This is a genomic window from Undibacterium sp. 5I1 (assembly GCF_034314085.1).
Classification (GTDB): Bacteria; Pseudomonadota; Gammaproteobacteria; order Burkholderiales; family Burkholderiaceae_D; genus Undibacterium.
Window position 1 is genome coordinate 4,152,179 of the sequence record NZ_JAVIWI010000001.1, and the last position, 115,343, is coordinate 4,267,521.

Annotated in this window: 103 protein-coding genes, 2 tRNA genes and 1 riboswitch (2 of these 106 running past the window's edge); of the genes, 52 read left to right on the forward strand and 53 right to left on the reverse strand. The window is 47.5% G+C overall.

The features are described 5' to 3' along the window. From hisC to tatC, 11 genes are all read left to right on the forward strand, one after another. Nucleotides 1–304: the 3' end of a histidinol-phosphate transaminase gene (gene hisC, locus RGU72_RS18185; protein ID WP_322121090.1), read on the forward strand. It extends 776 nt beyond the left edge of the window; 304 of the gene's 1,080 nt are visible here — the last part of the coding sequence; the start codon falls outside the window, past its left edge; the stop codon is at nucleotides 302–304. Between the two features lie 82 nt (nucleotides 305–386). After that, nucleotides 387–983 (forward strand): imidazoleglycerol-phosphate dehydratase HisB, encoded by a 597-nt coding sequence (gene hisB, locus RGU72_RS18190; protein WP_322121091.1) that lies wholly within the window; start codon nucleotides 387–389, stop codon nucleotides 981–983. Nucleotides 984–1,123: 140 nt separating this feature from the next. After that, nucleotides 1,124–1,774 carry an imidazole glycerol phosphate synthase subunit HisH gene (gene hisH / locus RGU72_RS18195; protein ID WP_322121092.1) on the forward strand — a complete coding sequence of 217 codons (651 nt, stop codon included), beginning with the start codon at nucleotides 1,124–1,126 and terminating at the stop codon, nucleotides 1,772–1,774. A 66-nt stretch (nucleotides 1,775–1,840) separates the two neighbouring features. Further along, nucleotides 1,841–2,626 (forward strand): 1-(5-phosphoribosyl)-5-[(5-phosphoribosylamino)methylideneamino]imidazole-4-carboxamide isomerase, encoded by a 786-nt coding sequence (hisA, locus tag RGU72_RS18200; RefSeq protein WP_322121093.1) that lies wholly within the window; start codon nucleotides 1,841–1,843, stop codon nucleotides 2,624–2,626. A gap of 2 nt (nucleotides 2,627–2,628) precedes the next feature. Further along, nucleotides 2,629–3,393 carry an imidazole glycerol phosphate synthase subunit HisF gene (gene hisF / locus RGU72_RS18205; RefSeq protein WP_322121094.1) on the forward strand — a complete coding sequence of 255 codons (765 nt, stop codon included), beginning with the start codon at nucleotides 2,629–2,631 and terminating at the stop codon, nucleotides 3,391–3,393. Beyond that, complete coding sequence (gene hisI / locus RGU72_RS18210; protein ID WP_322121095.1) at nucleotides 3,390–3,791, forward strand: phosphoribosyl-AMP cyclohydrolase; 402 nt, start codon at nucleotides 3,390–3,392, stop codon at nucleotides 3,789–3,791. The genes hisF and hisI overlap by 4 nt, the downstream gene beginning before the upstream one ends. A 24-nt stretch (nucleotides 3,792–3,815) precedes the next feature. Further along, on the forward strand, nucleotides 3,816–4,154 hold the full coding sequence (locus RGU72_RS18215; protein ID WP_322121096.1) for a phosphoribosyl-ATP diphosphatase: 339 nt from the start codon (nucleotides 3,816–3,818) through the stop codon (nucleotides 4,152–4,154). Between the two features lie 168 nt (nucleotides 4,155–4,322). Next, a complete protein-coding gene (locus RGU72_RS18220; protein WP_322121097.1) occupies nucleotides 4,323–4,694 on the forward strand; it encodes a histidine triad nucleotide-binding protein in 372 nt (123 codons plus the stop codon). Nucleotides 4,695–4,762: 68 nt separating this feature from the next. Further along, nucleotides 4,763–4,990: a Sec-independent protein translocase subunit TatA gene (gene tatA, locus RGU72_RS18225; RefSeq protein WP_322121098.1), complete on the forward strand. Its 228-nt coding sequence runs from the start codon at nucleotides 4,763–4,765 to the stop codon at nucleotides 4,988–4,990. 47 nt (nucleotides 4,991–5,037) lie between these two features. Then, complete coding sequence (gene tatB / locus RGU72_RS18230; RefSeq protein ID WP_322121099.1) at nucleotides 5,038–5,529, forward strand: Sec-independent protein translocase protein TatB; 492 nt, start codon at nucleotides 5,038–5,040, stop codon at nucleotides 5,527–5,529. A 59-nt stretch (nucleotides 5,530–5,588) separates the two neighbouring features. Beyond that, nucleotides 5,589–6,353, forward strand: coding sequence for a twin-arginine translocase subunit TatC (gene tatC / locus RGU72_RS18235; protein ID WP_322121100.1), 765 nt, complete (start codon nucleotides 5,589–5,591; stop codon nucleotides 6,351–6,353). Here the strand turns inward: tatC and RGU72_RS18240 are convergent. Continuing rightward, the gene (locus RGU72_RS18240; RefSeq protein ID WP_322121101.1) at nucleotides 6,350–7,039 is read right to left on the reverse strand and encodes a DUF2461 domain-containing protein; all 690 of its coding nucleotides are present in this window, start codon (nucleotides 7,037–7,039) and stop codon (nucleotides 6,350–6,352) included. The two genes, tatC and RGU72_RS18240, sit on opposite strands and share 4 nt — an antisense overlap. A 322-nt stretch (nucleotides 7,040–7,361) precedes the next feature. After that, complete coding sequence (locus tag RGU72_RS18245) at nucleotides 7,362–8,528, reverse strand: Do family serine endopeptidase (RefSeq protein ID WP_322121102.1); 1,167 nt, start codon at nucleotides 8,526–8,528, stop codon at nucleotides 7,362–7,364. Nucleotides 8,529–8,578: 50 nt separating this feature from the next. On the opposite strand from RGU72_RS18245, the gene RGU72_RS18250 reads away from it, so the two are divergent. Further along, nucleotides 8,579–9,331, forward strand: a complete 753-nt coding sequence (locus tag RGU72_RS18250; protein WP_322121678.1) for a Nif3-like dinuclear metal center hexameric protein — start codon at nucleotides 8,579–8,581, stop codon at nucleotides 9,329–9,331. 79 nt (nucleotides 9,332–9,410) lie between these two features. Here RGU72_RS18250 and mscL read toward each other — a convergent pair whose 3' ends face one another. Beyond that, the gene (gene mscL, locus RGU72_RS18255; protein ID WP_322121103.1) at nucleotides 9,411–9,830 is read right to left on the reverse strand and encodes a large conductance mechanosensitive channel protein MscL; all 420 of its coding nucleotides are present in this window, start codon (nucleotides 9,828–9,830) and stop codon (nucleotides 9,411–9,413) included. A gap of 292 nt (nucleotides 9,831–10,122) precedes the next feature. Between mscL and petA the strand changes: the two genes are divergently transcribed. The 6 genes from petA (at nucleotide 10,123) to RGU72_RS18285 (ending at nucleotide 14,556) form a co-directional block, all read left to right on the forward strand. Further along, nucleotides 10,123–10,737 carry a ubiquinol-cytochrome c reductase iron-sulfur subunit gene (gene petA / locus RGU72_RS18260; RefSeq protein WP_322121104.1) on the forward strand — a complete coding sequence of 205 codons (615 nt, stop codon included), beginning with the start codon at nucleotides 10,123–10,125 and terminating at the stop codon, nucleotides 10,735–10,737. Next, nucleotides 10,737–12,149 carry a cytochrome bc complex cytochrome b subunit gene (locus RGU72_RS18265; RefSeq protein WP_322121679.1) on the forward strand — a complete coding sequence of 471 codons (1,413 nt, stop codon included), beginning with the start codon at nucleotides 10,737–10,739 and terminating at the stop codon, nucleotides 12,147–12,149. The genes petA and RGU72_RS18265 overlap by 1 nt, the downstream gene beginning before the upstream one ends. Nucleotides 12,150–12,210: 61 nt before the next feature. Then, the gene (locus RGU72_RS18270; protein ID WP_322121105.1) at nucleotides 12,211–12,975 is read left to right on the forward strand and encodes a cytochrome c1; all 765 of its coding nucleotides are present in this window, start codon (nucleotides 12,211–12,213) and stop codon (nucleotides 12,973–12,975) included. 176 nt (nucleotides 12,976–13,151) lie between these two features. Next, nucleotides 13,152–13,763 (forward strand): glutathione S-transferase N-terminal domain-containing protein, encoded by a 612-nt coding sequence (locus RGU72_RS18275; protein WP_262838127.1) that lies wholly within the window; start codon nucleotides 13,152–13,154, stop codon nucleotides 13,761–13,763. A 135-nt stretch (nucleotides 13,764–13,898) separates the two neighbouring features. Then, nucleotides 13,899–14,426 carry a ClpXP protease specificity-enhancing factor gene (locus RGU72_RS18280; RefSeq protein WP_322121106.1) on the forward strand — a complete coding sequence of 176 codons (528 nt, stop codon included), beginning with the start codon at nucleotides 13,899–13,901 and terminating at the stop codon, nucleotides 14,424–14,426. A gap of 54 nt (nucleotides 14,427–14,480) precedes the next feature. Further along, a tRNA-Thr gene (locus tag RGU72_RS18285) sits at nucleotides 14,481–14,556 on the forward strand. Between the two features lie 271 nt (nucleotides 14,557–14,827). Here RGU72_RS18285 and RGU72_RS18290 read toward each other — a convergent pair. Next, complete coding sequence (locus tag RGU72_RS18290) at nucleotides 14,828–17,125, reverse strand: HYR domain-containing protein (RefSeq protein WP_322121107.1); 2,298 nt, start codon at nucleotides 17,123–17,125, stop codon at nucleotides 14,828–14,830. Nucleotides 17,126–17,200: 75 nt separating this feature from the next. Here RGU72_RS18290 and RGU72_RS18295 point away from each other — a divergent pair, with 75 nt between their 5' ends. After that, complete coding sequence (locus tag RGU72_RS18295; RefSeq protein ID WP_322121108.1) at nucleotides 17,201–17,368, forward strand: hypothetical protein; 168 nt, start codon at nucleotides 17,201–17,203, stop codon at nucleotides 17,366–17,368. Between the two features lie 101 nt (nucleotides 17,369–17,469). On the opposite strand, the gene RGU72_RS18300 is transcribed toward RGU72_RS18295, so the two are convergent. From RGU72_RS18300 to RGU72_RS18310, 3 genes are all read right to left on the reverse strand, one after another. Continuing rightward, nucleotides 17,470–18,057, reverse strand: a complete 588-nt coding sequence (locus tag RGU72_RS18300; RefSeq protein ID WP_322121109.1) for a UbiX family flavin prenyltransferase — start codon at nucleotides 18,055–18,057, stop codon at nucleotides 17,470–17,472. A gap of 28 nt (nucleotides 18,058–18,085) precedes the next feature. After that, entirely contained in the window at nucleotides 18,086–18,397 is a 312-nt protein-coding gene (gene grxD / locus RGU72_RS18305; RefSeq protein WP_322121110.1) for a Grx4 family monothiol glutaredoxin, read from the reverse strand. Between the two features lie 287 nt (nucleotides 18,398–18,684). Next, nucleotides 18,685–21,042, reverse strand: a complete 2,358-nt coding sequence (locus tag RGU72_RS18310) for a Tex family protein (protein ID WP_322121111.1) — start codon at nucleotides 21,040–21,042, stop codon at nucleotides 18,685–18,687. A gap of 736 nt (nucleotides 21,043–21,778) precedes the next feature. On the opposite strand from RGU72_RS18310, the gene RGU72_RS18315 reads away from it, so the two are divergent. Both RGU72_RS18315 and RGU72_RS18320 read left to right on the forward strand, forming a co-directional pair. Continuing rightward, entirely contained in the window at nucleotides 21,779–22,468 is a 690-nt protein-coding gene (locus tag RGU72_RS18315) for a response regulator transcription factor (RefSeq protein WP_322121112.1), read from the forward strand. 3 nt (nucleotides 22,469–22,471) lie between these two features. Further along, nucleotides 22,472–23,779, forward strand: a complete 1,308-nt coding sequence (locus tag RGU72_RS18320; protein ID WP_322121113.1) for an ATP-binding protein — start codon at nucleotides 22,472–22,474, stop codon at nucleotides 23,777–23,779. Between the two features lie 42 nt (nucleotides 23,780–23,821). Here the strand turns inward: RGU72_RS18320 and prmC are convergent, their stop codons facing one another. The 11 genes from prmC to minC form a co-directional block, all read right to left on the reverse strand. Further along, entirely contained in the window at nucleotides 23,822–24,652 is an 831-nt protein-coding gene (gene prmC / locus RGU72_RS18325) for a peptide chain release factor N(5)-glutamine methyltransferase (protein ID WP_322121114.1), read from the reverse strand. A 162-nt stretch (nucleotides 24,653–24,814) separates the two neighbouring features. Then, entirely contained in the window at nucleotides 24,815–25,324 is a 510-nt protein-coding gene (locus tag RGU72_RS18330; RefSeq protein WP_322121115.1) for a disulfide bond formation protein B, read from the reverse strand. A 217-nt stretch (nucleotides 25,325–25,541) separates the two neighbouring features. Further along, nucleotides 25,542–26,192, reverse strand: a complete 651-nt coding sequence (locus tag RGU72_RS18335; protein ID WP_322121116.1) for a C40 family peptidase — start codon at nucleotides 26,190–26,192, stop codon at nucleotides 25,542–25,544. Nucleotides 26,193–26,387: 195 nt separating this feature from the next. Continuing rightward, nucleotides 26,388–27,473, reverse strand: coding sequence for a peptide chain release factor 1 (prfA, locus tag RGU72_RS18340; protein ID WP_322121117.1), 1,086 nt, complete (start codon nucleotides 27,471–27,473; stop codon nucleotides 26,388–26,390). Between the two features lie 146 nt (nucleotides 27,474–27,619). Next, the gene (gene hemA, locus RGU72_RS18345) at nucleotides 27,620–28,900 is read right to left on the reverse strand and encodes a glutamyl-tRNA reductase (RefSeq protein ID WP_322121118.1); all 1,281 of its coding nucleotides are present in this window, start codon (nucleotides 28,898–28,900) and stop codon (nucleotides 27,620–27,622) included. A 185-nt stretch (nucleotides 28,901–29,085) separates the two neighbouring features. After that, complete coding sequence (locus RGU72_RS18350; protein ID WP_322121119.1) at nucleotides 29,086–31,545, reverse strand: CHASE2 domain-containing protein; 2,460 nt, start codon at nucleotides 31,543–31,545, stop codon at nucleotides 29,086–29,088. A 62-nt stretch (nucleotides 31,546–31,607) separates the two neighbouring features. Beyond that, nucleotides 31,608–33,422: a FecR domain-containing protein gene (locus tag RGU72_RS18355; RefSeq protein WP_322121120.1), complete on the reverse strand. Its 1,815-nt coding sequence runs from the start codon at nucleotides 33,420–33,422 to the stop codon at nucleotides 31,608–31,610. A gap of 227 nt (nucleotides 33,423–33,649) precedes the next feature. Then, nucleotides 33,650–34,345, reverse strand: coding sequence for a response regulator transcription factor (locus tag RGU72_RS18360; protein WP_322121121.1), 696 nt, complete (start codon nucleotides 34,343–34,345; stop codon nucleotides 33,650–33,652). Between the two features lie 634 nt (nucleotides 34,346–34,979). Beyond that, nucleotides 34,980–35,243, reverse strand: a complete 264-nt coding sequence (gene minE / locus RGU72_RS18365; RefSeq protein WP_322121122.1) for a cell division topological specificity factor MinE — start codon at nucleotides 35,241–35,243, stop codon at nucleotides 34,980–34,982. Between the two features lies 1 nt (nucleotide 35,244). Then, entirely contained in the window at nucleotides 35,245–36,060 is an 816-nt protein-coding gene (gene minD, locus RGU72_RS18370) for a septum site-determining protein MinD (RefSeq protein WP_322121123.1), read from the reverse strand. Nucleotides 36,061–36,164: 104 nt separating this feature from the next. Beyond that, nucleotides 36,165–37,088 carry a septum site-determining protein MinC gene (gene minC, locus RGU72_RS18375; RefSeq protein ID WP_322121124.1) on the reverse strand — a complete coding sequence of 308 codons (924 nt, stop codon included), beginning with the start codon at nucleotides 37,086–37,088 and terminating at the stop codon, nucleotides 36,165–36,167. Between the two features lie 395 nt (nucleotides 37,089–37,483). Here minC and RGU72_RS18380 point away from each other — a divergent pair, with 395 nt between their 5' ends. Continuing rightward, nucleotides 37,484–38,212, forward strand: a complete 729-nt coding sequence (locus tag RGU72_RS18380) for a hypothetical protein (protein ID WP_322121125.1) — start codon at nucleotides 37,484–37,486, stop codon at nucleotides 38,210–38,212. A gap of 74 nt (nucleotides 38,213–38,286) precedes the next feature. Here RGU72_RS18380 and RGU72_RS18385 read toward each other — a convergent pair whose 3' ends face one another. After that, the gene (locus RGU72_RS18385) at nucleotides 38,287–39,066 is read right to left on the reverse strand and encodes a hypothetical protein (RefSeq protein ID WP_322121126.1); all 780 of its coding nucleotides are present in this window, start codon (nucleotides 39,064–39,066) and stop codon (nucleotides 38,287–38,289) included. A gap of 305 nt (nucleotides 39,067–39,371) precedes the next feature. On the opposite strand from RGU72_RS18385, the gene RGU72_RS18390 reads away from it, so the two are divergent. Then, a complete protein-coding gene (locus RGU72_RS18390; protein ID WP_322121127.1) occupies nucleotides 39,372–39,878 on the forward strand; it encodes a (2Fe-2S)-binding protein in 507 nt (168 codons plus the stop codon). After that, the gene (locus RGU72_RS18395) at nucleotides 39,875–42,178 is read left to right on the forward strand and encodes a xanthine dehydrogenase family protein molybdopterin-binding subunit (protein WP_322121128.1); all 2,304 of its coding nucleotides are present in this window, start codon (nucleotides 39,875–39,877) and stop codon (nucleotides 42,176–42,178) included. Before RGU72_RS18390 ends, RGU72_RS18395 begins: the two co-directional genes overlap by 4 nt. Nucleotides 42,179–42,385: 207 nt before the next feature. Here the strand turns inward: RGU72_RS18395 and RGU72_RS18400 are convergent, their stop codons facing one another. Beyond that, the gene (locus tag RGU72_RS18400; protein ID WP_322121129.1) at nucleotides 42,386–43,498 is read right to left on the reverse strand and encodes an NADH:flavin oxidoreductase/NADH oxidase; all 1,113 of its coding nucleotides are present in this window, start codon (nucleotides 43,496–43,498) and stop codon (nucleotides 42,386–42,388) included. Between the two features lie 320 nt (nucleotides 43,499–43,818). Here RGU72_RS18400 and RGU72_RS18405 point away from each other — a divergent pair, with 320 nt between their 5' ends. Next, nucleotides 43,819–44,871, forward strand: coding sequence for a catalase family peroxidase (locus tag RGU72_RS18405; RefSeq protein WP_322121130.1), 1,053 nt, complete (start codon nucleotides 43,819–43,821; stop codon nucleotides 44,869–44,871). Nucleotides 44,872–45,230: 359 nt separating this feature from the next. On the opposite strand, the gene RGU72_RS18410 is transcribed toward RGU72_RS18405, so the two are convergent. The 4 genes from RGU72_RS18410 to pobA all read right to left on the reverse strand — a co-directional run bounded on the left by RGU72_RS18410 (nucleotide 45,231) and on the right by pobA (nucleotide 48,596). Beyond that, nucleotides 45,231–45,698: a hypothetical protein gene (locus tag RGU72_RS18410; protein WP_322121131.1), complete on the reverse strand. Its 468-nt coding sequence runs from the start codon at nucleotides 45,696–45,698 to the stop codon at nucleotides 45,231–45,233. A 55-nt stretch (nucleotides 45,699–45,753) separates the two neighbouring features. After that, the gene (locus RGU72_RS18415) at nucleotides 45,754–46,626 is read right to left on the reverse strand and encodes a hypothetical protein (RefSeq protein ID WP_322121132.1); all 873 of its coding nucleotides are present in this window, start codon (nucleotides 46,624–46,626) and stop codon (nucleotides 45,754–45,756) included. Between the two features lie 374 nt (nucleotides 46,627–47,000). Beyond that, nucleotides 47,001–47,243 (reverse strand): hypothetical protein, encoded by a 243-nt coding sequence (locus tag RGU72_RS18420; protein ID WP_322121133.1) that lies wholly within the window; start codon nucleotides 47,241–47,243, stop codon nucleotides 47,001–47,003. A gap of 171 nt (nucleotides 47,244–47,414) precedes the next feature. Continuing rightward, a complete protein-coding gene (gene pobA, locus RGU72_RS18425) occupies nucleotides 47,415–48,596 on the reverse strand; it encodes a 4-hydroxybenzoate 3-monooxygenase (RefSeq protein ID WP_322121134.1) in 1,182 nt (393 codons plus the stop codon). A 177-nt stretch (nucleotides 48,597–48,773) separates the two neighbouring features. Between pobA and RGU72_RS18430 the strand changes: the two genes are divergently transcribed. From RGU72_RS18430 to pcaD, 5 genes are all read left to right on the forward strand, one after another. Continuing rightward, nucleotides 48,774–49,775, forward strand: a complete 1,002-nt coding sequence (locus RGU72_RS18430) for a helix-turn-helix domain-containing protein (protein WP_322121135.1) — start codon at nucleotides 48,774–48,776, stop codon at nucleotides 49,773–49,775. 282 nt (nucleotides 49,776–50,057) lie between these two features. Continuing rightward, nucleotides 50,058–50,750, forward strand: coding sequence for a protocatechuate 3,4-dioxygenase subunit beta (pcaH, locus tag RGU72_RS18435; protein WP_322121136.1), 693 nt, complete (start codon nucleotides 50,058–50,060; stop codon nucleotides 50,748–50,750). Nucleotides 50,751–50,827: 77 nt separating this feature from the next. Further along, entirely contained in the window at nucleotides 50,828–51,355 is a 528-nt protein-coding gene (locus tag RGU72_RS18440) for a protocatechuate 3,4-dioxygenase (RefSeq protein WP_322121680.1), read from the forward strand. Nucleotides 51,356–51,740: 385 nt separating this feature from the next. Then, a complete protein-coding gene (gene pcaB / locus RGU72_RS18445; RefSeq protein WP_322121137.1) occupies nucleotides 51,741–53,117 on the forward strand; it encodes a 3-carboxy-cis,cis-muconate cycloisomerase in 1,377 nt (458 codons plus the stop codon). Nucleotides 53,118–53,229: 112 nt separating this feature from the next. After that, entirely contained in the window at nucleotides 53,230–54,492 is a 1,263-nt protein-coding gene (gene pcaD, locus RGU72_RS18450) for a 3-oxoadipate enol-lactonase (RefSeq protein WP_322121138.1), read from the forward strand. A 122-nt stretch (nucleotides 54,493–54,614) separates the two neighbouring features. Here pcaD and RGU72_RS18455 read toward each other — a convergent pair whose 3' ends face one another. Together RGU72_RS18455 and RGU72_RS18460 are read right to left on the reverse strand one after the other, a co-directional pair. Beyond that, complete coding sequence (locus tag RGU72_RS18455) at nucleotides 54,615–55,241, reverse strand: glutathione S-transferase (protein WP_322121139.1); 627 nt, start codon at nucleotides 55,239–55,241, stop codon at nucleotides 54,615–54,617. Nucleotides 55,242–55,273: 32 nt separating this feature from the next. Then, nucleotides 55,274–56,536, reverse strand: coding sequence for a branched-chain amino acid ABC transporter substrate-binding protein (locus tag RGU72_RS18460; RefSeq protein ID WP_322121140.1), 1,263 nt, complete (start codon nucleotides 56,534–56,536; stop codon nucleotides 55,274–55,276). A 376-nt stretch (nucleotides 56,537–56,912) separates the two neighbouring features. Between RGU72_RS18460 and RGU72_RS18465 the strand changes: the two genes are divergently transcribed. Beyond that, complete coding sequence (locus tag RGU72_RS18465; RefSeq protein ID WP_322121141.1) at nucleotides 56,913–57,074, forward strand: hypothetical protein; 162 nt, start codon at nucleotides 56,913–56,915, stop codon at nucleotides 57,072–57,074. Between the two features lie 11 nt (nucleotides 57,075–57,085). After that, a complete protein-coding gene (locus RGU72_RS18470; RefSeq protein ID WP_322121142.1) occupies nucleotides 57,086–57,451 on the forward strand; it encodes a type II toxin-antitoxin system death-on-curing family toxin in 366 nt (121 codons plus the stop codon). A 105-nt stretch (nucleotides 57,452–57,556) separates the two neighbouring features. Here the strand turns inward: RGU72_RS18470 and RGU72_RS18475 are convergent, their stop codons facing one another. The 5 genes from RGU72_RS18475 to RGU72_RS18495 form a co-directional block, all read right to left on the reverse strand. Beyond that, on the reverse strand, nucleotides 57,557–58,519 hold the full coding sequence (locus tag RGU72_RS18475; RefSeq protein WP_322121143.1) for a 2-dehydropantoate 2-reductase: 963 nt from the start codon (nucleotides 58,517–58,519) through the stop codon (nucleotides 57,557–57,559). Nucleotides 58,520–58,691: 172 nt separating this feature from the next. Next, entirely contained in the window at nucleotides 58,692–60,254 is a 1,563-nt protein-coding gene (locus tag RGU72_RS18480; RefSeq protein ID WP_322121144.1) for an efflux transporter outer membrane subunit, read from the reverse strand. After that, on the reverse strand, nucleotides 60,251–63,484 hold the full coding sequence (locus tag RGU72_RS18485; RefSeq protein ID WP_322121145.1) for an efflux RND transporter permease subunit: 3,234 nt from the start codon (nucleotides 63,482–63,484) through the stop codon (nucleotides 60,251–60,253). The genes RGU72_RS18480 and RGU72_RS18485 overlap by 4 nt, the downstream gene beginning before the upstream one ends. Next, the gene (locus RGU72_RS18490; protein ID WP_322121146.1) at nucleotides 63,481–66,630 is read right to left on the reverse strand and encodes an MdtB/MuxB family multidrug efflux RND transporter permease subunit; all 3,150 of its coding nucleotides are present in this window, start codon (nucleotides 66,628–66,630) and stop codon (nucleotides 63,481–63,483) included. The genes RGU72_RS18485 and RGU72_RS18490 overlap by 4 nt, the downstream gene beginning before the upstream one ends. Beyond that, the gene (locus tag RGU72_RS18495; RefSeq protein WP_322121147.1) at nucleotides 66,627–68,075 is read right to left on the reverse strand and encodes an MdtA/MuxA family multidrug efflux RND transporter periplasmic adaptor subunit; all 1,449 of its coding nucleotides are present in this window, start codon (nucleotides 68,073–68,075) and stop codon (nucleotides 66,627–66,629) included. Before RGU72_RS18495 ends, RGU72_RS18490 begins: the two co-directional genes overlap by 4 nt. A gap of 897 nt (nucleotides 68,076–68,972) precedes the next feature. On the opposite strand from RGU72_RS18495, the gene RGU72_RS18500 reads away from it, so the two are divergent. Together RGU72_RS18500 and RGU72_RS18505 are read left to right on the forward strand one after the other, a co-directional pair. After that, a complete protein-coding gene (locus RGU72_RS18500; RefSeq protein WP_322121148.1) occupies nucleotides 68,973–70,055 on the forward strand; it encodes a hypothetical protein in 1,083 nt (360 codons plus the stop codon). Next, entirely contained in the window at nucleotides 70,004–71,281 is a 1,278-nt protein-coding gene (locus tag RGU72_RS18505; protein ID WP_322121149.1) for a S41 family peptidase, read from the forward strand. Before RGU72_RS18500 ends, RGU72_RS18505 begins: the two co-directional genes overlap by 52 nt. Before the next feature lie 75 nt (nucleotides 71,282–71,356). On the opposite strand, the gene RGU72_RS18510 is transcribed toward RGU72_RS18505, so the two are convergent. After that, nucleotides 71,357–72,934, reverse strand: coding sequence for a methyl-accepting chemotaxis protein (locus RGU72_RS18510; RefSeq protein WP_322121150.1), 1,578 nt, complete (start codon nucleotides 72,932–72,934; stop codon nucleotides 71,357–71,359). 201 nt (nucleotides 72,935–73,135) lie between these two features. Between RGU72_RS18510 and RGU72_RS18515 the strand changes: the two genes are divergently transcribed. The 5 genes from RGU72_RS18515 to RGU72_RS18535 all read left to right on the forward strand — a co-directional run bounded on the left by RGU72_RS18515 (nucleotide 73,136) and on the right by RGU72_RS18535 (nucleotide 81,193). Then, entirely contained in the window at nucleotides 73,136–74,254 is a 1,119-nt protein-coding gene (locus RGU72_RS18515; RefSeq protein WP_322117783.1) for a transposase, read from the forward strand. Between the two features lie 702 nt (nucleotides 74,255–74,956). Continuing rightward, nucleotides 74,957–76,201, forward strand: a complete 1,245-nt coding sequence (locus RGU72_RS18520) for a RimK family alpha-L-glutamate ligase (protein ID WP_322121151.1) — start codon at nucleotides 74,957–74,959, stop codon at nucleotides 76,199–76,201. Nucleotides 76,202–76,582: 381 nt separating this feature from the next. Continuing rightward, nucleotides 76,583–78,694 (forward strand): alkaline phosphatase family protein, encoded by a 2,112-nt coding sequence (locus RGU72_RS18525; protein WP_322121152.1) that lies wholly within the window; start codon nucleotides 76,583–76,585, stop codon nucleotides 78,692–78,694. A 30-nt stretch (nucleotides 78,695–78,724) separates the two neighbouring features. Further along, nucleotides 78,725–79,402: a hypothetical protein gene (locus RGU72_RS18530; RefSeq protein WP_322121153.1), complete on the forward strand. Its 678-nt coding sequence runs from the start codon at nucleotides 78,725–78,727 to the stop codon at nucleotides 79,400–79,402. A 357-nt stretch (nucleotides 79,403–79,759) separates the two neighbouring features. Further along, the gene (locus RGU72_RS18535; RefSeq protein WP_322121154.1) at nucleotides 79,760–81,193 is read left to right on the forward strand and encodes an L-cystine transporter; all 1,434 of its coding nucleotides are present in this window, start codon (nucleotides 79,760–79,762) and stop codon (nucleotides 81,191–81,193) included. A 166-nt stretch (nucleotides 81,194–81,359) separates the two neighbouring features. Here the strand turns inward: RGU72_RS18535 and RGU72_RS18540 are convergent, their stop codons facing one another. From RGU72_RS18540 to uraH, 6 genes are all read right to left on the reverse strand, one after another. Further along, nucleotides 81,360–82,214, reverse strand: a complete 855-nt coding sequence (locus RGU72_RS18540) for a hypothetical protein (RefSeq protein WP_322121681.1) — start codon at nucleotides 82,212–82,214, stop codon at nucleotides 81,360–81,362. 237 nt (nucleotides 82,215–82,451) lie between these two features. After that, a complete protein-coding gene (locus RGU72_RS18545) occupies nucleotides 82,452–83,372 on the reverse strand; it encodes a LysR family transcriptional regulator (protein WP_322121682.1) in 921 nt (306 codons plus the stop codon). Nucleotides 83,373–83,421: 49 nt separating this feature from the next. Continuing rightward, nucleotides 83,422–83,952, reverse strand: a complete 531-nt coding sequence (locus RGU72_RS18550) for an ureidoglycolate lyase (protein ID WP_322121155.1) — start codon at nucleotides 83,950–83,952, stop codon at nucleotides 83,422–83,424. A gap of 63 nt (nucleotides 83,953–84,015) precedes the next feature. Next, nucleotides 84,016–85,026: an allantoicase gene (gene alc / locus RGU72_RS18555; RefSeq protein WP_322121156.1), complete on the reverse strand. Its 1,011-nt coding sequence runs from the start codon at nucleotides 85,024–85,026 to the stop codon at nucleotides 84,016–84,018. A 172-nt stretch (nucleotides 85,027–85,198) separates the two neighbouring features. Next, complete coding sequence (locus RGU72_RS18560; protein ID WP_322121157.1) at nucleotides 85,199–86,425, reverse strand: urate hydroxylase PuuD; 1,227 nt, start codon at nucleotides 86,423–86,425, stop codon at nucleotides 85,199–85,201. Nucleotides 86,426–86,567: 142 nt separating this feature from the next. Further along, nucleotides 86,568–86,921, reverse strand: a complete 354-nt coding sequence (uraH, locus tag RGU72_RS18565; protein WP_322121158.1) for a hydroxyisourate hydrolase — start codon at nucleotides 86,919–86,921, stop codon at nucleotides 86,568–86,570. A 504-nt stretch (nucleotides 86,922–87,425) separates the two neighbouring features. Between uraH and RGU72_RS18570 the strand changes: the two genes are divergently transcribed. The 3 genes from RGU72_RS18570 (at nucleotide 87,426) to uraD (ending at nucleotide 89,762) form a co-directional block, all read left to right on the forward strand. After that, complete coding sequence (locus RGU72_RS18570) at nucleotides 87,426–88,172, forward strand: GntR family transcriptional regulator (RefSeq protein WP_322121159.1); 747 nt, start codon at nucleotides 87,426–87,428, stop codon at nucleotides 88,170–88,172. Between the two features lie 90 nt (nucleotides 88,173–88,262). After that, on the forward strand, nucleotides 88,263–89,201 hold the full coding sequence (gene puuE / locus RGU72_RS18575; RefSeq protein WP_322121160.1) for an allantoinase PuuE: 939 nt from the start codon (nucleotides 88,263–88,265) through the stop codon (nucleotides 89,199–89,201). A 39-nt stretch (nucleotides 89,202–89,240) separates the two neighbouring features. Then, entirely contained in the window at nucleotides 89,241–89,762 is a 522-nt protein-coding gene (gene uraD, locus RGU72_RS18580; protein ID WP_322121683.1) for a 2-oxo-4-hydroxy-4-carboxy-5-ureidoimidazoline decarboxylase, read from the forward strand. Nucleotides 89,763–89,862: 100 nt separating this feature from the next. Here the strand turns inward: uraD and RGU72_RS18585 are convergent, their stop codons facing one another. Together RGU72_RS18585 and RGU72_RS18590 are read right to left on the reverse strand one after the other, a co-directional pair. Next, the gene (locus tag RGU72_RS18585) at nucleotides 89,863–90,351 is read right to left on the reverse strand and encodes a hypothetical protein (RefSeq protein ID WP_322121161.1); all 489 of its coding nucleotides are present in this window, start codon (nucleotides 90,349–90,351) and stop codon (nucleotides 89,863–89,865) included. Between the two features lie 177 nt (nucleotides 90,352–90,528). Further along, on the reverse strand, nucleotides 90,529–91,068 hold the full coding sequence (locus RGU72_RS18590; RefSeq protein WP_322121162.1) for an acyloxyacyl hydrolase: 540 nt from the start codon (nucleotides 91,066–91,068) through the stop codon (nucleotides 90,529–90,531). Nucleotides 91,069–91,261: 193 nt separating this feature from the next. On the opposite strand from RGU72_RS18590, the gene RGU72_RS18595 reads away from it, so the two are divergent. Continuing rightward, nucleotides 91,262–92,173 carry an NAD(P)-dependent oxidoreductase gene (locus tag RGU72_RS18595; RefSeq protein WP_322121163.1) on the forward strand — a complete coding sequence of 304 codons (912 nt, stop codon included), beginning with the start codon at nucleotides 91,262–91,264 and terminating at the stop codon, nucleotides 92,171–92,173. A gap of 143 nt (nucleotides 92,174–92,316) precedes the next feature. Then, nucleotides 92,317–93,483, forward strand: a complete 1,167-nt coding sequence (gene argE / locus RGU72_RS18600) for an acetylornithine deacetylase (RefSeq protein ID WP_322121164.1) — start codon at nucleotides 92,317–92,319, stop codon at nucleotides 93,481–93,483. Nucleotides 93,484–93,529: 46 nt separating this feature from the next. Here argE and metF read toward each other — a convergent pair whose 3' ends face one another. The 3 genes from metF to ahcY form a co-directional block, all read right to left on the reverse strand. Then, nucleotides 93,530–94,357: a methylenetetrahydrofolate reductase [NAD(P)H] gene (metF, locus tag RGU72_RS18605; RefSeq protein WP_322121165.1), complete on the reverse strand. Its 828-nt coding sequence runs from the start codon at nucleotides 94,355–94,357 to the stop codon at nucleotides 93,530–93,532. Next, complete coding sequence (locus tag RGU72_RS18610; RefSeq protein WP_322121166.1) at nucleotides 94,357–94,698, reverse strand: phage holin family protein; 342 nt, start codon at nucleotides 94,696–94,698, stop codon at nucleotides 94,357–94,359. Before RGU72_RS18610 ends, metF begins: the two co-directional genes overlap by 1 nt. 104 nt (nucleotides 94,699–94,802) lie before the next feature. Then, nucleotides 94,803–96,257: an adenosylhomocysteinase gene (gene ahcY, locus RGU72_RS18615; RefSeq protein WP_416200138.1), complete on the reverse strand. Its 1,455-nt coding sequence runs from the start codon at nucleotides 96,255–96,257 to the stop codon at nucleotides 94,803–94,805. Nucleotides 96,258–96,283: 26 nt separating this feature from the next. Next, nucleotides 96,284–96,362, reverse strand: a riboswitch (S-adenosyl-L-homocysteine riboswitch). 321 nt (nucleotides 96,363–96,683) lie between these two features. On the opposite strand from ahcY, the gene RGU72_RS18620 reads away from it, so the two are divergent. Further along, nucleotides 96,684–97,787, forward strand: coding sequence for an alkane 1-monooxygenase (locus tag RGU72_RS18620; protein WP_322121167.1), 1,104 nt, complete (start codon nucleotides 96,684–96,686; stop codon nucleotides 97,785–97,787). A 282-nt stretch (nucleotides 97,788–98,069) separates the two neighbouring features. On the opposite strand, the gene RGU72_RS18625 is transcribed toward RGU72_RS18620, so the two are convergent. Together RGU72_RS18625 and RGU72_RS18630 are read right to left on the reverse strand one after the other, a co-directional pair. After that, the gene (locus tag RGU72_RS18625) at nucleotides 98,070–98,612 is read right to left on the reverse strand and encodes an adenine phosphoribosyltransferase (protein WP_322121168.1); all 543 of its coding nucleotides are present in this window, start codon (nucleotides 98,610–98,612) and stop codon (nucleotides 98,070–98,072) included. Between the two features lie 79 nt (nucleotides 98,613–98,691). After that, entirely contained in the window at nucleotides 98,692–100,686 is a 1,995-nt protein-coding gene (locus RGU72_RS18630) for a cation:proton antiporter (RefSeq protein ID WP_322121169.1), read from the reverse strand. A 464-nt stretch (nucleotides 100,687–101,150) separates the two neighbouring features. Here RGU72_RS18630 and RGU72_RS18635 point away from each other — a divergent pair, with 464 nt between their 5' ends. The 7 genes from RGU72_RS18635 (at nucleotide 101,151) to hpf (ending at nucleotide 106,762) form a co-directional block, all read left to right on the forward strand. Next, on the forward strand, nucleotides 101,151–102,188 hold the full coding sequence (locus RGU72_RS18635) for a KpsF/GutQ family sugar-phosphate isomerase (protein ID WP_322121170.1): 1,038 nt from the start codon (nucleotides 101,151–101,153) through the stop codon (nucleotides 102,186–102,188). After that, entirely contained in the window at nucleotides 102,188–102,751 is a 564-nt protein-coding gene (locus RGU72_RS18640; protein ID WP_322121171.1) for an HAD family hydrolase, read from the forward strand. Before RGU72_RS18635 ends, RGU72_RS18640 begins: the two co-directional genes overlap by 1 nt. Then, nucleotides 102,748–103,380 (forward strand): LPS export ABC transporter periplasmic protein LptC, encoded by a 633-nt coding sequence (gene lptC / locus RGU72_RS18645; RefSeq protein WP_322121172.1) that lies wholly within the window; start codon nucleotides 102,748–102,750, stop codon nucleotides 103,378–103,380. The genes RGU72_RS18640 and lptC overlap by 4 nt, the downstream gene beginning before the upstream one ends. 40 nt (nucleotides 103,381–103,420) lie before the next feature. Further along, nucleotides 103,421–104,005, forward strand: coding sequence for a lipopolysaccharide transport periplasmic protein LptA (gene lptA, locus RGU72_RS18650; protein ID WP_322121173.1), 585 nt, complete (start codon nucleotides 103,421–103,423; stop codon nucleotides 104,003–104,005). 4 nt (nucleotides 104,006–104,009) lie between these two features. Next, on the forward strand, nucleotides 104,010–104,750 hold the full coding sequence (gene lptB / locus RGU72_RS18655; RefSeq protein WP_322121174.1) for an LPS export ABC transporter ATP-binding protein: 741 nt from the start codon (nucleotides 104,010–104,012) through the stop codon (nucleotides 104,748–104,750). 17 nt (nucleotides 104,751–104,767) lie between these two features. Then, nucleotides 104,768–106,264 (forward strand): RNA polymerase factor sigma-54, encoded by a 1,497-nt coding sequence (locus tag RGU72_RS18660; protein WP_322121685.1) that lies wholly within the window; start codon nucleotides 104,768–104,770, stop codon nucleotides 106,262–106,264. A gap of 153 nt (nucleotides 106,265–106,417) precedes the next feature. Continuing rightward, nucleotides 106,418–106,762 (forward strand): ribosome hibernation-promoting factor, HPF/YfiA family, encoded by a 345-nt coding sequence (gene hpf, locus RGU72_RS18665; protein ID WP_322121175.1) that lies wholly within the window; start codon nucleotides 106,418–106,420, stop codon nucleotides 106,760–106,762. Between the two features lie 304 nt (nucleotides 106,763–107,066). Here the strand turns inward: hpf and ggt are convergent, their stop codons facing one another. From ggt to RGU72_RS18705, 8 genes are all read right to left on the reverse strand, one after another. Further along, nucleotides 107,067–108,875 carry a gamma-glutamyltransferase gene (gene ggt / locus RGU72_RS18670; RefSeq protein WP_322121176.1) on the reverse strand — a complete coding sequence of 603 codons (1,809 nt, stop codon included), beginning with the start codon at nucleotides 108,873–108,875 and terminating at the stop codon, nucleotides 107,067–107,069. Nucleotides 108,876–109,161: 286 nt separating this feature from the next. Further along, nucleotides 109,162–110,280 carry a transposase gene (locus RGU72_RS18675; protein ID WP_322117783.1) on the reverse strand — a complete coding sequence of 373 codons (1,119 nt, stop codon included), beginning with the start codon at nucleotides 110,278–110,280 and terminating at the stop codon, nucleotides 109,162–109,164. Nucleotides 110,281–110,474: 194 nt separating this feature from the next. Beyond that, nucleotides 110,475–111,068 (reverse strand): 50S ribosomal protein L25/general stress protein Ctc, encoded by a 594-nt coding sequence (locus tag RGU72_RS18680; protein ID WP_322121177.1) that lies wholly within the window; start codon nucleotides 111,066–111,068, stop codon nucleotides 110,475–110,477. A 107-nt stretch (nucleotides 111,069–111,175) separates the two neighbouring features. Further along, nucleotides 111,176–112,138, reverse strand: a complete 963-nt coding sequence (locus tag RGU72_RS18685; RefSeq protein ID WP_322121178.1) for a ribose-phosphate pyrophosphokinase — start codon at nucleotides 112,136–112,138, stop codon at nucleotides 111,176–111,178. Nucleotides 112,139–112,266: 128 nt separating this feature from the next. Next, nucleotides 112,267–112,343: transfer RNA gene (locus RGU72_RS18690), tRNA-Gln, on the reverse strand. Between the two features lie 72 nt (nucleotides 112,344–112,415). Next, the gene (gene ispE / locus RGU72_RS18695; RefSeq protein WP_322121179.1) at nucleotides 112,416–113,273 is read right to left on the reverse strand and encodes a 4-(cytidine 5'-diphospho)-2-C-methyl-D-erythritol kinase; all 858 of its coding nucleotides are present in this window, start codon (nucleotides 113,271–113,273) and stop codon (nucleotides 112,416–112,418) included. Nucleotides 113,274–113,323: 50 nt separating this feature from the next. After that, nucleotides 113,324–113,965, reverse strand: coding sequence for a lipoprotein insertase outer membrane protein LolB (gene lolB, locus RGU72_RS18700; RefSeq protein WP_322121180.1), 642 nt, complete (start codon nucleotides 113,963–113,965; stop codon nucleotides 113,324–113,326). A gap of 125 nt (nucleotides 113,966–114,090) precedes the next feature. Next, nucleotides 114,091–115,343, reverse strand: partial view of a tetratricopeptide repeat protein gene (locus RGU72_RS18705; RefSeq protein WP_322121181.1) — the 3' portion only. The gene runs 721 nt beyond the window's last position; the window shows 1,253 of its 1,974 coding nt (coding positions 722–1,974); the start codon falls outside the window, past its right edge; its stop codon occupies nucleotides 114,091–114,093.

A 115,343-nucleotide genomic window follows, 5' to 3' on the forward strand; every position in this document is an offset into this window, starting at 1 on the left:
GCTGGAGCATGCAGATATTTTGGATATGCAAGCAGCTGAATTACGTCACCAGCGCAGTGAGCTCAGCGCAGCCTTGGCGGCACTGCCGGGCGTGCAAGTGTTTCCATCAGCGGCAAATTTCCTACTGATACGCGTGACAAAAGCGGAACAAGTCTTTGCCAAATTGCTGGAACAAAAAATTTTAGTCAAAAATGTAGGTAAAATGCATGGACTGCTGGAAAACTGCTTGCGTATCACCGTCAGTAATCCGCAGGAAAACGCCTTATTTCTCGCGGCTTTTAAAGCATCCTTGGTTGCTTCATAGCCAGGCTTAGTCGTAAAGCCCGACTTTTATAAAGCCGCAAACTAAAGACCAGATTACCGGTTCAAATTCAAAGATCAAAATCATGCAAGCCCAACGCACTGCTGAAGTAAGCCGCAATACTAACGAAACTCAGATCCGCGTAGCCATCAATATTGACGGAACCGGAAAGCAAAAGCTCAATACAGGCGTCCCCTTTCTGGATCACATGCTGGATCAGATTGCCCGTCATGGTTTAATCGATCTGGAAATTGAAGCTGTGGGTGATTTGCACATCGATGCACACCATACGGTAGAAGATGTCGGTATTACGCTCGGTCAGGCATTTGCAAAAGCTATCGGTGACAAAAAAGGTATTCGTCGTTACGGTCATTCTTATGTGCCGCTAGATGAAGCTTTATCGCGTGTGGTGATTGATTTTTCCGGTCGCCCTGGACTAGAGTTCCACGTGCCGTTTAAGCGCGCCATGATAGGTTCGTTCGATGTCGATTTGACCCATGAATTTTTTCAGGGTTTTGTGAACCACGCGTTGGTATCTTTGCATATCGATAATCTACGTGGCGATAATGCTCACCATCAATGCGAAACCGTCTTCAAGGCCTTTGGCCGAGCCTTGCGTATGGCGGCTGAATTAGATGCGCGCGCTGCTGGTACCATTCCATCGACCAAAGGCAGCTTGTAATTCTGCTTGAATCAAATCTGAATCAAACCAGAATCAAACCAGAATCTCAGGCCTTACATTTGCTGCTTAATGTGTCTTTGAATTTGATTCTGAATTTATTCTTTAAATTGCTAAATCATTAGCCAAATAAACTCATCAGCATGAATAAAATTGTTGTAGTCGATTACGGCATGGGCAATTTGCGCTCAGTAGCGCAAGCCCTGCGTGCCGTCGCGCCGGACGCCGATGTCAAAATTTCTGGCGAGATCACCGATATCCAAAGTGCCGATCGTCTGGTGTTGCCAGGCCAGGGCGCGATGCCCGATTGCATGCGCAGTCTGCGCGAATCCGGTGTGCAAGAGGCAGTATTGCAAGCCGCGCGTAGCAAACCGCTGTTTGGCGTTTGCGTCGGTGAGCAAATGCTGTTTGATCTGAGCGATGAAGGCAACACGCCGGGATTGGGTTTATTGCCTGGCAAAGTAGTGCGTTTTGCGCTGGACGGTCAGCTACAAGATGACGGGTCGCGTTTTAAAGTGCCGCAAATGGGATGGAATAAAGTCAGGCAAGCACGGACGCAAGGCCAAGTGCATGCGCTCTGGCAAGATATTGCCGATGAGGCTTATTTCTATTTTGTTCATAGTTACTATGCTCAGCCAGCCAATGCTGCGCACACAGTCGGAACTACCGACTATGGCACGCCGTTCGCCTGTGCAGTTGCAAGAGATAATATTTTTGCCACGCAATTCCATCCTGAAAAGAGTGCACATGCTGGCTTGCAACTATACAAAAACTTTGTACACTGGAACCCTTAAGCTTGTGATACCGTCAAACTGATTTACCCATTTATTCTGTCTTTAATTACTTAACTTTATACAGCCATGCTGCTCATTCCTGCTATCGACCTGAAAGACGGTCACTGCGTACGCCTTAAACAAGGTGATATGAACCAAGCCACCGTGTTCTCCGAAGACCCCGCCGAGATGGCGCGTCATTGGCTAGAGCAAGGCGCAAGACGACTACATCTGGTCGATCTGAACGGAGCTTTCGCAGGTAAGCCAAAAAATGAAACAGCAGTCAAAGCGATTTTGAAGGCGGTGCGTGAGTTTGCGGAAGAAAATGATATTGATGAAATCCCGGTGCAACTCGGTGGCGGTATCCGTGATCTGGATACGATAGAGCGTTATCTGGATGACGGTATCAGCTACATCATTATCGGCACTGCCGCAGTTAAAAATCCTGGATTTCTGGCAGATGCCTGCGGTGCCTTCCCAGGACAAATTATTGTTGGTATTGATGCCAAAGATGGCAAGGTCGCGACGGATGGCTGGAGCAAACTGTCGGGTCATGAAGTCATCGATCTGGCGAAAAAATTTGAAGGTTATGGCGTCGAGTCGATTATTTATACCGACATCGGCCGCGATGGCATGATGGGCGGCGTCAATATCGAAGCCACAGTCAAGCTGGCGCAAGCTGTGAGTATTCCGGTGATTGCATCTGGCGGCGTCCATAATCTGCAAGATGTTGAAGCCTTGTGCGCGGTGCAAGGCGAGGGGATAGAAGGCGTGATTTGTGGCCGTTCTATTTACGAAGGCACATTAGATCTTGCTAGCGCACAGGAACGCGCTGATGAATTTGATGACATAGACGATAGCGAAGAAAACTAAGCATGGCTTTAGCAAAGCGCATTATCCCTTGTCTTGATGTGACCGCTGGTCGTGTCGTCAAGGGTATCAATTTTCAGGAACTGCGTGACGCCGGCGATCCGGTTGAGATCGCGCGTCGCTACGACGGGCAAGGCGCTGATGAAATTACTTTTCTTGATATCACCGCATCCAGTGACGGACGCGATTTAATTTTACCGATTATCGAGGCAGTCGCTTCGCAAGTATTTATCCCTTTAACGGTGGGCGGTGGTGTACGTACGGTGGCCGATGTGCGCCGCTTATTAAATGCCGGTGCAGATAAGATTGGTATCAACACATCTGCAGTGACCAATCCGCAATTGGTGTTTGAAGCATCGCAAAAATACGGATCACAATGCATCGTTGTGGCGATTGACGCAAAACAAACCGCACCTGGAAAATGGGAAGTCTTTACCCACGGTGGCCGTAATGCTACTGGTTTAGATGCGGTGGAGTGGGCACGAAATATGGCACGCTTGGGTGCGGGAGAAATTTTGCTGACCAGCATGGATAGGGATGGTACGAAAGTAGGATTTGATTTGGGTCTGACCCGCGCAGTGTCGGATGCGGTCTCAATACCGGTGATCGCCTCCGGTGGCGTTGGTGGTCTGCAAGACTTAGCCGACGGCATCAAAATTGGTGGTGCTGATGCGGTACTAGCCGCAAGTATTTTCCATTATGGACAACATACCGTGCAAGAAGCCAAGCAATTTATGGCAGCACAACAGATTTCAATGAGACTGTCATGAGCGCGTCAAAATGGTTGAATAAAGTGCGCTGGGACGATCAAGGGTTGGTGCCTGTGATTGCGCAAGAGGCGTCCAGCAATGACGTGCTGATGTTCGCTTGGATGAACCGGGATGCTCTGACCAAAACCGTAGAGTTAGGCGAAGCGGTTTATTGGAGTCGCTCGCGGAAAAAATTATGGCACAAAGGCGAAGAGTCCGGCCATGTTCAAAAGGTTTTGGAGATTCGCCTTGACTGCGATGAAGATGTGGTTCTTCTCAAAATAGAACAAGTCGATAGCATCGCTTGCCATACGGGTCGCCACTCGTGCTTCTTCCAAAAGTTTGAAGGCGGCGTCAATGACGGTGATTGGGAGGCTGTTGATCCCGTCTTAAAAGACCCAGAAACTATCTATAAATAATGACCAGTAATTAGAAAAGATTGTATGAGTGAAACCTTAAAGCGACTGTCTGAAGTCATCGAGAGCCGCAAAGCTGCTAACGGCGGCGACCCGGCAACTTCGTATGTCGCGCGTTTGTTTTCCAAGGGCGACGACGCGATACTCAAAAAAATTGGCGAAGAAGCGACCGAAACTGTGATGGCCGCCAAAGATGCCCGCGTCTCAGGTGATAAATCTAAAGTCTTGTATGAATGTGCCGATCTCTGGTTTCATTCCATGGTCTTGCTGGCACAGTTTGATTTGACGCCGCAAGATGTCTTGAATGAGTTGGCAAGACGCGAAGGCTTATCCGGTATTGAGGAAAAAGCTTCCCGCCCAGATTAAGACAGAACTTACGCAAAATCGCCCCAGCTGCGTTGCAGCGCCTAGTCGTACTAAAGTACTGCCTTCGTCGCTACGCCTTGCTGGGACAATTTGGCGTAAGTCCTATAAGAATTTAAGCAAATTTTTTAACTGTATTTCAACCGTCTTGCACAACAATATGAGGACACCGTGAGTAACTGTATTTTCTGTAAAATTGTGGCAAAACAAATTCCGTCTAGTGTGGTTTATGAAGACGAAGAGTTTCTGGCGTTTAAAGATATTAATCCTGCTGCTCCGGTGCATTTTTTAATTATTCCCAAGCAGCATGTAGAAACTCTGGCGCAAACAACTCCGGAGCATGCAGGGATGTTGGGGCGGATGTTAGCGCTGGCGCCTAAATTGGCGCAAGAGCAAGGTTGCGGTCTCACGCAAGATACCGATGGTAACGTCAGTGGTGGTTACAAGACGCTGATTAACACCGGACCGGATGGCGGGCAAGAGGTGTATCATCTTCATTTACACGTGATTGGCGGTCCGCAGCCATGGCGCGGTCAGCGATAGTTCCGCATTAACCGCTTCTTATAGATCAATAATTTGTCTGAGCGTTCACGCTCGTTTTAGGAGATATCATGGGTTCATTCAGTATTTGGCACTGGTTAATTGTGTTGGTCATTGTGATGCTGGTATTCGGCACCAAAAAAATTGGTAATATCGGATCCGATCTTGGCAAGGCTGTCAAAGGTTTTAAAGACGGCGTCAAGGGCGAAGAAGAGAAGGCTGCAGACGCACAAAAAGTCGCGGATAAAACATCGGGTACAACAATTGATGTTGATGCTAAAGAAAAATCCAAGCTCTGATGTTGCTACCTCAGATTGCTAGCCTCTGGTTTTAAAAGACACCACTCATGATAGATCTTGGCATCAGTAAGTTGGCGTTAATTGGCGTGGTTGCTTTAATCGTAATCGGTCCTGAAAAACTGCCAAAAGTAGCGCGTATGGCTGGCACATTATTTGGTCGTGCCCAACGTTACATCAACGAAGTCAAATCGGAAGTCAGTCGTGAGATTGAGCTTGATGAGCTGCGTCAGATGCATAAAGATGCGCAAGAGGCAGTACAGGACGTCGGGCAGTCGATTGCTAAAGGTTTGTCTGAAACGCAGAACGATATTCGCTCTGCCTGGCAAGATCCAGAAACGGATTCCTCCTTGCTCAATCCGCCCAGCGTGAGTCATCTGGCTTTTAAGGCAAAAGATTTCCGTCGTAAAAAGATCGCTAAGACATCAGCAATTCCTGCCTGGTATAAAAATCGTCATGGCGGTCGCAGTCATGTGATGTCCGGCGCGGCGCGGGTTGCCAAGTTCAGAGCAAAACGCAATTCTTCCGCCAGTTTCTTTTAAATGACATGCCTTATCGCTAGTCATATCATTTTCCACATTGTTATAGGTTCTGCACCAGCATGAGTGACCCACAAGCATCGGGAGTTGAAGACACGTTTATCTCGCATCTGGTCGAATTGCGTGATCGGCTGGTCAAAGCATCGATCGGTATTGCGATTGTCTGTGCGGCTTTGTTTGCCTGGCCCGGGCCTTCTGCCATCTATGATTTTCTGGCGAAGCCGATGATTGCATCCTTGCCTGTCGGTGCCAAAATGATTGCGACGGGTGTGATTTCTCCTTTTCTGGTGCCGATGAAAGTGACCTTGCTTTTGGCGTTTATGCTGGCGCTACCATGGGTGTTGTATCAAGTCTGGGCATTTGTTGCGCCTGGCTTATATTCCCATGAGAAAAGATTGGTGGCGCCTTTAGTGATTTCCTCCTCACTGTTGTTTTTTTCTGGCGTGGCGTTTTGTTATTTCTTTGTGTTTGGGCGCGTATTTAAATTCATCAGCGAGTTTGCTCCGACCTCGATTACCGTTTCGCCGGACATAGAAAATTACCTCGATTTTGTGATGTCGATGTGCCTTGCCTTTGGCATGACATTTGAAGTGCCGATTGTGGTGGTGGTGTTGGTACGTATGGGGCTGGTCTCGGTAGAGCAGTTGAAAGCGATGCGTCCTTACATCATCGTCGGCGCCTTTGTGGTTGCCGCGATTGTGACGCCACCTGACATCGTCAGCCAGTTCTCACTGGCATTGCCGATGTGGTTTTTATTTGAATTGGGTTTGCTAGTGGCTCCGATCTTTGTCAAAGCCACGCAAGCACCGGATGAAGTCTCGGATTAGTCGGGACCCACGCTACTAGCGGCGGTGCGCAACCACCCGACCAGGGGATAGGCTGCCTTAAAACCTTCGGTGACGATTTCCCCCATTTGTTCTGGCGTGGTTTCATCCAGCGTAAACTCGGTCCAGACCATAAAATTCTTCAGCTTAATTTGCTCGATGTGCGGCGATTCTGGATCAAAGCCTTTGGGTGGACGCGTTAATTTCCCTTCCTCTTGCAAGCTACCAAAAATTTGTTTAAGCCCCTTATTTTTTAAGACTTTAGAAAAACCCTCTGGATCAGCCAGGATCTGATTGCGGATGGCGCGCAAGCGATCCGATGGCGGCATGTATTCGCCCACAGCGAAGAACAATCGTCCCGTTGCATCAATCTGGAAGTAATAAGCAGGGCCGCCACCTTCGCTAGGTTTCTTACGACCGCTAGGCAAAATCGAGGCCGAAAAAGTAGTCTTATAAGGTGATTTATCCGCAGAAAAGCGCATGTCGCGGTTGATACGGAACAAAGCTTTTTTCGGCTCGCAACCAATGATCGCAGGATCAAATTTGCTGATTTTAGCGATCAGATCAGTCACGAGTTCTAAAAATTCAGCGCGTAAAATATCGTAGCGAGGCTTGTTCATGACGAACCAGGCGCGGTTATTGTTTTCGGATAATTCGAACAGAAAGCGTTTTAAATCACGGATATGCATTGCGTGCCTTTGCGTCTTTTAAGTGCTGGTGAACCATGTATTAAATGGATATTTTTTATTGTGTAGTGCAGGGATGTAAAGCAAACCCCATGCATTGTTTAAACAATTGAATTGATCAAAATTAGCGCCAATTTCAATATACTCCCCCTCATTTTTATAAAAAATGCCGTATTGTCCAGTAATTGATTGGACAATTAAATATACATGATGGGAGTATATTAAATGCTCACTAGCAGGCTGATTATGCATTCCAGATAAAATATCGGCTAAATCATACTAGCGCAGCAGCATATTAACTTTTTTCATGAGTGCGATGAGTCGCTTATTCTTCTCGTTTCAGAACCGGGCGCTTGCCTATAAATACTTCAAACGTTGATTCAGCTGTATTGCGTAAAACGGCAATTTTAGCTTTTTGGTTGGGTGGCAATTGCGCAATCAGATTCAGCATTTCGGTAGTGTCGGCGACTGGTTTACCTTCAATTGCCAGCAAAATATCACCCGGCTTGATGCCTGCTTTATCCGCTGGTCCACCACGAATTACGCCCGCAATAATCGCCCCAGATTTTTGTTTGATACCAAAACTTTCTGCCAGTTCTGGCGTGATATCTTGCGGTTCTACGCCGATCCAGCCGCGCACGACTTGCCCATTTTTGATGATTGATTCCATCACCGTTTTGATGGTTGTTACAGGAATTGCAAAGCCTATCCCCAGCGAGCCGCCGCTGCGGGAATAGATCGCAGTATTAATTCCTAATAAGTTGCCGTTGACATCGACCAATGCGCCGCCCGAGTTGCCGGGATTGATGGCAGCATCGGTCTGGATAAAATTTTCAAAGGTATTGATGTCAAGGTGGTTGCGCCCCAGCGCAGAGATAATCCCCATCGTTACTGTTTGTCCAACGCCAAACGGATTGCCAATCGCCAGCACCACATCACCGACGCTGGATTGTTCAGGATGTCCTAATGTGATTGCAGGCAAATCCGGCAAATCAATTTTAATCACAGCCAAATCGGTCTCTGGATCGGTGCCGATGACTTTGGCAATCGATTTGCGCCCATCGGCTAACACGATATCAATTTCTTCAGCAGCTTCAACCACATGGTTGTTGGTCAGGATATATCCCTCTGGACTGAGAATGACGCCAGAGCCAAGGCTGACTTGTTTTTCCGCTTGTTGATTTTGCTGGTCGCCAAAAAAGCGCTTAAGGAATGGGTCGTTTAGCAAGGGATTGTTGGTCTGCTTCGCCTCTTTTGAAGTGTAAATATTGACCACCGATGGCATCGCGCGCTTGGCCGCATTGCGATACGAACTTTGGCTGGCGACCGAATTAACGGGCGCTTCTTGCAACGTGACTGTGGACGCCATGCGCAGGCTTTGATTGCCGCTGAACCCCTTGTTTGCCCATTCTGGTTTTAAGGTGGTTACAATAAACCAGAGTGCTAAAGCCACCGTAATGGTTTGCGCAAATAAGAGCCAGAGACGTCGCATAGAGGAACCAGAAAAAAATGAATCAAGTGAAAATGACACAGCCGCAATCAGTGACGAGAGCAAAGCTATCGGACTATTTGGCAGAAGAGCTACAGATTAACCGCTTTCGTGATTATTGCCCAAATGGCGTACAGGTGGAAGGGCGTGAACAGATAAAACGTATCGTGACCGGGGTCACGGCCAGTTTGGCGTTGCTGGAAAAAGCGGTTCATTTACAAGCCGATGCGATCTTGGTACACCACGGCTATTTTTGGCGCGGCGAAGACATGCGAGTCATCGGGCAAAAGCACAAGAGGTTAAAGCTGTTGCTAGAGCATGATATTTCTTTGTTCGCCTACCATTTGCCGTTGGACATGCATGCTCAGCTCGGTAATAACGCACAACTGGCGCAGCGATTGGGCTTGTTACCAAAAGCGCGATTTGGTGAGGATGATCTGGGCTGGATCGGCATCGCTGAGGATGCCTCTCTGCGTAGCGTCGGACAACTGGCCGCACAAATTGAAGCACGATTGGGTCGCAAGCCTTTGTTGATTGGTGATCCAGAGCAGCTAGTCGCTAAGATCGCATGGTGTACCGGCGCAGCGCAAAACATGCTGGATCAGGCGATCAGTGCTGGTGCCAGTGTGTATTTAAGCGGAGAAATTTCTGAACCCACCGTGCATCTGGCACGTGAGTCTGGTGTGGCTTATCTGGCATGCGGACATCATGCGACTGAACGATACGGCATACAGGCTTTGGGACAACATCTGGCTGAGAAGTTTGGGTTAGCGCATCATTTTGTCGATATCGATAATCCAGTTTGATATAAAAAAGCCGCTAATTCTTAAAGTTGCTTTGAAATTAGCGGCTTTTTTTATGTTTAAATTTTGCCGCAAGTGCGTGTTACTTTTTTAAGGCATCACGAATTTCACGCAGCAAAATTACATCTTCAGGTGTCACCGGCGCTGCGGCTGGTGCCGCTGGCTCGTCTTTTTTCATCTTGTTGAACATTCTTACCATTTGAAAAATCAGAAAAGCCAGAATAACAAAGTTAAGTGCAATCGTGATGAAATTACCGTATGCCAGTACGGCACCAGCTTTTTTTGCTTCTACCAAGGTAAGGCCGCTAGCCTGACCATTTAACGCTACATAGTAGTTGGAAAAATCTAAACCACCGAAAATTTTACCGACAACAGGCATCACAATATCAGCTACCAAAGAGTCAACAATCTTGCCAAACGCTGCACCAATGATGACGCCGACCGCTAAATCAACCACATTGCCTTTGCTGGCAAAACTCTTAAATTCTTGCATCATGCTCATGTTGACTCCCAGGTTATGTATGACAAAGCAGCAATATTTTAATCCGCAAAGGCAAATTACATGATGGTTTATTTGTCAAACTTTGTGTCGATTACTTTGAGCATTTTCTGCTTGATAGGAAATAATCAACGGAAAGCATCAAAATAACCGACAAAACTGAAAAAAAGCGCCGCAGTTTGAACCTATAAACAACTTTTGCTTTAAAACCACTCTCGGCTCCTTTATAATTTAAGGTTGCTAGAAGTAGGTTTATGCTTCGACAAGTTTTGATTTTTGACAGATTGGGGTTGGTATGAGTATTGAAAAGCAGGTCGATTCTGGCCGCCGCGGCTTACTCGTCGCCACGTGCGCGGCGGGTGGTGTTGCAGGTTTAGCAACGGCAGGTGCGCTAGTCAGCACTTTTCAGCCGTCTGAACGTGCTAAGGCGGCAGGTGCGCCGGTAGAAGTAGATATTTCGACTTTAAATCCGGGTGAGATGAGAACAGTAGAATGGCGCGGTAAGCCAGTTTGGATACTCAAGCGCACGCCGGAAATGATGGCGAGTCTTACTAGCACTGAAGACAAGGTTGCCGATCCAAAATCGTTGAAGCCTTACACGATGGAATTACCTGACTATTGCGATAAACAGAGCCGCTCCCGTAAAGAGCATGCAGATGTGTTGATTGCAGTCGGTATTTGTTCTCACCTTGGTTGTTCCCCAAGTTCTAAATTTCAGGCTGGTGCACAGCCATCTTTACCGGATGACTGGGCAGGTGGTTTCTTGTGCCCATGCCACGGTTCGACTTTCGACCTAGCTGGTCGTGTTTTCAAAAACAAACCAGCTCCGCAAAATCTGGACGTGCCACGCCATATGTATTTGTCGGACACTAAAATTGTCATCGGTAAAGATCAGAAAGGCGAGGCTTAATCATGGCTTTTGTTGAAAAGAAGCTGCCAGCAGATGCACCTATTGCTGCTAAGGCGCTGAATTGGGTAGATTCCCGTTTTCCGTTGACTAAGCTATGGAATGATCAATGGGGTCAATACTACGCACCGAAGAACTTTAACTTTTGGTACATCTTCGGTTCTCTGGCAATGTTGGTGCTGGTGATACAGATTGTCACTGGTATTTTCTTAGTCATGCATTACAAGCCTGATGCTAACCTAGCGTTTGCCTCCGTTGAGTACATTATGCGCGAGGTACCTGCTGGCTGGTTTGTGCGATATGCACATTCAACTGGTGCGTCTGCATTCTTCATTATTATTTATCTTCATATGACACGTGCGCTGATGTACGGTTCATACCGTAAGCCACGCGAATTGATCTGGTTGTTCGGTTTCGCAATTTTCCTGTGTTTGATGGCAGAAGCCTTCTTTGGTTACTTGCTGCCTTGGGGACAAATGTCGTACTGGGGCGCACAAGTTATTGTTAACTTATTCGGTGCAATTCCTTTTATTGGTCCTGATCTGTCTCTATGGATACGTGGTGATTATGTGGTGTCTGATGCGACGCTGAATCGCTTCTTCTCGTTCCACGTGATTGCGATTCCTCTGGTCTTGTTGGGATTGGTTGCAGCGCATTTAATCGCTTTGCACGAAGTCGGATCGAATAATCCTGATGGCATTGAAATTAAAGACAATATCGGTGCAGATGGACATCCAGTTGATGGTATTCCTTCCCATCCTTATTACACTTTCCATGATATTTTTGGTGTCACCGTATTCTTAACAATTTTCAGCGCGGTTATATTCTTTGCGCCGGAAATGGGCGGTTACTTCCTTGAATACAATAATTTTATTCCTGCCGATTCACTGAAAACACCTTCACATATCGCGCCGACCTGGTATTTCACGCCGTTTTATTCCATTTTGCGTGCTACTACTTCTGAGTTTTTATATGTGGTACAAGCTGGTGTCGTTGCCTATGTCGCTTTGATTTTCCTGACAACCAGATTGCCGCAATTGATTAAGATTGCGATTGCTGCGGTAGGCTTGTTAGCTATCATCGGTATGATGCCTTTTGGTCTGGACGCAAAATTCTGGGGCGTTGTACTGTTTGGCGGTTCCGTAATGATACTGGGTGGTTTGCCTTGGTTGGATCTGTCTCCAGTTAAGTCGATTCGTTATCGTCCAGAGTGGCACAAATATGTCTATATCGTATTTGGTATTGCTTTTGTCGCCTTAGGTTATTTGGGTGTTCAGCCGCCGTCGCCAACGTTTGAGCGTATTTCACAAGTATGTGCAGTTCTTTACTTTTCGTTCTTCTTGCTGATGCCTTGGTGGAGCACGATGGGTACATTTAAGACTCCGCCTAAACGCGTTACTTTTGCTGCGCACTAGGCACTCAGCGCGACTAAATGTGATGTTATGCACCCAAGTAAGCGTCAAAGGAATTAAAAGCATGAAATTATTTAAAAAATTAATCGCAACTTTGGCTTTTGTTCCAGCCTTGGCTCTGGCGAATGAAGGCGGCTATCCATTAGATCAGGCACCAGATCGTTCAACCGATATGGCCGCCTTACAACATGGTGCTAAATTATTCGTCAACTATTGCTTGAACTGCCATTCAGCGTCAGCAATGCGTTATAACCGCCTGAAAGACATCGGTCTGACAGATGATCAAATCAAAGCAAATTTGCTGTTCACTGGCGAAAAAGTGGGTGATTTGATGAAAACGACTTTGACTGCAAAAGATGCCAAAGCCTGGTTCGGTGCAGTTCCGCCGGATTTGTCAGTAATAGCTCGTGCCAAAGCATCTGGCGCAGGTTCTGGTGCTGATTGGATTTACACTTATCTGCGTACTTATTACAAAGATGAGACTCGTCCAACCGGCTGGAATAATATGGTGTTCCCAAATGTTGGTATGCCACATGTACTGTGGGAGCTGCAAGGTGTTCGTACAGCTAAATTTGTGGAAGAAAAAGATGAGCATGACGCATCCAAATCTGTGCATAAATTTGAAGGTTTTGAAACAGTTACTGCAGGTACTCTGACCGGACCTGAGTACGACATAGCAGTGGCAGACTTGGTTGGATATCTTCAATGGATGGGTGAGCCTGCACAAAAAACACGTACCAAACTCGGCGTATGGGTTTTGATGTTCCTCGCAGGATTGAGTTTCTTGGCATGGCGCTTAAATGCATCATTCTGGAAAGAAGTTAAGTAATTTTGGTAATTTAGTCGTCTGTAAAAAGAAGTTTTAGTTGGTGTTGTAGCTCAGGTTTTAGCTCAGTCTTAATCTAGGTTTTTAGTGTCGCTTGAACTTTTTTAGCAGATGTGTCATCCCAGGGTGAGGTGCGCAAATTGGTGCCTCGCCCTAATCGTTTTTAAGGAACTATAAAAATGATGGTTCTCTACTCGGGCACAACTTGCCCATTCTCTCAGCGTTGCCGTTTGGTGTTGTTTGAAAAAGGTATGGATTTTGAAATTCGTGATGTTGATTTATTCAACAAACCGGAAGATATTTCCACGATGAATCCTTACGGGCAAGTGCCAATTCTGGTTGAGCGCGAATTGATTTTGTATGAATCAAATATCATCAATGAATATATTGATGAGCGTTTCCCACATCCGCAACTGATGCCGGCTGATCCATTGCAACGTGCCCGTGCTCGTTTGATGTTGTTCAATTTTGAAAAAGAATTGTTCATTCATGTGCATACATTGGAAAACGATAAATCGACTTCCTCTGCCAAAGTACAAGATAAAGCACGTGCAGAAATTCGTGATCGCCTGACGCAACTGGCACCATTGTTTATTAAGAATAAATACATGCTCGGTGATGAATTCTCTATGCTGGATGTTGCTGTTGCACCTTTACTGTGGCGTCTGGATCATTATGGTATTGAGTTGTCAAAAACGGCTGCGCCTCTGATGAAATATGCTGAACGTATTTTCTCTCGCCCAGCCTATATTGAAGCGTTGACACCATCCGAAAAAGTGATGCGTCGTTAATCGTTTAAATAAGTATTCACAGTCAGTATTAATGCGCTGCAAAACAAGGCTGACGAGATCCAATCAAGTCAGCCTTGTCGTTTATAGAATCACAGTCTATTCTTCAGTCACTTATCGTTCAGGAAATTTTCAAGCATGTCAGAAACGTCTACTAAACCTTATTTCATGCGTGCCATTTATGAATGGTGTACTGATAATGGCTATACTCCATACATGGCAGTCAAAGTGAATGCCGCATCGCGGGTTCCTATGGAGTTTGTGCGTAATGGAGAGATTGTTCTTAACATCAGTTTTGGCGCGACTAGTGGGCTTAAGATGGACAACGAGGCTGTTACTTTTAAAGCGCGCTTCGGCGGAATTTCACGCGACATCTATGTTCCTGTTGAAAACGTACAAGCCGTCTATGCCAGTGAAAACGGTCAGGGTATGGCGTTTGAAGTGGATTTATCCGAGGCTTTGCAACAGCAATCAGAATCAGGTCCTGTCTTAAGTAAAGCACCAGCTAGTGCGCTGCATGCGACATCCAGTAGCAAACCAGTGCTTGGCTTGGCTGCGGTGAATACAAAAGCAGAAAATAATGCGTCTGCTTCAGCGCCTAAATCAGAAAGTCCGCAAGAGCCACAAAAAAAATCAGAAAAACCCTCGCTTAAAATAATAAAATAGCCTATAATTTCGTTCTTCGAGATTGATTGCAAAATTAATTTTTGAAATAGTTTCGCCGACTTAGCTCATTTGGTAGAGCAGTTGACTTGTAATCATCAGGTGGCCAGTTCGATTCCGGCAGTCGGCACCAAAAAGCAAAGCCCTACGTGAATTTCACGTAGGGCTTTTGTGTTTCTAGCAGAACCAAATTTCATAATTGCTTATGTTCGTTAAAGTTTCCCGCTTTCTGAAGTTACCTAAGTTTTGTTGATATAAGACCTCGCGGCAGCTTTGCCAAAACAGGTAATAAATCACAGTAAGAAAATCATACAGAAAAGCAGCATCTTTAATAAAAAAAAGATGCTGCTTTTTCATTTAAAACATCATTTTCCATTAAGAACTAAGGATAGAAAATGACGACTTTATGGCTGTATAGTAAGTACTGCTGCGGGAGTTGTAACAACCAATCCAGTGTTAGTAATTGCAATACCTTTTGGTCGCCAGATGTTAGCTGGCAACTGCCCAAGGCGGATGCCGACATCGCCAGTTGTGCCTACTATAGTGCTACTTACTCCAGATGGTATTATTTTATTAACGCTATTCTTAGTGGGATCGGCTAGAAATACGTTCCCTGAAGAATCGACGGCAATTCCAGCAGCGGTAGTAATGCTCGATAGACTAGAAATAGTTCCTGTCGGCGATATCTTAAAGATCCCACTACCGGTGCCACCAAAACCAGTCATACCAGGTGCAGCAGTTGTGGTTAGGTACAAATTATTGCTGACATCGATTGCTAGCTCGAAAGGCGTTTGATAAAAGTTTGAAGATGCTACGCGATCAACAAACGTACTGGTGACGCCATTTGAAGTAATTTTGAATATTGTTTGATTGTATCTATCCGCGACAAATAGGTTACCGCTACTATCCACAGCAATACCCTCAGGTGCGTTGAATGGGGGGTCGCATCTGCTGCTACCAATGTACTGGCTAAGTGTTCCCGCAAAAATACTCACTTCACCTGCTGCTGTGATTTTCCTCACCGTGCAGTTCGAATACTGATCAAAAGCGCCGTATGGTGCGCCGCCAGGAGTGAAGCTATAATCAGTGACGTATAAATTGCCACGATTGTCTATGGCGATGGACCTTGGGCCAGAGAATCTGGCTGAGGTACCGGTACCATTGACGGTTCCTTTAAGGCCAGCAGAGCCTGCAAATGTGCTCACTACTCCACCCGGGGTGATTTTACGAATGGTGTAATTTTGTGTATCGGCTACATAAATATTGCCACTAGCGTCGACCGCCGCGCCGCCGCCAGTGTCGGCGGTGTAGCTTGGCGAGAAGCTGAAGTTAAATTGTGCGGCACTACCAACCCCATCAGCGTAGCCTCTGACTTCTGCCGCCCCGGCCAACACGGTGGCCGCACCCGCAGGACTAATTTTGCTAATCGTCCCTGATTGCTGGTTCGCAAAAATGATATTGCCCGTTGCATCTACTGAGATGCCGTAAGATCTAGAGTCATTGCTCGGCACAGACACAGAACTGGCAATGCCGGTTGGTGTGATTTTAAGAATCGTATTCAGGTTAGAGGAATCTCTAGCTATCGTGTATAAATTACCCGTGCTATCAGCGGTTATACCCACGTAGATAACATCGGTATTTGTAATATTCGTATAGCTTAAGTTCATTGTTGTCACTATCGCATCATATGTTATCTTACGGATTGTAGTAGCGTACCCTGATGCGGCAACATAAAGTGTTCCGTTTTGATCTATCGTTAATGCTCCAACATCATAAAATCGCGCAGCAGAACCCGTGCCGTCAATACCGCCTGCGGCTTTAGCCTTGCCCGCAAAGGTAGATATCGTGCCGTCGGATGCTATTTTGAGAATAGTATTGAAGCCGTAATTGGCGACATACAGTGAGCCGCTTTTATCTACCGCGATGCCTCGTAATTCCCCGATAGACGTCAACGCAGTATCACCAGCAGCTGCACGTAACACTAAGGTAGTCACAACCCCAGTGGATGAGATCTTTCTGATCAGTTGATTTTCTGTGACATATAAGTTGCCGTTGCTATCAACCGTAATTCCCGATAGCGTACTGAAATTGAATTTCGCGCTAGCGCCAGTGCCGTCGACACTTCCGGCGCTACCTTTGGTACCCGCCAATGTGCTCACCACGCCAGACGGCGTGATTTTGCGTATCGTATAGTTATCAATGACATACACATTGCCGCTAGCATCTTGCGCAACGCCGCTTGGATCATTGAAGCGCGCCGCTTGACCAATGCCATCCAGATTTCCAAGACCGCCTATGCTACCAGCCAACAGCGATTGCACAGCTGTCGCTATGGTTACTGTGGATGTCGCCGTGCCAGCGTTGCCGGCAGCATCTTTAGCGGTGAAGGTAACGATGGTGTCACCAATTGGAAAGCTGCTCGGCGCATTATTAGTAATTGCACCGACCACGCTGATATTGTCAGTCGCTTTGGCGCCGGATAAAAACGCTGCGAGACGCACATCAGCAGAAGAAATTGCAGTCTCCCCCAAGGCAAGTTTGATGGTCGTTGCCGATGGCGCTACGACGACAGGCGCAATCGTATCCTGGTTACTGGTAGCGCCCCCGGAAGTGCTGCTACTGCTGCTGCCACCACCGCAAGCTGCCAACCCTACTACTAGCGCGACGCTTGTGACTGCAAATTTTAAAAAATGGATGTTCATTTATTTGCTCTTTGCTAAAAGTGTTTGATACATGGAAGTTGAACATCCCAATTGGTCGATTCCGAGTGCGGTACTTTGAACCCAGATTTTCCATTAGACCGCTACAGCGACAATTGCACCTTTGCCGAACTGCCTGGCGTTGTTGCTCCTCCTAGCAAGATGCAGCTTGCGTCGTCGTCGCGTCTACCCAGTCAGTCCGCCAAAGGCACACTTGTCGCTGTTCCAATGGAAAATCTGGGTTGAAGTCAAGTTATAGAGCATTAACTTGAAATTTCGTTTTCATTATACCAACACTAATTTCATTTTAATAAGGATTTCAAACGAGTATCAGGTTGAGCAGATAATTATTCTGTTCCTGACTTCATGCCGCTCCAGCGGGGTGCCAGTTCGGTCGCTATGCTAAACAGGTCTAATACTCTGGCAGTGGTGTGTTGCACCATCTCGTCAATGCTGGCAGGTTTGTGATAAAAGCTGGGAAGCGGGGGGAAGATGATGCCGCCCATTTCTGTAACGGCAGTCATATTGCGTAAGTGCGCCAGATTGAATGGCGTTTCGCGCACCATCAATACCAACCGGCGGCGTTCTTTGAGGACGACATCGGCAGCGCGGGTGATCAGATTATCTGCCATGCCGTGGGCGACGGAGGCCAGAGTTTTCATCGAGCATGGTGCGATGACCATGCCGTCCGATTGAAACGAACCGCTAGCGATGCTAGCACCCACGTCACGCACGTTATGCACAACATCTGCCAGTGCTTCAACGTCTTTGCGGCGCATTTCTAATTCTTGATGCAGCGTCAATGTGCCGGCTTCAGAAATCAGTAGGTGGCTCTCTATCTGCGGCAAGTCGCGGATAGCTTGTAGCAAACGCACGCCATACACCGCGCCTGTGGCGCCAGTGATGGCGATAATCAGGCGTTGGGGTGTTGGCATATTGGGATGATGACGATGCTAAAGTAAATCAGGCTTTGATCAAGGCTTGTAGTTCGCCGTTTTCAAACATCTCATTCATGATGTCGGAGCCGCCGATGAATTCGCCGTTGACGTACAACTGCGGTACGGTTGGCCAGTTAGAAAAATCTTTTATCCCTTGGCGTACCGCTGGGTCTTCTAGTACATTGATCGTGACCAAATTTGTTGCGCCGGAGGTTTTTAGCAATTGGATGGCACGTCCAGAAAAGCCGCACTGTGGAAATTGCGCAGTACCTTTCATGAACAGTACGATAGGGTTTTGGGTTACGGTTTCTTTGATCCAGGCTTGAACGTCGCTCATGGCTATTCCTTGGTTAACAATATGGCGTCATTATAAAGGAAATAGGACTTCCGCAAAAATGCTCTGCCTGTTAGCCCGCGTGGTTTTTTTTATGCTGGATATGTGAGGAACACTTGATCTTGATACGATTTTTTTGATCAGGTAATCGACAAAGGCATACTATGCAAATAAATATACTCCCCTCTTGTATATTTAGATCGTCCTAATAAAGTCTGGACGATCAGCCTATTTTTATAAAAAATAAGGGGAGTATATTGGGCTTTGCCTCAGTTTCTATTTCAGTCTAACTATGAACGCAGCTTGGCAAAAGCGGCCGCCATCGCGCTGCTGCCCGTGCTTGGTGCGGCTGGGGCCGGCGATCGCTGGCGATGCTGATCCAGACGTTTTGCGTCATTACGATCTGCTTTTTGCTCTGGCGTGCTGCCTGGTTGTGGCGCAGAGTCAGTCAGTCGCATGGTCAGCGCAATACGCTTGCGCTTTTCATCGACTTCCAGCACTTTTACTTTGACGACTTGTCCCGCTTTGACGACGGTATGAGGGTCTTTGACAAAGGTGTTGGAGAGTGCAGAAATGTGCACTAATCCATCTTGATGCACGCCAATATCGACAAACGCACCGAATGCTGCGACGTTGGTGACTACACCTTCCAATATCATGTCGGGACGCAGATCGCGGATTTCTTCGACGCCGTCTTTGAAGGTCGCTGTGGTGAATTCAGGGCGAGGATCGCGGCCTGGTTTTTCCAGTTCTTTCAAAATATCGGTAATGGTCGGGATACCGAATTGTTCGTCTGCATATTTTGCCGGATTGAGTGATTTCAGCAAGCGTTCATCACCGATTACACCTGCGACATCTCTCTTGATATCCGCCAGGATTTTTTCCACCAATGGATAGGATTCAGGATGAACTGCTGACGCATCGAGTGGATTATTTCCGCCCATCACGCGCAAGAATCCAGCCGCTTGTTCAAATGTTTTATCACCTAGGCGCGGCACTGACCGCAGATCGGCACGCGAGGTGAACATGCCTTTGGCATCACGATAATTCACGATACTTTGCGCCACTGACGACGACAAACCCGACACACGTGCCAACAACGGTGCAGAGGCTGTATTGACATCGACACCGACCGCATTGACGCAATCTTCCACCACCGCATCGAGCGAACGGGCGAGTTGCGATTGGCCGACATCATGCTGATACTGACCGACGCCTATCGACTTCGGATCGATCTTCACCAGCTCTGCAAGCGGGTCTTGCAAGCGACGCGCAATGGATACCGCGCCACGAATGGATACATCTAAATCCGGTAGTTCTTTCGACGCAAATTCTGACGCGGAATACACCGATGCTCCGGCTTCTGATACCACGATTTTCGTCAGTTTGAGTTCAGGCTTTAGCTTGATTAAATCTTGCGCGAGTTTGTCGGTTTCACGCGACGCAGTGCCGTTACCAATCGAGATTAAAGAGACATTATGTTTCGCCGCCAACTGCGCCAATACATGCAGTGATCCATCCCAATCGTTACGCGGCTGATGCGGATAAATGGTGGCGTATTCCATGACCTTGCCAGTGGCATCAACGATCGCCACTTTGACGCCAGTACGCAGACCGGGATCGAGTCCCATAGTGGCGCGTGGCCCAGCCGGGGCGGCCAGCAACAGGGCTTTTAAATTCAAGGCAAATACGTGAATCGCTTCGACTTCAGCCTTCTCACGCAGATTGCCCATCAATTCGGTTTCCAGATGCATAAATACTTTGACGCGCCAGCTCCAGCGCACCGTGTCGGCTAACCATTTGTCGGCAGGGCGACCGATATTGCTGACGCCAAACTTAGCGGCGATACGGCTTTCACAAGGATTGAGCGGCGCATCCCATTTTGGCTTTTCTTCTTCTGTATCCAGGCGCAAAGTGACCGCCAGCATTTCTTCGCGGCGTCCGCGGAACATCGCTAGGGCGCGGTGTGATGGAATGGTGCCCAAGGTTTCGGAGTAATCGAAATAGTCGGCAAACTTGGCGCCAGCTTCTTCCTTACCTGCGACGACTTTGGATTCGACAATGCCGTGGTCCAGCAGGTATTCGCGGATCGCTTGCAATAAGGACGCATCTTCGGCAAAGCGTTCCATCAGAATCTGGCGTGCACCATCAAGCGCTGCCTTGGTATCGGCCACGCCCGGATTGTCGCCATTGCTGGTGCTGAAGGGCGCTTTTAAATAGGCGGCAGCTTCTTCTTCTGGATTCTTGCCCGGGTCAGCCAGCAAGGCATCGGCCAAATCTTGCAAGCCCGCTTCAATTGCAATCTGTGCCTTGGTGCGGCGCTTGAGTTTGTACGGCAAATATAAATCTTCGAGTCGGGTTTTGTCTTCGGCATGCGTGATTGCATCGAGCAGCACCGGGGTCATCTTGCCTTGTTCTTCAATCGAAGAAATGATCGCAGAGCGACGGTCTTCGAGCTCGCGCAGATAGCGCAGACGCTCTTCTAACAAGCGCAATTGGATATCGTCCAAACCGCCGGTCGCCTCTTTGCGATAACGCGCAATAAAAGGCACGGTCGCGCCTTCATCCAGCAGGGCAATAGCAGCAGCCACTTGTACTGGTTTGGCGGCAAGTTCTAGGGCGAGACGTTGTTCGATGGAAGGCAGCATAAATAATGGTATGAGAGATAAACTCTGAGAATTAAAATCAAGTCGCAGATGATACGCGCTCTGTGTGATTGCACCAGTCTTGACATCACGCTGTAGTCGCAGTAGTCAAGCCGATAATATGAATAATATAGGGAGTATCTAAAAATAATCACGTATTGTCCAATTAAGATATGGACAATTCATTTTTATATTGATATACCTACCCTCAGTATGTGTAGGTTTTATTTTTTGAATGATGGCTATAAGCAAGCGACTTCAAGGTGCGAGCGGGACAAAATCTAGTTTTTTTCTACGCCGGATTGCCGGAAACCGATATTGGATATCGATGATAGTTTGTCCGTGAGGCAAGTATTTGCTGTAAAACTGGGTAAATCATCGTTGCCTAATCCTAGCCGAGTCGGTATTTTAGGTATGATAATCCTACAAAAGGCAGTTGACCGCTTGTCAGTACTTGTCAGTACTAATTAGTATTTGATTCAATTGAATCATTTCAGTGTTTTCAGCGTCACGGTTTTGGTGAGAGCACTACGAACCTGATTGCCCCTTTTTCGGCTCCTCAGCTGCCGTTTTTAGGATAATTCGATGATTTCGTTTAGCGAATTTAGTTTGCCTCGGTACAAGCTGCTCCACACAGGTGGCGATGTGTCCTATCATATTCTTGCCGCCGCCCTAAAAGTCACTCTATAAGCCACTCTGTTAGCCACCTTCAACGCCACGCTTTACAACAAGGTTTTACATGACCCAAGTTTTACTCGCAGATGATGATGTTGAATTAGTTGATATGCTCAAAGAATACCTAGAGCGTGAAGGCTATCTCATTACGACCGTGCATGATGGCGAACGAGCCGTTGCAGAAGCTTTAATGGGGGATTACGCCATTATGGTGCTGGATGTAATGATGCCGCGTATGAACGGGATTGAGGCTTTGCGACGGATTCGTGCAGAAAGTCGTTTGCCCGTCTTGATGTTGACCGCTAAAGGCGATGACGTCGATCGCATTATCGGTCTGGAATTGGGCGCAGATGATTATGTCCCCAAGCCATGCACCCCGCGTGAATTGCTGGCAAGGATTCGTGCGATTTTGCGACGTACACAAGTCGTTGCCGGTACCGAAGCGCAGGCGCATCCGCTGGTCATTGGTTCATTAACGATCTGGCAGGCGCAGCGTCGCGCAGATTGGGATGGCAAGCATCTGGATTTGACCAGTACAGAGTTCAGCTTATTGGAGGTACTGGCAAAAAATGCTGGTCATACCGTCAGCAAAACGGATTTATCAGAACAGGGATTGGGTCGTCCGCTCGCGCGATTTGATCGTAATATCGATGTCCATATCAGCAGCATCCGCCAAAAATTTGGCCCTCTAATTGATGGACGTACGATCATTCAGACCGTCTATCGTCAAGGTTACTTGCTGACTAAGGAGTAGGCGGTGGGGCGTCTGTTCTGGAAGTTTTTCTTTTTTATCTGGCTGGCACAAGTCACGGGTATTGTCGGGATTGGCGTTACTCTATCGCTGCGACATCAAAGCGAACAAGCGATGCTCGCTGCGGGAATTCGTGAACACATGCAATTGCATCTTGAAACTGGCGCTAGTGCTAGTAGTGCTAGTTCCACGACAGAATCGTACGTTCCGCCGAACCCGGATCAGCTGAGAATGTGGCCAGAGCAGGACGACAATTTGCCGCCGCATTTACGTCGCCACCGGCTGCATTCAGCTTATCCACCTGATGGGTTTTCTGCGTTTGTTCCCATGGTGGCCGCCTTAATCGTTAGTCTGTTATTTGCCGCTTTGCTGGCCTGGTACACCTCCAAACCTATTCGTAATTTGCGTTCTGCTTTTCTCTCTTTGGCTGCGGGTAATTTACAAACACGGGTTGGCAGTAGCATGGGACGACGGCGCGATGAGTTGGCTGATCTGGGGCGTGAATTTGACAATATGGCAGAACAGCTTTCCAAATTAATGGAAAGTCAGCGCCGGCTGTTGCACGATGTATCGCACGAGTTGCGTTCACCTCTGGCTCGTTTGCAAGCGGCGATCGGATTAGCGCGCCAACAGCCGGAGCGCGTCGAGGCCACCATGGAGCGGGTAGAGCGCGAAGCGGTAAGGATGGATAAGCTGGTGGGGGAGTTACTCACCTTGTCGCGGATTGAGGCTGGTGTCATGGCTAGCATGGACGCGATTCAGATTGATGAATTGCTGGCGGAAGTGGTGGATAACGCAGGATTTGAGGCAGAGTCCAAACACAAGCAATTGGTTTTTTCGAGTGTCACCTTGGGTGGCAACATTATGCTGCAAGGGCGCTATGAATTGCTGTATCGCGCCCTTGAAAATGTCGTCCGTAATGCAATCAAACATACTGCCAAGCTTGGCATCATTACTTTTGAGGTGCAGTTGTTATCAGCGGACCAGGAGTTATTGATCCGTATATTGGATCAAGGACAAGGCGTACCAGAGGATGAGTTGCAGGCGATTTTTGAGCCTTTTTATCGCGGTAGTAACTCGACCTCTAGTTTAAATACTAGCCTTAGTACAGAGCTCGATAGTAACGTCAATAACAGTACCAACAACAGCCCCAATACCCGGGGTGATGATGGTTATGGCTTGGGCCTAGCCATCGCTCAGCGCGTCATCCTCGCCCATGGTGGTAGTATTTCAGCCTCCAATCGCAAGGACGGCGGATTGTGCGTAGAGATTAGATTATCGCTACGTAATCCTGAGCATCCTGGCAATATCTGAGGATACTTTTGCGGCGGGAGTTACGACTGAATTACCGCTTGCTTACTTCAGGCGACCGCCACTGACGCGATCGATTCCCGATAAATCAAGCCAGCTTTGCACCTCAATAAAACCATGCTGTGTCAATAAATCACGTACCGCTTGCGCTTGGTTGTAGCCATGCTCCATCAGCAGCCAGCCTTGAGGATGCAGATGTTCTGCTGCATTCTTGATGATATGCCGATAGTTAGTTAAACCATCTGCATGGTCGGTCAAAGCGACCGTCGGCTCAAAGCGCAAATCGCCCTGACTCAGATGAAGATCATCTTTTTGGATATAAGGCGGATTGGCTACGATCGTATGAAAATGCTGACCTGCGAGTGCGCTATACCAGTCACTTTCACAAATATGCATGTTCGCGTCAGGGACATTTCTGCCAGCATTTTTTTGTGCTACTGCTACCGCAGCTGCGCTGATATCCGTTGCGCTGACATGCGTATCACGCCGTTGATGTGCAATTGCAATCGCGATTGCGCCCGAGCCTGTACCCATATCCAGAACGCGACTATTTTGCGGCGTATGCTGAATTGCCAGCTCGACTAATAATTCTGTATCTGGTCGGGGGATTAAAACATCTGCAGTGATGTGGAAAGGCAAACCAAAAAATTCTCGCTCACCGATCAGATAGGCAATTGGCTCACCATCATAACGACGTTGCAGCAGATCGCCGACTAGCTGCGCTTGCGCAGCGGTGAGCTGCATCTCCGACTGGGTGACCAGTTGTATCCGGCTTAAGCCTAGTGCATGCATCAATAAAATGCGAGTGTCGATCAAATCCAGAGGGCCTGCTTTTTGGCAGTCGGCAAGCGTGATGCCTTCTTTAATCCATTCCATTTTTATGTCCGATTCAGTAAAAAAGTTGCTATAGAAATCGACATGTCGGTATCTGTTCGCTTGCTGCTTGGTGGGTAATATAGTCGAGATTTTTTGTGATATTGCGCTAATGATGTAGATCGTAATTCTAAAACTGGCAAGCCTGTTTTCAATATGAACTAATCACCGCAGACTTCTAAATAAATGGCGCCTTTGCGCTTTACGGTTTTGAATAAGGATAACCAAGAGCGCAATTGAAAAAGTGCCAAACCATACGGCTGACCACGCTGGTATGGATAAACCCAAAATCGGTTCATAAGGTGTTTCGCATATGCCATCCGCTCGGAACATCGTCGGCAGCAGCTTGGCCGGAAAAATCTTATTCAGCGATGTTTCCAGCGGATCGATACCGCAAGTTAATTGCGGATTGGCTAATATCCACACATGGTAAGCAGCAACGCCTAGTCCGAAAGCCGATGCGGTCAGCGCCATTGCACTGGCGAGCCGACGCCCAACATCGGGCAATGCCAGCGCTAGCAGGCAAAACAAGGCGACCATAACAAATGCATAGCGCTGCATTACACACAAAGGGCAGGGCAGCATTTTTTCAACCAGTTGCAGGTATAAGGCGATCCCTAGTAAGGCAATACAAACAGAGGCGATAGAAATTAGTAGTGGTTTTGTAGGATTCATAGTGAGCTGGGTTTGCTTACGTTGCAATCTATGCAAATATAGTAACAACGTGCCATCAATAAAAACAATACGCGCATTGTGTACTGGTTCGTGGAATTACACCACCTGCAAATTAGGATACGTAAAGCTCGATTTGGTTCGGCGACGGGCTTAATAAATTGTAAGCTACGCTTTAACTGATGCTTGATAGATAGCTCTTTGCAACATAAAACATAAATCAAACATCAATCTTGACGACATCAAGTAGTTGATACTGAGTCATAAATTCATCCAGAGTTTGCCTGATCACACCGCGTTCACCATGCGCATGCCAAATGTCTGAGTTAATATAAATACCGACGTGATGAATGCCGCGACCACCGATGCGTGTGCAAAAGATCAGATCATTATTTGTGATATCCGCCAAGGTCTTGCTGATACCTGCACGGCGCTGGTCGTAGGTGTTTTTGGGAATGCGTTGATTCAGTACATCTAAAAAATAACGTTGCGTCAGACCTGAACAATCTACTCCATGACGTGTGATGCCGCCCCAGATGTAGGGCGTGTTTTGCCATTGCTGGAAGAACACTTCTACCGAAAGTTGCGCTGATTGCGGTAGTACAAATGCGGTCAACGTCGCATCAACAGCGAGGCTGCTTACTGGTAGCCAGCCCAGCACCTGATCTGATTTCATGACCAGCGTATGTGCGTCATGGAAACCTAAGATACGCACCACCTCATCCGCTTCGATTTGTGATTGCCGCAAGCTGTCTTTTTCAATCGCGGTCATGGCTTCGTAATCGGCTGCCGGGTGACGCAGCACATCGACCAGACTTAGCGCTTTTGCGTAAGTGTGCGGCAGCCATTGGTCTGGTTCAATTCTGATCATGGGTGATAGCTTTGGCTAAGTGCGTAGAGATTGAGCAGAATAATTTTAAAATACTCCTACCGTGTATATTTTAATAGTCCATATAATATTTGGACATAAAGCTATATTTCACTTAATTTATGGGGGAGTATATGTATTTTAGTATTTGTCCCGTGTGAATTCACGTTGAATCTGCAATACCTGCTTTAGCCCATTTTAAATCCCATCATCACCCAAAGCTGCCAGCAATTCGGCCTGATGTTCTGCCACCAGTGCATTGGTCAGCTCCACCAGATCGCCGTCCAAAATAAAATCTAGTTTGTACAGAGTCAGGTTGATGCGGTGATCGGTCATGCGGCCTTGTGGATAGTTGTAAGTACGGATACGTTCGCTACGATCGCCCGAGCCGATCAAGCTCTTGCGGGTTGCCGCCTCTTTTGCTTGTTTCGCGCGCATCTGACCATCCATGATGCGGGTTGCCAGAACGCGCATCGCCTGAGCTTTATTTTGATGCTGACTCCGACCGTCCTGGCATTCGACCACAATACCGGTCGGTAAGTGGGTCAGACGTACGGCAGAATCGGTTTTATTAATATGCTGACCACCCGCACCGGAGGCGCGGAACGTGTCGATACGTAAATCGGCATTATTGATCACCACATCGGCCAGTTCATCTGCCTCTGGCATCACCGCGACGGTACATGCAGAAGTATGGATACGACCTTGAGTCTCGGTGGTTGGCACACGTTGTACGCGATGGCCGCCGGATTCGAACTTGAGCTTTGAGTAAGCACCAAAACCGGCAATGCGGATGATGACTTCTTTGTAGCCGCCCAGCTCGGACGGGGATTCGGACATCATTTCGATTTGCCAGCGATTGCGTTCAGCAAAACGCGTGTACATGCGCAGCAGGTCACCCGCAAATAACGCCGCCTCATCGCCACCGGTACCGGCGCGAACTTCCAACAAAATATTGCGTTCGTCATTTGGATCTTTGGGTAGCAGCATTTTTTGCAAATCGACTTGCAACTCTTCCATGCGCTGTTTGGCTGTATTGATTTCTTCCTGAGCGAAATCTTTCATCTCAGGATCTGCCATCATTTCTTGCGCTGAATCGATATCATTTTGTGCTTGCTGGTAATTCTTATACAGCTCCACCAAGGGTTCTAACTCGGCATGCTCACGGGTGAGCTTACGGTAGTTCTCCATGTCATTGGTGACACCTTCCTGATTTAATAGTTGACCCACTTCAACCAGGCGTTCTGCCAATTGGTCGAGTTTAGAGAGCATGGATGGTTTCATCGTCTTACCTGTTATTGTGAGTACAGTGAGATTGTCACTATGGGATTATTGCAGATACGCAGTCGTTCTTAGCGCGCATCAATTTTGATTCGATTTTGATGATGAGTAGCGAGTTGCCAGTGTCATCAGATGAGTTTTGTGCGTCGCTAACGCTTGGTGCGGAATAGTTGTGGCAATAGCGTAGCAAGACGGGCGCGCTCATCGCCGCTGGCCTGATGAAGTGCCTGTTGCGGGCCATGCAGAAATTTCGCTGTGATACCTTTGGACAGTGCTTCTAGCACTGCTTCAATATCATCCCCGCGGGCAAGCATCTTACGAGCTCGTTCGAGTTCGAGCAAACGCATCGCTTCGCTGTTTTCATGCAAATCCTGAATGATCGGTACTACCAGCCGTCCATCCACCCAATGCATAAAGGACTGCACACGAGTTTCAATAATTGCTTCCGCCTGGGTCACCGCTGCCTGACGGTTTTCTTTACCGGTTTGTACTACATTGCCTAGATCATCTACGGTGTATAGAAACACGTCATCCAGCGCGCCGACTTCTGACTCAATATCGCGTGGTACCGCCAGATCCACCATAAACATAGGGCGATGACGACGCGCTTTGACTGCGCGTTCAACCATGCCCAGACCGATAATCGGCAATGACGACGCCGTGCAAGAGATGATGATGTCAAACTTGGACAAACTATTTGGTAGTTCTGCCAGACGGATTGCTTTGCCATTAAAGCGGTGCGCCAGTACTTCGCCACGTTCCAGCGTGCGGTTGGCTATGGTGATGCTCTTAGGATTTTGTGCAGCAAAGTGGGTGGCGCATAATTCGATCATTTCACCAGCGCCGATAAACAGCACATGTTGCTCAGAAATTTTATCGAAAATCCGTTGTGATAAGCGTACAGCAGCGGCTGCCATCGAGACACTGTGCGCACCGATTTCAGTGGTGCTGCGAACTTCTTTTGCGACGGCAAAAGTACGCTGGAATAACTGATGCAGATAAGTGCCAAGCCCACCCGCTGCATCTGCCTGGCGCACGGCATCTTTCATCTGACCTAAAATTTGTGGTTCGCCCAACACCATCGAATCCAGACCAGACGCTACGCGGAAAGCATGGCGGACAGCATTGTCTTGCGGCAGCGTGTACAGATGATGGCGCAACTCCGCATAAGGCAATTTGTGGAAATCTGCCAAAAAATGCGCAGTTGCATCGACCGGATTATCCACATGGCTTGCCGCATACATTTCGGTGCGATTACAGGTGGACAAAATCGCTGCTTCTACTTCCGTTTGCTGATTGAATCCATCACGACCAAACCATGAGCGTGCAGCTACCACCGCCGGACCGATCTGGTCAGGAGAAAACGCCAGTTTTTCGCGGAGCGAAACTGGCGCAGTCGTGTGGTTGAGGCCAACAGCTAGTAGTTGCATAATTTGGCAGTTAGGGCGTATGGCTTAGGCAGCTTAAATGTAGATCAAATGCTTAGATCGCTTGCTGAAGTGGTTGCAAACACTTGCAAACACCGGCAAACACGGCTGCCATTATAACGCTTAGCGCAGATCAAGTTTCTGCACAGTTACGTGGTTTGATCCAGATCAATACAAATCAAACCAGATCAAATACTAAATGCTGGTAATTTGATATTAAAGGTCGTGCCTTCGTTGGGGGCGCTGACGAAACTGACCCGACCATGATGACGATCAATCACTGCTTTGACGAATACCATCCCTAGACCAACGCCATCATTTTTGGGTTGCTCGCCATTTCTAAAACGTTGAAAGCGTTGGAATAATTTGGGCTGATCGGCTCTGGCGATGCCATAACCTTGGTCGCTGATAGAGCAAATGACGGAGGCTTCTGCCAGACTGCGTTCGTATTCCAAGCTGCAACTGATAATCGTGTTGGGCGGACTATATTTGATCGCGTTAGAGAGCAAATTGGTCAGAGCGCGCGTCATTAGCGCCCGGTCAACCCGCACCGGATAGTCACCTGCTGGTATTTGACTCGAGATACGGATATTTTTGGCCCTAGTGAGGGTCCACATTTCTTCGGTCGCATCCAGTAAGATATCCTGAAAGTCTGTGTCTTCCATTCGATAATCTTGCGATTCAGCGCGTGCTAACTGCACAAAGTTATCTGCCAGCCCGAGCGTGATACGAGACGCTTTTTCGATACGACTTAAAAATTCTGCTTGTGGTAAAGCGGTAGCGGAGTCTTGTTGCAGCTCCAGCAGCGCCAGAATAGATGCTTGCGGGGCGCGCATATCGTGCGAGATAAAATGTAAGGTCTCGTCCCGGCTGCGTTCTGCTGCTCGGATATTAGTGATATCAATCAGACTGACAATCCAGCCCACCAGTTCTTTGCTGCTGGAATAGCAAGGTGCGCTCTTGATCAACAGGTCGCGACTGCGGGGATCTACCACTTCTATACCGCTTGCCATCGTTTTGCTTTGATGTAAATCCAGCAAATGCCACCAGCTAAATGCGTTGCTGGAAGTCTGATCCATCGCTTGCGGGTTACTCATTGTGGCGAATAAATAGGGTACCAAGGCATCGTTCACTTGCGGTATGCCTATACTACTAAAATAATCTTTGGCAACTTGGTTGGACATCAACACATTACCGTCTGTGGTGGTGACTAGCGTAGCATCAGGCAGGCTACTTAAGCTGTCGCTTACAAACTGGCGCAGATCACGCACTCGGCGCGCCGCCAGTTGCATTGCATCGATGCGTTGTTCTAAGCGATCTTGCAAGGGACGACTTTTTTCTTCGTCATCCAGATCGATCTGTAGCTCAGGAAGCAAATGAGGTTCATTGTCCAGCAAGATAAATTCTTCACCTAGATACCTAATGGCGGCTTCTAGCCGGCGCCAGCTCCAGAGCGGGTAAGCGATAATCAGAATAAACAATGCCGCAGTGGGCGGTAACCATACGCCTTCGCGCAATGCTAAATAACTGATCAACAATAAGCATGTAAACAAAATCACGGTGACTATTAAAGCGATCCGCGGTGATAAAAGTAAATAGCCTAGCAATGCGATCAAGACAGAAGCAAAACAATACAAGCTAGTTTGCCAGCTGGCAGCAAAATGGATGGAGCGATTATCCAGCAGACTAGCCAGGACGTTGGCATGGATCTCTATCCCTGCCATATTGCCGTCTTCTCCAGAGACAGGTGTTGGGTAGGCATCTGCCATGCCGATCGCGGTAGGGCCGACTAAGACATATTTGTTTTTGAAAAAACTAGCGGGAACCTCGCCGCGCAAGACCGCAACATAAGGTACCGAAGTGAAGTGGCCATTGTTGCCATAAAACGGGATATGCATTTGGTAATCACGTTGCCATATGCCTTGGATGTTTTGTGCCGTACCAGATTTAGTTGAGCTGTTTTTAGTTGAGTTATTTAATGCCGGGTTGTCTTTGGCATGATCGCCGGCAGGTGCTCTGGCACCAGGCAAATTTATCTCTGTGCCAGGCGCAATTTTAGTGCCGATATCCTTCATCGCTAGTGCAAATTGCGGCCACATTTCACCATTCATCCCTTCTCGTAAAAAAACGCTGCGTGCGACACCATCTTGATCTAATTCCAGATGGATATGGCCTAGCTGTCGTGCGGCGCTGGCAAATATAGGTATCGGCTTTAAGATGGTTAATCCTTTGCCTGCGCTTTCGGATGATAAAGGCAGCACAACAACATTATTCTGGTTTAATGCTTCGGCTAATTGTTGGTCACCACTTGTCTGGTTCGCTTGTACCGGCTCTGCTTCGGTGAACGAAACGTCGATACCGATGGTCAGTGGTTTGGCAGCAGAAAGTTGCCGCAATAACTCCGCATGGTGCTCTCTAGTAAAAGGCCATTTACCCAGTTCAGCAAGGCTGTAATCATCAATCGCTACGATGATAATGTCATCACGGGCAGGGATGGAATTGGCTTGCATGAACCGATCATACAAGCTTAAATCGATGCGATTGAGTACATTGGTCGATGCTAATCCCACCGTCAGCAATAACATCAGAAAGCTGATGGCCAGCCATTCTCGTAGAGCGATCCTTTCAACTTTGATGTTTTTATTCATTGAATATTTATAGAGTCTGTTGAATAGCAACGCATGAAATTACAAGAGATTTAATGCCGGAATTAAAAGCTCGGTTTGACGACAGCGTCGCCAGATTTGATCGGATCGCCAGAGCGGCTAACCCAGCGAGATTCAACAGTAAATTTTTGCGGTGCTGAAAATTCACCAACATACCCGTCTGCATCCGTCGCTCTGACACGAATAAAATAGTCGCCAGGAGCTACACGAGGAATTTGTAATTCTGGTTTGTCTATTTTTCTGAAAAAGTAGATATCGGCAAAACTAGGATCACGTCCAATTTGTATCAAGAAGACTTGACCGGGTTCGGACGGCCAGTTAAACGTCAAAAAGTTTGCATCTCTGTCACTAGGTTGATTTACCTTTTGAACCGGTAAAAAATTAACTACTTTTGTGTCACTGTAGGGGCCTTGATTTGCCATACCATTTTTTTGTGTAATGCTTGCAATTCGCCAGTAATATTTGCCGTTAGTAAGTTTGTCTGCACTGTATTGCACTGCCTTGATATCGCTTTGATCCAGCACGATTTTTTCGAAGGCATTATCACTGGCAACTTGCAAATGATATGCCTGCGTATTAGCCGCCTCTGTCCATACAAAGTCTACTTTTTCTGCGCGTATTTTCGCTTTAGGTAGTACGTTAAAAGGTGGTTCAGGGCGAGCTTTAAGAGTGAATGCCTGGATTAACGGTAAGCCTTCAAGTCCAACGCTATCAATCGTACTGGCGCGGATAAAATAATTGCCATCCTCAAGACCATCAATTTTTATACGCTCTTCAGCTGAGCGAACTTCTGTCAACACATTTTGGATTGCCGCGTCGCTGGCAATTTGTACATGGTAGCTTTTTGCTTCACTAGATTTTTCCAGATTGAAAACCAGTGTTGGTTTTTCTTGTAGTTGATAACTACCAACCAGTGTAGGTGGTGGTAATAAATCAACCGCATCACCCACCCCTTGTTGAGTCACTACATTGCCTTTACCGGCCGGTATTACCAGCGTATTTGGTTTTTTGACCGAACCTACGGCAACACCGCCAGACAATACCTCATTCGCTATGCCATTATCATTCACGCTGACACGGAAATGTGTGCCACGGACACCCGCAACGGCGAGTGGCGAACGGACTTCAAAGCGTCCTTTATTAGATTCCAATGGCGTGACTTTAGACTCGACCCGGCCCTGCAATAAGGTAATTTCAGTGCGCGGGCTTTTAGAGTGTTTAGTGATACGTAATTTGCTCAACTTGACCTGACTATTGGATGGAATTGAGATACGTGAGTCGTTAGGTAGCACCAAAGTCAAAAATCCATTTTTACCAGTGGTAATCATGGTGCCCTCTTTATAGGCATTTCCTAAAGCAATATTCTCTTCGGCACCAGTGGGTAATTTTGCTGTTGACGTCCCAGCCATCGCCAGCACTTTGGCTTCTACCGGATCGGCGGGTAACAAGTCTAATGGGATCAGGATGAGCGAGCCAATGGGTATTGTTCTGTCATTGGTAATATTGTTGACCTTACCGATGATGACCCAGTTGGGTGTTTTTTCTGTAAATCGTTGCGCAATTGAAGAGAGTGTATCGCCCTCTAAAGCGTAGTAGACCATATCGGTTTCTGTTCCCGAGATGGAGCCCGGTTCACCCGTCGATTTTGGCGCGGCAAATACAGCACTGCTCGATATGGACAGCACTAAACTCGCCATACTTAGGATTAACAGGGTTAGGTTTTTACGTAGCGATGACCGCAGTGATGGCAATTGCGAGGACAGCGAAAAATAGAAAGAAGTACGAAAATAAGAACGCAAAGAAGAATACAGCGAGGAATGCAACAAAGGATTGAGGGCAGGGCGTGAAGCGAGCGACATGTGAATCTCCGAAGGTACATTGGCCTGGCTTTGGTATCAGGATTTGTTAGCAAGTCATAAAAACAAGCTATGGAATCAAACCCTAAACAAGCTGCCAGACAAGCTATCAAACACGTCGATAATAGATACTGTGGCAGATATGATTGCTAATTATTCAGTCCGTACCCTGATCAATATCCTCGGCAAAGTGCTAACTAAGATTTAAAAAGGAAATTGAAGCATGAATCTTACTGCTCCGCTGTAACTTGCTCCAGGCGATAGCCATAGCTATAAACGGGAGCCAGCCGGTAGCCGTTTTCTGGCCGAAGTTCGAGCTTGCTGCGGACGCGTGAGATATGCGTATCCATGGTGCGTGACGGAATATCAATATCACGCGACCAGACCGCTTCTAAAATATAGGCACGCGATAAAGGCCGACCAAGATTGCGGAACAAAAGCAGTGCCAGATCAAATTCTTTTTGCGTCATTTCAACCGGCACGTCATTAACACTGACACGACCAGCGCGCGTTTCGAACTTGTAAATACCAAATTGCAAATGTTCCGACATAGTTTGCGCCGGGTACGCGCGGCGTAACAACGCTTGCACACGCGCTACTAGCTCACTACGGCGTATCGGCTTGATCATGTAATCATCTGCACCCGCTGCCAGACCCGCGACGATATCGTCTTCGCCAGAGCGGCTGGTCATAAACAAGACCGGCAGATTGGGTGATAGCTTCTCTCTGACCCAGTGCAGGATTTCAGTTCCGCTTAAATCGGGAACTTGCCAGTCAAGTATTAGCATGTCGTAGCTATCACGACGTAAGTTGTGCAGCATCTCTTTACCGCTTAGGAAAGGGTGGCAGGTATGGCCAGCCGCAGTCAAGATGGTGCAAACCAGCTCTAATAAATTGTTGTCATCGTCAAGTACGGCAATTCTCATGGGAGCACACAGATTGGGGTTGAGCAATCATTGAGTAGTAAAGATACAGCATTGTACCTAACACAAGAATGATTGTAGGCAAGCTTGTAATAATGAGCAAAATAAATAGGCATTTTCTCCATTTTTTTCTAAATTAGTCACAAAAGCAGTAATTAATATTGCCAAATAAAAATGTTTTGGAGAGGCGCTTAGCAACTCCTGATAGAAGTTGACTAAAAGATTATTTTTTATATTTTTGGTGAAAATGATACGTGGTTTTACGTAAGAAAAAATGCATAAATTTATATACTGGTAAGTAGTATTATTTATTGTCCATATAAAAATTGGTTTCCAGGGCATATTTGTAGAAAATTATGGGGAGTATATGCTTTATTTGATGAATTTTTAGTCAGATGGACCTTTGAAGTTAAAACCTGATGCTAGCGGCTCTTCATAAGAAATAAAAACAGAAAATTGGAAAAATCCTGAAAACTATGTTTAAAAATTAAGTTAAACATAATTTTTTCTAAGCTACTAATCGAAAAAAAACGGCTCACTCCTGTATAGAGTGAGCCGTTTTTAAGCAGTCCAAATCTCGGGTAAAACTTGGCAAATGCATCCAATAGTTGCAGCGCTAAAGTCGCTTATATCTTTGTTAGCTACGCAATTCCACGTCTGGCAACACCACATTCACATCCAGCACTTCTAAATTGCCTTGGCGATCAAGTGATACTTTGATGTCTTCAGCGTTGACTTTAGTGTACTTAGAAATAACTGCGATCAGTTCTTCACGTAGAGCTGGCAAAAAATCATAGCCGTCACGGCTGGTGCGTTCACGGGCGATGATGATTTGCAGGCGTTCTTTGGCGGTGTTGGCGCTCTTTGGTTTATTGTTAAATAAAAATGATAGCAAGGCCATATTACTTACCTCCAAAAATCCGTTGCAGCAGACCCGGTTTTTCATAGTTGACAAAACGCAGGGGCACTTCTTGGCCTAGGAAACGGGAGATCACATCTTCATACGCCTCAGAGACATCGCTGCCCTTCATATGAATTGCAGGATTTCCTTGATTAGACGCATGCAATACCGCTTCCGATTCAGGGATCACGCCGATCAACGGGATGCGTAAAATTTCTTGTACATCGGTGTAGGACAACATTTCACCGGCTTCTACCCGTTTAGGTGAATAGCGCGTTACCAGCAAATGTTCTTTTACCGGCTCACCACCCTCCTGAGCACGTTTGGATTTGGCCTGAATAATACCCAAAATACGATCCGAATCACGTACAGAAGATACTTCAGGATTGGTGACGACAATTGCTTCGTCCGCAAATGTCAGTGCCATCACTGCGCCGCGCTCGATACCCGCAGGTGAGTCGCAGATGATGTATTCAAAATCCATCTTGATCAATTCGTTCAGAACACGTTCTACGCCCTCTTCGGTCAAGGCATCTTTATCGCGGGTTTGCGAGGCAGGCAAAATAAACAGATTGTCGCAGTGCTTATCTTTGATCAGCGCTTGCTTTAATGTCGCCTCGCCGCTGATGACGTTGACCAGGTCATACACCACACGACGTTCGCAACCCATAATCAGATCCAGGTTACGCAGACCCACGTCAAAATCCAGCACCGCAGTTTTATGTCCGCGCATGGCAAGGCCAGACGAAAAGCTGGCACTGGAAGTTGTTTTCCCTACGCCGCCCTTACCAGATGTCACAACGATGATTCTTGCCACAAAGAACTCCTTTAATTTTTTAACTCAATTTGCTGAAAGCGATTTTTGATTATTTGGCTGCTTGCAATCAATATATTTTTTATAATGATATTAATAAATAAATATCAACCCGCCGATTTTACCGATGATACTTCAATACTGTCGCCAATAAGCTTGATTTGTACCGGATGATTTGGCAATAAGGCCGGGAATCCGGTATCAAACGTGCGGTAAATCCCTGCAATTGAGACCAATTCCGCCTCCATGCTCAGGGCAAAAATTCTTGCTTCGGTATTGCCAGTTGCGCCTGCCAGGGCACGACCGCGCAATGGTGCGTAGATGTGGATGCTGCCATCTGCAATCACTTCGGCACCATTATTGACCGAGGCGGTGATGATCAGATCGGTACCTCGGGCATAAATGCGCTGACCTGCGCGCACTGGAGTATCAATCACCATCGCAGGTAAATTGCTGACAGATGTCGCTGCTACTGGCGCTGGTGCAGTTACCGGCTCAGGCTTTGCTGCCTTCTCAGGTATCACCTCAATCACCGCAGTTGTTGCTGTGCTAGCAGGCTCCTGACGTGGTCGGCTCACCATATCAATACTCAAACCATGCGCCCGGATTGCTGCGTGGCCTTGTTCTGGTGCATTCCGGACCGCGACCGGAGTGAGTCCAAATGATTTAAATAGCGGGATCAAATTGACCCAGTCCAATGATTCGGAAGCGATATTCTCGACATCGATCACTGCGAATTCGTCATCAAAAAAATCTGGCGTACCTGCCGTCATTTCTTTTAACGCTGCTTCTATGATTGCAACTGGTGCAGCATGCAAAATTAGGGCAACTACGACTACTGTGGAGATTTTAATTTCTACAGGCTTGTGCGTCAGGCTGTTTTGCATAAGTAACAAATGGGTCGAATATTGAGAGGTAAAGGCAATCACTGCCGCAATGTGGCTGGCGTAAAACGCCTGCCGGCGAAACTGCAAAAGACTTATCGTACCAATTGATGAGCCAGATTGCAAAAAATCCTCTATAACACTCATCGTTTATAAGCGATGAGTCGCGACACAATGAATGTAAGCTAGACACAAGAGTAAAAAGTTTGATTCTTGAATTGATCAGAGACGGTGAGCATTTAATTTTGATTGACACTTTCAGACCTGAATCAGCTCAACCATAGCCGCCGGCTGATCCAGCTTAGATAACTACTGTGCTGGGGATGTCGACTTTTGTTACGATGATTTTGTATTTTGATCGCACAGACAGGAGTTCTCGATTTTAGTAGTCCAATCATTCTGTGGCTTACAGGCCAAAACGCTTAGGTGATGCGTATTTTAATTGGACATTTATTATTCAAGTTGACCTGGATTTTTCCAGTATGCTATCAACTTGATTCAAACAAATAAACAAACAACCACCCATCCATCCAGGCGTCCTCATGTTGAAGCGTTTAGCAATAGCACTAAGTATTCTGATGACTTATGGAGCGGCATTGGCAGAGCCGGGTTACTACTTTGTGTCGGTGTACGACAACAAAGACCAGAAGTCAGTCGATTTCCGCTATTGGACGACGAACTTTCCCGGACGGGGACAAACCATCTGGCCGGAGCTGGGATTTGGCTATGGTGTAACTTCACGTTGGTACACCGAGGTCTATGCGAGCTATATTGGCAGTTCTAAATCCGACTTAAAACTAGATAGCTGGAATTGGCAAAATGATTATTTGCTGACGCAAGGACAATATCCGGTTGACGTTGCCTTGCATACCAATTTGACTCGCGGGCATGATACTGACGAAGGCTATACATTAGAAATTGGCCCAGCAGTGCAGACTGATTTTGGGCGTTTACAGCTCAACGGAAATGTATTTTTTGAGCGTACTTACCGGTCGGTCGAGGGCGGCGCGACACAAATGAAGTACCAGTGGCAAACCAAATATCGCTGGAAGCCGATGTTGGAATTAGGCGTGCAGGGCTTTGGTGAATTAGGCGACTGGGACCATTGGGCGCCCCGTGATCAGCAATCCCATCGCGCTGGACCAGCGCTATTTGGCAGCGTGCCCGTAGGCAAAGAATCCAGCATCAAGTATCAGGCGGCTTATTTAATCGGTTCGATTTACGGACGACATGGTTATATGTTCACATCCCGCGTTCAGTATGTATTTTGATGCGCAGAGGGCACATCAGTTCAAATACGTTTTGGGATCGTAATGCCGCAGGACAGGTTTGGAATTAGTCGGATTTAAAACGGCACACTGACAATAGCCTTTAGCAGCCAACGGTCGGACACCGTCGTTAGACCGCGCCCGATACCCAAATTCAGATCCCAGCCTTTGATACTGGTATCGATGACAGCATAGATGGTCTGGCTCTGTTGATTGAGCTGCCCTAGATGCCTTATTGCTCCCATTTCGTTATAGCTCTCTAGACCAATATCAAAACCCTGATCGGTTTTATACGCAATTTTAGAATCGATTTCCAGGCTGGTCGGGCTGGGTGCCGGACCTGAAATTTTCCAGTCGATATTCGCATTCGCCGCTAGTGTCCAGCGATCTTTACGATAACCAAAAATACCTTTCAGCTCTGCATTCCAGGGATTCTGGTCGATATGTTGATTCACCCGACCGACTTCCAGATTTGCACCGTAGAAAAAAGGGGATGTTCCGTCTTTATCGACCAGATACTTCATGCGGAGTTTTTCGCCATCGACATTCGAGCCGCCATGGGCGTCCCGCGATGTCAAAATATACGCACCTAATTCCCAATTTTTAGTCAGTCCGTAAGAAAATTCCGGCGTCAGTCTGAACACATGTCGCGGTGCCTGTGCACCCGGATAATCGGGCGTGCCGTTTCCCGAGATCACATAGTTATTATGCAGATCAAGTCCAAACTCGTGCGGATTATTGATCTCATCCATGTAGACTTGGATTTCTTCCGGTGCAGCGCTGGCTGCCGGAGCAATAGCAGCCAAAAAAGCGCCGCTAAGCAGAGGGAGTAACAAGCTGTAGTGACTGAGTTTCATCGAAATTTTCTAGGTTGCAATCGTGAAGATATTCTTACAATGTAGAGCATTATTTGATGGCTGGCATCAATTGTACAGGTAGATTGGAGATGGGGTTTGCGTTATTAAATTTGTAGGCGCTTCTCAAACCTAAATAGGACTTACGCATAATTTTTCCAGCAAGGCGCTGCAACGAAGCGGGGATCGATTTACGTAAGCTCAATAAAAATAAAAATTTGCTCTGGCTATCGTGGGCTAAGCTCCTCAAAGCTAAAAATAGAGGATTGCGTTAGGATATACATTTCCTTCCTCTCGCCGCCATTGCCATGAGTAAATACACTTTGAACATTAACGGTCAAGCCCGCCCTGTGGAGCTGGAGCCGGATACCCCGTTACTATGGGCATTACGCGATAGCCTGGATTTGCCTGGCACTAAATATGGTTGCGGTATGGGGCTTTGCGGTGCTTGTACGGTGCATATTGACGGCGTGCCAACGCGATCATGTGTAACTCCCGTATCGACTTTGGGGCGTAAAAAAGTCACCACAATTGAAGGCTTAGATGCGAAAGCCATGCACCCGTTGCAGCAGGCATGGCAAGAACTTGATGTGCCGCAATGTGGTTATTGCCAGGCCGGACAAATCATGACGGCTGCGGCCTTACTGAAGCAGCATCCGCAACCGAGCGATGCAGATATCGATAGCGCGATGTCAGGCAATTTATGTCGCTGCGCTACCTACGTCAGAATCAGAGCGGGTATACATCGTGCGGCAGAGATATCTGCTAACTCTTCTACTGTATCAGTGGCCAAAAAAGAGAAAGTCAGCAAATGAAAACCTCTACATCACAACCGATTACAAATACTGCCAACCCAGACGATCTGGAACTGAACGGACGTCGTCGGTTTTTACGTAACTCCGTGATCGCCAGCGGTGGTCTGATGCTGGGTTTTTATTGGAATCAATCCAATAGCGCAGAAGGCAAAGTTGCCAAGCCTGATGCACTCGCATCGGCAGATTCAGCGGCAGATTTTGTTCCTAATGCGTTTATCCGCATCGCGCCTAATGGTGTGGTGACATTGATTTCTAAGCAACCGGAGATCGGTCAAGGGATTAAGACATCCTTACCGATGGTGATCGCCGAAGAGTTGGAGGTCAACTGGAAAGACGTTCGCATTGTGCAGGGTGATCTGAACCCGGCGTATGGCAGTCAGGGTGCAGGTGGGTCTACTTCCACCCCGACCAATTACACTGAATTCCATCGGTTAGGTGCGACTGCACGTACCATGCTGGTGTCCGCCGCAGCGCTGACCTGGGGCGTTCCCGCCAGTGAATGTGTAGCCGAAAATAGTATGGTCACGCACAACCCTAGCAAGCGCCAGCTCGGCTTTGGTGCCTTGGTAGCAAAGGCAGCCACTCTGCCAGTACCCGATGCAAATCAAGTGGTTTTAAAAGATCCGGCGCAATTCAAATTACTAGGAACACGGATTGGTGGTGTCGATAACGGTGCGGTAGTCAGCGGCAAGCCTTTGTTCGGGATTGACGTTAAATTGCCAGGCATGGTGTACGCGGTGTTTGTAAAGTGCCCCGTTTTTGGTGGCAAAGTCGTCAGCGCCAACCTAGATGCCATCAAATTATTGCCTGGTGTCCGCGATGCATTTGCGGTGGAAGGCAGCGGTAGCGTCAATGCCTTGTTGCCAGGCGTTGCGATTATTGCGACATCCACCTGGGCTGCGTTCAGCGCACGTAAGCAGCTAAAAGTGGTGTGGGATGAAGGCAAGTTCGCCAGCCAAAGTTGGGACGGTTTTATCGCCGAATCCAAAGCGCTCTCTAAGCAAGCTGGCGCAAGCACTCTACGCAAAGATGGCGATACACCTGCTGCCTTAAAAGTAGCTGCGAAAACGGTGGAAGGAGCGTATCAATATCCGTTTATCTCGCATGCCAGTATGGAGCCACAAAACTGTACCGCGTGGTTTAAGCCTGCGGATGGTAGTTTGGAATTGTGGGCCCCAACCCAAAATCCGGCCTCGGGCCAAAACCTGGTGGCGACTACGCTGAATATTCCCAAAGAAAAAATTAGCTTACACATCACCCGCAGTGGCGGTGGGTTTGGCCGGCGTCTGAGTTCGGACTATGTTGTCGAAGCCGCTGCGATTGCACTCAAAGTGCGAGCCCCGGTCAAACTGACCTGGTCGCGAGAGGATGATTTGCAACATGATCATTTCCGTGCTGGGGGCTTCCATTTTTTACGCGGTGGGCTGGACGCAAAAGGGAAACTGGTCGCCTGGCATAATCACTTTGTGACTTTTGCCAACCGCGTCACGCGAGATGGCGCCAGCGTATTGCAACCGGGTAGTGGTGGTAGTTTGAGCGGTGATGAGTTCCCCGGACGCTGGGTAGAAAATTGTTTGTTAGAACAAACTGCGATTGAATGCGGTATTCCCATGGGACCGTGGCGCGCTCCCGGCAGCAATGTGTTTGCCTGGGTTTTCCACAGTTTTATTGACGAGCTGGCGCATGCTGCAGGCCGTGATCCGGTCGCATTTCGTTTGGAGATATTGCGTGATAAAGAAATTGTCCCTGGTACTGGCGAGCGCGGTCAGCCATACAACGTCGGTCGCATGAAACGCGTATTGCAAGAAGTCGCCGACAAGTCTGGCTGGGGTAAAAAAACCTTTGCCCGTGGTCAGGGCCAAGGCGTTGCATTCCACTTTAGCCATCGCGGCTATATCGCCGAAGTCGCTGAAGTAACGGTATCAAAACAAGGCGAATTGAAAGTCGACCGGGTTGTTGTCGTGTCAGATATCGGCGCGCAAATCGTCAACCTGAGCGGCGCAGAGAGTCAGGTACAAGGCTCAGTGATTGATGGCTTGAGTACGCTGATGTACCCCGAACTGAACATCGAAAAAGGGCGCATTGTGCAAAGTAATTTTCACGAATATCCCTTACTTCGGATCGCCACAACGCCACCAAAAATCGAAGTGCATTTCTTAAAAACGGACTTCCCAGTGACCGGATTAGGCGAACCTGCTTTTCCGCCATTGGCGCCTGCGGTATGCAATGCGATTTTTGCGGCAACCGGAAAACGGGTTCGTCAGTTGCCTTTGAGCCGGGTGGATTTAAGTTGGAGTTAATTTCAGTATTAATAATACTGGTATGGGGTATTTTAAATAGACCATATAATGATTGGACAGTTGGGGTATTTTTGAGATTTTTAGGGGGAGTATATTAATTTTTTTCTTATCCCTAGTTGTATTATGTTGTTGAATTCGTGGAAGATGATCTTCAACTTCTCTCTCCGGCGAGCCGGAGGGAGAATGGATTTAACAGGTTCCTGGCTTCTAACGCCCACCAATTTTGACATCGCCAAACAAGGTACTCAGTCCCCGTGGTTGCGAGCGCCAGTATTGTTTTGGCGCTTCGACTTGCGCTCCCAATTCCACTGCAGCATGCCAAGGCCAGCGCGGATCGAATAGCATGCCGCGTGCTAATGCCACCATGTCTGCCTTACCTTCGACTACAATTGCTTCGGCATTTTTTGCATCGGTAATCAGGCCGACTGCGATGGTAGGCAGGCCAGTTTCTTTGCGCATTTTTTCTGCCATCGGTACTTGGTAATTGTCGCCTAACGGGATTTTTTGTAACGGTGAGATGCCTCCGCTGGAGACATGTACAAAGTCGCATCCCAGCTTTTTCAACGCATTGCCAAACACCACGCTTTGATCGATATCCCAACCTCCTTCAAGCCAATCTGTGCCGGAGATTCTGATGCCAACGGGCATGCTCGCTGGCATCGCTGCGCGGATGGCTGCAAATACTTCCAGCGGGAAGCGCATTCTGTTTTCTAGCGTGCCACCATATTCGTCGCTGCGTTGGTTAGAAATCGGAGATAGAAATTCATGCAGCAAATAACCATGCGCCGCGTGCACCTCAATCGCATCCAGCCCTAGATTATGTGAACGCTTGGCGGCGGCGACAAAGTTTTGAATGATGCGTTGCATGCCCGCTTTATCTAGCCCAATCGGCAATGCTTCTCCTACATTTTGCGGGATTGCCGACGGTGCAAAAGTCGCCCAGCCACCGTCCGCCTCGGATATCAACTGGCCGCCATCCCACGGTGTATGACTAGAGGCTTTGCGACCTGCATGCGCGAGCTGGATTGCTACTGGCATGTTGGAATAGGCACGTATGGCATGGATCACTTTTTTCAGCGCTGCCTCATTGCTATCGGACCACAAACCCAAGTCTTCTGGCGTAATGCGACCTTCGGGTTCGACTGCTGTTGCTTCGATAATCAACAAGCCAGCGCCGGATAAGGCCATGCTGCCCAGATGGATCATATGCCAGTCGGTGGCGTCACCATTCTTCGCTGAATATTGGCACATCGGTGCAATCACGATACGATTTTTTAATGTTAATGAACCGATAGAAAAAGCGGAAAAAAGTTGGGACATGGGGTGACTCCGTCTAGATAGTTTGTAGTGCAGGATGTTGATGTAACTCGTCAGCGGAGTTAGGTAAATTTCCGTTCGCATTGCTATTGATGCTGACAAGCTTATTTGAGTGCCGCGCAAATTATAAAGTGATATTGCAAAGTGCATTGGACGCACGACTTTTAGCTGCTCAGCGCAATTCTGGAATCTAGTTCAGAATAATGCGAGCATTAAATCTCAAGCTCCACACAGAAGTTTTGTGCCCAATTTTTAACTTCGTACTTGCCGTTCCCGCCAGCCAAATTTATACCCACTTTCATTAATCAAGAAAAGGAAAAATCATGCCAGCATTGTTGAGATCTACTTCATTTTCTATCACCGCAATGACGCTTGCCGTAATAGCACTGACTACGTTAAGCAGTTACACCAGTGCGAACGCGCAAACAGCCGCCGCACCTGATACATCCTCAAATAAACCGGTCACAGAACAGATCGTCGATACTCTGACCAAACTGGCAGGTGGCCCGCACGCTGGTTATCGCGCTAACCATGCAAAAGGGATCGTTACTATCGGTGACTTTGTGCCAGCGCCAAGCGCGGCCAGCATCACCAAGGCGGCGCATTTACAACGCACTACCAGCAAAGTCACAGTGCGCTTTTCTAACGCGTCTGGCGTACCAAATATTCCAGATGCCAATGGTAACGGCTTCCCTAAAGGTATGGCAATCCGGTTTGATTTGCCCAAGAGTGTCAGCACAGACATGGTGGTGATTTCTACTAATGGTTTTCCGGTCGGTACGCCGGAGGATTTTTTGACTTTCCTTAAAGCGATAGAGACCAGCGGACCCGGTGTTGCCAAGCCAACGCCAGTAGAAAATTTCTTGGCAACACACCCTGCAACGCTTAAGTTTGTCACCATGCCTAAGCCCGCTCCGGTCAGCTTTGCGACCCAGGCTTTTTACGGTGTCAATGCATTTAAATTTACTAACGCAAAAGGGGAAAGTCATTTCGGTCGTTACCGGATAGAACCACTGGCAGGACAACAATTTTTGACTGCAGAAGAGACAGAAAAAGCGACACCAAATTACTTGATGGATGAGCTGCCAGTCAGGTTGAAAAAAGAGCCAGTCAAATTCCGTATTTCTGTTCAGCTGGCAGAAAAAGATGATGTCATTAACGATGGCACCCAAGTCTGGCCAGATACCAGAAAAATCGTCGAGTTAGGTACGCTAACTTTACGTTCGGTACACGCAGATGGCAGCAAATTTGAAAAAGGCACAATGTTTAATCCACTCACTTTACTGGAGGGGATTGCACCATCTGATGATCCGATTTTGTTGGCAAGACCTGCGGCTTACGCTGTTAGTTTTGGCCGACGTTTGAGCAATCCATAAGTAATTTATAGCTCACAACCAAGATTGCGAATCGCAAATAAAAATGCCAAGCTATTTTGCTAGCTTGGCATTGCTTTAAGTAACCTATCGCCAAATCTTTACCCTTACAAAGGACTGTCGAGAGATCATAGCGCAGTTTTCTAGCGCTTCTGTTGCGCCAAATATTTCTTATGTAAATGAAACTCCCAAAAACGTATAGCAACTATGTAGAATTGGCTAATGCACTGGTGGCAAAACTACCGATACTTTGGATGATTATGAAATTTAAAATGTGATGTTAAATAAGAGATGTTGCTTTAAATTAAAGCAACATTTAACTAAAAGTTGGTAGTCTTAATACTATCAAAGATTAATGATTTTCAAGGAGTATTTGTACAGGACAAAGAGTCACTTCCAATGTATCCTCCATCACTATAATAGTCAGTCCAAGTACAAAACTGAGCATTTATTGATCCACTAACAGTCAATATATATTCATTAGATTCACCGTCACTTTTTTGAGTAATTTTTTTCACGTTTTTATACCCTTGTTGAATTCTGTCTAAATATAGCCCAGTTGCCGGATAAAAATTACCATTTGCTGTATATCCAATATTTAAACAGAAAACTCCATCACATATTGCAATTATGTCACCAGGGACATATCGATTAGTAATGTTAGTACTTTTCAAAAACACCATAGCGGAAAAAAAATCATCAGTATCTGTAAGTGCAACCCCGGGACCCGATTGAAAACTACATCGATCGCAAAGAAATCTTCCTAAATAAGTAGCATTAGCAGACATGGAAATAGTCATTAAAACCAAAGCAATATATATTTTTTTCACGAGATCACCCTTGTAAATTTGATTAGTATTTTTTATACAACTACTAAGTTATTTTTTACTTCGTAAAACAACACTCTGTTGCGAATTTTTGACCATCAGAAGTCGCTTTAATAATTTGTTCCTTGGTTAAAGCAACTGACATGGCATTAATATAATTATTCATTAAAGCTAGTCGATTCGTGTCTTGTATAGAATCACCTAGCTTATTTTTTCTAATTTCTGTATTTGCTACAGCATATGTCAACGCTAATTGCTGATTTTGATCTGTAAATTCGCCGGACTGATATAAATTTGATAAGGTCATTAAGCTAGTAAGATCTCCCTGCTTTGCGGTTTGCTCCAATTGATTTACTGCTTGTTTTTTCCACTCTACAACTAATGGATCAGTCTTCCTGGTAACTAATGCGTTAACGTCTCCAAGCGGACCAGAGTTCAAATAATCAGTTGCTGCACCACGAACACCGCCTTTAATTGCTACATCTAAATTTTTAAATCGATCGTCGCGCTGGCGCTGAGAGATTCCATCACAGATGTGCGCATTTTGTTGCTCCTCTAAAGCCAACGCATCTTTAAGGCTTTGATCGCCCGCTAATTCAGATGGCTTTAAAACGACTTTTGATGTTGATTCGTGTTGGATACATGCATTTACCATTTGAAAAGCTTTATAAGCATCTCTAGGATTTTTCGTAGACGACAGTTGGTCGATCTGATCGGATTTTGAAGTTTGCGATCTTTGTGTAGTAACTGGAACTTGATTTACTAATTGCTTTGGAACTTCTTGAAAAGCTGTTTTTGTTGAATTTGTGTTTTGTAAACTCGCGGATGAAACACTAGCTTCCAATATTTTTTTTTCTTTAGATTCAACAAACAGGTATACGACTAAACCACATAAGAAAAATGCGACTAAATACCTATTTAAATATTTCATTTTGAGTTCTCCAAAATATCAAAAAAAAGGCAACTTCTTTTACCGACTAAATTCGTTGTTCTTATATTACTAAAAAAATTTCGGATTACAAGTAAGAATTACAATTTTATTTACAAGTAGTTCAGAAACGTTAAATTACTAAAAACTTTTGTACGATAAAAAAACAAGCAAGGTGTTTAGGGCGTGATAAATCATCGACACAATATTGTTGCGTTGATTTGGGTGATATTGAATGTGTCTGCGTGAAAATAAAAAAGCCAAACCGTTTTCACAATTTGGCATTTTTAAAAATCGTTAAATTTAACCAAGCGGGACGGTTAATGGTTACTAGCTATGAATCAACATCAATTCTCTTACCGTGGTGGGCATGCAGCTTATTGTGGAACCGCCATTAAATGGCTGGTATTTTTTCTGCCGTTTGCGACAGAGCGCGTTACTTGTGGTTTAGTTGTAATCTCCGGCTTAGAAGATGGCAATCTCCGGCTAAATTGTTCTGCTACAGATTTGTCTGCAACGGAACTCAATGCCTTCGCAAATGCATCTTGTGAAGAAACATAGAATCGCAATGCAAATGCGGCGATGACGAAAGCGATTGGCAAGTATTCAATGATAGACATAACGGGCTCCGTTGGTTTGCAGTAATGATGCAGTGCAGCATATCGCGGAGTCAGTTATAACGCTAATTTCATTTAACCATATCGACTATTCAATATTTGAATATCTTAGCCTTATTTTAGTTTGTGCCTTTTATGTTGATCCACGTGAAATCACTTGCTTACTCTGCTTGTTCAAAGTACTTGCTCATAGGGCAGGCCAACATAATTTTCTGCGATCGTGGTGCGCCCTGCTAAGGAGCTGGTGTAGTACTCCAGCTCTGCCGATTGCATTTTCTGTGCAAAAGGATCGTCGGAGAACTTATGCAGCACCGATGTCATCCACCAGGAAAAGCGCTCGGCTTTCCAGATGCGACGCAGGCAGAGTTCTGAGTATTTTCCGAGGATATCGACCCGACCGTCTTGATATGTTTTACGCAGGCAGTAGTATAAAGTGTACACATCGCTGGCGGCCAGGTTTAGCCCTTTTGCTCCTGTTGGTGGAACAATATGAGCAGCGTCGCCTACCAAAAATAAGCGACCAAAGGTCATTGGTTCCGCCACAAAACTGCGCAGCGGCGCGATACTTTTTTCGATTGAATCGCCAGTCACCAGATCTGTTGCGACATGGGCAGGTAAGCGACTTTTTAACTCATCCCAAAACCGCTGATCCGACCAGTCCTCTACTTTGTCATCTAATGGACATTGCACATAGTAGCGGCTTAATACGGCGGAGCGCATGCTGCACAAGGCAAAGCCGCGTTCATGATTAGCGTAAATTAATTCGTGTGCAACCGGCGGTGTGGAAGACAAAATCCCTAGCCAGCCAAAAGGGTAGATGCGTTCAAAGGTTTTGATTGCATCCGCCGGGACAGATTTGCGCGATACACCATGGAAGCCATCGCATCCTGCAATATAGTCGCAGCTCAGTTCGATATGCTCGCCGTCTTTGGTAAATGTGACGCGTGGCTTATCGGTATAAAAATCATGTAATTGCACGTCGGTCGCTTCATAAATACTCAGTGCGCCTGCGTCGGATCGTGCCTGCATCAGGTCCCGTGTCACTTCTGTCTGGCCATACACCATCACGGTTTTACCATTGGTTAAGGATTTCAGATCGATGTGTTCATTGCGGCCGTTAAACGCCAGCGTAAATCCCTCATGAATCTGACCTTCTTTATCCATACGGGCACCTGCTTTTGCTTTCCGGATCAGATCAGTCGTGCCTTGTTCCAGCACACCTGCGCGGATTCTTTGCAACACGTACTCCGGCGATTTCGCTTCCAAAATCACCGTGTCTATACCTTGTAATTGCAATAGCTGACCGAGCAATAGTCCAGATGGGCCAGCGCCAATAATTGCGACTTGGGTTTTCATTTTAATGGTCTCCGTTGTTATTCACCATGGCGTCATTGCATGGAATTGAAACGCTATTTTTTTACAATAATGTTCCTGTAACGGATTATTTGAAATGGATTTATTTATTTATAAATGGTACTTTTAGCAGATTAATTACCATTTGAAATTCTTCTTTTGAACTATCTTGAGCGTTGTATGACAGAACAAAAAAGCATCCCCGTCTACAAGTTATATGGTGAGAGCGATCCATGGCCGATGGCTGATATGGTGCACTGCGAGTCAATTGCCGCACGTAGTCGCTTGCACAATTGGCATATTGCAACACATCAGCATAATGGCTTATTCCAGATTTTATATCTGGTGGCGGGCAGTGCAAAAATTCAACTGGATGATCTTCAATATGAAATGAAGGCGGGACAGATTTTGATGCTGCCGCAGATGTGCGTGCATGGTTTTAAATTCAAACGTGATGCCATCGGGCATGTGGTCACGATTGCTTATCCGCTGATACAAAATTTGATGCAGCAACTAATGCAGAGAGCGCCGCAATCGATGGGCGAATCACGACTGCAAGCTAGCGACATAACAACTAGTATCAACAACATCAGCGCGTTAACAGTCGCCAACATTCATGCATTAAAAAACGATGAAGAGAGTCGGTATATTCAGGCCGCGTTTACGATGCTGGACAACGAGTATCGCGGCAGATTGCCGCATCGCGCCCAATTGATTGAGTCGCTGCTGGCGAGTATCCTGATCTGGCTGACTCGCAGCGAAACGGTAGCTTTAACACCAGCAAATGTGCTACAAAAAGATCGCCTCCAAAGCAAGCTCAGTGCCGCAGTATTAAGCCAGGCTTCTGCCCGTCGAGGAACGCATTTTCCACGCTTTTCTGAATTGATTGAGTTGCACTACACGACGCATCAAGCCGTCTCTTACTATGCCGATCAGCTAGGTATTACAGCAGCTCATTTAAATGCCTTATGCCGCCAGACTGTCGGGCAATCGGCGCTGGGTTTAATTCACGAACGCCTGATATTAGAAGCCAAGCGCAATCTGGTCTACACATCGATGAGTATTAGCGTGTTGTCGTATACGCTGGGGTTTTCGGACCCGTCTTATTTCACGCGATTTTTTAAACGGCAAGTGGGATTGTCTCCCAAAGAGTTTAAACAAAAAGCGGGAACGAGTGCATGAACAATATATAAAAAATGGTAGCTAATGTTTGTGTTTCTCAGATGCCAATCAGATGGAACACCGCATGTATTCTTGATGAAAATAATGAGTCGTGCGTACATCGCACATATTTACGAGATTGCGTCTTTTTTGGAATCGTCCGACTTGATCTTTATTCTGTCGCGATCTATCTTTCTGCATGATGTTCTGCTCTATTAACTTAGCCAGAGCGATCAATAACTAACGATGCACAGACATCCAGGCACTTAAGCACGTCAGCCAGACAAAACATAGGAGCACGCTGTGAAGTTTGATTCCGTAGAACCGGGACTGTACCCAACCCTCATTTATCCCTCTTATAAATCCACGATCAAACGAGGCCCGACGCAAGTGGCGTTGCGTATCGTCGCTGCGGAACCTGTAGAGACCAATATCACTGCAAGCCGTAGTTTGATTTTGCCGAACGATATGGATCTGACTGCACATGGGCAAAGCCAGCCTCTGGGCGAAAAAATTGTGGTCACTGGTCGCGTCCTGGATGAGGATGGCAAGCCAGTGCGTAATTCTTTGCTGGAAGTATGGCAATGCAATGCAGCCGGACGCTACTGGCATAAACGTGATCAGCATGATGCGCCGCTTGATCCTAATTTTTATGGCTTCGGCAAGATGCTCACGGATGACGACGGGCGTTATCGTTTTGTGACCATCAAGCCTGGTCCTTACCCTTGGGGTAATCATCATAAAGCCTGGCGGCCTGCGCATATTCACTTTTCACTTTTCGGCAATGTTTATGCGCAACGTCTGGTGACGCAGATGTATTTTCCTAGCGATCCTTTGTTTGACTACGATCCGATTTTTCAGAGTATTCCCGATCTGGCCGCGCGTCAGCGTTTGATCGCCCGGTTCAGTATGGACGAAACGGTGGATGACAAAATGCTAGGCTATGAATTTGATATTGTCTTGCGCGGTCGCGATGCGACGCCCATGGATTTGTAAACAGATTGGGCAGACTAGGAAACGATATGACATCAACGATAAAACAAAGCGGTGCGTTGGCTAATACAGCGTCTGACATGAGCGTATTGCTGACCACTTCACAAACCATCGGTCCTTTTTCGCACGAGGCGTGGCGCTGGGCAGTGGATGCAACTGCACAGATGAGCAGTAGCGCACCGACCATCACGATCAGTGGCGTGATTTACGACGGTGACGGCACGCCAATGAATGACGCGATGATCGAGGCTTGGTTGCCCGGCAGCGCAGGTGTGGAAGCAGCGCATGCGATACCGGGTTTTCGGCGGGTGCCCAGCGCTGAAGACGGTAGTTTTCAATTTGAACTATCGATACCACTGGCAACAGAATCGGCGCAACTCGGGCAGCCAGCCATGTTTGTGACCGTGTTTGCGCGTGGCTTGGTCAAGCATCAATTTACTGCGGTGTTCCTGGAGGACGATGCTGGATTAGCTGATGCGCCGATTCTGACGCAGGTGCCGGCAGAGCGTAGAATCACTTTGATCGCGATCAAACAGGCCGAGCGTAGTTACCGTTGGGATATCTGGATGCAGACAGATAAAGAGACAGTCTTTTTTGACTATGTGTAAGTGCTATTGATGCTGGTGTTGGTGTGCTGACTAAAGATGGACAGCGGGCTGACTTCGGGCGATTTACTGGCGATGACTTAATAGCGAAATACACTGGGAAAACCAATATACTCCCCTTACTTTTATGGAAAAATGCCGTATTGTCCAGATAATATGAGGACAATTAAATATACATAGGTGGAGTATATTTAATTAACTTTAGCGATGCATCAGCAGATTCGCACTTAAGCTGACCTATCTGAACTTAGGAGCTGACTTTAGTTGACGCCATTTTTGCGTAAGCCGTATAGTAATTTCGACCTAGTTTTGCACCATGCTCTCGCACCAATTGAACGTACTAATTAAGCTTACCAATTAAGCCAGCCATAAATCAAAGTAGAGATCAATGAGCGTATCGATTTTTGAACATTTTTTGACCACGCCGGACATGATTGCCGTGTTCGACGATGCTGCCATTGTGCAGGCGATGTTGCAGTTTGAGGCTGCGTTGGCTAAGGCTCAGGCAGCCGAGGGCATCATTCCGGAAACCGCCGCACGCGATATTGCCAGCGTCTGCAATGCGCAGCTTTACAACATCCCTGTGATGGTCAATGCCAGCCGCCGCGCCGGTAGTCTGGCAATACCATTGGTGAAAGAACTGACCAAAACAGTCGCGCTTTATAGTGAAGAATCTGCCACGCATGTGCATTGGGGCAGCACCAGCCAAGACGTGATTGATACCGCCATGGTGTTAGCCACCAGGCAGGCAATCAGCTTAATTGAGCGCGACTTGCAAGTACTGATCCAACGCTTGATGCAACTAGCAGAGCAGCATTTACACACGCCCATATTGGCGCGGACCTTAATGCAGCCTGCGCAAGTCACCAGTTTTGGTTTCAAACTAATAAGCTGGCTTGCACCTTTGGTACGCGCACGTGAGCAGTTGCGTCAGACTGCCACCCGCGCCTTGGCTTTGCAACTCGGCGGCGCGGTCGGCACGCTGGCAGTGATGGGCGCAAAAGGGCCAGCGGTTGCCACGCGGATGGCAGTAGATTTGGGATTAATCCTGCCGCCAGCAGCCTGGCATACGCAGCGTGATGAGTGGGTGCGGCTGGGACTGGAAGTCGCCGTGCTGGTCGGCTCGCTGGGCAAAATTGCCACCGATCTGAGTCTGCTAGCGCAAGGCGAAATTGCAGAGCTGGCAGAGCCGTCGGGCAAAGGTCGTGGCGGTTCATCGGCGATGCCGCATAAGCGTAATCCTGTGTCTTGCATGATCGCCTTAGCTGCAGCAGCCAGAGCGCCACAACGCGCCGCCGCGCTACTGGCCAATATGGGGCAAGAACATGAACGTGGCTTAGGCAACTGGCAGGCCGAATTAGCAGAATGGCCGGGCTTATTTCTAAGCGCGCATGGCGCAGTCAATGCATTATCGGAAGCGATGGCGGGTTTGCAAGTCGATACTGGCCGTATGCTTGTGAACATCGATGCGTTGCAGGGACTGGTATTTGCCGAGAGTATTTCTATTTATCTGGCGAGCGTGATCGGTCGTCCAAAGGCACATAGTCTGATGGAAACCCTGACCCAAAAAGCAGTTGCCGACCACACGCATTTGCTGGATGTCGTTACAGAGGTGGTGCGTAACGATGCCCGTTTATCCGAAGTGATTGATCTGGCTATATTACAAAAACTGTTTGATCCGCATGTAGCAACCGAAGTCGCCGCGGCGCTGGCAAGTACGCAACTGGCGGCATTGCGGCAGGGCGTAGCAAGTAAGCATATTTAGTAACCATATTTAGCAATGATTACTTCACGCTGATGATCACAATCAACACGGATGTAGCTGATTTTGCGTACATCTGCCCACTTACTTTAACTATTTTTCCTACATAAAAACGATGAGCTACGACCCACTGAATCATGATCTGGAACGCGGTTTACAAAATCGTCGGACTATCCTTGGCGACGCCTGGGTTGATCGCTCTATCAATAATGCGAATAGCTTCAACGCTGAGTTTCAGCAGTTAATTAGCCGTTTTGCCTGGAATGATATTTGGGGCCGTCCCGGTCTGGATTACAAAACCCGCCGCGTTATCGTACTGGCGACGACGATTGCCCTAGGCCGTTGGGAAGAATATGAGTTGCACCTGCGTGCTGCCTTGCTTGGCGCGCCAGACAATCGCTTATCGCCAGATGAGTTAAAAGAAGTCCTGATGCAATCGGCGATCTATGCAGGTGTGCCCGCCGCAAATACTGCGTTCTCATTGGCGCTGAAGATTTTGCGTGAAGTCAGTGCAGAGATAGGTTACGTAATAGAACCGCTCTCACCGTTTGAAGTCAGTCATCCCGGCTCAGGTAAGCAAGGGCGGACTAATAGCAAGCCAGCCTTGCATTACAGCGTGCGAGAAGCACGTAATGGTAAAGTGCCCCGTCATACGATAGTGCTAAGTCACGCCTTGGGTTGTGACTTAACGATGTGGGATCAGCTCGCTGCCGTGTTAGCTGAAGATTGCCGCGTCATTTGCTACGATCATCGTGGGCATGGCAGTTCTGACGCGCCCTTGGGGCAATTTAGTATGGCTGATTTAGCCGACGATGCCGCTAGCTTATTGCGCGAATTAGATACCGGGCCGGTTGTCTGGATCGGTTTATCGATGGGCGGGATGGTGGGACAGGAGCTGGCTTTACGGCACCCCAGTTTGTTACGCGCCTTAGTGATTGCTAATTCCACCTCGCAATATCCAGCCGCGGCGCGCGAGATCTGGAACCAACGCATCACTACTGTTCGCACGCAGGGAATCGAGGTCATTGCTGATGCCGTGATGGCACGCTATTTTCATGAGGATTTTCGCGCTGCTCATCCTGCAACGGTTGCCCGTTTTCGTCAGCGTGTAGTTACTACGGATGGCGATGCTTACATCCGATGTTGTGATGCAGTTGCTAATGTGAATACCACCGATCGCTTGTCGCAAATTACTTTGCCATGCCTGGTGATCGCCGGTGTATCAGATCAAGGCACGCCAGTAGCAATGGCGCAGATTCTGGCAGACGGGATAGCAGGCGCTTCACTGCATATTTTAGACAATGCTTCGCATCTGAGTGCAATCGAGCAGCCAGAGGCATTTGCGCAAGCGGTGACTCAATTTTTGAGCGAGATTTGAAGCAGGTCAGTACAGAGTGCTAAAGGGTGCTAAAGCTGCCAAAGGGTGCCAAAAATAAAACCGCTGGAGTGGCTTCACTCCAGCGTTGAACATGGTGATATGGTGTCGAGAGACTTCCCGATTTACGCCCCTAAAGAATAAGGACCGCCACGCTCTAAAGCACGAATATATGCCGGATTGGCATGCAGCCGTTTGGCATACTCTTGCAGATTTGGATAAGCGCCCAGCATCTTGCGTGCTTCTGCAATTTCTACAACAAAACTGATTTGAATATCGGCGGCACTCAGTTCATTTCCCATCAGGTACAGATTGTCACCTAACTCAGCGCTAATATAGCTAATGTGGTTGTCGATTTCACTGCTGATCCGCGGTCCCAATGGCGCACCAGCTTCACCTAAACGACCAACATACAAAGCCAGCAAGAGCGGCAACATCGCAGAGCCTTCAGCAAAATGCATCCACTGAGAGTATTTGATATAAGCCGCAGTATCTAACTTTGGCCGCAAGCGACCATCACCATATTTATTGACCAGATATTCAATGATCGCACCGGACTCTGCTACCACTAAATCATCGTCAGAAATGACCGGTGATTTGCCGAGAGGATGGATTGCCTTCAACGCTGCTGGTGCCAGCCGTGTCACCGGATCACGCTGATAGTTGACGATGTCGTAGTCAACTCCCAGTTCTTCTAATAACCACAAGATACGCTGCGAGCGCGAGTTATTCAGGTGATGGACTTTAATCATAGTAGTGCTCGTTTCATTAGTTGCTGAAGAGGTTATCTGGTAGGCCGCTTCATCTGACATGAAGTCGGTTGCGAGGCCACAAAGGTATCAATTTTTTGCTCAGTTTTCCAGCCAAAACCAGTATTTTCCTGATCAAATTTGACATCTTTACCGTTCGTTTTTACCCAGTTAGTAATGTAGATCGGTTGCTGTGCCTGATGATCTGATTTACGCATTTCTACATTACCGTTATAGCTTTTGATCGTCATGCCTTCCATCGCAAAAGCGACTTTGACCGGATCGGTTGATCCAGTATCTTTGATCGCCTTGGCTAACATGGTGATGGCGCTGTGACTAGACATCAGCCAGTAATCTTCATTGTATTTCTTCTTAACTGCTTCAGCCATATCTTTACCGGCAAAGACTTCATTATTGATATTCCAGTTACTGACATTTTTAACCCGGTCTACACCCGCAGCACCCATTGCAGTCGGTACGCCAGTGGTGTATGCGGTGTAGGTATAAAAGTTGGCTTTGAGGTCGGCATCTTTCGCTGCTTTAATCAGCAAGGCGAGATCGTTCCCCCAGTTGCCGGTGATGACCGCATCGGCACCCGAGGCTTTGATTTTAGCGACATACGGAGAGAAATCTTTAACAGTGGCAATCGGGTGCAAATCATCGCCGACGATCTGAATATCAGGACGTTTACGCTTCAGATATTCTTTAGCAGCGCGGCTGACCTGGTGCCCGAGTGCGTAGTTTTGTCCGATGATATAAATTTTCTTAATACTTGGGTCTTTCGCTAAATAACTCGTCAGCGCTTCCATCCGCATGTCAGAGTTTGGCTCAAAGCGGAAATGCCAAAAACTACATTTGCTGTTCGTCAGATCCGGATCTAGTGCCGCAAAATCCAGATACACAATTTCTTTACCCGGATTACGTTCATTATGTTTGTTGATGGCATCAACCAAGGCCAGCGCCACCCCTGATCCGCCGCCCTGAGTGATGTAATGATAGCCCTGATCAATCGCTATTTTCAGTTGAGTCAGCGACTCTTGTGGACTACCTTTCCCATCGAACCCTACCATTTCTATCGTGTTAGCCGGTCCCCCCCATTTTTCCTTGTTCGCAACTTCAGTCACCATCTGAAAATTTTTCAAGGCAGTCTGGCCCGTCGGTGCGAACGTTCCCGACAAAGCATCGATAAATGCAATTTTAACGTTCTCTGCATGCGCCGCCGGAGCTAGCAGGGCGGCGATTGAAAGCGAAACTGAGGCAGATAATGCTTTCGCAAAAGGACGTAACTGATAGGCCATGGGTGTCTCCTGTTGGCTATTGAAGCTGAGATCGGCATCAGCCTGACGTTATTAGATCGACAGGTCGGATACGCTGAGATGTTTAGAAATTACTTGCCGTGAATTGTGGCGCCATTTGATTAGTGAGAGGTCGAACTTGGTGCTAACGTTGTCCCAAAATCAAACGAAGATACAGCATAGGACGATGTGAGGAATAACGCGAATGATTTCTGTGGATGATCGTGTATGAATTTTGTGCATACAACTTGCCTGATTTACGATGTTTTTGTAAATTAGGATTACAAACTCCATATACACTTAAGTGAACTTACTTGATGTTGTTCACAAGTACACTTAAAATGATTTCTATTAAATGATTTATGAGGAAGCGAGCATCATGAAAAAGACATATGGTGTAGTTCTTGAAACAGTCAGAGAAAAACAAAAACCTGTACCTATGAACCTCTCAAATAAAGAAGGGTCAAGAGTCGTGCTAAGCGCGGCCAAAAGAGTGATTTCAACTCATTCCAAAGTCATTAAAGCACTTGCAAATCGATAAGATAGATTTCAATGATCGACGCACAAAAAGTAGTTGAAATTCATGATTTAATCCTTAGCTTGGAGCCGGGCTTAAGTGGCGATCATGGCATTGACGCACTTGAGGGCGCGCTTTCAAGAATTGATCGTCGCATAGACTATGAAGAGTTAGATGATGTTTTTGAAATTGCAGCGATGTATGCAGTTGCATTAGCGCGTGGTCATGTTTTTAACGACGGCAATAAGCGTACCGCGCTGGTGACGGCTTTGACCTATTTATCGTTGCAAGGTATTGATATAGAGCGCGATGATAATCTTGAGGAGATCATGGTTGACGTCGCTGACGGAACGCTGAGCCAAGTTGAATTAGCGGATTTACTCTACTTTATTTATCTTTGACACACCGATCTCACTCGTCTTCCCAGAGTCCAATGTTTACGAGGGCCTCCAGAGCATATACCTTGGGAACCCGCATAAAAATTAGGGCTTGGTGAGGTACTTTTTTTATTTTGCTGCATCCTTGGCTACGTCTCTGGCATCGATCATTTTCATCAGGGCGTAGATCGTTTCCAATACAGGCATAGCGACTTGCTCGCGGCGTCCAGCCCTGACGACATTGCCTAGGATGACTTCTACTTCCATCGGACGACCATTTTCAAAATCTAATGCCATGCTCGTTTTGTAGGCGGGGCCATTTTTGGTACGTTCTATGAATTGATCGACCATTGCTACTGGCAAAGGATTGTCGGTCGCGGCTGCGACTTCGATCACTTCCAGCATGGCTTTTTTAACTAGTGCTTTGCCTTCGTCAGGTCCCAGAATAGACGCCGTATCGAGTACGCCGCCGAGTACAGAAATCGGGTTAAACACCGCATTCCAAACACATTTATGCCAGCGCCCTTTGACGACATTGTCGGTCAGCGTCATTTTAATGCCGTCACGTTCCAGCAAGCTTGCTAACAATTCGCAGCGCGATGAGATGCCACTGGGATAAGTGCCGAATGTTAAGTCGCCTAATGCATGATGTTTGACTTTGCCTGGCGCAACGCGGCTGATCTGGACGTACGCAAGTGCGCTGATCAGTTCATTGTCGGGGAATGCCGCAGCGATTTCTGCTTCGATTTCAACCCCGTTCTCGATCAGAACGATGGTGGTATCGGGACCGACTGCATCTTTAATCATTGCGGCTCTGTCCACGCCATGTACGACTTTGACGCTGAGGATCAGGTAATCGGGCCAGCCGCCCTGATAGTCTGCAGTGTGTTGTAAGACTTGCGCAGGTGTGAAATGTATTTGGCCGAGTGAGGGACTATCGATATCAAATCCATGTGATTTTATTGCGTCAAAGTCGGAGCGACAAACAACCGAGACATCTGCGCCTCCCTCTGCGAGTAGCGCACCATAAAAGCTACCAATTGCTCCTGCACCTACGACCAGTACTCTGGTTTTTTCTGATGATGGAGTCACTTTATTTCTTTCGTTAGAGTTGGGATTCACGAAAAACTGCCCCAGCGGTGTTGCAGCGACTACCCGTACTAAATACTGTCGTCGTCGCTACGCCTTGCCGGGACAATTTTGTGTAAGTCCTAAGAGCCGCAAATTGAGTAGACAGAAATTTGAATCGATATTGAGGCGTTGATTATCGGCTAGTTATTTTATCCATCGCACTATTTTTGTTCGCTTCTGCATCGAGTCCTTGCCAACCACCGCCCAAACCTTTGAGCAATTGTACTGTCGCGCTCAATTGACGTCCGCGAATATTGATCTCGCTGCTTCTGGCGTTTTGCTGGGTTTGCTGTGCGCTCAAGACATTCAGATAAGGTACCGTTCCCGCACGATATTGATTGGTCACTAGATTGAGGGTGACGTTGGCGGATGCTACCGCTTGTTTCTGTAAGTCGGCCTCGCGTTGCAGCAAACGCAATGCGACTAACTGATCTTCCACTCCTTGCAATGCGGTTAAAACTGTTTGCCGATAATTGGCGGATGCCTGATCAAAGCTTGCTCTAGCCTGATCGACGGCCGCTTGTTTGGCACCGGCATCAAAAACGGTTAAAGCAAGGCTAGGTCCAAGCGACCAGAATTGATGAGCAACATCAAATAAGCCAGATAAATTGCTACCACGATACCCCGCATCCGCAGATAAATTCAATACGGGGAATAAGGCGGCTCTAGCTACGCCAATACTGGCATTGGCTGCGGCAACTTGTCGTTCTGCCGAGGCAATATCAGGGCGACGCTCTAGTAAGTTGGCTGGCAATTCAACTGGAATACTCGGCAGTTGTATCGCTAACATCTGCGCACCGGTTTGCTCGGCCTCTGGTGCCAGCGAAAAACCGGTAGCGGGTTTGCCAAGCAAAGCAGCAATTGCGTGTTCAAGCTGGGCAAGAGTGATTTGATTGTCGGCGAGCTGGGTTGAGGTAGATAGCCATTGGGTTTCTGCCTGTGATACATCCGACTTCGTCGCCACACCAGCAGCATAGCGATTACGGGTTAACTCAAGTGTTGCTTTATAGGCGGCGACACTTTCTTTGAGCAAGTTATCTTGTGCTGATGCGACCCGTAGAGAAAAATAATCTATCGCTAATTCCGCCTGCAAGCTTAACCGAGTATTCGCTAAATCCGCGAGACTCGATTGTGCGGTGAGACTTTGAGAATTCGCTTGTTGCCGCACACGTCCCCAGATGTCGGCTTCCCAGCTTAAAGTGCCACCTACCTGCGTGCTATTACTAATGTTGCTGCCAGAGCTGGTTACACTATTACTTGATCCATTACTGGCGCTATTGCTGCCACCACTGTTACTGCCGCTGGCTGAACGGGTCGCGCTGGCTTGCACACCAATCGTCGGGAAAAGACTAGCGCGGGCTTGCTGCGACAAGGCAGAGGCTTGCCGCCAGCGCGCTTGCGCGATAGCCAGGTTTTGATTGGATGCTTCTAATCCCACCATTAACTGATCGAGCATAGGATCATTAAATTGTTGCCACCAATTGCCTTTATGCGCTTGATCCGATGGCTGGGCGAACTGCCAGTTGGCGGGCAAACTTTCTTTATATTGCGCAGGCAATGCCATATTGGGACGACGATAGTCTGGCGCCATATTGCAGCCGCTCAAGCTTACCAGCGCGGCTGTCACTGCAATGGCGAGTGCCCCAACTTTGATTGCTGAGTGCGTGCGAGGTGTAGACGTAGCCTTTAGTTTCATGATGGCAGTTTTCCAGGAATCAGGTTAGGGCGATTAGTTTGCGCAGTCGCGGGGTCAATGTAGTTGTCAACGTGATTGTCACTGCGGTTGCCACTGAGCTTATCTAAGTTTGGATGACGCCAGCGCTTAAATTTAAGACGCAGACAATCGAGTACCAGATACATGACAGGCGTGGTGTACAAAGTGAGCCATTGGCTAACTAGCAGACCGCCGACGACGGCAATGCCTAGCGGTCGACGTAACTCAGCACCGTCGCCACTACCAAGTGCCAGTGGCAGCGCCCCAAGCATCGCTGCAGCAGTCGTCATCAAAATCGGACGTAAGCGTAATAGGCATGCTTGATGAATCGCTGTTCTAGCATCGAGGCCATCACGCTTCTCAGCGACGATGGCAAAGTCAATCATCATAATCGCGTTTTTCTTGACGATACCGACCAGCAAGATCACACCAATAAAGGCAATCACACTGAACTCGCTACCGCATAACATTAAGGCGAGCAAGGCGCCTAAGCCGGCAGATGGCAGGGTGGATAAAATCGTAATCGGATGGACCATGTTTTCATACAAAATACCCAGCACGATATAAATTGCCAGCAGCGCCGCCAGTATCAACATAGGTTGGTTGCTGAGGGAATCTTGGAAAGCTTTCGCACTCCCCTGGAAAGTCGCCCAGACTGTATTTGGCACACCGGCATTCATCAATGCGACATCAATCGCCTGCGTCGCCTGACTCAAAGAGACATCCTGCGCCAGATTGAATGAGACGGTGGATGCTGCGAACCCGCCTTGATGATTGACCGATAGCGCAGTGTTTGCGCCTTTCCATTGTGCTATCGCTGATAAAGGGACGATCCCGCCTTGTGCTGTTACTAGGGTTATCTGGCGCAAGGCTTCCGGCCCTTTCAGATAGGCTGGCATAGCTTCCATGACGACCGTATATTGGTTCAGATCCTGATAAATATTGGATATCTGGCGCTGACCAAATGCGTCGCTCAAAGTAGCATCCACCATTTGCATATTCAGCCCCAGTCTCGCGACTGCGTCACGATCAATGACCAAACGGGTTTGAATACCTTTTTCTTGTGCATCGGTATTCACGTCGGTGAGTTCGGGTATTTGTGACATTGCTGCGCGGATGATCGGTTCCCATTTTCTGAGCAGATCGAGATCATCTGATTGCAAGGTATATTGATAAGCGGCATCACTTTGGCGGCCGCCGATCCGGATATCACTTGCCGCCTGTAGGAACAGATTGGCACCAGCGATGCGTCCTAATTTTGGTCTCAAGCGATTCAGAATCACGTCCGCAGAGACACCGCGTTCCTTCAACGGTTTCAGCACTACGAACATAAATCCGCCGTTACTGCGTGAGCCGCCAGTGTAGGCCATGACATTGGCAACAGCGGGGTCGTCTTTGACAATGGTGACTAGCGATTTGAGCTTTTCGCTCATTGCAGCAAACGAAATACTCTGATCTGCCTGCACACCTCCAACTAAGATGCCGATATCTTGTTGTGGGAAAAAGCCTTTAGGAACGATCACATACAGCCATACGTTAGCCGATACCGTAATGAAAAAAAGTAACAGCATAGTTTTGGTGTGATTGAGTGCCCAGTTCAAAGACTTGCCGTAACCAGCCTGCAGCCTGTTCATACCATTTTCTAGCCACACCGCCATCGGTGCAAACCAGTCGGATATTTTTTGCCATCCGCGTTTGTTTTTTTGCTGCTTTTCTTCTTCGCTTAATTTTTTTGGTTTGCGTAATAGATAAGCGCACATGACCGGTGTCGTCGTTAGCGATACCACCATAGAGATTAATACTGCTGCCGATAAGGTCACTGCAAATTCTCGGAAATAGCGACCGATAATTCCGCCCATTGCCAGAATTGGAATAAATACAGCGACCAGTGATATCGTCATCGACACTACCGTGAAGCCAACTTCACGCGCTCCGCGCATTGCGGCGCGGATTGGTGAATGTCCTTCTTCGATATGACGCATACAGTTTTCCAATACCACCACTGCATCATCCACCACAAATCCGGTTGCAATCGTCAATGCCATCAAGGATAAATTATCTAGGCTGTAATTCATCAAATACATCACCGCAAACGTACCGATCAGTGATACGGGTACGACTACCGCAGGGATTAACACCGCACTTGGGTTACGTAAAAATAGAAATACCACCAGCACAACCAGCCCAACAGAGATCGCTAATGACCGTTCGACTTCATGCAAGGATGCACGGATTGTCGTTGTTCGTTCTAGTGGCATATCGATATCGACATTGGCTGGAGCTGTAGCGCGTAGCATCGGCAAAATCGCTTTGATCGCCTCTACCGTATCGATAATATTGGCGCCCGGTTGGCGGAAGACTTGCAACTGCACTGAGGGTTTGTCGTTGGTGACGCCAAGGTTGTATAAGTCCTGCTGCATGTCTTTGACTTCAGCTACATCACCCAAATAAATAGCGGCACCGTTTTGCCAGCGGACGATGATTCTCTTGTAGTCGTCCGCTTTTTTTAATTGGTCGTTGGTCGCCACAAACCAGCTATGCTCGCCATCATCCAGACTACCTTTTGGGGTCGCCACATTTGCTGCAGAAATAGCAGTGCGCACGGCTTCCAGTGAAAGACCCATGCGGCCAAGTTCTGGCAAATTGACGCGTACCCGCACAGCAGGTGAAGCACCGCCGCCAATATCGACATTGCCAACGCCTTTTACCTGGGCGATACGCTGTGCCAGCAAGGTCGATGCTACGTCATACAATTCACCACGACCAAGCTGATCAGAGGTTAGCGATAAAGTCAGAATAGGCTGATCAGCCGGATTCACTTTACGATAGGTCGGGTTGCGCGGCAAACTACTCGGCAAGGTACCGACCGATGCATTGATTGCGGCCTGCACGTCTCTTGCAGCGCCATCAATGTCGCGTGACAAATCAAATTGCAAGGTAACGCGGGTAGAACCCAGCGAGCTTGACGAAGTCATTTCGGTAACTCCGGCAATCGAGCCGAGAGCACGTTCCAGCGGCGTAGCGACGGTCGCTGCCATGGTCTCCGGACTAGCGCCCGGTAGACCGGCTGAGACCGTAATGGTAGGGAAATCGACTTGCGGTAAAGGCGCTACCGGCAACTGTAGCATGGCAACGCCGCCTGCCAATACCAAGGCCAGCGTCAGCAAGGTAATCGCGATCGGACGACCAATTAAAATACGTTGGTAGCTCATGGTGTCGTCGGCGTATCAGTTGCAGGCTGGGATGGTGAAGCTGATGATGCTGGCGATACTAAAGATGCAGATTTTTGCTTTGGCGGTTTACGCTTTTGTACTAAGCGATCAAAGGCAAGATAAATAACTGGCGTGGTGTACAAGGTCAGGAACTGACTGACAATCAAACCACCGACCATGGTCAGCCCCAGTGGATGGCGCAATTCAGACCCCATACCTCGGCCTAGCATCAATGGCAAAGCACCTAGTAAGGCCGCTAAAGTCGTCATCAAAATCGGGCGGAAGCGCAGCAGGCATGCCTGATGTATCGCGTCCAAAGGTGACATACCTTGATTACGTTGCGCGTCGAGTGCGAAGTCAATCATCATGATCGCGTTCTTTTTCACGATACCGATCAACAGCACGATGCCGATGATGGCAATCACACCCAGTTGATTGCCGCTCACCAGCAGTGCGAGCAAAGCACCGATCCCTGCGGACGGTAAGGTGGATAGAATCGTGACAGGGTGAATAAAGCTTTCATACAACACACCCAGCACGATATACATCGTGACGACTGCCGCCAGGATGAGCCAAAGTTGATTAGACAATGCTGCCTGAAACGCCAGCGTCGCACCTTGGAAATTAGTTCTGATAGACAAAGGTAGACCTACATCGATCTTCGCCTGATCAATCGCATCGACCGCCTCACCTAAAGATGCATCGGGCGCCAGATTAAAAGAGATGGTTGCAGCAGGGAACTGATCCAGATGATTTAATACCAGTGGAGTAGGGCGTTCACTCACGCGTGCAATTGCTGTCAGTGGCACTTGCACACCGTTATTGCCGGTAAGAGACAACATCGAAAGCGCATCAGGTCCTGCTTGAAATTGGCTAGGTACACCCAGCACTACACGGTATTGATTTGACTGGGTGAAGATAGTCGATATCAGTCGCTGACCATAGGCATTGTACAAAGCATTATCGATAGCAGAGACCGAGATGCCAAGGCGGGATGCCGCATCACGGTCGATTTCAATATACGCTTGCAAGCCGTTATTTTGAAAATCAGTTGCCACATCTTGTAGCTGCGGCAGCGTGTTGAGTTTATCCAGTAGCTTTGGTATCCATGTCGCCAGATCGGCAGAGCGGGTGCTATCGACGGTAAATTGATATTGAGTGCGGGTAGTCCGGTCTTCAATACTTAAGTCCTGTACTGGTTGCAAATACAAGCGAACGCCAGGTACTTTTTTTGCCAGTTCTTGCAAACGTTGGATTACCGCAGGCGCGCGATCCCGGCTTTCTAAAGGCTTGAGATTGATCAGCATACGGCCGCTATTGACCGTAGTATTCGTGCCATCAACACCAATCAATGAGGACAGACTTTCTACTGCTGGGTCTTCCAGTAACGCTGCCGCCATTGCTTGTTGGCGATCCGCCATCGCGCTAAAAGAAATGGACTGTGAGGCTTCGGTTGTAGCCTGTATAACGCCTGTATCTTGGGATGGGAAAAATCCTTTCGGAACCAGCATATACAGCAGAACTGTGACGATCAGTGTGGCAGCTGCGACTAACAGCGCTAATTTTTGCCGGTCTAATACCCAGCACAAAGTACGGTCATATCCTGCAATCACCGAGCTGATCGCATTGCCAATTCCGCGTGAAATACGCCCCTCTTTTTCTTCATCATGTGCGTGCAGCCAGCGCGATGACATCATCGGTGTTAACGTCAATGATACGACTGCGGAAATCAATATCGCGACTGCTAAGGTGATGGCAAATTCGCGGAATAAACGGCCTACGACATCGCCCATAAACAGCAGAGGGATCAGCACTGCAATCAGTGAAATCGTCAAAGAGATAATTGTGAAACCGATTTGCTTCGACCCTTTGAGTGCCGCTTGCATCGGCGTTTCACCTTCTTCAATATAGCGTGCGATATTTTCTACCATCACAATCGCATCATCGACCACAAAGCCGGTCGCAATAGTCAGTGCCATCAGGGTCAGATTGTTGACGGAAAATCCCGCCAGATGCATCACGCCAAAAGTACCGATCAATGACAATGGCACGGCGACAGCGGGAATGAGGGTGGCGCGCGCGCTGCGCAAGAAAATCGCAATCACTGCAATCACCAGTAAGATCGCAAAAATTAATTCTATTTGCACATCATTGACCGAGGCGCGAATCGTGGTAGTGCGGTCGGTCAGGGTGACCAGTTCTACCGCGCTAGGCAAACTAGCGCGCAAGGATGGCAACAGCGCCTGAATCCGGTTAACCGTCTGAATGACGTTGGCGCCCGGTTGACGCTGTACGTTGATGATGATGCCTGGAGATTTATTTGCCCATGCAGCCAGACGGATATTTTCAGCACCGTCTACTACGGAAGCAACATCAGAGATGCGAATTGGTGCTCCGTTTTTATATGCGATCACGACGTTGCGATATTCTTCCGCCGATTTCAACTGGTCATTGGCATCCAGTGTGGATGCGCGTTCAGCACCGTTAAAACTCCCCTTGGCCTGAAACACATTTTGTACTGAAATGGCGGTACGGATATCGTCCAGAGTCAGGCCACGTGCAGTGACTTCGCGCGGATTGACTTGCAGACGAACGGCAGGTTTTTGTCCACCGCTTAAGGTCACCAGACCAACACCCGGAAGTTGCGAAATTTTTTGTGCCATGCGGGTATCGGCCAAATCCTGCAACTGCGTTAACGGCAAGGTGCTGGAGGTCACTGCTAACGTCAGAATCGGCGCATCTGCCGGGTTGACTTTGTTGTAGACCGGTGGTTGCGGCAAGTCTTTTGGCAACAGGCTGGCGGCTGCATTGATTGCTGCCTGGACTTCTTGTTCCGTCGTATCCAGACTCAGCGACAAATCAAATCGCAGTGTAATGCTGGAGCCGCCACCGGAGCTGGCTGACCACATTTGCGTCAGACCCGGCATCTGCCCAAACTGGCGCTCAAGCGGCGCAGTGATGGTGGAGGCGATCACATCCGGGCTAGCACCGGGGTACAAAGTACTGACTTGAATGGTCGGATAATCGACTTGCGGTAACGCTGCTAAAGGTAATTGGCGGTAGGCCAGCAAGCCGGACAACAATACCGCCACCATGCACAGCACCGTGGCGACTGGCCTCTCAATAAAGATGCGTGAAATATTCATTGTGGACGACCGCCAGCTTTCTGTTCACCTTTCTGCTCATTTTTGTGTCCCTCTTTTGGTACTGCATCGGTGTTCGCAGTTCCTGACGTAATTGCTGCAGAACTTGCTGCAGAACTTGCAGCCGATGCTCCAGCAGGGCCAGCGCCATCAGGACGTTTTCCACCGCGATGTTTTCCTCCTGGAGCTGCTGCCGTTGGTACGACACGTTGCGCCATCACTTGTACTTTCATACCGTCAGTCAAACGATCTGTACCGTCGACGACTACCGATTCACCCACTTCAACACCCTTAGTCACAGTAACGGATTTGGCATCCGCAGCACCGGTTTCGATCTGGCGCAGAGTGACGGAGTTATCTGGTTTGGCGACATACACATAAGGGCCGTTAGTACCTTGTTGCACAGCCGTCAATGGGATCAGTGTGACGTTGTCGAGTTTCTTCGTGACCAGGCGGATATTCACAAATTGATTCGGGAATAAGCTGTCATCGTCATTGGTAAATTCTGCTTTTAGCTTGATGGTGCCAGTCGTTGTATCAATTTGGTTATCCACACTTTTCAGCTTGCCGGTAGCCAGCATTCTGCGGTTGTCTGCACTCCAGGCTTCTGCAATTAAGGGCTCTGTCCCTTTCATACCTCTGATCACGGACGGCAAACTTTGTTGGGGGACTGAAAATACAACGCTAATCGGATTGACTTCATTAATCACTACCAGACCGTTTGCATCCGATGTCTGCACCAGATTGCCGACATCGACTTGGCGCAGGCCGACTTTGCCAGCAATAGGCGCAGTGACTTTGGTATATCCCAGTTGCAATTGGGCTTGGGCAATCGCGGCTGCGTCGGACGCCACAGTCGCCTGATTTTGCGCTACCAGCGCTGCTTGAGTATCAACTTGTTGTGATGCAATCGAGTCTTGAGACAATAAAGTTTTATAACGAACCAAATCTAGTTTGGCCACATTTAACTGCGCCAGATCTTTGTCGTATTGGGCTTTAGCGCTATCGCGCTGGAGTTGGAATGTACGCGGATCAATCTGCGCTAATACCTGCCCTGCTTTCACACTTTGACCTTCTTGAAAAAATATTTGCTCTAAACGACCAGATACTTGCACACGAACTATCGCGGTGTTCCGCGCCGTTACTGTACCTAGAGCATTGACCGAAATATCCATACTGCCACTCACTGCCGGACTGGCAACGACAGTGGTGATGCCTCGCTGCCGTCCTCCTGGGCCACTAGGCCCTCCAGGCCCACCCGGTCCGCGCCCAGCTTGGGGGGCACCTTCAGCAGTCGCGCCTGTGGTGCCCGTCGCCGCAGGATTGCGCCAATGATTCCAGCCAAACCAGGCCGCGGCAATCAGGGCAATGACGACTAACAGCCATAAAAACCATTTACCATTACTGGCCGAGCCGGGTTTTTTTCCCTTGCTGAGATCGTTATTCATATTGCTCATTGAAGTCCTTTTAGGGCAGAGGATTTTTTAAGAATTTTTGAAAGTAATTTTTACACGCAATTTCGCACGTAATGTTTAACGCAAATACCAATGTCAACAAACCAGAGTATGCCCGTTGCAAGTTTGGGGCAGAGTATTGCATCGATCGAAGGTAAAAGAATTTCCCAGAAGTACCAGCTTGTAACAAATTATATGGGCGAGATGACACCGTTTTTCTAAATGTAACCCGCATTGAATGATTTGTCTCGCGCAGCGCGGCCAGGTTTCAATTGCTGCTACGCGATTGCTTAGTGGGTGAAACATATTCCCTGAGCATTGATCCAATTGACGCTATTTAGTTTTTTTTTGCCGTATCTCAATCAAAGAACTTGAGACTTAGCTGTGATCCGACTGGTGATTGAGCAAAAATGTTCGACGATATTCGGAAGCCGATACGTGGCCATTGTCGTTGAGTGTCTGCAGGCGCAAAGAAAGGAAATTTAATACTCGGCCGTGTATTTTCAATATGTCCAATTATTTATTGGACAATAAGCAGTATTTTTAAGAAAAAGAGGGGAGTATGTTTATTTTGGATGGTTTTGACAGTTGCGACTCCATGTCACTGCAAAATTCATTGCTTGAAATGTTCTTTAATAAAACATATTGTGCCAACCCACCCTCAGTTTTAAAGGATATTTGCGCATGCAGATTTAACGTGTGACGAAGATGATTTCTCCAAGTCTGAAGTCTTATTTGATGTAGCCCTCTGTCACGTCAATTAAGCAGATATTTGACCTCATTTTTTCGTCTTCTTCTATTTAAGCTACCTTAAATCCTAGTATGCATACATTTTTCCTTCATTCAAAAAGTAGGGAAAACACGATTAAGCTATTAAACAACATTCGATCTATGCGTTTATTGAAAAATATATTTACTTTCGTCTCGATCTCTTTTATCTGCACTTGTACGTGCGTTTCTGGCAGAGATTTAAATACCCAATTCGCTCCTCAAAATAAACCAATTCAATTGAAATTTGAATCAGAAGCACGATCTGGAGAGATCAATGAATCTTGGGACATAGAGGGAAAAAGCATTTCTATTCGTTTGCAAATAGATCCGCGTCCTTCAAGCAGAGACAAGATCTTAGTACTAGATAATGACGGAGATGGTCAAACTATCTCACTTGCTCAACAGGTGGATGCAAAGTCATGGCGTGGCAAGATCGTAGAAATCTGCGGAGATTTAAAGGCCGACTTTAGGGAGGCCGCTAGATCCGGTTTATGGATACGCACAGATATACCAAGCAATAGTTTACGAGCCGCAGCGACCTATAGTTTGCCATTGCAGCCAACCTGGCAAAGAGCCTGCGCAAGTATTGCCGTCGACAGGGCGGCATATCAGCTGAGATTTGGTGCCGACTCCGATACAAAGGGGGAAATCTGGTTCGCAAACTTAGAAGTACATGAGGTCAGTGATATCGCAAAACCCAACATCAGCGATCCTGGCAGCAGAACATTGAGTGCCATCGAACTGGACAATTTACGCGCACTGAGTAAAGCTGTCGGGTACATACGATATTTCCATGCTACTGACGCACTGACCAGGTTGGACTGGAATAAATTTATTCAAAAAGCAGTTCCGGCAGTCGCAATTGCTAAGTCAGATTCTGAATTGAAAAATACCTTAAAAACTTTATTTATCCCCTACGCCCCGACCACACAATGGCTTACCAGCGTTGAAATTCCAAAGAAATTATCGCAACCAACAAATGCTCACTTCCAGGTGAAATGGATACATCACGGTCTTGCTCAACGCAACTATTTTTATCACAGCGACCGCGTGTATGAAAAACTTAGTGAACAACTTGCTGATGATGTCTCAATGCAAGATAACATTGTCCAACAAAAAAAATTGAACTGGGAGGACAAGTCAACTTATGGATGTCTGACACCGTATTCGCAGATAAGAATCACGAAACTATTTCAAAAGTAGAACCCGACAAGGAGTTGAATAAATCAGATTATCTGCTGAAAAATATAGCACCGGACTTCAGTGGAAATGACAGAATCACAAGGATAGGGAATGCAATACAAATATGGAATGCGCTTCGTTATTTCTATCCGTATTCCGACATCATTAAAATTGATTGGGATAAGGAGTTAGACACACTCTTGTCATCCGCTTCAAGTGATAAAGATGAAAAAGCTTTTACGCATACACTAATGCGCTTCACTTCCGCATTGCACGATGGACATACGCGCGTCACTGGGCCGCGGGAGCTTGATACTTTTTCACCGTTTATCAAAATCAAAATGATCGATGGTGTGCCCATCGTTGCAAGGTCTAGCCTAACGTCAGGTAATCAGCCATTAATTCCATTTGGAAGTGAAATCACCCGCTTAAATGGTTTGCCAATTGCGCACAGGCTGTCAGAAATTAACAAAGAAAACCTGTCCGCAACAGATACGATGCAAGATGGAATCTTATCCGTCGAACTACTCACGGGCGAAGAAAATTCTAACCTAGAAATTAGCTACCGAGATACTACAGGATTCAACCAAACAAAGACTTTTCTTCGGGATACCCCGATTGTCAATTTAAGAGAAGAAAATCCGTTAGGAGCGATTCAACAACTGAAGAGCGGTATTTGGTACGTGGATATCGACAGAGCGGATAGCAGAGATATTGAACAATTGATCGTTCAAAAAAATAACATTAAAGGGATCATTTTTGATGTCAGAAATTATGTGAATAGCGGTACCATAAATTTATTAAGTCATTTTACAAAAAAACCGCTAGAGGTACCTTTATATAATGTCCCAGTCATCAGTGGGCCTGAGCGAGATCATTGGCAATGGGAGCGTTTGGGAAAAGCAATTCAACCTCAAGCTCCCTATATCGATGCCAAATTAGTATTTTTGATAAGCGGCAATACGATCAGTGCTGCAGAAACCTTGATGACTATCGTAGAGCACTACAAACTGGGTGAAATCATAGGCACACGGACTGCAGGCTCAAATGGAAACATTACTTGTTTGCCTCTTCCTGGCGGGTATAAAGTTTTTTGGACTGGGATGCAAGTCTTAAAACAAGACGGATCTCAATTCCACGGCATTGGAATCATTCCCACTGTCCCTTATAAAATAACGATTGAAGATGCGATTTCTGGTCATGACGTGATGTTAGAAAAGGCAATGAATTTCCTCACAGAAAAATAAAATAGCGTATTGTATTTTTCAACTTCTGTAGTGCAACATCGGAGAAATGTTCGATCCTGTCGCGCTGACAAGTATTTAAGCTTGTATTGCCGTATATCTATGTGCCGCATCAAGCTTGAATATGCTGACGACGGATGCCAGGTTGGCTGCCTGTTCTTGCATGGATTGCGCTGCTGCGGCGGCTTGCTCTACCAGTGCGGCATTCTGCTGCGTGACTTCGTCCATTTGGGTAATCGCCAGATTGACCTCTTCAATGCCGGTACTTTGTTCGCTGCTAGCGGCAGAAATTTCTGCCACTACATCAGTGACGCGGCGCACGCTGGCGACGACTTCTGCCATCGTCGTGCCAGCTTTTTGAACTAAGGTAGTACCGGAATCGACTTTTTGTACAGAATCGTCAATCAGTGATTTGATTTCTTTGGCTGCCGCCGCGCTGCGTTGCGCCAGATTGCGCACCTCAGAAGCGACTACCGCAAAGCCACGACCTTGTTCACCCGCACGCGCGGCTTCGACTGCAGCGTTTAAAGCGAGAATATTGGTTTGAAACGCAATGCCGTCAATCACGCTGATGATATCGACAATCTTTTTAGACGATGCGCTGATCGATTCCATCGTGGCGATCACTTCGCCCACCACTTTGCCGCCATCGGTTGCAATCCCGGACGCCGATTGAGCAAGTTGATTCGCTTGACGGGCATTGTCGGCATTTTGCTTGACGGTGGAGGTTAATTCTTCCATAGCAGAAGCGGTTTCTTCCAGCGAACTGGCTTGCTCTTCTGTGCGGCTGGATAAATCCAGATTGCCGCTGGCGATTTCTGATGATGCTGTGGCAATCGTATCGGTGCCTAAGCGTACTTGTCCGACGACGTGCAGCAGGCTGTCGTTCATGGCGCGCAGGGACTCCATCAACTGGCCAGTTTCGTCGGTGCTGGACGATACAATATTGCCAGTCAAATCGCCTCCGGCAACACGTTTGGCAATGCTGACTGCTTCGTTTAGCGGTACAGAAACGGTACGCGCCACAAACACTGCCAGCAACATCCCGATGATCATCAGCGCGATTAGTATGCCGATGATCAAGCTACGCGATAGTGTAAAAGCTTCATCAGCAGACTTGTTGGACGCATCGCTACCATCGGAATTGATTTTGATGAGGGCATCTATTTTTTCTGTCGCTGCGCGGAATAGTTTGCTGGAGTCTGTGCGGAAGATTGTTCTGGCTTCGTCTTTTTTACCCTCGCGTGATAGCGCAAGCATCTTCTTGTTCGTGCTTAGATAATCGTCTAAAGTTTTTAGTAATTCAGCGTAAATAATTTTTTCGTTGGATACTGAAATCAAGGCGGCATAGGTTGCTTGCTGTTTTTTAAATATTTCCAGGCGAGTCGCCATCGATTTTTCTGTTGCTGCCATTTCTTCTTCCTCGGCAGACATAATATGAGTGGATTCAGAAATACGAAAACGGGCGAGCGAGACCTGCATTTGTCCGCCAGCAGAGATGCTGGGTAGCCAATTGGTGGCAATATCGGTCGAGGCATTATTTACTTTGACCAGTTGGGAAATAGAAAAAATTCCCAAAAAGCAGGTCATCACAATCACGATGGCAAACGCTAAGATCAATTTTTTGCCAATTTTTAAGTCGTAAAACCAATTCATAGCGCGTCCTCTTGGGGTAGGTTTTTTAGCTTGGGTTACGTACGGTACAAAACTAACTCATTAATTAAATTGTGCAGTGAGAGGTTCTTGCAAAACGAAACACCGGAGAGTAATTTTATTGCGAGAAGCGCAAAATAGATGAGAAAGGAGCGGCCATTTCTGGCAAGATGAAAGTGACTAAACAACCATCTGCGCTCCGCTATGAATCCTACACAACGCCTGCTGATAATGCAACGCTGGAATTTACTGCAACACGATTTGCTACCGGAGATAAAACAGCAATGCGGGTCACTGACGCCGAAGCTGGAAAAATTGATTCATGTACTAGACTGGGTGCGCATCGAAGAATTTGTGTCGGACCAATGGCAAGGGATAGGACGCAAACCGCATGACCGTGGTGCATTGGCCAGCGCCTTCATCGCCAAAGCTGTGTTGGGGCTCAATACAACAGCGGCCTTAATAGAACGATTGACGATGGATCGCAGTTTAAAACGGCTGTGCGGCTTTGAGATGTGGAAAGAAGTTCCGAATGAAGCCACTTTTTCGCGCGCCTTTGGCGAATTTGCCCAAGCCAAATTAGCGGAGAAAGTGCACGAAGCGCTGATCAAGAGTTATTTAGGCGACAGCCTCATTGGACACATCAGCCGTGACGGCACGGCGATTGCGGCGCGCGAGAAGCCGAAGAAACACATGAAAGTTGTTTCCGTAGAAAAGGCCCAAAAGCAGCGCCGTGGACGGCCAAAGAAAGGCGAGATAAGGCCGCCAAAGGAAGAGAAAGTGACCAAGATAGGCTGGCAGTTGACGCAAACTTTACCGAGCATCGTCAATGCTTTACCCAAAGAGTGTGACCGCGGCACTAAATGCAATGCGCAAGGTTATAAAGTGAGTTGGAACGGCTACAAGCTGCATATCGACACCGCTGACTGCGGCGTTGCCATCAGTGCGCTATTGACCAGCGCCTCGGTGCACGATAGTCAAACGGCGGTGCCGTTAGCAACGATGACGGCCGCACGAGTAACGAATTTGTACGATTTGATGGATGCAGCGTATTGCAGTGAAGAGTTAAGGGCACACAGCAAAAGTCTTGGCCACGTGCCATTAATTGATCACAACGCACGCGGCGGGGAGAAGAAACCGTTCGCCCCGCATGAACAACAGCGTTATAAAGAACGCACGCAAGCTGAACGTACCAATGGCAGGCTGAAAGACGAATTTGGTGGCACGACAGTACGGGTGCGTGGTAGCGAAAAAGTGATGTCGCATTTGATGTTTGGTTTATTGGTATTGACCGCAGATCAGTTGATGCGTTTATTTACGTAACAGCTTTGCTTTTAAAGAGTCGAAAAAAACAACGTTTCCCAACGTTCATAGGGGCAGTGATGGTCACATAGGGATTGACACGCCATAAAACGATAATCCGGCACAAATTCATGTCACATGTGCCGCTTCAAACAAGAAAACCAATCGCAACAGTGGCCACACCCATGCTCGACTTTACTGGTTTGGGTATTTTGCAAGAAGCTCGTGAGTTACTAATTTACTTGCTGGTGCATGTTGTTGGAATTATTTAATGAATTCTTTAATGAATTAATAATCAGGTGATTCAATCAGCTGTTAGCTGAACCGCCAATGACGCCATCGATTAAGATGAGAATACTAAATAAAGATACTTCGACAGTGGGGTGATGTTTGTAGTGCAAATAAGAAACGTCTAACGTCAAAAGTGTACCACCATCATTTGAGTTTGATGTTGTAGTAATGGTATAAAAATCGTTCTTAGAATTGACGCAAAAGCGGTGTGAGAGAGTAGGATGAAAAGCGTTTCTTTCTGTTACTTAAGTTGCTGACGGCAACTTATTTTTAATATACTCCCCTTTATTTTTATTAAAAACGCCTTATTATCCAGTTAATCTATGGACGATTAAAATATACTAGATATGAGTATTTATTCATCAGTAGTTGAGTATGACCATTACTTCAGTATTAAAACCACGAGTTTACTAAGATGATGGAGTGGGTGCTTTGATCTTGACTTCTTCGCTTGCTGACGATAATCCGCCGTTGCTAGGTTTGGCATGCCTGATGCGGATGGCACACAATGGCGTTGATCTCTTGCCCTATGTCCGTCGCGCTGCCAGCAGCCCGGATGACGCTACCATGCTGATGGGTCTGGCGATATTTTTTCAATTTTCGGGTAACACGCCGTTGGCGCTGGAATTGCAAGCCAAGGCACTGAGCTTGAGTCAGCATTACCAGATGGTGGCGCCCAGTGGTCATGCTGCTTTAAGGATGCTAGTGCTGTTGCGCGCGGGCGAGATGATGGACAACACGCCTGTCGATTTCTTGCTGGAGGGATCTGATATCGCTGTGGATTTGATTTATCTGGGAGACAACCTAGCGTTTCCTGAGTCAGTTCCAGAGCACGACATCTTGTTTGTAGCCATCAGCCAGTCAGATCAAAACAATTCGCTTTTACATCAGATCGGCGCCAAGTTAAAAAACTGGCCTCGTCCCGTGTTAAATCCTGCTGAGCGTATTGCGGTCTTATCTCGCAATGGCGTCAGCGATATGCTGGGTGACACCTTATCAGGAACAACATCAGCATCGTTGACGATACCAGTATTTTTACGCTTGTCTCGTCAGCAGTTGCAGCAATTTGCGCTTGATCATGCCGATGCCAATTCTGCATCAACAACCGAACTGAATTTTCCACTCATCATCCGGCCGCTAGATTCTCACGGCGGCAAGGGGCTAGCTAAGCTGGATGACGCTAGCGCAATAAGTGATTATCTGCAAACGCATGATAGCGAGCTCTTTTATCTGGCAGCTTATGTTGATTATCGCAGCCAGGACGGATTGTTTCGCAAATACCGCGTCGCCTTAATAGATGCTCGTCCGTATATTTGTCATATGGCTTTGTCAGACAATTGGATCGTTCATTATCTGAATGCGGGTATGGAGCAAAGTGCCGCCAAACGCGCTGAAGAATCTCAGCTAATGGATAGTTTTGATGATGACTTTGCGCAGCGTCATCAGGCAGCTTTTTCTACGATACATGAGCGCTTGCAGCTAGACTATGTCGTAATTGATTGTGCGGAAACCCAGGATGGTCGGTTGTTGATTTTTGAGGTAGACAACACGGGCTTTGTGCATGCTTTTGATGCAGTTGGCGTATTCTCTTATAAGCTCGCTCACATGAATAAACTCTTTGCCGCCTTCCAATCCATGCTGTTGAAGAGGTCGCAAAATAGACCTGCTGTATCCTAAGGCTGTACTTAACGATCACTTGAACATTGCCACTCATGTCCGTCATTTTAAAATGTAACAACTGTTACAGTTTTCATTAATTTGTCATATCAGCGTCACTTCGCTGTCATTCGCACTCTCTAACATCGCACCTTGAGTAATATTTTTTTGGCGATGTTTTTGATCACGTCTTTGCCCACGTTTTTTCAACGGTTTTTCCGACGTCTTTGCTAATTCGTTCTTACCAAATTTTATCCAATTAAATGTCAGCCTCAACTGCGCGCTGTCCTACGCATGCTTTGTGAACAGTTATGTCACCTGTACATGCTTAGCTAGTTGTTTTGCTGATGTTCATTTTGCCGTTATTTATTTTATTCATCATTAACTTCAAGAGATCCTACTATGCGTCAATCTGTATTAGTTCTCAGCCTGGCAACTGTGCTTGCCTCGCTTGCTGGTTGCGGTGGTTCCAGTAATGTCGCCAGTACTCCAACGACTACTGCTCCAGTGGCAGCCCCAGTGCAACGTACCATCATCATGGTGTGGGATGGTTTGCGTCCAGATTCAGTCAACCCAACCGATACGCCTAACCTGTATGCCTTGCGTCAACAAGGTGTGCAATTTGCCGATCATCATTCTACTTATCCGACCTTTACGATGATGAATGGTTCGTCTTTTGCTACTGGTTCTTTTCCAAAAACTAGCGGCTTCTACGGCAATACATTCTGGACGCCGCCACAAGCTGGCGCGGCTCAGCCTATCCCTGTTGGTAAGTCAGCAGCTGGCGCGGCTCAAGATTATCAAGATCCAGTATTTACAGAGGATTACGCTGTATTGAGCACGCTCAATGATTATTACGGTGGTCAATTATTGTTGGTCAAAACCCTGTTTAAGACGGCACAAGATGCAGGTCTTAAAACAGCTACGATCGGTAAATCTGGCGCTGCGTTTATTCAGGATTTGGGGCGTGGCGGGATTTTTCTTGATGAGAACGCGGTATTGCCGCAATCTTTGGTGACTGATTTGCAGGCCGCTAATTATGCTTTACCGCTGAATACGACCTTTGCTTATCCGGCTGGCACAGTGACGCTGAGCGCCACTAACGGCAACCCAACAGCGCGTGCTGGTGCATTGACGTTTGCCCTACCAAATGGCCTGCAAGCCAAAGATGCGACCGATACAACGCAAGGCAATCCAGAAGACGCTGCCAACAAATACATGATGAACATTTACACCAGTTTCATCTTACCGAAAAAATTACCAGACTTGTCTTTGATCTGGTTCCGCACACCAGATAATACTGAGCATGCTTATGGACCAGGTTCAGCTAATTACCGTAAAGCGCTAGCATCACAAGATGCGCGTTTGGGTGAATTGCAAGCCGGTTTGAAGGCCGCTGGTTTGGATACAACAACAAATATTATTGTGGTGTCTGATCACGCACACAGCAATGTATCTGGCCCAACCAGTTTGTTCCCATTACGCGCAATCAACGCAAGCACAACAGTGACCAGTGGCGTAACCAATGCGACGCTGGGCGCTAAAGATTCTGTTGCTGGCTTCTCAGTTTCTGGTGACGTACGTACTGCCGATTTATTGACTTTCGCTGGCTTTAAAGCATTTGACGGCAACGGTTGCAGCACGAGCGCCATGTACGGTATTAAATCTGATGGCAGCAATGTGTATAACGTCGGTGTCGACACCACAGGTACTTTGTGCGGCACTGCCAACGCTAAATATCAAGCAATCAGCGCGACTTTAGCTACACCGGTTGCCAGTTTTAAAGTGCCGGCAACATTGCCAGCGAACGGCATCGTAATCGCGGCTAACGGTGGCTCTGATTACCTCTACATGCCAGATCATGATCTGACTACAGTGACCAATGTTGTGCGCTTCTTGCAGTCACGCGAAGAATACGGTGCGATCTTTGTTGATAGTCGTTACGGTGCGATTCCAGGCACATTGCCTATGGCGATGATTAATCTGGAAAACAGTGTACGTTCCAGTAAAGGGCAGCCGGATGTGGTGGTGAGCTTCAATTGGGATTCGCAACAGTTAGTCAATGGTTTGCCAGGCATTGAGTTTGAAAGTACCGGCGGCAATCGCGGCATGCATGGCAGCTTCAGCCCGATCGATGTACATAATACCTTGATCGCCAATGGCCCGGCTTTCCGCTCAGGCATCACTATCAGCACCCCAACCGGTAACGTAGACGTAGCACCTACAGTTGCTTATATTCTGGGACAATCTATGCCGCAAGCCGATGGACGCGTGCTCAGCGAAGCGTTACTTAAACCCGCCACGACATCTTCATTGGTAGTAAAGCCATCGATCCTGAATCCGACCACGCCATCCACAGGACTGACTTTTAAACTGCCTACTGATCCAACCGGCGTTACCATTGACACTGCGTACAGCAATGGCAGCTACTCAGTCAATTTAGTCGTTAAAGACTTGACGATCGATGGTAAAACTTACCGTTATTTTGACTACGCACAAGCTGTTCGTAACTGATCTATTCAATACTAATTATCAATGAAATTGATGCAAGTAAAATCGTTCAACACGGTAAGCCCGCGCCTGGCGCGGGTTTTTTTTATAATCGCAACAACTCTGTTTGCCGCGAGTAGTCAGGCTGCCGGACTAGATTTTGATAAAACCTTCAATGACAAAGGTGAGTCCCGCCAATTGCATTACCAGGCGACTTATTCGTTAGATGGAAAAATACATCAAGTTGATATCTGGCGTGACCGCAATCAACAACTCAAGCGCCGTACCGATGACGCCGTCGAGACATTTATTTTTAAGCCAGCAAAACAGACAGAATGGAGCATGATAGTGCTTGATCTCAAGCGCAAGATACGCACAGATATTGATCGCACTAATTTATATCGTATCGGTCATTTCACTGACTGGTTTAGCATGTCGCATTCGCTGAGTCGACCCTCTGGTGCCTATCAGCTCAGTACCACTAATGCACCGATGATCCGGGATCAGCCAGTAACGGCATGCACTTGGTATAGCCTGACCCGCGGTCAAACTGAAAGCAAAATTTGTTGGAGCAAAAAATTGCGTATTCCTTTGCTGATCACGGATCTTAATAATCAAGTGCAATGGAAAGTGACCAAAGCAGAGACACAAAATATTACACCATTCGTATTTCAGATAAAAGATCAAGGATTTGTTCGAAATAATGCGAATGAGGATATTCAGGCAGATTGATTTTTTTAATTGAATATCTGGACGAGAGTGATCATAAAAAGCTTCCATTGAGAAGCTTTTTTTTGTTGATAGAAACCACTTAAAAATGAGTATTTCGCCCGATATAACGATAAGAGTTCAAGCGCACAGACGCGCAGCGTATTGCATGCGATGTTGAAACGACGGTGAAATCTGATTTAGTGAGTTTATGCTAGGGAAGTTGCTTGTCGTCAATGCATATCGTTCGCTATGATTGCCAACTAATGACGATAAGTAACTCATTTAATACGTCCTAATTCTGGCTGACGATAATATTGAACAGTATTTTTCATCATCAATTTGTTGCAACACTTCATTTCAACCCAATAGAGGCAGTCCATGACCAGTTTGATCGCATTATATTCCATCGTCTTTGTGTTGATTAACCTGGTCATTGCTCTGGTAATCGGAGCTTATATGTTCCATCAGCAGAACATCCACGCCACATTCACCATACGGGTATTGACCGGTCTTGGGGTGGGTGTGGTCTTAGGTGCGTTGATGCATATGACCTACAGCGGCGATCCATCAACTGCATTGGTCATCACGACAACCAACTCCTATCTGGATATCGTCGGCACCGGTTACGTGAAGCTGCTACAGATGATCGTCATGCCACTGATTATGGTATCGATCGTCGGGGCGATACTCAAACTTAAGGGGGCTAGTTCGCTTGGCAAAATCAGTGCGCTGACGATTGGTACTTTGCTCGCAACGACCATGGTGGCAGCAGGTATCGGTATTTTGATGGCCAAACTATTTGGCCTTACTGCAATAGGCTTAAGTTCCAATGCGGCGGAGATTGCGCGTGGAGAATATTTGCAAGGCACACTGGCAAGCGCAAAGGCAGTCAGTCTGCCTAGCTTGTTGATCAGTTTTATACCGACCAATCCATTTCTGGATTTAACAGGGGCACGCAAAACCTCCACCATTGCTGTTGTGATTTTTTCGATTTTTATTGGCATCTCTGCTACCGGTATTGCGAATGTCAAACCGCTATTGTTCGCATCTTTTACGCACTTTGTCAGCGTGGCGCAAGCAATCATTATGCGGATGGTAACGTTGGTACTTCGTCTCACGCCCTATGGCGTATTTGCCCTGATGACCATGGTCGTCGCAGAATCAAGTTATGCCGATATTCTGAAACTAATCAACTTTGTAGTTGCTTCGTACAGCGCATTGTTGCTGATGTTTGGTGTGCATCTGTGTCTGATCGCTGGGGCCGGACTCAATCCCGCTCGTTTTGCAAAAAAGATTTTTCCTGTGCTGGCGTTCGCCTTCACTTCCCGTACAAGCATGGGTGCAATACCGATGAATGTACAAACTCAGACGCAGCGCTTGGGTACGCCCGAGGGTATCGCTAATTTTGCGGCATCTTTTGGCGCCACTATCGGACAGAATGGCTGCGCGGGAATTTATCCCGCCATGCTTGCGGTCATGATCGCACCGACTGTTGGGATTGATCCCTTCACCTTCAGCTTCATCGCACAACTGATTGCTGTCGTTACCATTGGTTCAATCGGCGTTGCAGGCGTCGGCGGCGGCGCTACTTTTGCTGCGCTGATTGTACTTTCAACGATGAATTTACCGGTCGCGTTGGCTGGCTTGTTGATTTCGGTCGAGCCGTTAATCGATATGGGTCGCACCGCGCTAAACGTTAGCGGTGCAATCACTGCCGGTACTATTACCAGCAGGATATTAGGGGTGACCGATATGGATGTATTTAATAACGACGTGACCCTTAACCTTGATGAAGTTGAAAAGGCGATTTGATGATCAGCATCAGATTAAAAGCATTAATGTTTCCATTTGCCGTCGATTGGCGCAATATTTTGCTGAATTAAATTAGAAATGTAATTCAGGACGTTACTTTTAGGACGATTTAAATTTAGAGGCTCAATTAAGATTCAAATATTTTTAGTCGATAGAATGCTAGTGTCTAACTGTCTTTAGCGTTCAACCTTGTAAGGTGCTCGACCAGATCACTGTTTTCTATCGTTAGCATTGCAACGAGTGCGTTGAGCCGGGTAATTTCGGCTTGAAGCGTATTTATTTCTTTACTCACAGTATTATTTGGGTCAGCTTTTTCTGTGGGCACCGTCAGTTTTATTTGTTTGTTTGATGACTTCATCTCTCGCACTGATTTTGCTGCCTGTTGTAACTCTTTTTTACCACCGGCGACAGCGGCGATTTGCTGTTCGCTGGGGAGAGAGGCAATCGCGGCCGCTGCACTGATCGAGATTGTGCCAGCGCGCACGGCCTCCACTAGCGCAGGTGAGGCTGCCTTTTGGATTTTTTCAATTTGAGTAACCGCGTTGCTGCTAATACCTGCGGCCTTGGCGATATCTTCACGGTTGACTTTGGATTTAGGCTCGACTGGTTTGTCGGCTGCTGTCTCACTATTTAGTTCCACCGTATCTTGCGTAGGCGATTCGGCCGCCGCACTGGATTGTTGCTGTGTCCGTGCTGCTACAATTTCTTGTTTGCGTAATGCCAGCATGCCACGTTGAAAGTCGGTGACACTGCGGCGTCCAATATGGTTATCGATCAGCCACAACACCACATCCTCCATGCTGTTGAGGCTGGTATTTTGTACGGTGTTAAATGGCAATCCATGTTGCTGGCAAATTGCATAGCGGTTGTGCCCATCAATCAGGGTGTCACCCCAAAGAACGAGCGCATCGCGGCAACCTTCCCGCAGGATGCTACGTTCTAGTGCTTCATATTCGTTTGGGGTTAACGGGTCGATCAAAGCAACTTGTGCCCGCAGGTCTTGATTGATTTTGATATTCATTGAAGATAAAAATAGGGATTGGTCAGTGTGCTGTCGCAGAGTGATTGATGGCTGTTGCGCCACATGCTTGCCGAGAAATCGTTCATCGGTATAAAATATACTCACGGTGAGTATATTTATTTGTCCATATAATCATTGGACAATAAGGCATATTATTAAGAAATCATAGGGAGTATATCGGAAAAAGCGGATGGAACGCGATCTACATAGTGGACATTACGCCACTTTAAGACATATTCAAGCCGTCCAGTGACGGCAAAAATCTAGAAAATAAGCCAGACGTGCAGATAGCATTTTATTCTGATGGCGGATTAAATAAAAGCGCCGTTCTAACTTGGGGATGCTGGTCTTCATCTCCACCAAGCGACCGATACTGAGCAAATCCGCGACCACGCGGCGCGACAGGCAGGCGACCCCCAGACCTTCTGCCGCTGCGTATTTGATGGCTTCTGAATTGCCAAATTCCCCAGCAGGTTGTAAGTGATGGAGGTGTGGCAACAGCGCATGTTCGACGGCTTCACGCGTACCAGAACCGGCTTCGCGCAAGAGCCAATGAGCGCTACGCAGCGCTTTAAGCGGAACCTTGTCGCCCGGTCTGCCAGCCAGGATGGGATCATGAGGGGCGCAGACGATAATCAGCTCATCGCTGATCCACGGCTCCACTGTCAGATCGGCCTGATGGCAAGGGCCTTCAATCAACCCAATATCCACTTCAAAATTGCTGACCGCCAGCGCGATGTCGCCGGTGTTGGCGATGGTGACATTGGGATGATGCGCGCCGGAAGTCGTCTGGCTCTTGTTGCTCATGGTGTTCAGTGCGGCCATGATCGCAGGCAGCAGATAGATGCCAATGGTCGTGCTGGCACCGATGCGAAGACCCGCGCCGGACGTCGCGTTCTGATCCAGAAATTGTTGCTCTATGGTGTTGGCGGCATCGAGTATCTGGCTGGCTTGCGGTAACAAGAGGCGGCCATTGTCATTTAACACCAAGCGTTTGCCAACACGGTCAAACAAACTGGTAGCCAAGCTGCTTTCGAGCTCATTGAGGGCAGCGCTGGTGGCCGACTGCGACAAACTCACCGTCTCGGCAGCAGCCGTAGTGGTGCCGGATTGTGCAATCGCCAGAAAAATTTGTAGCTGTCTGAGTGTCAGGCGCATAGAAGAAAAGCTTGCGGAGCTGCGGTCACTATTGCGGTCACTATCATGTTCACGTTGACGACTTTCGCGCCTGCTCAAGGCTGTCATCTGTCAGCCAGAGATCTGTTTGCAAAAACAGTTCGTCGCAATTGTGTCCTTGGCCTATTCTGTCCATTACAACAAAATCGCTGACTTGATGTAGTGTGATCAACGGATGATGCCAGACGCCTTTAGCATAATTGACACCCTGAAATCCGCGACCCAAAAATGCCCGTAAGTGCTCTACTTTGAAATCACCGGCAGGCGCAACGACGACCAGATATTCATCCCCTGTATTTTGTGTCACGGGAATAAACGCCTGACTACCGAGAGGATGACGTTCCATGATCGTGATTTCCATCGGCAACGCGCGCGGCTGACCACGGAACAGACTAATGATCGTTTGCCCGCCCTGATCTGCCGTATCCGCACTGGTCAGTGCATGGTAACGTTCAGTCGTACCCTGATTGATGGGATAGTGTCGCGCGCCCTCCAGCATAATCACATCGCCAAAAGCGGCAAAGCTGTCGCGGTTGAGAGGTTCGATGAGAAGTGCTGGCATAGGGTTCTAACAAAAAAAAGTAAAAATCGAACGAAAAAAATTCAGAAAAAAATATGACGATAATTACGGCAGGCGACTCCACAAACGCAACCGCGACACACCGCCGTCCGGCACAATATTAAACCGGATATGCGTAATAGGTCCTAGCGACTTGATCTGGTCGGCATAATAATGCTGATGATCCATTTGCAGTTTTTGTTCGCTTAATAGTATCGGCCAGAACATCGCTTGTGTAACCAGAGAAGTATCCGTACCACCAATCACATGCGCTGCCTGAATTGAGCAGGCATCAGGGAAATTCCCCTTGAAATAGCAGGTATCGACTTCAATTTTTTCTACAATACCCGGATGTGCTAATGCGATGATGCACCAGTCGTTCCCCGGTTCGCGCCGACGACGGGTTTCCCAGCCATCACCCATATTAACTCCACGTCCTGGCATTAACATATTGGATGCCAGACCAAAATGCTGATTGGCCGCAGCGACGACATAGCCACCGTTTTCAACAGAAATCAGATCGAATAATTCTGTGCGGTCTGCTGTGTCCCAATTTGCTTGTGGTTGTCCATACACACGCAATCGGGCAACGCCACCGTCGGGATAAATATTCAGTCGCAGGTGGGTAAATGCTTGCGTCGTCTTAATCTCGTGATAGTGATGGCTATTGCCTTGCAAGTTGACCGAGGGCAGAATTTCTTGCCACTCTGTTTGCGCATCAGGCGCACCGTCGGCGACATACGCAGCTTCCAATGATGCTGCTGGCGGGTAGTTACCAGTAAAGTGACTGGTGTCGATATCCACACCCTTGATTACGCCGGCGCGTGCCAGTTTAAGCACGCACCAGTCATAACCGCTGACACGCTTGCGACGGGACTCCCAACCATCCATCCATTTGCCGTTGGTATCGTATTTGCCGACAATAAATACTGCCGGATCGGGATTGAGCATGCGCGACATTTCAGCAAAAAAATCGTCACTGCAAGCAAGGGTAGCGGCACCCAAACGCGGATCAGCGAGATTGGGGTAGCGGCGCGTAAAGTCGGGAGCATTTGCATCGAGTTGAATGATGGTCATGGGCTTCTCTTCTCTTAAGTGTTTTTCGGACTTACGCAAAAATGCCCCAGCTGCGTTACAGCGACTCGCCATACTAAAGTACTGTCTTCGTCGCTACGCTTTGCTGGGACAATTTTGCGTAAGTCCTAGTTTTAATAAATAGGGCTAATGTTTGATCGCATAATGGTAGTCGTCACTTCGCGCCGTTTTCAACCCAGTGCGCAATCGTTGCACGCTCGGCATCGGTGATATTAGTGATGTTCCCCATCGGCATAATCTTCTGTTGCACCACTTGCTGATAAATCAGTTGCGCTTTACCTTTGATTTGCGCGGGATCATCCAGCATCAGTCCTTTCGGCGCCACCGCCATCAGACTAGGTTTGGCTGCATGGCATTGGATACAGCGTAACTGTATGATCTGCTGAACCTGTGCAAACTCTGTATCGACTTTGACACTCGATGCAGGCTCTGCAGTTGTCCCAATCGAAGCTGTGGGTGTAGCTACCAAAGCAGCAGGTTTTGGCGCAATCCATGCTGCGACTGCCGCCAAGATGACAATCGCTGCAACAGGAAATACATAGTTGGTATTGCCCTTATGCCGCAGAATAAAAAACTGACGTATCAACACGGCTGCGGCCATGATCAATACCAGCACCAGCCAATTATGCTCGCTGGCATAGGTCATGCTGTAATGGTTGGACAACATCGCAAACAAGACAGGTAGGGTGAAGTAGGTATTGTGGACGCTGCGTTGTTTGCCGCGCTGACCGTAGATTGGATTCACCGGCTCGCCCGCGCGCATCGCGGCGATGACTTTGCGCTGCCCGGGAATGATCACAAAAAATACATTCGCACTCATGATCGTGGCAATCATGGCACCGATGATCAGGAAGGCAGCACGGCCAGAAAATAAATGACAGGCACCCCATGAAGCAGCAAGCACATACGCCGCCACCAGCGCCGATAATAGACGACTATTTTGATTCAACGCCCTGCACAGTAAGTCATAAACGATCCAGCCCAAAACCAAAAATCCGAGCGCCAATACGACCGCTATCGTTGGCGTCAGATCAGCAACTCTCGGATCAATCAGATAGGTTTTTGCGTTGAACAAATACAGCAGAGAAAATAAGCTAAAACCCGACAACCAAGTGCTATACGACTCCCAATAAAACCAATGTAAATCGTCGACCAGTTTGGGTGGTGTGCCAGTATATTTTTGTGGGTTATAAAAGCCGCCCCCGTGCACTGCCCACAGTTCGCCGCCGACACCTTGTTTTTTTAATTGCTCATCCACCGGCGGTTTTAAACTATTGTCCAGCCAGACAAAATAAAACGACGAGCCTATCCACGCGATCGCGACGATCACATGCAGCCAGCGTAGCAGCAGATTGGCCCACTCTAATAAATATGCTTCCATGCTTTATAGCTTCCCTTGTTTGAATCTTAGTGATTGGCGTTTGGTTTGAGTGAGTTCAGTCTAAATATACAAATTGAGGTAGTTCAATCGAGTCGATGCAATGTCAATTCGTTGCCTCAAATTGTTGCCGCAAATCCTAGGCTCAACTACCGCGATAAGTAGAATAACTCCATGGCGTCACCACCAGCGGAACGTGATAATGCTGCTGCGGATGTGCGACGCCAAAGCGCAATGTCACTACGCCAAGGAAGCTAGGCTCTGGCAAGTTGACGCCCATTTTTTGGAAGTAACTGCCGACATCAAAATCGATCTCATACACGCCGGTGTTGAGCGCATCACTTTCCAGCAAAGGCTGATCGCAACGACCGTCGGCATTGGTCTGCACGGAACAAACTACCAGCCGTTGCCCGTCTTTGATTTGATAGAGTTGAACGGCAACGCCCTGACCGGGTTTGCCATGTGCGGTGTCTAGTACGTGGGTAGTTATACGTCCCATGATGTGTCCCATCCTGATTCCTTCACGATTAAAACACTAGCTTTGGGGGCGCTCTTGCTGGTTGAAGCAGGCCTGAAAACTGGGCTAAAAATTGGCCTGAAAACGAGCTGAAACTGATGAGCGACCTTCTATTATCGAAGTGTCGGGATGGCGACTGATTTTATTGCTCTTTATTATCGATGGTGCCGGTCAATAGAGAGAATAAAAATGCGGATCGCCTGAAAATATTGACAACAAAAAAATACAATATTGTAGACAATAGTAGGGAGGTAATTTCTGGCTGTCAAACAGATTTTAAAATAAATGCCGGATTGTGCTGGTTCTTTTGGCGATGCAATTGGGTTTTAATCACTTCGCCCAGCCGTCGCAGTCATTGCGGATGCTGATGAGTCGTTGATGAATTACTGAAATTCAGCACCCAACTCTTTTTGTCATTAAAAATCGCTTGTAATTGTCGACAATCTATATTTTAATGAACCGATCATCCCGATCCTAAGTAAAACCATGAACGACACTCTCAAGCTTGCCGCACTAGACGGCAAGTCAGCCACAACGGATCAGCCAGCGGAAGAACGTATGTACCGCGAGATCTACGACGCCATTATGGAGCACCGTCTGCCTGCCAAGACCAAACTGGCAGAACAATCGCTCGCCGAGATATATCAGCTCGCCCGCCACGGCGTGCGGAAAGTTTTAAGTCAGTTAGCCGCCGATGGTCTGGTTGATCTGGAGCCTAACCGTGGTGCGTTTATCGCCAGTCCCAGCGAGCAAGAGGCGCAAGACATGTTTGAATTACGCCAGAGTCTGGAGCAACTGGTGCTAGAAAAAATTGTGCAATCGACCAGTCATGACAAAGCCACACAATTAACAGCGCTGCGCGAGATGGTGGAGCGTGAGCGTGCCGCTTACATGCAGGGCGATCGCTCACTCTGGATCCGGTTGTCAGCGGATTTTCATATTGAACTAGCGAAGCTGAGTGGTAACCAGTTGTTGGTCGATATGCTGCGTCGGCTGGTATCACGAACCACACTCTTGATCTCCAGTCTGGAGGCGTCCGGCGCACCTGCCAGCGCACAACCCTGCTCCTTTGATGAACATTTAAATGTGATCTCGGCGCTGGAACAAAAAGATCGCGCTACCGCATTGCACGCCATGGCACACCATCTGGAGCAGTGTGCTTGCCGGACACAAAAGAAAGCGGATAAAGGCTTTGACCTGCGCGCTGCCTTAGGAAAATCTCGCTCTGCTTAGATATATACCCCAGTAGGTATATTTTAATCGTCCAAATAATCATTGGACAATAGAGCATATTTTATAAAAATAATGGGGAGTATATTAAAAATGAGTGAAAGTACCTATCCACGTGATCTAATCGGCTACGGCCGTCACGTGCCTCATGCGCAATGGCCACAACAAGCGCGGATTGCTGTCCAGTTTGTGCTGAATTATGAAGAGGGCGGTGAAAATTGTGTACTGCATGGTGATCCTGCCTCGGAACAATTTTTATCCGAAATCGTTGGCGCTGCTGCCTATGAAGCGCGGCATATGTCGATGGAATCGATTTACGAATACGGTTCCCGCGCGGGTGTCTGGCGGATTTTGCGCGAGTTCGAACAACGTAAGCTGCCGCTCACCGTATTTGGTATCGCGATGGCATTGCAACGCCATCCTGACGTGACTCAAGCTTTTGGTGAGCTGGGTCATGAGATTGCTTGCCACGGTTTGCGCTGGATTCATTATCAGCATATGGAAGAAGCTAAAGAGCGCGAGCACATGCAACAGGCGGTCGAGATTATGCGCACGCTGACCGGCAGCGCGCCGCTGGGCTGGTACACCGGACGCGATTCCCCGAATACGCGCAAGCTGGTGGTAGAGCATGGTGGCTTTGCCTATGACTCGGATTACTACGGCGATGATTTACCGTTCTGGACTGATGTCACCGTCTCCGATGGCAGCAGCAAACCACACTTGGTCGTGCCGTACACCCTCGACAGTAATGACATGCGTTTCGCCACGCCACAAGGATTTAACACCAGCGATCATTTCTATCAATATCTAAAAGATAGCTTTAATGTGCTCTATGCCGAAGGCGATCCTTACGGCCTCAATGCACCAAAGATGCTGTCGATCGGGATGCACTGCCGCTTGCTTGGTCGTCCCGGACGCTTCCGCGCCTTACAGCGATTTTTAGATTATGTGCAGATGCATGACAAGGTGTGGATTTGCCGCCGCATTGATATCGCCCAGCATTGGATGGCACAGCATCCGTATCAGAAATAAATCAGAAATAAATTAGAAATAAACGTAAATATTACGATCATCATGCCCACAACAATCTCACTCGCAGAACTAAACCACATGGACCGTGCTGAATTTATCCGGCTGCTCGGCGGCATTTTTGAGCACTCGCCCTGGGTGGCAGAGCGGGCAGAGCCACATCGTCCGTTTGCCTCACTCAATGATTTGCACAGCGCGATGGCAGACGCGGTACGCAGCGCGGAGTTCGATATGCAATTAGCCTTGATACGCGCCCATCCAGAGCTGGCTGGCAAAGCGGCAGTGCGCGGAGAACTGTCAGCAGAATCAACCCGGGAACAAAGCGGCGCGGGCTTAAATCAATGCAGTGCTGAAGAATTTGACCAGCTGCAAACATTGAATAGCGCGTACAACGAAAAATTTGGTTTCCCGTTTGTGATCGCAGTGCGGGGACATGACCGGCAAAGTATCATCGCGCATTTTACGCGTCGCTTAGCCTCAGATCAGACCACCGAAATGCAAGAATGTCTGGAGCAGATCATTCGTATCGGTGGTTTTCGTTTAGCGGATATGGTAGCTGCTTAGGCAATTACTTGGGCAGTTGCTAGGTAGTTGCTAGGTAGTTGCTAGGTAGTTGATTATGCAGTTGATTAATAGCGCCCTCAGACTCAAGCTGAGCGTCTGATTAATCAGGCTTACGAAATTCGTTTTCTATCCAGGTTGTTGCGCTGGCTTTCGTTAGCTTAAATGTCGGCGCAACCCGCACTTTGGCAAGTTCCGTGTTATCCGCATCATGTGCGCTGAGCATCGCATAGGGATCGTCGTCATCCGGCACGATATCCAGACTAATTTTAAAGTCAGCCGTGTCGGTGCTGACCATCAGACTCTTGTGCAAAATGGCATGCAATTGTTGCTCGTGACGGCGAATGACTTCGGATGCGGTTTTTACCAACGTCCCAAATGCGTTCGCATCTAGCGGCTTAGGATTTTTTTTATCGCGTCCCATGGTCCATGGACCGACGAGCGCAGGCTCTGGCTCACCATCCTTGATCATCGCCACCGCCCAACCTTCATCATCGTCGTTCTTGATTACGCGCGCAGTCCAGCCCTTATCACGCCACAGCCGTGGCTCTTGGGTTTTAGTGTCACTATCTTGGTTTATTTCGTCAGACATAGTAGGTATCGGTCGCAGCTGGGGTGAGTGGTAATTAATTCATGCAAGTTGCTAATGAAGTAATCAATAGAATGAATAGGACTTACGCAAAATTGTCCCGCCAAGGTGCAGCATCGAAGCTGGTGCGGTTTGTGTAAGTCCTACCAGACTGGCTATTTTGCCGTATTGTCTATCAGCTTAAAATGCGTAGCCGGCTTTGACTACTGCGAAGTTGACGCCGGGGTTTGGATGTTTTACGCCACCGTTTGAATAATGTTGAATCTTAAAAGCAATGTCCCAACCATTGGTGAGTACGTAACCTACGCCAATGTGGTCGCCAAATTGGAAATTCGTCGAAAATGTCCGGCCATTATTGTCATATATCTCCGACAACATATGTAAGCCGATACCGGCTTCTCCATAAAGTCCTTTTTTACTATCGTTTTGCAGACGGAAAACAGGTGTTATGCCAGCATCAATCAGACTTTGTTTTACGCCATGTCCCTGATAATTATTTTCTTGCCAGTCAGCTAGGGTCGCATCCCAATAACCACTGAGATTGGTGCCGTTAGATTTAAACCATTGCTGATCCCAGTTCCATTGAGCACCGCCGCGTACCATTTTTGTTTTATTTCCTGTTGCGAATTCTAATGACGCCGAATCCACGGCATGTGCCAGCGTTTGGGTTGATAAAATGACCAAGGCGCATAACAGCGAATTTTTTGCAGATGATTTCATAAAACCATGCCTTATTAAATAATAAAAAAAGAGAATTTTTGCTATTGTACCAATTAGGGTCTGTTATCACTTATTCGCACTCCCGGCTTGAGTAATAACAGACCTTAGCAAGCTTATCCAATATTGCAGTATAAAGAGATTCGGCGTTTAGGCTCATTCGCATTCTCAAATCATAGGTCAACCAACAATTCATATGACAAAACCTCGTATTGCATTCTTAGGGATCGGTTTGATGGGAAAGCCGATGGCCACACGCCTTATACAAGCAGAATATCCATTGACTGTCTGGAATCGCACCAGCAGCAAATGTAGCGCCTTAGGTGCGCTAGGGGCCGATATCGCTGAGACGCCATTGGCCGCCATCAATGGCTGTCATAAAGCTAATATCGTTATCAGCATGCTGGAAAGAGGGAATATCGTCGCGGATATGATCCAACAGACTTTGCCTGCATTGTGTGGTGATGAAATTTGGATAGATATGAGTTCTACCCAACAAGCAGAGGCACAGCAATTCGATCAAGTACTACGTGATAAAAAGTTAGGCTTTATAGATGCACCAGTCTCCGGTGGGGTGATCGGTGCAAAAGCGGGTTCTTTGGCGATTATGGCTGGTGCGAATGAGGCTGATTACGCTCGTGTTCGGGCTATTCTTAGCGTGATGGGGAAGCCTACTCGTGTTGGCCCGCCGGGTACCGGGCAGTTAGCTAAACTTTGTAATCAGTTAATTGTTGGCGGCACCATTAGCATCGTTGCAGAGGCATTATTGTTAGCACAAGCTGGCGGAGCCGATCCTGCTGCGGTACGCAATGCATTGCGGGGCGGTTTTGCTGAGAGCCGGATTTTAGAGGTACATGGACAACGTATGTTGGAGCGTAATTTTCTACCCGGCGGGCAAGTAAAAAGTCAGGCAAAAGATATGGAAAATATCCGAAAGGCCGCGCAACTTGCTGAGCTTGAATTGCCCGTGACAGAACTGATTGCTGAAATATATCGCAGTATTTTGGGCAGCTTGCCCGGTGCCGATCATTCAGCCGCATTGCTCGCTTTAGAGCAAAAAAATCCCGGTAAACGTTTGGGTACTAAGGAAGATATTTTTCCTGTATAAAATACAATTGAGACAGGAGATATGCAAAACCGCCTCAGCTGCGTTGCAGTGTCTTACTGGGACAATTTTGCGTAAGTCCTCAACAGATAAGAATCTGACACTAATACTAAAGCCCAAAATCATACCGCCGCAGAGAAAATCTTATGACAACCACCTTAACAGCCTCTTCCAATTTGCTCGATGTATTAGGGCAGCTGGTTTCTTTCAAAACAATGTCGAAAGATCCAAATCTTGAGCTCATCTTCTGGGTCAAGGACTATCTTGCAAACTACGGTGTGGAGTCACGTTTAACTTATGACAGCACTGGCAAAAAAGCCAATTTATTCGCAACGATCGGTGAGGGAAAAAAGCCCGGCATTATCTTGTCTGGTCATACCGATGTGGTGCCTGTAGAGGGGCAAGACTGGCATAGCGATCCCTTTGTCACCACGATTAAAGATGGTCGGGTTTACGCGCGGGGATCCGCGGATATGAAGGGCTATATTGCGGCGGCGCTATTAGCAGTGCCACACTACCTCGCAGCGGACAAAGATACTGCCTTGCATCTTGCCTTGTCCTATGATGAAGAAGTCGGATGTCTGGGTGTGCGCAGCCTGATCCGTGATCTGGAGGAGATCGGTCTTAAGCCAGCCTCATGCATCGTTGGTGAACCCACGTTAATGCAGCCCATCATCGCTCACAAAGGTACTCATCGGTTTCGTTGTTGCGTACGTGGACGCGAAGCACATTCCAGCTACACCACGCAAGGTGTTAATGCGATTGAATATGCGGCAAAAATTGTCGTCTATATCCGTGATATCGCTGATCGTTTAGCAAAACAAGAGCAACGCGATAATGCCTATACAGTTCCCTACAGCACCTTACAAACCGGATTGATGCGCGGTGGCCTAGCAACCAATATCGTGCCGCGCGATTGCGAATTTCAATTTGAAGCACGCACCTTGCCAGAGATGAAAGCGGAAAACTTGTATCAAGAAATCCAAGACTATGCGGCAGGTTTGTTACCGCAAATGTTAGCAGTAGAGCCGCTAGCCCGGATTGATTTTGAATGGCTGGCATCGGCACCTGGTTTGCAAATGCAAGAGTCTGATGCGATTGTGCAGCTAGCAGCACGCCTGGCAGGCAACGCACCAAACGGTGCTGTGTCGTATGGAACAGAGGCCGGCCTATTTCAACAAGCGGGTATTCCAACTGTGATTTGTGGCCCTGGAAGTATTGAGCAGGCTCACACTCCGAATGAGTATGTAGAACTGGACCAATTAGCGCAATGCGAACAATTTATGCAGCGTTTAATTGCATCCACTGAATAAAGATTATTGGCGTGCCAGCGTCTTTAGACCATTTAGAAAACCCCGCTTAAACCAAGCGCTGCCAAATCGCAGTCGTCGCCGCCGCCTGATTCAGCGAATAAAAATGCAAGCCAGGGGCACCGCCTGCCAGCAAGCGTTCGCACAAGTGCGTTACCACGTCCAGACCAAAGGCTTTAATGGAGGCCGTGTCATCGCCGAAGCTGGCTAGTTTTAAGCGCACCCAGCGTGGGATTTCTGCGCCGCACATTTCTGAGAAGCGCATCAGCTGGCTGCTGTTCGTGATGGGCATAATGCCAGCCACGATCGGTGCGGTAACGCCCGCTTTTTGTGCCAGTTCTACAAACTGAAAATAGGCATCGGCATTATAAAAATACTGAGTGATCGCCGCGTTTGCCCCCGCGTTGATCTTGCGCACAAAGCTTTGTAAATCATCTTGTGGCGAGCGTGCTTGAGGGTGCATTTCTGGATAAGCGGCAACTTCGATATGAAACCAGTCACCGGTTTCTGCACGAATAAATTCCACCAACTCATTGGCATAACGGAACTCACCTGCTGCACCATAACCGCTGGGTAAATCGCCACGTAAGGCGACCAGACGATGGATGTCATTGGCCTGATATTGTTTGAGAATATCGCGAATAGAATCGCGGGTGCCGCCGACGCAAGACAGATGTGGTGCTGCGGCATAACCTTCTTTGCGGATATCGATCACCGTATCCAGCGTACCTTGTTGCGTGGTACCGCCAGCGCCAAAGGTGACTGAGAAATATTTAGGTTGCAACTCTGCCAGTTTGGCACGTGTAACACGCAATTTTTCTGCGCCTTCCGCTGTTTTAGGCGGGAAAAATTCGATACTGAAATTGTGCTCGGACATTATTTTTTAAACAGTAAGGTGGAGAGCGTCCAAGAGATCACGCTATATAACAATGCGCCACCCACAGCTGACCAGAAACCAGCGACATGGAAACCATCAACTAAATTGGCGACACCCCAAAACATCAGACCATTGATGATGAAGATGAATAGGCCAAGCGTCAGCACAGTGACTGGCAGTGTCAAAATCAGCAGAATAGGGCGGATGATGGCGTTCACAAAACCCAATACCAAGGCAACAATCAGTGCGGTAACAAAGCTGTCAATCGACACCGAGTGCATAAGGTAGGGTAGGGCAAGTAAGGCGAGGCCGTTGATGATCCAGGTGGCTAGCAGGCGCATGGGTTCTCCAGTGTGATGGCGAATTGAAAAACAGAAGTAGTATTAAAAATAGCCCCTCCCCAACAAACTGGTGACGGGCTATTGCATTCTACTAAATCTTCTTATTAATAACGATATTGCTCTGGCTTGTAAGGGCCATTTTTGCTGACGCCGATATATGCTGCTTGCTCATCTGTCAGCTCACTCAACTGCGCATTAAGTTTTTTCAATTGCAGGCGAGCGACTTTTTCATCCAGATGTTTTGGCAATGTGTAGACGCCAACCGGATACTTGTCATTGTTTAAGAACAGTTCGATTTGTGCGATGGTTTGATTCGCAAAAGAAGAACTCATCACATACGATGGATGACCAGTGCCGCAACCCAGATTGACCAGACGACCTTCGGCCAGCAAGATAATGCGACGACCGCTAGGGAAGATCACGTGATCGACTTGTGGCTTAATGTTTTCCCAGGTGTATTGCTTGAGTGCGGCGACGTCGATTTCATTGTCGAAGTGGCCTATGTTGCAAACAATTGCCTGATCTTTCATCTTCAGCATGTGAGCATGGCTGATGACGTGGTAATTACCGGTCGTCGTCACGAAAATATCACCGTGTTCCGCCGCATATTCCATGGTCACAACACGATAGCCTTCCATCGCTGCTTGCAATGCGCAGATAGGATCGATTTCCGTCACCCAGACTTGTGCAGATAGTGCACGCATTGCTTGTGCCGAACCTTTGCCCACGTCACCATAGCCAGCGATCACGGCTACTTTACCGGCGATCATGACGTCAGTTGCGCGCTTGATGCCATCGACTAAAGATTCACGGCAACCGTACAAATTGTCGAACTTGGATTTAGTGACTGAATCATTGACGTTGATCGCTGGGAAAGCGAGTTTGCCTTCTTTGTGCATCTGGTACAAACGGTGCACACCAGTGGTCGTTTCTTCTGTCACGCCTTTGATGGCTGCCAGACGTTTGGAGTACCAGGTAGCATTAGTTGCAAGCCTGGATTTGATGGCATTGAAGAGGCAGATTTCTTCTTCTGACCCCGGGTTTGACAGAACAGAAATATCTTTCTCTGCACGTGTACCGAGGTGTAGCAACAATGTTGCGTCGCCGCCGTCATCCAAAATCATGTTGGAATAACCACCGTCGGTCCAGTCAAAAATACGGTGTGTGAAATCCCAGTATTCATCCAGATTTTCGCCTTTAAATGCGAATACCGGCGTGCCGCCCGCAGCGATTGCCGCAGCAGCATGATCTTGAGTGGAGTAAATATTGCAGGAAGCCCAGCGTACTTGGGCGCCGAGTGCATTCAGCGTTTCGATCAGTACCGCAGTCTGGATTGTCATGTGCAGGGAGCCAGTAATGCGCGCACCTTTTAATGGCTGGCTGGCAGCGAATTCTTCACGAATTGCCATCAGACCTGGCATTTCTGTTTCTGCGATCTGGATTTCTTTGCGACCCCAGCTAGCTAAGCTGATATCGGCGACGAAAAAGTCTTGAGTGGATTTTGCTGCTGAGTTTGAAACAGGTGTGGCGGCTGCGGTAGTCATGGTGGTGGCGTTCATCACGCCCTCCTTTCTAAGTGAAAAAAGTAACGTGAGCGCAGTTGCAGTGTTGAACATCCAAGCCTGGCGAAATAGCAAGATTTCGTCGCAACGCTCCTCGGATTGGCTGAAGTATAGCGCACTTGGAATGCCACGTCTGTACTTTGCGCTGCCAGTTGCGGGTCAGTTTGACGGTGCTGATGTCACAATTTTAAGAAAAATAATTGTCGATAAGCTTGGTGATCAGTTTCTAGTCTAGGTCGGGGTTATTCAGAATTGTGTTTTGGCGCAGTAGGCGTTGAGGGAATATATTTCGATGGGTATTAATCCAAAGACACTGGATTTTTGCCTCTGATTCATTCTATTCATGCGTGATGCATCGCAACATCAACAATCTAATTGACCTGCTATATTGTTTTAATTGATCGACGACTGAAAGTTTTTGCTATGACGACCCAACAGCCATCTTTACCTGCTCAATCTCCCTCGCTCATTGCGCGTTGGATCTGGCCGCTGCGCTTTTTTTTGATCCTGTTGGTGCCGATGTCTTTGTTTGATGCCTGGCGATTTGGTCGTGCTCTGGAGATGCCGAATCTATTTGCGTTCTGGCCTTTTTTTGTGATGTATGGGGTTTTGAGTCTGATCGATTACGTGGTTGGTCAAGATACCTCACAGCCTGAGGAGAACGTGCGCCATATAGCTCTGTATCGGTGGATTGCGCTGGCTGCATTGCCGGTGCAATTATTGTCGCTGTGGTGGGGTTTGCATGTGTTCACGACGACGGATTTTAATTGGATCGGCAAGCTGGGCTGGATCTTTTCAGTCGGTGCCGTATCGGGGATTTTGGCGATCACCGTGGCGCATGAGTTGATCCATAAACCAACGCGCTTAGAGCAGTGGGTTGGTGGCATCTTGTTGTCTTCCGTCTGTTATGGCGGATTTAAAATTGAGCACGTGTATGGACATCATGTGAACGTATCTACCCCTAAGGACGCGTCGTCCGCCAAGTTATGGCAAACGGTGTATGGCTTTATTCCACAAGCGGTCTGGCACAACACTCTGAATGCCTGGCGACTCGAAAAAAATCGTCTTCAAAAACGTGGACTGTCCGCCTGGCGCAATGAGGTATTGCTTTGGTCTGCGGTATCTACTGTGTTTGCTGCGGCAGCGTTTTTACTCTTTGGTTGGGCTGGTGTGTGTTTTTTTGTCGGTCAGGCTGTCGTGGCGTTTTGTGAGCTGGAGGCGATCAATTACGTCGAGCATTACGGCTTGACCCGGCAACGCACTGAAAACGGTTATGAGCGTGTTCGTCCAGAGCATTCATGGAATTCCAGCTATCGTTTGATGAACTGGTTTTTGATGAATCTGGCGCGGCATTCTGATCATCATGCCTACGCATCTCGACGCTACCAGGAGTTGCGCCATTTTGAAGAGGCGCCGCAATTACCGGGCGGTTATGGGGCGATGGTGGTGCTGGCGTTTTGTCCGCCTTTATGGTTCCGGATTATTCATCCGCGGATTCCCGCGCATGTACGGCAAGCCGATGTCTGATGCGTTTTAGCAGGTGTTGGCTGGGCTTGTTTTGGGCTAGCTGACAAGGCAGGTAATGCAGAAGGAATTCATATACTCCCCATTAATTTTTTAAAATATAGCCTATTGTCCAGCAATTCTCTGGACAACTTAAAAATACATGGTGCAGTATATTATTTGATCTAACTGGGCAATGTGTTTTAAATGTAAAAAAAGCCAAATTAATTGGCTCTTTTTTTGTGTTGACGGTTTGCTCAGCGTTGTTGATTACAACAATAGCAACCCGGCATTTTCCTGATTTGCTTAATGACCATCAAAATTACAAACGGTATACAAAGGCATGCCGCTAGCCTGAATCAGTTTTGATCCGCCCAGTTCTGGCAAATCGACAATCACCGCACCTTCGACGACTTCTGCGCCTAGACGTTCCAATAGTTTTTTACCCGCCATCATAGTGCCGCCAGTGGCGATCAGATCGTCAATCAGCACGACGCGGTCACCAGGTTTGCAGGCGTCAGAGTGCAGTTCTACCGTGGCACTGCCATATTCCAATTCATATTGCTCGGATACCGTGTGGAAGGGCAGTTTGCCTTTTTTGCGGATGGGCACAAAACCCAGATTGAGTTCATAAGCCAGCACCGATCCGATGATAAAACCACGGGCATCCAGACCAGCGACGACATCGAGTTTTTCATCCATATAGCGATGTACAAACATGTCGATCAGCACCCTGAATACTTTGGGATTTTGTAGCAAAGGGGTGATGTCACGAAACATAACGCCTTGCTGTGGCCAGTTTTCCACAGTGCGGATATGTTCTTTAATATAGTCGGATGGATTGAACATCACAGCTTGCCTTCTTAAATGGGTTGAATGATGCAAATTGCCGAAGTAGCAATTGATAGAGCAAACATAAAAATGCCCGCTATTTTAACAGCCGTTGCTCTGCTCTAGCGACAGCTTCTGCCGTACCGCGTACCACGATGACATCACCTGCCAGCAAAATGATGCCCCTATTTTTCCCTTGATCTTGTTCTAGTCGCGTCTTGCCACGGCGCACCGTTGTGACATCTACATCCAGATTCTCCAGATCTAATTTATCTAAGGTGTTACCGACGGCATTGGCGTGCTCACCCAGAACAATCGTGTGCAAACGAATTTGCATGTTTTCTGGTCCGTCAGCAGCGTCACTGGCACCGTGGAAATAACCGCGCAAAGATTCATAACGTTCTTCACGCGCAGCCTGCACCCGATGTACTACACGGCGCAGCGGCACACCAAGCTGTACCAGGGCATGCGAGGCGAGCATCAGGCTGCCTTCCATCAGTTCTGGCACGACCTCGGTTGCACCGGCCTCGCGTAATTTATTGATGTCGCTATCGTCATGACTACGCACAATCACTGGCAGGCTGGGATTGAGTTCTTGCACCAGATGCAAGATTTTTAATGCGGATTGAGTATCTTTGTAGGTAATCACCAACGAGGCGGCGCGTTTGATGCCGGCGGCGATCAGACTTTCGCGCCGAGCTGCGTCGCCATACGATACATTGGCACCGGCAGTCTGAGCTTCGCGGATGCGATCTGGGTCCAGATCGAGTGCGTAGTAGTCAATATTTTCCTCGGTCAACACGCGTGCCAGACTTTGCCCACTACGACCAAAACCAGCCACGATGACATGCCGCTTGGTGCTCATGGTGCGGGCAGCGATTTGGGTCAGTGCCAGCGATTGCATCATCCATTCGTTAGCGGACAACTTCATCACGATGGCGTCAGATTTGGCCAGAATAAAAGGCGATGCCAGCATCGACAACACCATTGACGCCAGTATTAATTGCAATAACAGCGGATCAAGCAGTTGCAAACCGCCAGCCTGATTTAATAAGACAAAGCCAAATTCCCCCGCTTGTGCCAATCCCAAACCGGTACGCAACGCGACGCTGCCTGTGCTGCCAAATAGTTTGGCAAGACCGGTAATCAGTAAAAATTTGAGCAATACCGGTCCCAGCAGCAAGATCAACACGAGTAAGGGATGCTCAAACACCAGGCGTAAATTCAATAGCATGCCGATGGTGATAAAAAATAAACCTAGCAAGACATCGCGGAAGGATTTGATGTCTTCTTCCACCTGATGCTTGTATTCAGTCTCTGAGATCAGCATGCCAGCGACAAAGGCACCCAGCGCCATGGATAAACCCGCGTGCTCAGTCAGCCATGCTGCACCTAGCGTGATCAACAACAGATTAAGCATGAAGAGTTCTTGCGAGCGGCGTTTGACAACGATGCTAAACCAGCCGCGTACTAATTTTTGTCCAACAAATAACAGCAGAAACAAGACCAGAGCGGCTTTCCCGCTGGCCCATGCGAGAGCTTCAATCAAATTGCTGGAATGCGATGCCAGCGCCGGTACCAGGATCAGTAAAGGGACAAATGCCAGATCCTGAAACAATAAAATGCTGATAATTTGTCGGCCGTGCGGGCTTTCCAGCTCCAGTTTTTCGGTCAGCATTTTAGAAACGATGGCAGTAGACGACATGGCCAGTGCACCGCCTAGCGCGAAGGCAGCTTCCCAACTGATATTAAAATGTTGGGGCAGCCAGTAAGATGCGGCTAAACCAATCCCCATGCTGCTGACAATAGTGACCAGCACTTGTGCCAGACCCAGCCCGAACACAGTTCTGCGCATCGACATCAGTTTTGATCGCGAAAACTCCAGCCCAATAGAAAACATTAAAAACACGACGCCAAATTCGGCCAGCTCATGCGTGGCCGCACTATCTTCTGCCAGCCCCAGACCAAATGGGCCGATCAAGATACCGACCACTAGATAACCCAGCATCGGAGGCAATTGCAGCATACGGAAAGCGACGACACCCAGAACGGAGGCGGCGAGTAAGAGGAGGGTGGTGTCAAGTGCGGTCATGCGACCATTATTGCTTAATCTTTTTTTAAATCAAAACGATAAATCAAAACGATCAATTCTTATTTATTCAGGATTTACGTAAAAACCGAAAGTTACTTGCTGCCATTCACATGGATCAGATGGCCTAACATAAAACATCAAGACCTCTCACCACAGAGACACAGAGGCACAGAGAAAATCAGGAGAACAGCGAAATCCTGCCTTTGTTTGTTCTTCCTCTGTGCCTCTATCGTAAGGGGTTTTGTTTTTTGCATAAGTCCTATTATTAATACTCATTAAGTATGTGCCTAGTGGCGGTGATCGCAAATATAAAAATTTGTCGGTTTCTTTTGCTGTTATCACTATCCTTTATCTTCATAATAAAAATTTATTTAAATATTCAAAAAGCAAGTATTGGCTAGATATAGGTAACATATGGTAACTGGCAGAGTTTTTGCTTAGTCAAATTCGTTTATACTCTGGGGATGAGCACTTTTAACCTTATTCCATCACAAACCCCGCCAGCGGCTCCTTCTGGCGATGCCTTTGCGCGTCGTGCGCTGCGCCTAGCGTGTGAAACTTTGCAAATAGAAGCAGACGCCATTAAGGTTCTGCAATCTCGGCTTTCTGACGATTACGCGGCATTCGCCCAGGCTACCGATCTGCTGTTGCATTGCCAGGGACGGGTCGTCGCTTCTGGGATTGGCAAGTCTGGCCATATCGCCCGCAAGATTGCCGCAACTTTCGCCTCGACCGGAACGCCTGCTTTGTTCGTTCATGCGGCAGAAGCTGCGCATGGCGACTTGGGCATGGTAACGCCGCAAGATGTGTTTATCGGCATCTCTTATTCAGGTGAAGCGTCGGAATTGATGGCGATTGCGCCTATCATTAAACGTTTAGGCGTCAAATTGATTACCCTTACTGGTAATCCAACGTCTGGTCTGGCCAAACTGGCAGATGTACATTTAAATGTACATGTCGATAAAGAAGCTTGCCCGCTTAACCTTGCACCTACGGCTAGTACAACAGTCACACTGGCGCTGGGCGATGCACTTGCCGTTGCGGTGCTGGACGCACGTGGTTTCCGTGAAGAAGATTTCGCCCGGTCCCATCCCGGTGGCGCGCTTGGTCGACGCTTGCTGACGCATGTACGTGATGTGATGCGCAGCGGCGATGATATTCCTCAAGTGACGCCTGACACTAAATTGACCGTTGCGTTGATGGAAATCACCAAAAAAGGCATGGCGATGACGGCCGTAGTTGACCTTGAGCAGCGCGTCGTTGGCGTCTTTACCGATGGTGATTTACGTCGCTTGATGGAGAGTGTTCAGGATTTTACTAAAATTGTGATTGCCGAAGTCATGCACAAAAATCCGCGTAGTATTCGCGCAGAGCAACTGGCGGTAGAGGCGGTGGAGATTATGGAAACACACAGAATCAATCAGTTGCTGGTGACAGATGGACAAGGCAAGTTGGTTGGTGCTTTACATATTCACGATCTGACTCGTGCTAAGGTGATTTGATGACGGCAACGATAACGACAACGACAGCGAAGAGCTTGAAAGTAAATAGAGTTGCCAAGGCAGCCCAAGTCCAATTAATGATTTTTGATGTGGACGGTATTTTGACTGACGGCAGCCTGCATTTTGGCCCTGAGGGCGAAATGATGAAAAGCTTTAATGTGCTGGATGGTCAAGGTATAAGACTGCTGCAACAAGCTGGTATTCAGACCGCGATTATCAGCGCACGTCAGTCGCCGATTGTGGGGCGCCGTGCTTCCGATTTGGGGATTGTTCATTTGCGCCAGGGCATACATGACAAACGATCTGCTTTTGAAGAGTTGTGTATGGAACTGAATATCGCAAGAGAGTATTGCGGTTTTATTGGCGATGATGTAATCGATTTACCCGTGTTAACGCGAGTTGGTTTTGCCGTCAGCGTGCCGAATGGACATGCCGAAGTACGTTCCCGCGTTGATTATGTGACGCGGGCTACTGGCGGTAACGGCGCAGTCCGCGAAGTCTGTGATTTTATATTGCAGGCTCAAGGTAAATACGACCAGGCTTTAGTGCCTTTTTTAATATGAAAACCTTTATTTCTTTAGACCGGTTCCGGATTTGGCTATCCATTGTGATTCTTGGTATTGTCGTACTGTGTAGTTTTTGGGTTTTAGAAGTCATGCGCAAACATGATGTACAAAATACCTCAAATCTTCAAACCAGAATTGAGCCTGATTATTATGTTGAAAATTTCAATTTTATTCGGCTGCCAAACAAGGGGAAAATGAACTATCGTATTTCGGGTGATCGCTTAATTCATCGTCCGCGTTATGATAATTTTGAAATATCACAGCCGCGTATTAATAGCTTCGACGAAAATAAAACTCCTTTATTTATGCAAGCTGACAAAGCGGTAATCGAACAAAAAAATGCGCAGACAGCCGTCAAAATAGCACCGCGAGATAGTGATGAAATTCACTTATTTGGGCACGCCAAGGTAACCAGACCCGAGAGCCCAACGACAAAATACATGGAGTTGCAGTCCGACTATTTATTACTTTTACCTGATCTGAATATTATGAAAACTGACAAGGCAGTGAGTCTTTTTTCACAAAATACGGAAACGCATGCGATCGGAATGTTCGCCAATAATGAAACTCAGGAAGTAAATCTGCTAAGTAAAGTTCAAATTCAGATCCAGCCTAAAAAACAGTAGATCAGTTGCCAAATTCAAGTAACAGTATGAGGATATATTCATGACATTTTTTAAACATCAACGTAAATACAAACATCAAGCATCGATATCATTTGCATTGATAATTGCAAGTCTGTCGTTGACTCATTCCCCTGCGTTTGCTGAGAAAGCAGATAGCCAAAAGATGACAGCAATCACCTCAGACCGATCTGATCGTAACGGTAAAACGAATGTAACTACGTTGACCGGTGATGTGATCATTATCCGTGGGACATTAATAGTAAAAGCGGCTCGTGCCGTAATGACTGAGACGGCAACCAGTACTAGTTATGTGCTTTTTTCAGCACCGGGAGTGCAGGTGTTTTTCCGCCAAAAAAGAGATGGCGGCGCTGATTTATGGGTCGAGGGCGTTGCTGACAGGGTTGAGTATGATGACAAAACCGAGATTACGAAATTTATTTCTAAAGCCGATGTGAAATATCTCGACGGGACTGTAGTCACTCAAGAACAAAAGGGTGAATATTTGTCTTACGACAGCCTGAACGATCTTTTTGTCGCTGAGAATAATAGTTCCGGTACAACGGTGCCTGGCTCTGGCCGGACTACCTTGTTCATCGCGCCAAAATCTGACAAAAAAGTCAAATAACAAGATGAGTACATTGTCGATTAAAGGTTTACAAAAACGTTATGGCGCACGCCAGGTGGTAAGCGATGTGTCATTGGATGTGAAGAGCGGTGAAGTCGTTGGTTTGCTGGGTCCTAACGGCGCAGGTAAGACGACATCGTTTTATATGATTGTTGGTTTGGTCACCTCGGATGGCGGTGAAATTAATATTGATGGCGTAGATATTTCACGCCTGCCGATACATAAAAGAGCCAAGTTGGGTTTGTCCTATTTGCCGCAAGAAGCCTCAGTGTTTCGTAAGTTATCGGTAGAGGACAATATCCGCGCCGTACTTGAATTGCAAAAAAATCCAGAAGGTAAATTTCTGACTAAGGCTGCCATTGAGCAACAATTAGACACCTTACTTGCTGAATTGCAGATTGAGGGTATTCGAGAGAATCAGGCTCTGTCATTGTCCGGCGGTGAGCGTCGCAGGGTAGAGATTGCCCGGGCGCTGGCAACTAGTCCTCGTTTTGTCTTACTGGATGAGCCTTTTGCGGGCGTTGATCCAATCGCCGTGATTGAAATTCAGCGTATTGTGGGCTTCCTGAAAGATAGAGGGATAGGGGTACTGATTACCGATCACAATGTGCGCGAAACCTTGGGTATTTGTGATCACGCTTACATCATCAATCAAGGTGCAGTGCTTGCCGCAGGTAAGCCCGACGACATCATCAATAATGAGTCCGTCCGCAGAGTTTATTTGGGAGAGCATTTCCGCATGTAGCGGGAAGCCATATGATGATGAAGCAAAGCCTGCAACTGCGCACGTCACAGCATTTGGCGTTAACGCCGCAATTGCAGCAATCTATCCGTTTGCTGCAATTGTCCACGCTGGAGCTACATCAAGAGTTAGAAAATCTACTTTCCGACAATCCCATGTTGGAGCGGGTAGATGATCCTATGGATAATGCAGTGCGCTTGCTTGCCGACGGCGCCATCAGTGCGACTACGAATAATTCTGAAACTGAATTCGCCGCGCCAGAAAAGAATGGCGATGCTGCTACAGCAAGTGCCAGTTCTGAAAATGCCGACCTTAGCGAAGTCGCTGCCTCTGCCGATAGTACCAGCGCGAATGAAGAAGAGTGGAGCTTTGATGATGTTCCTCAAGGCAGCAAATCGTCAGAAGAAGATGACGGACGTCCGCAATTAGAGGCAGCGCAAACCAGCCTCAGAGATCATTTGCTGGAGCAGATGCGGCTGAACATCCGTGAGCCGCGAGATCGGGCTCTGATTGAGCTGATGATTGATGCCTTGGATACCAATGGCTATTTGATGGAAACACTGGAAGAAATTCATGCCAGCTTGCCGTTGGAGTTATGTGTTGAGCCAGAAGAATTATCCTTTGCGCTGAACATGTTGCAGAACTTTGACCCTAGCGGTGTCGGTGCCAGAAATGTATCCGAATGTCTGGCCTTGCAGATTAAACGTTTCCCTAAAATTCCTTTTGTGACGCGTCGGCTGGCGCAAAAAATTGTTGAGAACCACATCACTTTATTCGCTCAAAGAGATTTTAATAAGTTGAAGAAAATTCTCAATTGTGATGACGAGGATTTACGCGAAGCGCAAGTGGTTATTCGTCAATGTAATCCCAAACCGGGTGCTGAATTTGCCGCGGCCGCTTCGGATTATGTCGTGCCGGATGTGATCGTCAGAAAGACAGTGAACGGCTGGCAAGTATTACTCAACCAAGATGTGATGCCAAAGCTACGTGTTAATAGTATGTATGCCAGCATCATGAAGCAAAATCGTGGTGACGGTACGCTAGGTTCCCAATTGCAAGAGGCGCGCTGGCTAATCAAAAATATGCGGCAACGCTTTGATACGATTTTACGGGTTTCACAAGCGATAGTTGAAAGACAACGTAATTTTTTCACGCACGGTGCCGTTGCAATGCGACCACTTGTGTTGCGCGAAATTGCTGATACACTGGGTTTACACGAGAGCACTATTTCTCGTGTAACGACGCAAAAATACATGCTGACCCCGCATGGTATGTTTGAGTTGAAATATTTCTTCGGTAGCCATGTCGCGACGGAAGCAGGGGGGGAAGCATCATCCACCGCGATACGTGCACTCATCAAGCAGTTGATAGGAGCAGAAGACCAGAAAATCCCACTCTCTGACAGCAAGATTGCAGACATGCTGGGAGAACAAGGCATGGTAATTGCGCGACGTACAGTCGCCAAATATCGCGAAGCTTTGAAAATCCCGCCAGTAAGCCTGCGCAAATCTTTGTAACTTGTTCTTGAAATATCCTCGTATGTTGCTATATATAATTTAGCTCAATAAATAATTTAAATATTAGTCTGCCAATTCATCGTCTGATTAAATTTACATTAATTGAGTTAAGATAAAATGTTTGTAACAAGTAAGATTACCAAGGAGCGTAGTATGAATCTCACCATCAGTGGACATCACCTCGAAGTAACTCCTGCAATTCGTGAACATGTGCAAAATAAGCTTGAACGTATCAGGCGGCATTTCGATCAAGTAATTGATATCGCCGTCATCCTGACCGTGGATAAGCTCAAAGAAAAGGAAAAACGCCATAAAGCAGACATTAATCTGCACATCAGTGGCAAAGATATTCATGTTGAAAGCCTGGCACAAGATCTCTACGCCGCCATCGACACTCTCATCGACAAACTAGACCGACAAGTCATTAAACATAAAGACAAAATCCAAAATCATCAACATGACGCGATCAAACACATACCCGATCCGACGCCAGTGTAAGCAGATGACTTAGTCGCTTTTTCGATTAGAAAATAGCAAAAAAGGACGCAATTCGGCGTCCTTTTTTTGTTTGCGTAACACTTGATTTGGTTTCGAAGATTATGTGCTGATATAAATATACTCCCCTATTATTTTTATAAATATGGCTTATTGTCCAGTAATTACCTGGACAACTAAAATATACTTGGGGAGAGTATTTATATTGAATAACTGGAGAAATAAGCGATACTCGTAGCTATTCATTTCTTTAAGCCGCACAGATTAGTTTGTACCCGTTTAAATTTCTACGCATTTAAATTTGACCTTAATACCCCAAAGTTTTTCCGTCAGGATTGCGCGGATCTGAATAACCATCAAATCCCTGATTGCTCATTTGTATAGTTTGTGTGCGACCCATAGTCGGTGACAATTTCAGATGCTGACCTTTTTGCTCCAGTATGTTTAAGGTATCGATGCTGATCCCTTTTTCTACGCGCAATTGATCTGGCATCCATTGATGATGAATACGAGGCGCAATGCTGGCTTCGGCAACATTCATATCATGGTCAATCACATTCATAATAATTTGCAAACTGGTGGTGATAATCCGGCTGCCACCTGGGCTGCCTGTGGTCAAAAATGGTTGTCCGTCTTTTAAAATAATTGTCGGTGACATTGAGCTGAGCGGGCGCTTGTATGCCGCAATCGCATTGGCATCGCCACCAAGTAATCCAAACGCGTTGGGAGCACCCGCTTTTACGGAGAAATCATCCATTTCATTATTTAAGGTAATGCCGGTGCCGCTAGCAACGATGCCGCTACCAAAATTCAGATTCAACGTGTAGGTGGTTGCGACGACATTACCATACTGATCTGCTGTAGCAAAATGGGTAGTTTGATCACTTTCGTAAGGCGCTAGTTTACCGGGCTTGATTTGATCGGACGGCGTTGCATGTTCTGGATTAATTTTCTTTGATAACTCATCAGCATAGGCGCGCGATGTCAGTGCTTTAATAGGTACTTTGACAAAATCCGGGTCGCCCAAATATTCAGAACGATCGGCATAAGCGAGCTTCATGGTCTCCGCCATCAGGTGTAAGTTTTGTGCACTGTTACTGCCTTGTTCTTTAATCGGAAAGTGTTCAAGAATATGCAACATTTGTACGATGTGTACGCCGCCTGAGCTGGGTGGCGGCATGGACACGATTTCATAGCCGCGATAATTACCTTTGACGGGTTCGCGCTCGACGACCTTATAATTTTTCAGATCTTCTGCACTGATAATGCCTTCATGCTGCGCCATTTCTGCAACAATTTTCTTTGCGATGGCCCCTTGATAAAAAGCACTTGCGCCTTCTTTTGCAATTAACTTGAGGGATGCAGCCAGATCTTTTTGGATTAATTTTTCACCAGCGACCAAAGGTTTGCCATTTTTAAAAAAGATCGCTTTGCTTGATTCCCACGCACCCAAATGATCATATTCTGCGTCGAGGATGCTGGCTAAATGTGGACTTACCTCAAAGCCTTGTTCTGCCAGTTGTATCGCAGGTGCAATGACATCTGATAATCTCATGGTGCCGTATTTACTTAGCGCCTGCGTCAATCCGGCGACAGTTCCAGGTACGCCAATCGCCAAATGCGAGTAGAGTGATTTGCCTGGAATGACTTTGCCTGCTTTATCCAGATACATGTCGCGGCTTGCTTTGATGGGTGCCATTTCGCGGAAATCCAGTGCGATGTCTCTACCCGATTTGGCATCATGGATTAGCATAAAACCTCCACCACCAATATTGCCTGCATTTGGCAACACCACCGCCAGCGCAAAGCCAACCGCCACCGCAGCATCGACCGCATTCCCGCCACGCTTTAGCATATCTAGGCCAACTTGCGTTGCTAAGCCTTGTTCGCTCGCCACCATCCCATGCTGCGCATGGATTGGACTGACGATGTCATAACCAATATCGTATTTGACGACGGGATTAATACGAGTGGTTTTAGTTACGAATTGCGCTTGTACGGTAGTAATGCTTGATACCAGCGTCAGCACGATTAATCCCAAACGTGATGCGCGCAACAAGCTTGTTGAATTTGATAGAAGTGGGCAAGGCATTGGGAAAAGTAGCGGAGCGCGCATGGATTGTCCTTGGGGCGTTTCAATATAATCGATTTTAACTTGATCGTTCTTATTCAGGCAGACAGGATTATTTTTATTAGTTGAGCTTCTTGCAAAATACCCAAACCAGTAAAGTCGAGCATGGGTGTGGCCACTGTTGCGATTGGTTTTCTTGTTTGAAGCGGCACATGTGACATGAATTTGTGCCGGATTATCGTTTTATGGCGTGTCAATCCCTATGTGACCATCACTGCCCCTATGAACGTTGGGAAACGTTGTTTTTTTCGACTCTTTAAAAGCAAAGCTGTTACGTAAATAAACGCATCAACTGATCTGCGGTCAATACCAATAAACCAAACATCAAATGCGACATCACTTTTTCGCTACCACGCACCCGTACTGTCGTGCCACCAAATTCGTCTTTCAGCCTGCCATTGGTACGTTCAGCTTGCGTGCGTTCTTTATAACGCTGTTGTTCATGCGGGGCGAACGGTTTCTTCTCCCCGCCGCGTGCGTTGTGATCAATTAATGGCACGTGGCCAAGACTTTTGCTGTGTGCCCTTAACTCTTCACTGCAATACGCTGCATCCATCAAATCGTACAAATTCGTTACTCGTGCGGCCGTCATCGTTGCTAACGGCACCGCCGTTTGACTATCGTGCACCGAGGCGCTGGTCAATAGCGCACTGATGGCAACGCCGCAGTCAGCGGTGTCGATATGCAGCTTGTAGCCGTTCCAACTCACTTTATAACCTTGCGCATTGCATTTAGTGCCGCGGTCACACTCTTTGGGTAAAGCATTGACGATGCTCGGTAAAGTTTGCGTCAACTGCCAGCCTATCTTGGTCACTTTCTCTTCCTTTGGCGGCCTTATCTCGCCTTTCTTTGGCCGTCCACGGCGCTGCTTTTGGGCCTTTTCTACGGAAACAACTTTCATGTGTTTCTTCGGCTTCTCGCGCGCCGCAATCGCCGTGCCGTCACGGCTGATGTGTCCAATGAGGCTGTCGCCTAAATAACTCTTGATCAGCGCTTCGTGCACTTTCTCCGCTAATTTGGCTTGGGCAAATTCGCCAAAGGCGCGCGAAAAAGTGGCTTCATTCGGAACTTCTTTCCACATCTCAAAGCCGCACAGCCGTTTTAAACTGCGATCCATCGTCAATCGTTCTATTAAGGCCGCTGTTGTATTGAGCCCCAACACAGCTTTGGCGATGAAGGCGCTGGCCAATGCACCACGGTCATGCGGTTTGCGTCCTATCCCTTGCCATTGGTCCGACACAAATTCTTCGATGCGCACCCAGTCTAGTACATGAATCAATTTTTCCAGCTTCGGCGTCAGTGACCCGCATTGCTGTTTTATCTCCGGTAGCAAATCGTGTTGCAGTAAATTCCAGCGTTGCATTATCAGCAGGCGTTGTGTAGGATTCATAGCGGAGCGCAGATGGTTGTTTAGTCACTTTCATCTTGCCAGAAATGGCCGCTCCTTTCTCATCTATTTTGCGCTTCTCGCAATAAAATTACTCTCCGGTGTTTCGTTTTGCAAGAACCTCAGTTTAGAGAAATACTATTTCATTCAATAAAAAAGCCGCCCGAAGGCGGCTTTTTGGGACAGGCAGAATTGAATTACTTCGCTGCTGCTTCGCCTTCTTCTGCTGTAGCGCCAGCAGGTACAACAGCGATAGCGACAGTCGCGTCATCACCGTGAACAATTGCTGTAACGCCTTTTGGCAATACCAAGCTAGAAACGTGGATAGATTGACCGGCTTCCAACTTGGACAGATCAACTTCAACGAATTCTGGCAAGTCTGCTGGCAAGCAAGAGATATCCAGTTCAACAGCAACGTGGCTGATGACTGCAGCAGACAACTTAACTGCTGGAGATACGTCAGCATTGATGAAATGCAGTGGTACTTTTACGTGGATTTTCTTGTTTGCATCAACGCGTTGGAAGTCAACGTGCAATACTAATTGTTTGTATGCGTGGACTTGGAAGTCGCGCAACAATACTTTTTCTGCTTTGCCATCAACTTCCAGATCCAAAATGGATGAGTGGAAGGCTTCTTTTTTCAATGCATGGTACAAAGCATTGTGGTCCAGAGTGACGCTGACAGGTGCTTCTGTACCGCCGTAGATAATACCTGGTGTTTGGCCAGCAATACGCAGGCGGCGGCTCGCTCCGGTCCCCTGCTCTTTGCGTGCAAATGCGATTACTTTCATGGTGCTACTCCAAAAAATGCAAGATTGAACTTGCGGTTTTGCGTCCCCGCGACCAGGGACACAGAAAAAACGAGCTTGTTTTAAAACAAGCTCGCAGAAAATTGTGCTTAATCCGTGAACAGAGAAATAACGGATTCGCCTTTAGTAATACGGCGGAAAGTCTCAGCCAGCAAACTGTCGCAAGACAATTGGCGGATTTTGCTACATGCTCTGGCCGCATCTGACAAAGGAATGGTATCGGTGACAACCAGCTCATCCAACGGTGAGTTGGAGATACGGTCAATTGCCGGACCAGACAATACTGGATGTGTACAGTAAGCCAATACTTTTTTCGCGCCACGTTCTTTCAGAACTTCTGCCGCTTTGGTCAGTGTCCCGGCAGTATCGACCATGTCATCCATAATCACGCAGTTACGTCCTTCGACTTCACCGATGATGTTCATGACTTCTGATACGTTGGCTTTTGGACGACGTTTGTCAATGATCGCTAAATCGCAACCCAGACGTTTTGCCAGCGCGCGGGCACGTACCACGCCACCAACGTCGGGTGAAACGACTAATAAGTCTTCATAGTTCTTGGCAACTAGATCACCCAGCAAAATCGGTGATGCATAAATATTATCAACTGGAATATCAAAGAAACCTTGGATTTGATCTGCATGCAAATCCATAATCAGCACGCGATCAACGCCAGCTTTTTCTAGCATGTTGGCAACAACCTTCGCTGAGATCGCTACGCGTGCAGAGCGCGGACGGCGGTCTTGGCGGGCATAACCAAAGTAGGGAATCGCCGCAGTAATGCGGCCAGCAGATGCGCGCTTCAGAGCGTCGACCATCAAGATGATTTCCATCAGATTGTCATTCGTCGGTGCGCAGGTTGATTGCAAAACGAAAACATCTTTACCTCGGACGTTTTCATTAATTTCGACCATCACTTCACCGTCGGAAAATTTAGAAACGTCTGCTTTACCGAGAGGAATGCCCAATTGTTTGACAACACCTTCAGCCAACGCAGGGTTAGCATTTCCGGTGAAAACCATCATGTTGTCATTTGCGCGCGCGTTTGCCATGGCGGGACCTATCGGCTAGATTGAGGGTCAAGCGTAGTTGCTAATTCAGAATTAAACTTTTAGCAAAAACACTGCTGATACAATTGAAAAAAGCCGCCGCACATTGTATGCGGCGGCTTTATATTTAATGGCAGGGGATGGAGGACTCGAACCTCCGAATGCCGGAATCAAAATCCGGTGCCTTAACCAACTTGGCGAATCCCCTACACAACCGTTTATCTGGTGTCAAATTCTGAGCCGCTATTTTAGCGGGATTTCAACATCAGACCAAATTTTTTTACGTCTGCAGCAAATAAGCCATCGGGTGTTGACTTATTGCTTTGGCTTTCCATGATTGCCAGTGATGCGGTACTTGTTTTAGCGCCTGATCGGCGTTTGCCTCATCAGAAAATGCACAAAAAACACAAGCACCAGATCCGGTCATCTTCGCGTTGCCGTAAGCGCTAAGCCACTGAATGGCTGCTGCAACTTGCGGGAACAGCGTACAAGCAACTGTTTGCAGATCGTTTTTCCAAATCATTTCTGATAGGCTGGAAAAGTCCGTTATTTTGATTGGTTTCGTATCCCTTGTCAACTCTTTGGCGGAAAAAATTGCTGGTGTCGGTACTTGGACGCCGGGTTCTATCACCACAAACCATTGCTCTGGTGTGTGGATAGCTTGTAGTTGTTCGCCTATGCCTTCGGCAAAGGCATTTTGGCCGAACAGGAAAAACGGAACATCGGCGCCCAATTGCAAGCCCAGCGCCATTAGTTCATGCCGCGTTAGCCTACATTCCCATAAATGATTTAGTGCGATCAGCGTGGTTGCTGCATCGGATGAGCCGCCACCAAGTCCGCCACCCATGGGAAGTTTTTTCGTCAGCGTCAGATTTGCGCCATAAGTGCTGCGGCTATGATGTTGTAGCAGGCGCGCTGCGCGCACGATTAAATCGGTATCTGCAGGAACCCCAGCAATCTCGTTGGTACGATGAACCAGGCCGTCGTCGCGGACTTCAAAGTCCAGCGTATCGCAGTAGTCAATCAACTGGAACGCAGTTTGTAGTAGGTGGTAGCCATCTGCGCGGCGACCAGTGATGTGCAAGAACAGATTAAGTTTTGCCGGTGCCAGGCAATTGCTGAGGCGTCGGGGTTTCATTATGCTTGTTTCTATTGCTGTTTTTACCTTTTTAACATTCATCGCTGCGCTCATTGCAAGGTCCATTGTTCTATCGCAATGCGGATCGCAATTTCTCCGGCTTGCACAGAGTTGCGTTGTAAGTTGATACGCTTGGGGTAGAGGGGCGTGCTATCCAGATTCCATGTGACGTAGCGCAGATGCCATCCATCGGCATCGAGCAAGATATTGTCATCCGTTTTTAGTGCGATCCGTTTGCCTTGTGTGTCGAGGCTAAAACCTTGCAACCAGTCGCGTAAGCCGCTGACTGGTAGTGCCCAACCCAAACTATCATTGAGCAAACTATCCAGGTCGCTGGCATAACGAGTTGCTTTGCCAACTTGTTGCAGACTTGCACCCGTTGGAGTTTGTTGAATCGTTGCAATCACCTGGCCTAGCGGTGACAGCAAAGTGATATTGGTACTGGTCGCAGTCTGTTGCCATTCAAAGCTGCCGGGTAAGGTTTGCTCCTTGTCATTTTGCTGATACTGCACCGATATCCTGCCATTGATTTGCAGGTTTTCTTGATATTGACGGTCTGGCGACGCGTTGGTCTGACGTGGTGTGCTAGCGCAGCCGGATAAAGTCAGGCTTAAAAACAAGCTGAATAAAATCAATAAAAAAGGGGAGTATCTGATTGATAGTGCTGATTGTCCAGACTTTATTTGGGTCATATAAGTAAATTATAGTGTACTCACTGGGAGTATATTGTTTGGCGAGATGCGCTGAACTACATTTAAAGTTCGCGCATTCATACATTTAAGCCTGCTGAAGTAAGGCTTTACTTTAAAGCTTTACTTTAAAGCTTCACAGACAGGCGTTGCAATGTTGATTTGAGAGCTTCGTTATCGGCATCTTTTGTTTTAGCTTCGTGCCAGAACTTGCGGGCTTCGTCTTTTAAGCCTTTCGCCCAGAGCACTTCGCCCAAATGTGCGGCAATTTCAGCGTCAGGGCGCAATTTGTAGGCGCGACGTAAGGCTTCTTCTGCTTCATCTAATCTTGTGAGACGGAATTTTACCCAGCCCAGGCTATCCAGAATGAAGGCGTCATCAGGCGCAAGCTGTGACGCTTTTTCGATGAGCGTCAAGGCTTCATCCAGGCGAATATTGCGGTCTGCCAACGAGTAACCCAATGCGTTGTAGGCATTCTGGTTGTTCGGCGCCAAAACCATCACACGTTTGAGGGCGACTTCCATTTCTTCCGTTTTTTGCTGGGATTCAGCTAACATGGCGTAGTCGTACAATAAATCTGTGTTGTCAGGAAAACGTTTTAGCGCGTCCTTTAACACAGTAGTCGCCTCTGCTGGCATGCGGGCATCCCGCAACAATTGCGCGTCTACTTGCGCCAATTGTGCTTCCTCGACCTCATTGCCAGCTTTGTAATCGCGCAAAAACTGGCGTGCCTCGCTTAGTTTGCCTTGCTTCGCTATCAATTGCGCGCGTCTTATCTGGGTGCCAAAATAGGCACTGTTTTTGCCGTCGTAAGAATCTACTTTGGCTAACCATGTTTCTGCGGCTACGTAGTCTTGACGGTCTATTGCGATTTGTGCCAGATTGATTAAAGCCGGGGTTGGATCCCGTTCCTCGCTTGGGTTGGTTTTCAGTTCGTTGAGGTAGCGTGTCAGATAACGTTCCGCCATTTGATTATGACCAGGTTTTTTGCTATCCATGGCGAGCATGCCTAAGGTGTATAGCACGGTCACATCATTCGGTTTATCTCTCAGCAACTCCTCAAATTCCAGGGTGGCTTTGTCTAACTGGTGTAAGTCAATCAACATGCTGGCATGCGCAAGACGCACATCTCTGGCTTGCGGATTTTTTTCTAGAAAGGTGGCCATCGCCTTGATTGCATCAGTTTGTTTAGACGCTTGCGCGATGGTCAGGATGGCGAGTTGTGAGTCTGGCTTTGCCTGCAAAACCAGTTCTGCCTCAGCGACTGCAAGCTTGTTGTCACCATGGGCATATGCACCTTGCGCCAGCGCCAGATGGGCTTCTGGCCTATCTTTGTAAGGCGCGAGAATTTCTTCCAGTGTATCGAAAGCGGCATTTTTAT

What these genes read in the sequence shown, in the direction of transcription:
- hisB (WP_322121091.1), top strand. Translation starts at nt 387, where the DNA reads ATGCAAGCCCAACGCACTGCTGAAGTAAGCCGCAATACTAACGAAACT.
- hisH (WP_322121092.1), top strand. Translation starts at nt 1,124, where the DNA reads ATGAATAAAATTGTTGTAGTCGATTACGGCATGGGCAATTTGCGCTCA.
- hisA (WP_322121093.1), top strand. Translation starts at nt 1,841, where the DNA reads ATGCTGCTCATTCCTGCTATCGACCTGAAAGACGGTCACTGCGTACGC.
- hisF (WP_322121094.1), top strand. Translation starts at nt 2,629, where the DNA reads ATGGCTTTAGCAAAGCGCATTATCCCTTGTCTTGATGTGACCGCTGGT.
- hisI (WP_322121095.1), top strand. Translation starts at nt 3,390, where the DNA reads ATGAGCGCGTCAAAATGGTTGAATAAAGTGCGCTGGGACGATCAAGGG.
- RGU72_RS18215 (WP_322121096.1), top strand. Translation starts at nt 3,816, where the DNA reads ATGAGTGAAACCTTAAAGCGACTGTCTGAAGTCATCGAGAGCCGCAAA.
- tatA (WP_322121098.1), top strand. Translation starts at nt 4,763, where the DNA reads ATGGGTTCATTCAGTATTTGGCACTGGTTAATTGTGTTGGTCATTGTG.
- tatB (WP_322121099.1), top strand. Translation starts at nt 5,038, where the DNA reads ATGATAGATCTTGGCATCAGTAAGTTGGCGTTAATTGGCGTGGTTGCT.
- tatC (WP_322121100.1), top strand. Translation starts at nt 5,589, where the DNA reads ATGAGTGACCCACAAGCATCGGGAGTTGAAGACACGTTTATCTCGCAT.
- RGU72_RS18240 (WP_322121101.1), bottom strand. Translation starts at nt 7,039, where the DNA reads ATGCATATCCGTGATTTAAAACGCTTTCTGTTCGAATTATCCGAAAAC.
- RGU72_RS18245 (WP_322121102.1), bottom strand. Translation starts at nt 8,528, where the DNA reads ATGCGACGTCTCTGGCTCTTATTTGCGCAAACCATTACGGTGGCTTTA.
- mscL (WP_322121103.1), bottom strand. Translation starts at nt 9,830, where the DNA reads ATGAGCATGATGCAAGAATTTAAGAGTTTTGCCAGCAAAGGCAATGTG.
- petA (WP_322121104.1), top strand. Translation starts at nt 10,123, where the DNA reads ATGAGTATTGAAAAGCAGGTCGATTCTGGCCGCCGCGGCTTACTCGTC.
- RGU72_RS18270 (WP_322121105.1), top strand. Translation starts at nt 12,211, where the DNA reads ATGAAATTATTTAAAAAATTAATCGCAACTTTGGCTTTTGTTCCAGCC.
- RGU72_RS18275 (WP_262838127.1), top strand. Translation starts at nt 13,152, where the DNA reads ATGATGGTTCTCTACTCGGGCACAACTTGCCCATTCTCTCAGCGTTGC.
- RGU72_RS18280 (WP_322121106.1), top strand. Translation starts at nt 13,899, where the DNA reads ATGTCAGAAACGTCTACTAAACCTTATTTCATGCGTGCCATTTATGAA.
- RGU72_RS18290 (WP_322121107.1), bottom strand. Translation starts at nt 17,125, where the DNA reads ATGAACATCCATTTTTTAAAATTTGCAGTCACAAGCGTCGCGCTAGTA.
- RGU72_RS18300 (WP_322121109.1), bottom strand. Translation starts at nt 18,057, where the DNA reads ATGCCAACACCCCAACGCCTGATTATCGCCATCACTGGCGCCACAGGC.
- grxD (WP_322121110.1), bottom strand. Translation starts at nt 18,397, where the DNA reads ATGAGCGACGTTCAAGCCTGGATCAAAGAAACCGTAACCCAAAACCCT.
- RGU72_RS18310 (WP_322121111.1), bottom strand. Translation starts at nt 21,042, where the DNA reads ATGCTGCCTTCCATCGAACAACGTCTCGCCCTAGAACTTGCCGCCAAA.
- RGU72_RS18315 (WP_322121112.1), top strand. Translation starts at nt 21,779, where the DNA reads ATGACCCAAGTTTTACTCGCAGATGATGATGTTGAATTAGTTGATATG.
- prmC (WP_322121114.1), bottom strand. Translation starts at nt 24,652, where the DNA reads ATGGAATGGATTAAAGAAGGCATCACGCTTGCCGACTGCCAAAAAGCA.
- RGU72_RS18330 (WP_322121115.1), bottom strand. Translation starts at nt 25,324, where the DNA reads ATGAATCCTACAAAACCACTACTAATTTCTATCGCCTCTGTTTGTATT.
- RGU72_RS18335 (WP_322121116.1), bottom strand. Translation starts at nt 26,192, where the DNA reads ATGATCAGAATTGAACCAGACCAATGGCTGCCGCACACTTACGCAAAA.
- prfA (WP_322121117.1), bottom strand. Translation starts at nt 27,473, where the DNA reads ATGAAACCATCCATGCTCTCTAAACTCGACCAATTGGCAGAACGCCTG.
- hemA (WP_322121118.1), bottom strand. Translation starts at nt 28,900, where the DNA reads ATGCAACTACTAGCTGTTGGCCTCAACCACACGACTGCGCCAGTTTCG.
- RGU72_RS18350 (WP_322121119.1), bottom strand. Translation starts at nt 31,545, where the DNA reads ATGAATAAAAACATCAAAGTTGAAAGGATCGCTCTACGAGAATGGCTG.
- RGU72_RS18355 (WP_322121120.1), bottom strand. Translation starts at nt 33,422, where the DNA reads ATGTCGCTCGCTTCACGCCCTGCCCTCAATCCTTTGTTGCATTCCTCG.
- RGU72_RS18360 (WP_322121121.1), bottom strand. Translation starts at nt 34,345, where the DNA reads ATGAGAATTGCCGTACTTGACGATGACAACAATTTATTAGAGCTGGTT.
- minE (WP_322121122.1), bottom strand. Translation starts at nt 35,243, where the DNA reads ATGGCCTTGCTATCATTTTTATTTAACAATAAACCAAAGAGCGCCAAC.
- minC (WP_322121124.1), bottom strand. Translation starts at nt 37,088, where the DNA reads ATGAGTGTTATAGAGGATTTTTTGCAATCTGGCTCATCAATTGGTACG.
- RGU72_RS18380 (WP_322121125.1), top strand. Translation starts at nt 37,484, where the DNA reads ATGTTGAAGCGTTTAGCAATAGCACTAAGTATTCTGATGACTTATGGA.
- RGU72_RS18385 (WP_322121126.1), bottom strand. Translation starts at nt 39,066, where the DNA reads ATGAAACTCAGTCACTACAGCTTGTTACTCCCTCTGCTTAGCGGCGCT.
- RGU72_RS18390 (WP_322121127.1), top strand. Translation starts at nt 39,372, where the DNA reads ATGAGTAAATACACTTTGAACATTAACGGTCAAGCCCGCCCTGTGGAG.
- RGU72_RS18395 (WP_322121128.1), top strand. Translation starts at nt 39,875, where the DNA reads ATGAAAACCTCTACATCACAACCGATTACAAATACTGCCAACCCAGAC.
- RGU72_RS18400 (WP_322121129.1), bottom strand. Translation starts at nt 43,498, where the DNA reads ATGTCCCAACTTTTTTCCGCTTTTTCTATCGGTTCATTAACATTAAAA.
- RGU72_RS18405 (WP_322121130.1), top strand. Translation starts at nt 43,819, where the DNA reads ATGCCAGCATTGTTGAGATCTACTTCATTTTCTATCACCGCAATGACG.
- RGU72_RS18415 (WP_322121132.1), bottom strand. Translation starts at nt 46,626, where the DNA reads ATGAAATATTTAAATAGGTATTTAGTCGCATTTTTCTTATGTGGTTTA.
- RGU72_RS18420 (WP_322121133.1), bottom strand. Translation starts at nt 47,243, where the DNA reads ATGTCTATCATTGAATACTTGCCAATCGCTTTCGTCATCGCCGCATTT.
- pobA (WP_322121134.1), bottom strand. Translation starts at nt 48,596, where the DNA reads ATGAAAACCCAAGTCGCAATTATTGGCGCTGGCCCATCTGGACTATTG.
- RGU72_RS18430 (WP_322121135.1), top strand. Translation starts at nt 48,774, where the DNA reads ATGACAGAACAAAAAAGCATCCCCGTCTACAAGTTATATGGTGAGAGC.
- RGU72_RS18440 (WP_322121680.1), top strand. Translation starts at nt 50,828, where the DNA reads ATGAGCGTATTGCTGACCACTTCACAAACCATCGGTCCTTTTTCGCAC.
- pcaB (WP_322121137.1), top strand. Translation starts at nt 51,741, where the DNA reads ATGAGCGTATCGATTTTTGAACATTTTTTGACCACGCCGGACATGATT.
- pcaD (WP_322121138.1), top strand. Translation starts at nt 53,230, where the DNA reads ATGAGCTACGACCCACTGAATCATGATCTGGAACGCGGTTTACAAAAT.
- RGU72_RS18455 (WP_322121139.1), bottom strand. Translation starts at nt 55,241, where the DNA reads ATGATTAAAGTCCATCACCTGAATAACTCGCGCTCGCAGCGTATCTTG.
- RGU72_RS18460 (WP_322121140.1), bottom strand. Translation starts at nt 56,536, where the DNA reads ATGGCCTATCAGTTACGTCCTTTTGCGAAAGCATTATCTGCCTCAGTT.
- RGU72_RS18465 (WP_322121141.1), top strand. Translation starts at nt 56,913, where the DNA reads ATGAAAAAGACATATGGTGTAGTTCTTGAAACAGTCAGAGAAAAACAA.
- RGU72_RS18470 (WP_322121142.1), top strand. Translation starts at nt 57,086, where the DNA reads ATGATCGACGCACAAAAAGTAGTTGAAATTCATGATTTAATCCTTAGC.
- RGU72_RS18480 (WP_322121144.1), bottom strand. Translation starts at nt 60,254, where the DNA reads ATGAAACTAAAGGCTACGTCTACACCTCGCACGCACTCAGCAATCAAA.
- RGU72_RS18485 (WP_322121145.1), bottom strand. Translation starts at nt 63,484, where the DNA reads ATGAGCTACCAACGTATTTTAATTGGTCGTCCGATCGCGATTACCTTG.
- RGU72_RS18490 (WP_322121146.1), bottom strand. Translation starts at nt 66,630, where the DNA reads ATGAATATTTCACGCATCTTTATTGAGAGGCCAGTCGCCACGGTGCTG.
- RGU72_RS18495 (WP_322121147.1), bottom strand. Translation starts at nt 68,075, where the DNA reads ATGAATAACGATCTCAGCAAGGGAAAAAAACCCGGCTCGGCCAGTAAT.
- RGU72_RS18500 (WP_322121148.1), top strand. Translation starts at nt 68,973, where the DNA reads ATGCGTTTATTGAAAAATATATTTACTTTCGTCTCGATCTCTTTTATC.
- RGU72_RS18505 (WP_322121149.1), top strand. Translation starts at nt 70,004, where the DNA reads ATGTCTGACACCGTATTCGCAGATAAGAATCACGAAACTATTTCAAAA.
- RGU72_RS18510 (WP_322121150.1), bottom strand. Translation starts at nt 72,934, where the DNA reads ATGAATTGGTTTTACGACTTAAAAATTGGCAAAAAATTGATCTTAGCG.
- RGU72_RS18515 (WP_322117783.1), top strand. Translation starts at nt 73,136, where the DNA reads ATGAATCCTACACAACGCCTGCTGATAATGCAACGCTGGAATTTACTG.
- RGU72_RS18525 (WP_322121152.1), top strand. Translation starts at nt 76,583, where the DNA reads ATGCGTCAATCTGTATTAGTTCTCAGCCTGGCAACTGTGCTTGCCTCG.
- RGU72_RS18530 (WP_322121153.1), top strand. Translation starts at nt 78,725, where the DNA reads ATGCAAGTAAAATCGTTCAACACGGTAAGCCCGCGCCTGGCGCGGGTT.
- RGU72_RS18535 (WP_322121154.1), top strand. Translation starts at nt 79,760, where the DNA reads ATGACCAGTTTGATCGCATTATATTCCATCGTCTTTGTGTTGATTAAC.
- RGU72_RS18540 (WP_322121681.1), bottom strand. Translation starts at nt 82,214, where the DNA reads ATGAATATCAAAATCAATCAAGACCTGCGGGCACAAGTTGCTTTGATC.
- RGU72_RS18545 (WP_322121682.1), bottom strand. Translation starts at nt 83,372, where the DNA reads ATGCGCCTGACACTCAGACAGCTACAAATTTTTCTGGCGATTGCACAA.
- RGU72_RS18550 (WP_322121155.1), bottom strand. Translation starts at nt 83,952, where the DNA reads ATGCCAGCACTTCTCATCGAACCTCTCAACCGCGACAGCTTTGCCGCT.
- alc (WP_322121156.1), bottom strand. Translation starts at nt 85,026, where the DNA reads ATGACCATCATTCAACTCGATGCAAATGCTCCCGACTTTACGCGCCGC.
- RGU72_RS18560 (WP_322121157.1), bottom strand. Translation starts at nt 86,425, where the DNA reads ATGGAAGCATATTTATTAGAGTGGGCCAATCTGCTGCTACGCTGGCTG.
- uraH (WP_322121158.1), bottom strand. Translation starts at nt 86,921, where the DNA reads ATGGGACGTATAACTACCCACGTACTAGACACCGCACATGGCAAACCC.
- RGU72_RS18570 (WP_322121159.1), top strand. Translation starts at nt 87,426, where the DNA reads ATGAACGACACTCTCAAGCTTGCCGCACTAGACGGCAAGTCAGCCACA.
- puuE (WP_322121160.1), top strand. Translation starts at nt 88,263, where the DNA reads ATGAGTGAAAGTACCTATCCACGTGATCTAATCGGCTACGGCCGTCAC.
- RGU72_RS18585 (WP_322121161.1), bottom strand. Translation starts at nt 90,351, where the DNA reads ATGTCTGACGAAATAAACCAAGATAGTGACACTAAAACCCAAGAGCCA.
- RGU72_RS18590 (WP_322121162.1), bottom strand. Translation starts at nt 91,068, where the DNA reads ATGAAATCATCTGCAAAAAATTCGCTGTTATGCGCCTTGGTCATTTTA.
- RGU72_RS18595 (WP_322121163.1), top strand. Translation starts at nt 91,262, where the DNA reads ATGACAAAACCTCGTATTGCATTCTTAGGGATCGGTTTGATGGGAAAG.
- argE (WP_322121164.1), top strand. Translation starts at nt 92,317, where the DNA reads ATGACAACCACCTTAACAGCCTCTTCCAATTTGCTCGATGTATTAGGG.
- metF (WP_322121165.1), bottom strand. Translation starts at nt 94,357, where the DNA reads ATGTCCGAGCACAATTTCAGTATCGAATTTTTCCCGCCTAAAACAGCG.
- RGU72_RS18610 (WP_322121166.1), bottom strand. Translation starts at nt 94,698, where the DNA reads ATGCGCCTGCTAGCCACCTGGATCATCAACGGCCTCGCCTTACTTGCC.
- ahcY (WP_416200138.1), bottom strand. Translation starts at nt 96,257, where the DNA reads ATGAACGCCACCACCATGACTACCGCAGCCGCCACACCTGTTTCAAAC.
- RGU72_RS18620 (WP_322121167.1), top strand. Translation starts at nt 96,684, where the DNA reads ATGACGACCCAACAGCCATCTTTACCTGCTCAATCTCCCTCGCTCATT.
- RGU72_RS18625 (WP_322121168.1), bottom strand. Translation starts at nt 98,612, where the DNA reads ATGTTCAATCCATCCGACTATATTAAAGAACATATCCGCACTGTGGAA.
- RGU72_RS18630 (WP_322121169.1), bottom strand. Translation starts at nt 100,686, where the DNA reads ATGACCGCACTTGACACCACCCTCCTCTTACTCGCCGCCTCCGTTCTG.
- RGU72_RS18635 (WP_322121170.1), top strand. Translation starts at nt 101,151, where the DNA reads ATGAGCACTTTTAACCTTATTCCATCACAAACCCCGCCAGCGGCTCCT.
- RGU72_RS18640 (WP_322121171.1), top strand. Translation starts at nt 102,188, where the DNA reads ATGACGGCAACGATAACGACAACGACAGCGAAGAGCTTGAAAGTAAAT.
- lptC (WP_322121172.1), top strand. Translation starts at nt 102,748, where the DNA reads ATGAAAACCTTTATTTCTTTAGACCGGTTCCGGATTTGGCTATCCATT.
- lptA (WP_322121173.1), top strand. Translation starts at nt 103,421, where the DNA reads ATGACATTTTTTAAACATCAACGTAAATACAAACATCAAGCATCGATA.
- lptB (WP_322121174.1), top strand. Translation starts at nt 104,010, where the DNA reads ATGAGTACATTGTCGATTAAAGGTTTACAAAAACGTTATGGCGCACGC.
- RGU72_RS18660 (WP_322121685.1), top strand. Translation starts at nt 104,768, where the DNA reads ATGAAGCAAAGCCTGCAACTGCGCACGTCACAGCATTTGGCGTTAACG.
- hpf (WP_322121175.1), top strand. Translation starts at nt 106,418, where the DNA reads ATGAATCTCACCATCAGTGGACATCACCTCGAAGTAACTCCTGCAATT.
- ggt (WP_322121176.1), bottom strand. Translation starts at nt 108,875, where the DNA reads ATGCGCGCTCCGCTACTTTTCCCAATGCCTTGCCCACTTCTATCAAAT.
- RGU72_RS18675 (WP_322117783.1), bottom strand. Translation starts at nt 110,280, where the DNA reads ATGAATCCTACACAACGCCTGCTGATAATGCAACGCTGGAATTTACTG.
- RGU72_RS18680 (WP_322121177.1), bottom strand. Translation starts at nt 111,068, where the DNA reads ATGAAAGTAATCGCATTTGCACGCAAAGAGCAGGGGACCGGAGCGAGC.
- RGU72_RS18685 (WP_322121178.1), bottom strand. Translation starts at nt 112,138, where the DNA reads ATGGCAAACGCGCGCGCAAATGACAACATGATGGTTTTCACCGGAAAT.
- ispE (WP_322121179.1), bottom strand. Translation starts at nt 113,273, where the DNA reads ATGAAACCCCGACGCCTCAGCAATTGCCTGGCACCGGCAAAACTTAAT.
- lolB (WP_322121180.1), bottom strand. Translation starts at nt 113,965, where the DNA reads ATGACCCAAATAAAGTCTGGACAATCAGCACTATCAATCAGATACTCC.